Here is a 113,801-nt window from a genome sequence, read left to right as displayed (position 1 = left end):
CCTCAAGGATCTGTTGGATTTCTTCGGCCCGCGCCGGGTCATCCTCTGATATGTCGCCGGTGACCGTGATCAGCCGGATGCCGTTTTCCCGCCGGACCGTGGAAAACCCGGTGCGCCGCTCGACCGAAACAATATCGGCCAGGGGCACATAGCTGCCGCTGGCCGCACGCAATTGGGTGCGTTCCAGAAAATCGGCGGTCAATTCGCCTTCGGGCAATTCAACCCGGATTGTGGCGCTGCGTGGCCCGTCGGGATAGGTCGCCGCCTCGATCCCGTTCAACCGGTGCCGCAACACCTGTCCCAGACCGTCGATGGTAAACCCAAGCGCCTGCCCCTGCGGGGTTAGCTCCAGGATCAGCTCTTCCTTGTCATAGGCCAGATTGTCCTCGACCGCAGACACTTCGGGAAACCGCTCCAATGCGGATTTCAGATCTTCTGATGCCGCCTTGAGCACCTCGGAGGATGCGCCATGAAACTGTACATCCAGCGCATCGCCGCCGGGACCGGAACGCCAGCCACGAAAGCTCACTGTTTCCAGCATCGGATGTCGGCCTACCGCATCCTGCAAATCACCGACGAACTGAAAACTGGAATAGGGCCGCAGATCCGGGTCGATCAGCTCTATCGAAATCGCGCCCAGCTGATAGCTTTCCTTGGTGTCGGTCCCGGCAAGGCCACGACCGGCATTGCCGCCAATTTCGGCGATCACATAGTCGATGGGGTTCAGCCCGTGCTCGGCCTCGTATGTCTTGCCCAGATCATTGGTGGCGCGTTGCATTTCGCGCATCATTTCAAGCGTGTCTTCGCGGGTCGCGCCCGGGGCCATGGCAAAATTACCAGTCACCGAGGCCTGTTCCGGCGAATTGAAGAACCGCCACTGCACATCGCCGCGAATGAACAAGGCCACCTGACTGGCCAAAAGCACCACCGCCCCCGCCACCACGGCATAACGCGCCCAGACGATCAGCATCATGATGCGGCGGAAAATCACCTCTCGCACCCAACGGAACCCCCGGTTCACCATGCGTGACGGCCAATCGTACCAGTGATCTTTGCTCTGATGGCTCAGGGCGTGGGACATGTGGTTCGGCAGGATCAGAAAGCATTCCACCAACGAGGCCAAGAGCACGACAATCACCGTGAACGGAATATCCGAGATCAGATCACCAAATCGCCCGCCAATGGCCGTCAGGCCGAAAAAGGCAATCACGGTTGTCAGCGTAGAGGCAAAGACAGGCAAGGCCATGCGCCGGGCTGCGTTTTCTGCTGCCTGCACAGGGTTTTCGCCCAATCGCCGATACCGGAAATCAGCATGTTCGCCGACCACGATGGCATCATCGACCACGATCCCCAAGGTGATGATCAGAGCAAACAGTGACATCATGTTCAGCGTCAGGCCAAACAGGAACATCATCGACACCGTGGCCGCCATCGCCACCGGAATGCCCGCCGCAACCCAGAACGCGGTGCGCGCATTCAGGAACAGAAACAACAGCCCCAGCACCAGAAGCAGCCCCATAGAGCCATTGTCCAACAGAATATTCAGCCGCCCCGTGATCGCCTCTGCCCTTGTGCGGATCAGGTCCACCGTGGTGCCTGCGGGCAGGATATCCTGCAATTCGGCGGCCACCTTTTCCACGGTGCGTTGAATGTCGATGGCATCGCCCTGATCCGACCGGTCGACCCGCACCGAAATCGCCGAATTCGCCCCGACAAAATAACTGCGGTCGCGGTCGATGCCTTCGACCCGAACAACCGCCACATCACCAATGGTCAGCTTGGATCCATCGTCATCCGAGCGCAGGACAATGGCCTCGATCTGATCGGCGCTGCGTTTTTCGACGCCGGTGCGCACGCGGGTGTTGGCCCCGGTCACATCCCCGGCGGGATCGGCATCCACCTCTTCGGCGATGGCAGCAGCGATCTGCTGCATGGTCACATCATATTTCATCAAGGCAACCGACGGCACCTCGACAATGGTTTGCGGCGCGGCAAGGCCGCGGATGGTAGTGCGGGTCACGCCCTCAGCGAACAGCCGCACGATAAGCTCATCGGCAAACCGCCCCAGCTGATCCACCGCCACCGGGCCGGATATCACCACATCCGTCACCCGATCGCGCCAGCCGCTGCGGCGGATTTCCGGGTCGTCGGCCTCTTCCGGCAGGCTGGAAACCGTGTCCACCGCCGCCTGTACATCATCGCCGGCACGCGACATGTCCCAACCGGGTTCGAATTCCAGCTCAAGCGTGGCGCGGCCCTCGCGGCTGTTGGAAGTGGCGCTTTCCACGCCCTCGACCGCCAGAAGCGCAGGCTCCAGGATCTGCACGATGGCCGCATCCACATCTTCCGCCCCGGCACCGTCCCAGCTGACCGACACCCGAACCTCGTCGATAATGACATCGGGAAAGAATTGCGCCCGCATCCGGGGCGCGGCCATAAGACCGGCGGCCACCAGGATCACCAACAACAGGTTGGCCAGGGTCCGGTGGCGGGTGAAATAGCTGAGAATGCCGCCGGGGCCGGGCGTGGCGGCGGGATCGGAACCAGGGTCAATGTCACGGGTCATATCAGATCTCCGAGAGACGAAGGGTCAGTTTTTCAAGGTTCCGGCGGATCGGGGCACGCGGAGGAAAAGGGCGTTTTTCATGGCCCTAGCCCCCCATCCGGGCCTCGATGCGGCGCACCACATTGGCGGGCATTCTGGGTTGATCAAGCTGCGCCAGAAGCCGTTCCTTGGCCTCTTTCGGCATCCGGTCATTGGTTTCGACAAAGGCGCGAATTCTGGCTTTGCGTTCTTCGGTCAGTTCCAGCAGCTCTGGTTCTTCGGGCCGCGCTGACGCCTGCGAAGCCGGTTCTGCGCCTGTGGTCTGGTCAGTGGTCTGGCCTGTACCGGGGCGCAGCGCGCGCACCTTGATACCCGCGCCCAGCAACGGCGTGCGCTCGGCCACAACATCGCGCCCGCCAAGTCCGTCCGCGCGCACCAGCACATCATCGCCCTGTCGCCGCAACAAGGTCACGGCCATTTCCTCCAACCGGTCTTCGTCGCCGAGAACCAGAACCCTACCCGCAGCATCCAGCGCCGATGACGGCAACCGCACCACCTGGTCCAGCGGCGGCTCTTCTATTTCGACGGTGACAAAATCGCCGGGCTTCATGCCTTTGGCCACATCCAGCCGCGCAAACAGCAATCGTCCGGTCTGGCCCTCGCCCACCGCTGCGGAATCGCGCACCAGCGTGCCTTCGCCCACCAACCCGGTGCCCAGCACATCCAACGTGGCCCGCACCGGCGCATTGGTCAGCCGCCCGCCATCGCCGATCAACCGCGCATATTGCGAGGTCGACACCCGGAACGACACCTCAAGCGCATCGGGATCGACCAGTCGCGCCAATTGTTCGTTGTTCGACACCAACCGCCCTTCGATGGCATTCACCTCGCTCAGGGTGCCACTGAACCGCGCCGTAATGCGGGTGTCGGCCAATCTGCGCTGGGCCTCGGCCTGGGCTATCCCGGCGCGTTCGCGCGCTGTCGCGGCCTGGCTGACGCGGCTTTCTGCCTGCGCCACGGCCTGACGCCGTGTCAGAACGGCCTGACGTGCCGAGGATGCCGCCAATTCCGCAGTTTCAACACTGGCGGCGGTGCCAACCCCACGGTCCAGCAAATCCTTTTGCCGTGCATATGCGGTTTCGCGCAGCGCGGCCTGCTCTCTTGCGGCAGACAATTCGTCCCGTGCAAGGACCAGCGCGGCATCCGCTTCGCGTGTTTCCGCCTCGGCATCCAGAATATCGGAATTCACCCGGTCCAGGGCCAATTGCGCATCACCGGGGTCAATCTGGACCAGAAACTGGCCCTCCTCGACATGACCGCCCTCTTCGAAACCTTCGGCCAATTCGACGATCTGACCGGCGGTGGCGGCGCGCACTTCCAGCTCGCGGCGGCTTTGCACCGCGCCAAATGCGGTCAGAACCGGTGTCAGCGTCTGGGGATCGGCCCGCACCACATTGACGGCAAAGATACGCTCTCTCACCCGCGGGACACGCGGCTCCTGGCTCAGCCGGGCTTCAACGGCCTCGCGCACCAAGGTGCCCGCATAGACCAACAAGCCCAGGGTAACGGACAACAGGAACAACCCAGAAAGGCTCTGACGAAGGAACCGCATCCGCGACATCCTTATGTGGTTCAAACAAATTTGTCCCGCATCCCGCCAACAACAACAGCGCGACACCGCAACAGTGATACGGAACCTTCGACTATTTCCGTCGCAGTTTCTCGCTCAATCGTGGAAATATCTCGACAAAGTTACAAGGCAAATGCCGATAGTCCAATTGTGCGCCCAGAATTTCATCCCAAGCATCCTTGCAGGCCCCTGGCGATCCCGGCAGCGCAAAAAGATATGTGCCGTTGGCCACGCCGCCGGTGGCCCGGCTCTGGACCGCAGAGGTGCCGATTTTCTTCATCGACACGATTGTGAACACAGTGGCAAAAGCCTCGATCTCTTTTTCATAGACATCACGGTGGGCCTCGACCGTGACATCCCGCCCGGTCAACCCGGTCCCCCCGGTCGAGATCACAACATCGATTTCAGGATCCTGACACCAGACGCGCAGCTGCGCGGCGATCTGATCACGTTCATCCGGCAGGATATGCCGCGCCGCCAGCACATGCCCGGCCGCGTCGATCCGGCCCGCCAATACATCGCCTGACCGGTCTTCGGCCAGACCGCGGCTGTCGGACACGGTCAGCACCGCAATCCGCACCGGGATAAAGTCGCGCGGGGCGTCATTGCGGCTCATGTCATGTTCCTTGGTCCAGGCGCGCTTTCAGCGACAAAAGATCGGCCCAGGCCTCGCGCTTCAGCCGTGGCTGTTTCAACAAATCCTCTGGCGCATACATCGGCAAGGCAGGTTTGCCATAAGCCTCGCTCCATGTGCCGCGCTGACGGGAAAGACCGCCCCGCCCCAGACCGATCTCGCAGGCGACACTGCCCATCAAGATCACGACATCCGGCTGGGCCAGCGCAACATGTCGCGCCACAAAGGGGCGCAGCATCGCCACCTCGGCCGGGGTTGCGCCACTGCTCCGGGGGCGCCAGGGCAGGGTCATGGCCAAATAGGCGCTGTCGCGCCCCAATCCGATCGCCGCCAGCATCAGATCCAGCAAATGCCCGGCACGTCCAACAAATGGCTGACCTGCCCGGTCTTCCTCGCGGCTCGGCGCGCCGCCAATCAACATCACAGACGCCCCGGCTGTGCCATCGGCAAATACCAGATTGCGGGCACCCCGTTTCAGATCGCAGCGCTCGAACGCCGCCAGTGCCGCCGCCAACCCCGCCAGATCTGGCGCAGATTTTGCAATCCGCTGGGCCTCTGCCACCGGATCATCGGCTTTTGGCGCCACCGCAACCGGTCCTGTTCGACCAGCCGCCGCATCCGCCTTTGCAGGCGTCTTTGGCGTCTGCGCCGGCACGACAGCGTAACGATCCACCGGGTCGTCCCCGATAGCATCCAGCACACCGGCCTCGATCTGCCAGTCAAGCGCCGCGCGCAGGGCGATATGTTCGTGATATTCCATCACCCGATACCCTAGCGCCCCCCGCATCAAAGGGAAATGTCCCTCCGCTTCTTCTCTTTAAAAATACGCAAATCCGACCGCCAGCCGCATGCGCCCCCATTGAACGCACCCGCGACGCCCCATATAACCAACCCCGACACTCAGGCAGGAGCAGGCATGACCTTTACCCAACGCCATCTTCTAGGCATCGAGCCGCTCCATCCAACCGAGATCACAACCCTGCTGGATCTCGCGGATGATTACGTGCGTCTGAACCGGGAAAAGCGCCATGGCGACGCGCTGGCCGGACGCACCCAGATCAACATGTTCTTTGAAAATTCAGACTCGCACCCAGGCCAGTTTCGAACTGGCCTGCAAACGCCTTGGCGCGGATGTGATGAACATGGCGATGCAGGCCTCGTCGATCAAAAAGGGCGAGACCCTGATTGACACCGCTTTGACGCTGAACGCCATGCACCCTGACCTGCTGGTCGTGCGCCATCCCCAGTCGGGCGCGGTGGATCTTCTGGCGCAAAAGGTCAATTGCGCGGTGCTGAATGCGGGCGACGGGCGACACGAACATCCGACCCAGGCGCTTCTGGATGCGCTGACCATTCGCCGCGCCAAGGGGCGGCTGCATCGGTTGAACATCGCAATATGTGGCGACATTGCCCATTCCCGCGTGGCACGGTCCAATATCTTGCTGCTGGGCAAGATGGAAAACCGCGTCCGCCTTGTCGGGCCACCAACATTGGTGCCTGCGGGCTTTGCCGATTTCGGGGTCGAGGTTTATGACAACATGCGCGAAGGTCTTCAGGACGTGGATGTCGTCATGATGCTGCGATTACAGCGTGAACGCATGGACGGCGGGTTCATCCCGTCGGAACGGGAATATTACCACCGCTATGGCCTCGACGCGGACAAGCTGAGCCACGCCAAACCCGATGCCATCGTGATGCACCCGGGACCAATGAACCGCGGCGTCGAAATTGACGGCGATATCGCGGATGACATCAACCGGTCGGTGATTCAGGAACAGGTCGAAATGGGCGTCGCGGTGCGCATGGCGGCAATGGACCTTCTGGTGCGCAACCATAGTGGTGCGCAACAGGATGCCTTGGCCGGAAGCACGGCACCGGGAACCCTCGCATGAGCGACCGGCTCGACATTCCCTTGGGCGAACATGGGTTGGTGCGTGTCTTCACGCTCGACCTGCCGCTTGAGGAGGCAGAGCCGCTTTTGGACGACAATGCCCTTGGCATGACCAAAATGACCGGGGCCACCACACTGGACCCCGACCATATCGACCTGTTTGACATGAATGATCTCTCGGGCCTGCCATTGGCCGAATATCTGGCTGATGGCCACGGTATCGCAGAAGAAGAACTGGCCCCGCACCGCGCCCAACTGGACCGTGTCAAAGGCCGGGTGGTTGTCATGCGTTCGGCTGCGTTCGAAGGTCTGGGGCAATCGCTGCGGGTGGCAAACCCGCTGCGCTGGATCGCGACTTTTGGGGAAGCCACGGACAAGGTGCCGTTGGAAAAACCGCGCGCCGCGGCCGCCGACACGACAGTGATCGCCGCCCCGGTATCCGCCCCCATAGCCCCCAATCGCCTGAACGCGGGGGTGATTGTCGCTTTGGCCGTTGCGGTCATCATCCTGGCGTTTCTGGTCGGAGTCGCCTGATGACCGACGCGCCGGGATGGGAAAATATACTGAACGACAGTGAAACCATTCTTTGGCAGGGCCGCCCCGATCCGGCTTTTACCATAACTGGCGGCCAAATTGCGCAGGCGTTGTTCGGTGCCGCTTTTGCCGGGTTTGCGCTTTTCTGGATGCTGATGGCGTCACGTGGCCCAAGCGGGTTCTGGATGTTCGGGTTGATCCATTTTTCGGTCGGGATTGCGATCACGCTGCATGCGTTGGCCTGGCCGACCTATCGCCGCCGCCACACATGGTACACGCTGACAAACGAACGGGCTTTTGTTGCCACGGCCCTGGCCTTCAAAGGCAAATCGCTGAACAGCTATCCGATATTGCCCGACACGCCCTTGCGATTGGCCGATGGCCAACCGGGGTCCGTGTGGTTCGCCCAGGAACACCGCCGCACCAAGAACGGCAGTCGCCGCGTCGATATCGGATTTGAACGTCTTCACGATGCCCGCGACGTTTTGAAAATGATGACTGAAATCCAAAGGGACCAGGATGCAAGAGCCTAAAGATCCGAAAATGTCAGGCCGCGTCGCAATGGTGGCGCTGCTGGTGATGTTCGCGCTGGTTGCTGTCATGGTCTGGATCGCGGGATGAAGAACGATCACACATCCTGCCCTTGTGACATGAGGCCACGCCAATGACGACTTGCTTCTGCAAAATGCACGTTTGATCGACCCGGAGGCGGGCACGGAAACCCACGGCTGGGTGCATCTTTCCGATGGTGTGATCACCGCCGTCGGTTCCACCGAAGAAGCCCCGCAAGGGGCCGATAAAGTGGTGGATTGCCGGGGCAAATGTCTGGCGCCCGGCATCGTCGACATCGGCGTCAAGGTTTGCGAACCGGGTGAGCGGCACAAGGAAAGCTATGCCTCGGCCGGGCGTGCCGCCGCAGCCGGAGGGGTGACCACCATCGTGACCCGGCCCGATACGGATCCGGTGATCGACAGCCCCGAAACGCTGGAATTTGTGGCCCGCCGGGCGGCATCCGACGCCGCGATCAATGTGTTGCACATGGCGGCCTTGACCAAGGGGCGACAGGGCCGTGAAATGGCGGAAATCGGCTTCCTGCTGGATGCCGGCGCGGTGGCCTTTTCCGATTGCGACGCCGTGGTCACCAACACCAAGGTGCTGACCCGCGCCTTGACCTATGCAAGGTCACTGGATGCGCTGGTGATGCTGCACCCGCAGGAACCCGTTCTGTCGGCGGGCGCGGTTGCAACTTCGGGCAAATTCGCCTCGCTGCGGGGGCTGCCTGCGGTGTCATCCATGGCGGAACGCATGGGGCTGGATCGCGATATTGCATTGGTCGAGATGACCGGCGCCCGCGTCCATTTCGACCAGATCACCACCGCCCGCGCCCTGCCCGCGCTGGATCGCGCCAAGCGCAATGGGCTGGATGTCACGGCTGGGGTCTCGCTCCACCATCTGACCTTGAATGAATTGGACATCGCCGATTACCGCACCTTCTTCAAACTGAAGCCGCCACTGCGCAGCGAAGATGACCGACAGGCGGTGATCGCGGCGCTGCGCGATGGGCTGATCGACATCATTTCCTCGATGCACACACCGCAGGACGAAGAAAGCAAACGCCTGCCGTTTGAAGAAGCGGCCTCGGGTGCGGTGGCGCTGGAAACGCTGCTGCCTGCGGCGCTGCGTCTGGTGCATTCCGGCGATCTGTCCCTGCCGCAGCTGTTTCGCGCGCTCAGCCTGAACCCGGCCCGACGTCTGGGGCTGGACTCCGGGCGCCTCGCCGTCGGTGCGCCCGGCGATCTGGTGCTGTTTGATCCTGATGTGCCTTTTGTGCTTGATCGTGCCAAGCTGCTGTCAAAATCGAAAAACACCCCCTTTGATGGTGCGCGGATGCAGGGGCGGGTTTTGTCCACCCTTGTCGGCGGCACCTGCATTTTCGGAGAGCTTTGATGCCCCTGCTCGAAACCGCCCTGAGCGGGCTTATCCTTTGGGCCGTGCTCGGCTATCTTCTTGGGTCGATCCCGTTTGGCATTGTGATTGCCCGCGCGCTGGGATTGGGCGATCTGCGTCAGATCGGATCGGGCAATATCGGCGCGACCAATGTGCTGCGCACCGGCAACAAACCAGCGGCATTGGCGACCCTGATCCTCGATTCCTTCAAGGGGGCGGCGGCGGTCCTGATCGCCCGTGCCCTGGCCGCAGAAGATGCCGCACAGCTTGCCGGTCTCTGCGCCTTCTTGGGCCATTGTTTCCCGATCTGGTTGCGGTTCAAGGGCGGCAAGGGCGTGGCGACCTTTTTGGGTTTGCTGCTGGGTCTGGCCTTTCCCGTGGGACTTGCGGCCTGTGCCACATGGGCCTTGGGCGCGGCAGTGACCCGCATTTCCTCGGCCTCGGCGCTTTTGGCAGCGGCATTGGCCCCGGTCTGGGCATTGATGTTGGGGTATTCAACGATCTGGGTGCTTTGCGCTGTGCTGGCGGTGATCGTGTTCATCCGCCACCACGCCAATATCAGCCGGATTTTGCAGGGTCAGGAACCCAGGATCGGCAAGAAAGGCTAGATCAGCCCCCAACCGGCGCGGCTGCGTTCCGTGCCTAACGCTGCTGGGTGCCAATCACAAATCCGCCGCCGGTCGCCGCGCCGCCATCGGCGAACACCGCAAGGACCACACCCGATTGCGACTTGGTACGCGACAGGGTCTTGCGCCCGATTGCCGCCGTGGTCGCCGCCGCATCCTTGCCCGGCGCGAAATCATCACCGGGGAAAAAGTCATCGCCGGGAAAGAAATCATCCCCCGGAAAGAAGTCGTCACCGGGAAAGAAATCATCGCCGGGGAATTTGGCCTTGCCCGCAGGCACCTCAAAGGGGCGTGATGTGAATTTGCCGCCACACGCCCGTCGACGATGCGCGCCGCATAAAGCCGCGCCACCATGGGTTTGCCGGTGCCATTGGTCACCACCAACCCCGACATCACCCCCTGGCGCAGCGCTGCACCAGAGGCCCCGGACAATTTGCCGATACTTCCCGCAGCAAGCCCAAGACCGTTTGACGCCGCAAATCCGACCTTCGGCAAAGCGAAGCTCGCGACCAGCGCCGCGCTACCAATTGTGAAATGTCGCCGGGTGATATCCATGATATTTCCTCTCGCATTGGCCTGGGCGGGTTGCAAAACCAGCGCCCGATCATGCCCCAAACGATAGGTGGCCCGTCGCATTTGGGTCAAGGCAGGGTATTCATGACCCTGATTTGCGTGAATTTCGGCCGCGCAATCGACGCGCCAGCCGATTGCCAATCTGCCCCGTCTAAGCGGCCTAGACGGTCTTGCGCGCCGTCAGCGCCGCGCTGATGGTGCCATCGTCGAGGTAATCCAGCTCGCCGCCAATCGGCACGCCCTGCGCCAGCGAGGTCAGCACCACCCGGCCCTCGAGTTGATCCGCAATGTAATGCGCCGTGGTCTGACCGTCGATTGTCGCATTCAGCGCCAGAATGACCTCGGTCACATCTTCGCTGGAAATCCGGTCCACAAGGCGCGGGATCGACAGATCCTCGGGCCCGACACCATCCAGCGCCGACAACGTGCCGCCCAGAACGTGATAACGCCCCTTGAACACGCCAGAGCGTTCCAACGCCCAAAGATCGGCCACGTCTTCGACCACACAGATCTGGCCATTGGCGCGTTTGTTGGCGTTGCAAATGTCACAGATGTCGGCGGTGCCGATATTGCCACAGTTCAGGCATTCGCGTGCGCCTGCCGCGACCTCGGTCATCAGATCAGCCAGCGGCGTCATCAAAAGCCCGCGTTTGCGGATCAGATGCAGCACGGCACGACGTGCCGAGCGCGGGCCAAGGCCCGGCAATTTCGCCATCAATTCAATCAGCGCATCAATGTCCTTGGTCGCGCTCATGGCTGCGCCTCATCGGGGTCTGCTGGTCCAAGATCAAGCTGATCCAAACTTCGATCATTGCGGCGCGCATCAAGAGTGCGCACTTCGCCGGGCACCGGGATGCGGGTCACGGTGAACCCCTGACGCCGCAAAAGCGCAATCAGCCCCTGATCGCCGGGCAAGTGAAACCCGCCCACCGCCATCAGCATGCCACCGTCCTGCAAGCCGTCCTGCGCCGCCGCAAGGAAGGCATGGTTGCGCTCGTCCAGCAGATACCGGTTCACCCGTGCCAGCGTCGCGCCGTTGTCGCCCAGCGCGTCACTGACATAGACCTGATCCCAGGCCAGCATGTCCCCCAGACGCCCCGACAGGTAAAGCGCGATCTGGGTCGCACGTTCCTGCCAGATGGTATTCGGATTGAGATAGCTGCCATAGACCGACAGGAAATCCACCGCAAAATCGGTACTGTCGGGGTGATCCATCTTGCGACGAATGCGATCGCGATCTTCAAGCGCCAGTATGTCCGCGCCACCGATCATCGCCAGCATCTGAATGCGACTGTCCTGAACGGGCAGGACACCGGCGGCAAAGTCATGACAGGGATCGGAAAGCAGCAATTCAGCCAGCCCGCCGGGGGTCAGAAATTCAGGCGCATCCTCGCCCCATCCGAGACCGGCGCTGCGCAGACGAATCCACTGCAACACCTTTGGGTCAAGGCCCAGATCCGTCAGCGACGTGGTGTCATCGTCATCGCGAAACCAGTCGGAGCGTTGCTGCTGGTCCGCAACCGCCGCGCGGGTTGGCAGGATCGGGTCGATTTCCAGTGCAACCACCTCTGCCTCGGCAATCCGTGCCTCGACCAGATCCGGAAGGTCCAGAACCCGCGGGTCCGACGAATGCATCGTGCCCCAAAGATGGGACACCGCCCCATTGGGGGACACCACCCGCCAGAACCGCCCCAGCGGATTGGTGATTTCGGCACCGGCGGCTTCAACCTCGGCCCGGGTGGCGGGGGCGAATACCCGGTCGAAAACGCCGATTTCGGGCATGTCACAAACCGCGCGCGTGGCCCAGTCCTGGGCCGCGACGGTGCGGGCGGCCACGCCGGAAAACAGCGCCGCGCAGACCGCAATTATGACCCGCCCACCGCGCCACATGACCTTAGAACGGCAGTTTCATGTCTTTGGGCAGACCCATTTCTTCGGTCAGCTTGGTCATTTCTTCTTCGGCCCGTTGTGTGGCCCGCGATTGCGCGTCCTTGATGGCGGCAAGGATCAGATCCTCGACCACTTCCTTGTCGTCGCCATTGAAGATCGAAGGATCAATATCCAGCGCCTTCAGCTCGCCCTTGGCGCTGGCCGTGGCCTTGACCAATCCGGCGCCGCTTTCACCGATGACCACCAGATTGTGCAGATTGTCCTGCAACCCGGCCATTTTGCTTTGCATTTCCTGGGCTTTTTTCATCATCCCGGCCATATCGCCGAGGTTTCCGAGACCTTTGAACATTGCATTCTCCTGTGTGACGCTTTGGGGTCTAGATACGTATGGCGCGGCGCGGCGGCAAGGGGTTGGAGACTTGGGGGTCGAGACCTGCGCCCAAGGCCGCCACCGATGTCAACCGGCAGAAGGGGGCCAGCCCCCTCGGGCGTTGCCCTCACCCCCGGGATATTTCTGGTCAGATGAAAGCGGGGCTGGTCAATCGGAAGGTATCAGTCTTCCTCAAAGGGATCCCATTCATCTTCGACTTCTTGCAAGGCTTCGACCTGGGCCTCGGCAACGGCATCTTTTGCGGTGTGAATTGCGGTGATCCGGGCCTTGGGGAAACTGGCCAATGCGGCCTGTACCAATGGATGTTCGGCGGCCTCCGCTTCGAGTGCCAGGCGGGCGGCATCGCGGGTTTCCACGATGGTGGGCGCGGTGGCGTCATTGACCAGGGTAATGGCCCAGCGATTGCCGGTCCAGCGTTGCAAGGCAGTGCCGAGGCGCGCGGCAAGGTCGGCAGGGGCGCTGTCGGTCGGGGTGAATTCGATGCGCCCGGGTTGATAGGCCCCGAGACGCAACCCGCCTTCGATTTCCACCAGCAGTTTCACGTCGCGATTGGCGCGGATCAAGTCGATCACATGTTCAAAGCTGGGATAATGCGCCAAGGCCTGGTCCGTCGCCAGTGCCACAGCGGCGCCGCCGCTCTGGGCGCTGGTCCCGGACGGGCCGGAATGGGTTGGTGCCGGCGTCTGTGACACCCCGCCGCCGCGCACATCGGTGTTTGAAGCCGCGCCGGAGAAGGTGCCCCCACCGCCGCCGGTCGGCGGCGTAGGCACCGGGGCGTCGCCCAGTTTGCGGATCAGCTCTTCGGGGCTGGGAAGTTCGGCCACATGGGTCAGGCGGATCAGCGCCATTTCGGCCGCCATCATGGCATTCGGGGCCAGCGCGACCTCTTCAATCGCCTTTAGCAGCATTTGCCACATCCGCGACAAGGCCCGCATTGGCAGATCCCCCGCCATCTGTTGGCCGCGATTGCGTTCGTCGGGGGAAATGGTCGGGTCTTCGGCGGCATCCGGGGTGATTTTCACCACTGAAATCCAATGCGTCACCTCAGCCAGATCGCGCAGCACCGCCATCGGATCCGCGCCATCGGCATATTGCGCCGACAATTCAACCAAGGCACCCGCCGCATCGCCGCGCATCACCAGATCGAACAGGTCCATCACCCGGCCACGATCGGCCAATCCAAGCATGGCGCGCACCTGATCGGCGGTGGTTTCGCCGGCGCCGTGGCTGATCGCCTGATCCAGCAGCGAAGTTGCATCGCGCGCTGATCCTTCTGCCGCGCGGGTGATCAGCGCCAGCGCGTCTTCGGCAATCTCTGCGCCTTCGGAGGTGGCGATCTTGCGCATCAACGCGATCATGTCTTCGGGTTCGATCCGGCGCAGGTCAAACCGCTGGCAGCGCGACAGCACCGTGACCGGCACTTTGCGAATCTCGGTGGTGGCGAAGATGAATTTGACGTGCGCGGGGGGCTCTTCGAGCGTTTTCAGCAGCGCGTTGAAGGCCGACTTTGACAACATGTGCACTTCGTCGATGATATAGACCTTGTAGCGCGCGGCCGAGGGCGCATAGGCCACCGAGTTGATGACCGTGCTGCGGATATCGTCGACACCGGTGTTAGAGGCCGCATCCATTTCCAGCACATCGACATGACGGCCTTCGGAAATCGCGACGCAGTGTTCGCACACGCCACAGGGGTCTGTCGTCGGCTGGCCCGCACCATCCGGCCCGATGCAATTCATGCCCTTGGCAATGATTTGGGGCGGTGGTGGTCTTGCCGGTGCCCCGGATGCCCGTCATCATGAAGGCTTGGGCAATGCGGCCGGTGTCAAAGGCGTTTTTCAACGTGCGCACCATCGCGCCCTGCCCCACCAGATCGGCAAAGGTTTCGGGCCGGTATTTCCGGGCCAGAACCTGATAGGCGGGGTGTTGTTGATCGCTCATGGAAGGGCCTTTCGCTGTCCCCGGCAACCTAGGCGCTTGGGCGGTCAAGGTCCAGCGGCACGCGGGGTTTCACGCGGGATCTTGCGGTGGACAGGCCAGAGAGGGGGCCAGCCCCCTCACCCCCGGGATATTTTTGAACAGAAGAAGGAGCGGCGGCGTTTCTTTGTTTGAAGGTGGGGCAGATTGCGGTAGATTTCGCCACAAGGCCCGACGGGAGGGCCACCTGATCCGCGGAAAGCCGGTATCGGCATCCCCTGAAATTGACGACCTGACATCTTGTCGGTCTTCTCTGGCCCATTTGGCGGATCATGGGCGTGTTTGATGGAGGAGCCGATCATGCTTTCCCTTGAAACCCTGCGCCGTGACGCCAAACGTCTGCGCCGTGCGCATCTGGCCGAAGAACCCGGCGCGCAACAACGTCTGGCGCAACATCCGCCGCAAAAGCCTGCGCCTTATTCGCATGCGGATTACTTGCATGTGGTGGCGCGGGAAAACGGGTTTGGATCCTGGCCGCGGCTGAAACTGGCAGCGGATACAATCGGGCTGGACCGTGCGGCACGCCAGCAGCGGCTGAAGATTGCACTGGCTCAGGGGCAGAATTGGGTGGTCGAACATTTGCTGGCGGCGACGCCGGATTTGGCGGCCGGTGTTCTTGGGCTGGAAATTGCATTGTACGATGTGGCCGCAGTCGAGGCCGCGTTGCAGGCAGACCCGGCAGCGGCGACAAGGATGCTGGGACCAAAGAGCCCGATGTGCCATCTGGCCTTTTCCAAATGGTGCCATGCGCGACCGGATTTGCAAGGGAATATGCTGGCGATTGCCGACATGTTGCTGGCGCATGGTGCGGATGTGAACGACAGCATGGCACTGGCCGGCAGTGATCATCAATTGTCGGCCTTATACGGTGCGATTGGCCATGCCAACAACATGGCCCTTGGCAAATGGTTGCTGGAACACGGGGCCAATCCCGACGATGGTGAGTTGCTGTATCATGCCACCGAGTTAGGACATCACGACGGGTTGAAGATGCTGTTGGAGCATGGCGCCAATCCAAGGGGCACCAATGCGCTGTATCGTGCGATGGATTTCCATGATGTGGCGGCTGTGCGGATGTTGCTGGAGCATGGCGCCAAGGTCGAGGACTATAATGGTGGCGATGTCGGTGGCGAGGCGCCCTGGGTGATTCCGGCGCTGTTTCAGGCGGCGCGGCGCAACAATGGGGCGGCGATGATCACCCTGTTGCTGGATCACGGCGCCAACCCGGAAGGCCGGTATCACGGTGCCAGCGCCTATGCCTGTGCGCGGATCTATGGCAATTCGGCGCTGGCGGCGGCGTTGGCGGCACGCGAGGCCGACACCACTTTGAGCGAGATCGAGGCGCATCTGGCCCGTGCCGCCGAAAACGAGGCGGTGCCAAGGGCGCTGCGGGGGGTAGAGATCCCAAGACCTTTTGACAATCTGATCCGCGAAATCCTGCATCTGCCCGGTCGGATGGAGCATGTGCAGGCGTTGGTTGACCTTGGGATCGACCCGGACAAGCCGGACCGGGAGGGCCTGACCCCGGTGCAGATCTCCGGCTGGGAAGGTCTGCCGGAGATGATGACCTATTTGCTGAGCCTGGGCCCCGACCTGCGCCATATCAACAAATATGGCGGCACGTTGGTGTCGACGATCCTGCATGGGGCGGAAAATTGCCCGGAGCGCGATCATCGCGACCATGGGGCCTGTTTGACAATGGCCTTGGCCGCCGGGGCACTGTTGACCCGCAACGAGATGGGCTTTTCCGGGCGGGCCGATCTGGTGGAAATCATGGCCGATTGGGCCGGGTCACACCCCGATCAAGTCGCCTGATCGGATCTGCGTCAGGATAACGGCGCGGCGGCATTCCCCCTTGCGTCGGGGGGAGGCCCAAGCGCAATCTGATCCCGACAAGAAGGAGAGTTTCATGCGCCTCAGAGGGACCCGCCGCAGCCGCAATATCGAAGACCGCCGTCGCAAACGGGGCGGCGGAGCCAAGGCCAGTGGTCTGGGGGGTGTTGGGCTGTTGATTGTGTTGGCGGTTGGATATTTCGCCGGAATTGATGTGTCCCCATTGTTGCAACAGGCGACGGGCGGCAATCCGGCCAACAGCGCCCCAAGGGAACTTACCGCACAGGAAGAGCGGGCCGCAGAATTTTCCGCCCGCGTTCTGGCGACCACCGAAGATGTCTGGGCCCGCGAATTCCCGGCCCAGATCGGGCGCGACTACAGGCCACCGGTTTTGGTTCTGTTTGCCGACACGACCCAATCGCCCTGTGGCGGGGCCAGCGGCGCCACGGGGCCGTTTTATTGCCCGGCTGACAACAAGGCATATCTCGACACGGCCTTTTTCGCCACATTGTCCCAGCAGCTGGGCGCCAAGGGCGATTTCGCCGCGGCCTATGTCATCGCGCATGAGGTCGCACATCATGTGCAAAACGAATTGGGCATTCTGAGCCAGGTCAACAATGCCCGGCAACGCGCCAGCCAGACCGAGGCCAACGCCCTGACCGTGCGGTTGGAATTGCAGGCCGATTGCCTGTCCGGGGTTTGGGCCCGCGCGGTCGAAGAGATGCTGGAGCCCGGCGATCTGGAAGAGGCGCTGAACGCCGCGCGCCGCATTGGCGACGACCATTTGCAGAAACGCGCCGGGCGGGTGCCGCAGCCGCATACCTTCACCCATGGCACGTCAGCGCAGCGATCCAGTTGGTTCGCGCGCGGGTATAACAGTGGGCAAATGGCGGATTGCGATACGTTTTCCGCACGACGATTGTAGAACACGGGGCGGCGGTGACAGAGCCGTCACAGAACCGCCGACCGTCCTGTCACAAGATCCGTGATATCCGAAAATCTGCGGTTTGCCACCAATAGGGGAAGTGCACCGCATTCATCTGACAGGGGTTTCGATCTTTCGCCGGGCGAAAGAAAGCGGGTGAGAGGCTGGACAACGACCCAAGCGGGGCTCGTTACGGCTGCTTCCTTCCGGACCTGACCGGGTTGGCGAGGTGCCTGCCCGCGCCAACCTCTCAATTGAGGATGTAATCAAACTGCGCGCATCTTGCAAGAGGCCCCTGCCCGTGCCATCCCGATGAAAAACCGGGAGCAGCCAGATGAAACTTGCAGAAACAGTGACCTTTGGCGGATCGGCGCTGGACCGGATGGCGGAAATCCGCGGGGATCAGACCGCTTTGACCGCCGCACGGCAGGATGCCAACGCCCGTGCGATCCTGCTTTGGCGTGGCAAGGTGCTGGTCAACGGTGACAGCCAGTTGATCCGGCTGCGGCTGGATCACCCGATTCTGACCGAGGCATCGCCCGAAACCATCCTGCTCGGACGTGACACTGGCGCAGCGGTCTTTGCCTATGACCTGTCACATTGGGAACCGGATCAGCTGGACGCAGGCCAGTTGGGGCAATTCCTCGATCAAAGCATCCAGACACACCCGGCTCTGCACGATGGTGAAGGTTTTGCAGAACTGCGCGCCATCATGGCAATGATGACCCCGCGTGATGCCGAATTGGCCGCCACGGCCAAGGCGGTGTTTGGGTGGCATGAAAGCCACCGGTTCTGTTCGCGCTGCGGCGCACAATCCGACATGTCCCAAGCCGGCTGGCAACGGTCCTGCCCCGCCTGCGGAGGTCAGCATTTCCCGCGCACCGATCCGGTGGTTATCATGTTGATCACCCATGGAAATTCCGTCCTGATGGGGCGATCCCCGGCCTGGCCCGAAGGCATGTATTCGCTTTTGGCGGGTTTCGTCGAACCGGGTGAAACGCTGGAGGCGGCGGTGCGGCGCGAAGTGATGGAAGAATCCAATGTGCCGGTCGGGGCTGTCGAATACCTCGCCTCACAGCCCTGGCCCTTTCCGGCCTCACTGATGTTTGGTTGTCGCGGCGAAGCGCTGGCAACCGAAATCACCATCGACCCGGTCGAATTGGAACATGCCTGCTGGGTCAGCCGGGAAGAAATGGCCGAGGTCTTTGCCGGCCAGCATCCGGTGATGAAACCGGCACGCAAAGGCGCCATTGCACATTTTCTTCTGCTGAACTGGCTTGCGGACCGGTTGGATTGACGCGAAACTCTGGCCTAACAATCGACAGGCCGTCACCGGCAAAGCATAGGCGAGGCAAGGCAAAACACATGGATCTTACCGGCACCGAAGATATCGAAGCCCCAATCGATCAGGTTTTTACAGCCCTGTCCGATTTAGAGGGCATGGAACGCCAGGCGATGCGGCGCGGCATCGTAGTGCGCCGCGTGACGTCCCACGCCACCCCCGAGGCTGGAATGCGCTGGAATGCCGGGTTCAAGTTTCGCGGACGCGAAATGCAGGCAGATGTGCTGCTGGCAGATTACACCCCGCCTGAAACCTTGAAATTCGAGGGAACTGTTGGCGGATTGAACTCTGCCGTGGTGGTGAAACTGACCGCCCTGTCCCCCTCTCGCACGCGGATGAACGTCGTCGCAGAGCTGCAACCAAAGACCCTGTCCGCCCGGCTTATTGTGCAATCACTGAAATTGGCCAAAGGGCGGGTGACGCGCAAATTCTCGGTTCGGTTGTCGCAATTCGCCAAGACCTTGGAAGAACGGGCGCGCAAGCTAGGTTAAATCCAAACTGCTGTGTGGCCTGTCTTGGCGGGTGCGCGCATCGGGCCCGTTTGGATACAAAGGATGCCGCCATGTTGTTGCGCAGTGCGATTGCCAGTCTCTCTTTCTTGCTCCCGCTTGGGGCAAGCGCCCATGAATTCTGGATAGATGCGGCCGATTGGCAAATCGCAGCCGGGGACAAGATGGTGGCGGATATCCGTGTCGGCCAGGATTTTGTCGGCCCGTCCTTTGCCTATCTTTCGACCCGGTTCCGCCGATTCGAGGTGCAGATCGCCGGACAGACATTGCCGGTGACGGGGCGTGCGGGCGACAAACCCGCGCTGAACCTCACCCCCACGGAAACCGGGCTGGCGGTGGTCACCCATGTCACGACAGACAACCAGCTGACCTATCGCGAATGGGAAAAGTTCCAGACGTTCCTTGCACATAAGGACTGGGAAAATCTGGCAGAGGTCCACACAGAACGCGGCCTGCCCGAAACCGGATTTCGCGAACGCTATTCGCGCTATGGCAAGGCCCTGATCGCGGTGGGCGATGGGGCGGGGGCGGATCTGGACACCGGTATGCTGACCGAGATTGTCGCTCTGGCCAACCCTTACGTCGACGACCTTGCGGCCGGGTTGCCGGTCTTGGTGACCTATGATGGCGCTCCGCGCGCCAATGCCCAAGTCGAAGTTTTTCAGCGTGCCCCCGACAAAAGCGTCACCGTAGATCGCTATCGCACCGACGGTGCCGGCCGCGCACTTCTTCCGGTCAAATCCGGGCATGACTATCTGGTCGATGCGGTGGTCATTCGCGCCCTCGACGCAAAAGACGAAAACGATCCGGTCTGGGAATCCCTTTGGGCCTCTTTGACCTTCTCGGTGCCTTAACGCATTTCGCCTGCTGGCAGCTGCGCTTTCATCTGACCAGATATATCCCGGGGGGCCGCCCGGTACTTAACCTGCGGGGCTGAACCCAAAGGGCCGACCGTGCTTAACGATTGGCGCCCGGCACCCAAAGAACATCGTCCTGACCGTCATTGTTGGCAATACGACCCGCAACAAAAAACCAATCCGACAGACGGTTCAGATAGGTCACCGCATGGCGGTTGATCACCTCGGCACCGGCAAGTTCCACGGTCAAACGTTCGGCCCGCCGGGCCACCGTGCGGCACAGATGCAGATGCGCCGCCAACGGTGATCCCCCCGGCAGAATGAAACTGCGCAGGGGCGTCAGACGGGCGTTCATCTCGTCGATTTCTTCTTCCAGCCGGGTGGTCATTTCCGCCACCATCCGCAGCGGCGGATATTCGGCGGTGGCATCTTTTTCCAGGTCGGGATTGCACAGATCCGCGCCCAGATCGAACAGGTCGTTCTGAATCCGCGCCAATGCATTGTCCATTTCCGGGGCATCGGTGGTGTGCAACCGCGCCATGCCCACGGTCGAATTCAACTTATCCGACGTGCCATAGGCATTGACCCGCAGCGCATGTTTTGCCACCCGGCTGCCATTGCCCAGCGCGGTATCACCCTTGTCACCGGTGCGTGTGTAAATTTTGTTCAGAACAACCATGATCTCTGCCCTCAGCCGCGCAACCAGACAAACAACAGGATCAGGACCACCGCCGCGAATTGCGCCATGATCCGCCACCGCATCGCTTTGTTGGCGTATTTCTTGTTGAAGTCACCGCCCTTGGCAAAACTGCCGATGCCGAACATCAAGATGCCGACAACACAGGCCAATGCAATTGCGATGACAATGAAAAGCGGGTCCTGGGCCATGGTGCCTCCGATCTGGGTTCCACCTTTTCACATAGTTCCGGCACGGCGAAAAGCGATGGTACAGATCGCCTCACCCGCCGCCGCGCCGGGAACAGACTAGCCTTTGGACAGGATCCAATCCTGAACAGCTGTCGGCAGGATGCGCCGCATGGCTTTGGCCATATAGGTCGGCGTTGTCACCGCATACCGCGCGCTTGGCGCCGGATCTTCCAGCGCGCGCCACAGTTTCTCGGCCACGGCCGAGGGCGGCAATTCGAACCGGTCGGGGCCACGGTCCTCGTACAGCCGCTTTTTCAACTGGTTGTCATATTGCGCCGCACGGGGCGAGTTTTCGCAATCAATCCAACGCTCAAAATGCGGAATCGATTTCTTGCGCAGCATGGATGTGACCGGGCCGGGTTCGAGCAGGATGATATTGATATCGGTGTCCCGCATTTCCAGCCGCAGCGTGTCTGTCAGCCCCTCAAGCGCGAATTTGCTGGCGTTATACGCCCCGCGCCAGGGGGCGGCGACCAGGCCAAGCACCGAAGAGCAATTGACAATGCTGCCATGCCCCTGCGCCCGCATCACCGGCAGCACCTGACAGGTCAGGTCATGCACGCCAAAGACATTGGTTTGGAAGATGTCGACCAATGCCTCACGCGGCAGATCTTCGACCGCGCCGGGGATGGCAAAGGCGCCATTGTTGTACAGCGCGTCCAGGGTGCCACCGGTCGCCGCCAGAACCTCTGCCAAACCGCTGCGGATGCTGTCGGGATCTGCATAATCAATGCGCGGGCTTTCAAAGCCTTCGCTGCGCATTTCCGCGCAATCGGCCTCTTGGCGACAAGAGGCAAACACCCGCCAGCCCCGTTTCTGCATTGCCAGCGCGCTGGCACGGCCGATGCCCGAAGAACACCCGGTGATCAAAATGGATTTACGCATAACTGACTTCCCTTGCACGCTTTTGCCGGGAATGTGGCCCGCGACGGGCCGGGGTGCAAGGGGTCAGCCGTTCTTGTCGAGCAGGTAATCTGCGGTCCATCCCACAACGCCCTGCGGCACGACCTGTAGCTGCACCCACCCCTGACCGGGATCAGAAAGGATTTGCACCTTTGTCCCTTTTGACAGCTTGTCCAATACCGCATGATTTTGACCGGGGCCCTGGCGCAGGTTCACGCGGCTGCCGTTGACCAATCGCATATCAAGCTCAACATCCGGTGCCTCTTGGGGTGCGGCGTCTTGCGCATCGGCCACAGCGTTTACCAGATCGGCATTTTCCAACTCGACAACCGGCAATACCATGGACACCCGCATTTCCGCTGCCGGCACCGCAATCGCGTTTTCCTCACTGCGCAGCGCGGTCAGAACGGCCGCCTCCAGCGCGACCTGTTCCTGACTTGCCGGGGTGTCGTCACTGTTGGGTGCCAATCCCGCGTCTTCCACCAGGGAAAGACGTGTCACGCGCTGGGTGTCGGGCAGGAATTCGGTCGGTGCCGGTGTGACCTTGGCAAACACAGAAACACCGTTGTCCCCCGGGGTGAATGACTCTCCGCCGGACAATTCGTAATAGCCAAGCCCCAAGGCCGCAAACGTCAACCAAACATAAACTTTCATACCCACATTCCTCGAACCAACACTCGTAAACAATGGCTGAAACCCGCTATTCCGCCAAATTCCGCCCGGCACCCACGCCGATAGTTGACCAGTAAACGATTCGCGCGCTCAGGCTAAGGGAAAACCGACATGACATTCCCCGAAACGTTGCGTGACTTTCATCCTGCGCTTGCCGAGTCCTGACGTGCCGGTTACACCACATGCATGAGCGACGCTAAAGACAACAACAACATCGGCCCATCCGAGCTTGCAGAACCGCTACGTCGGGCACTGGGCGAGCGGTATTTGACCTATGCGCTTTCGACGATCATGCATCGGGCGCTTCCGGACGCACGTGACGGGCTGAAACCGGTGCACCGCCGGATTCTTTATGCCATGCACCGGCTGCGGCTGGCCTCGAACGGCAAATTTCTGAAATCTGCCAAGATTTCCGGCGACACCATGGGCGATTTCCACCCCCACGGCGACGCGGCAATCTATGACGCGATGGCGCGGCTGGCCCAGGATTTCAACGTCCGCTATCCGCTGGTGGATGGTCAGGGCAATTTCGGCAATATCGACGGCGATAACCCCGCCGCCAGCCGATACACCGAGGCGCGGATGACCTTTGTCGCCGAGGCGATGTTGAACGGTCTTGACGAAAACGCCGTCGATTTCCGCGACAATTATGATGGCCGCCTGACCGAACCGGTGGTGATGCCGGCCGAATTCCCGCATCTTCTGGCCAATGGTTCCAGCGGGATTGCCGTGGGCATGGCGACCAATATTCCGCCGCACAACATCCCCGAGTTGATCGACGCCTGCCTGCATCTGATCAAAACCCCGGATGCCCGCGACGAAACACTGCTCAATTACGTGCCCGGCCCGGATTTCCCGACCGGCGGCGTGATTGTCGAACCCGCCGAGAATATCGCAGAGGCCTATCGCACCGGGCGCGGGTCTTTCCGCCTGCGCAGCCGATACGAGGTCGAGGATCTGGGCCGTGGTCAATGGCAGATCGTCGTCACCGAGATCCCCTATCAGGTGCAGAAATCCAAGCTGATCGAAAAGATCGCCGAGCTGATCCAAACCAAGAAGGTGCCGATCCTCGCCGATATTCGTGATGAAAGCGCCGATGACATTCGCGTGGTGCTAGAACCCCGGTCGAAAAATGTCGACCCGGATGTCTTGATGGGCATGATGTTCCGCAGCTCTGATCTGGAGGTGCGGTTCAGCCTGAACATGAACGTGCTGATCGACGGCGTCACGCCCAAGGTCTGTTCGATGAAAGAGGTGCTGCGCGCCTTTCTCGACTTCCGGCGCGAGGTGCTGCACCGCCGCTCCAAACACCGGATGGAAAAGATCGACCACCGGCTGGAGGTATTGGAAGGGCTGATTGTTGCCTTCCTGAACCTCGACCGGGTGATCGACATTATCCGCTATGATGACGATCCCAAGGCGGCGCTGATGCGCGAAGATTGGGGTCGCGATTTCGTGCGTGCCACGGATGAAAGCGACTATGTCTCGCCTGCCCCGGCCGATGATCCCGATCTGGGCCTGACCGAGGTTCAGGCCGAAGCGGTGCTGAACATGCGGCTGCGCGCCTTGCGCCGGCTTGAGGAAATGGCGCTGGTGAACGAGCGCAACGCGCTTATGGAAGAACGCGCTGGGTTGGTTGACCTTTTGGACAGCGAAGACCTGCAATGGGCGCGGATCGCCGAGCAATTGCGCGAAGCCCGCAAGACATTTGGCAAGGAATACGAATTCGGCAAGCGCCGCACCACTTTTGCCGAGGCGGGTGTCGTCGAAGATGTGCCGATCGAAGCGATGATCGACCGCGAACCAATCACCGTTGTCTGTTCCCAGATGGGATGGATTCGCGCGATGACCGGCCACATCGACCTGAAACGCGAGTTGAAGTTCAAGGACGGCGACGGGCCGCGATTCATCTTTCATGCCGAAACCACCGACCGATTGCTGGTATTTGGCACAAACGGCCGGTTCTACACCGTTTCCGCCGCGAACCTGCCCGGCGGGCGCGGCATGGGCGAGCCATTGCGGTTGATTGTCGATTTGCCAAATGAGGCTGAGATCGTCGATCTGTTCATCCACCGCCCCGAAGGAAAGCTGCTGGTTGCCTCCAGCGCCGGTGACGGTTTCGTTGTGCCAGAGTCCGAGGTCGTTGCCCAAACCCGCGCCGGCAAACAGGTGCTAAACGTGCGCACACCCTCTCGTGCCAGCGTCTGTCGCCCGGTCACCGGCAACGCGGTCGCGGTGGTCGGTGAAAACCGCAAGGTGCTGGTCTTTGATCTGGACGAGCTGCCGGAAATGGGCCGGGGCAAGGGCGTGCGCCTGCAAAAGTACAAGGACGGCGGCATGTCGGATGTCACCACCTTTACGCTTGAAAATGGCTTGTCATGGCTCGACCCGGCGGGGCGCACCCGCACCGAAACCAACCTGGCCGAATGGCAGGGCAAACGGGCCGGCACCGGACGGATGGCACCGCGCGGCTTCCCGCGTGACAATCGGTTCACCTGAAAACAGCGAATACAGCGTCGGGCCGGGCACCTCGCCCGGGCCGCTCTGAAACACGGGCCTGCGCGGCCTTCTGGTTGACATCCGGCACCGGCCACAGTCCTCTTGCGGCAAGAGTTTTCCCAGACGACTGCCGCCGGAGCCCGCCACATGCCTCAGACCTCAGCCTGGGAACGGGCCTCGCCAGAAACCGGCGCCCCTGCACCGGTCTCTTCGCCGACACCGTCGATGGAGATTGGCACATCTTCCAAGAATGGGGGTGTCTGGCCGCCGCGTGGATCCTTTGCCAGCCCGACGCCACCCGCAAAACTGGACACCACGTTTGTTGGCAAACATCGGTCCGTGTTCTGGCTGGCGCTCAAGACCGGGTTCCTGACGGTCCTCACGCTTGGGTTTTATCGATTCTGGATGAAAACCCGTTTGCGGCGCTGGTATTGGTCGTCGACGCGGCCGGGCGGCACACCTTTGGAATATGTCGGCGACCCTTGGGAAAAACTGCTGGGGTTCCTGATCGCGGTGGTGATCCTGGCCTTTTACATCGGTGTCGTGAACCTTGCGCTGATGTTTGCCAGCTTCTCGTTGTTTCAACAGAATTATGCGGCCTATCTGGTCAGTTTCGCGGGGGTGATCCCCTTGTGGTTTTATGCGCAATATCGCGGGCGGCGCTATGTGCTGGCGCGCACCCGATGGCGCGGGGTGCGGTTTGGCGTGGCCCCGGGGGCCTGGGGCTATGTCTGGCGGGCGCTGATGCATTGGGCCATCACCCTGCTGACCCTTGGCCTGCTCTGGCCGCGCATGACGTTTTATCTAGAGAAATACCGCATCGACCGGACCTATTTCGGCAATGCGCGCTTTACCCAAGGGGGCCGGTGGACCCAACTTTATCACGCGACGATCCCGATGTTCATTGCTCTGGCCCTCGCGGGGGGCGCGGCGGGATTGATTGCGGCAGGACAAACCGCAACAGGCTCGCCGATTGCGGTGCTGGCCTGGATGATGGCCGCCTATGGCTATGTGCATTACCGGGTCGTCACTTTTCGCATTCTGGCCAACCACAAAACGGTTGGCGGCGTCACGTTTACCGCCAATCCCCGCCCGTTCCGCATTTTGATGATCACGGTGTTGGGCTATCTGGCGACCGGGCTGGTGCTGGCGTTGCCATTGGGGGCGCTGGGTATCGGCGTCATGCTGGTGCAGTTTTCGCAAACCGAATTCATGCAGGATTTCGGCGAGTTGGGCACCATGTTGGCGCTGGTGCCGCAACCCGCCCTGATCGCCATTGGCATCGCGCTTTATTTCGCCATCTTCCTGCTTTGGGCGACCTTTACCCATGCCTGGGTCACCATGCCGGTCTGGCGGCATTATGCCACCACATTGACGGTGCAAAACCCCGCCGCCCTGCGGCAGATTTCGCAACGTGCCCGCGATGAATTTGAAGAGGCCGAAGGCTTTGCCGAGGCATTGGATGTGGGGGCGTCGATATGACCGTGATCCGGGTGGGCGCCGCGCCAGAACCATTTGAAGCGACCGGCCTGTATTTCGACGGTGACACCGCCGTTGGCGATCTGGCGCAATTGTCCGTGGATGAAGCTGCGCGGGCGCTGGTGATCGCGCGCATCGGCTTTGCCCCCCTGCACTGGCCGCTGGACGATTTGCGGCTGCTGCCGGATCTGGGCGGCAAGGATCTGAGCATTCTGCGTCTGCGCGACGATCCGGTGGCGCGGCTGATCCTGAACGACGATCTGTTGCTCGAACGATTGCCCGATGTCCGCCGACCCGCGCCGGTCACGCGCCGGGGGCGGCTGGTGGCCTGGGCGGTGGCGGCGGTGGCCTCGGTTGCGTTGATCATCACCGTGCTTGTGCCGACGATGGCGGACCAATTGGCGGTCTATATCCCGCCGGAAGGTGAGCGCGCGTTGGGCGAAACAACCCTGAACCAGATCCGCTCTGCTTTGGATGACACCGGCATGGGGCAACCTGTGGCGTTTTGCGAAGACCCGGACGGCGTCGCGGCACTGGCCAGGATGCAGGCGCATCTGGCCCCGGGTCTGCCCGAGGGTCAGCAGGTGTCGGTGCATGTGCTGGATCACCCGATGGTCAACGCCTTTGCCCTGCCCGGTGGCTATATCGTGTTCTTTCGCGGCATGATCGAGGCCGCCGAAACCCCAGAGGAGGTCGCAGCGGTCTTTGCCCATGAAATCGGCCATGTGATCAGCCGCGACCCGACCCGCCATGCGCTGCGTTCTGCGGGGTCGATCGGGGTTCTGGGGCTGTTGTTCGGTGATTTCGCCGGCGGGGCGATGGTGCTGTTCCTGACCGAACAATTGATTCAGGCCACTTATTCGCGCGAGGCCGAGGCCGGAGCCGATGATTTCGCCCGCGCCCTGTTGCTGGAGACCGGGATAGACCCCGCCGCATTGGGACGTTTCTTTGACCTGTTGCGCGCCAAATATGGCGAGCGTGACGGCTTTTTCGCCCATTTCGCCAGCCACCCGGCCCTGTCGGACCGGATATTGGCCGCAAATGTCGATTTGCCAGCGGGATTTGAGGCCGTGCCGGTTCTAAACGACGACGAATGGCAGGCGCTGCGCAACATTTGCCAATAGCGCGGCCTGCTGCTGCTTCAAAGCTGCTCTGCCGTCAACCAGACCCCACCCTCGGGGCGCAGGGTGATGATCATCACCGGTTCTGGCGCCCGCCCCGGCACGGGATGAAACCGGAATCGCGACAGCAGGGTTGCAAGGATGATCACCGCCTCCTGAATGGCAAAACTGGCACCGATACAGATACGCGGTCCATCGCCAAACGGCAGATAGGCATAGCGCGGCACCGCCTTGCGATCCGCGAACCGTTCGGGGCGGAATGCATCGGGGTCGTCCCACAGCAGCCCGTTGCGATGCAGCGCATAGATCGGCACCATCACCGTATCACCGGGCCGGATTTCGCGCCCACAGAGCGTATCTGCGACCTGCGCCGTGCGCGAGATGATCCCCGCAGGCGGGTAAAGCCGCATCGCTTCGTCCACGATCTGACGAACATAGGGCAGGTTCGCCACATCCGCGCCCGTCGCAACGCTATCCTGCACCACCGATTGCACCTCGGCGCGGGCGCGATCCTGGACATCGGGATCAAAGGCACAAAGATAAAGCGACCAGGACAGCGCCAACGCCGTGGTTTCATGCCCGGCCACGATAAAGGTCAACAGATTGTCGCGCAGCTCTGCCACGCTCATCTTGCGTTTGGTTTCCGGGTCTTCGCCCGCCATCAACAGATCAAGCAGATCCGGCACGCCATCCTGTGCCCGCCCCGCGCGGGCGTCGATGGCCGTGTCGGCCACCTGCTTCATCTGGCGCAGCGCCTTGCCCGACACCAACCGCCCCGGGCGCGGCACCCAATCGGGAAAACCCAACATATCAAACAGCGACACCTTGCCCGCAGCGGCAATATAATTGTCGATGGCGCTGTGCACGCCCTGGCGGTCAAACACGCTGTCGCCGGAAAAGGTCACATCGGAAATCACATCAAAGGTGGTTGTGACCATTTCATCATGCAGGTTCACCGCCCCCGCCCCACCGTTGGCAATCCGCTCACAGGCCCGCACCGCAGCCGCTGACATGATCGGCGCAAGGTTCATCACGTTGCGATGCGAAAACACCGGCGCGGCTGCCTGCCGCTGCCACCGCCAATGCGCGCCCTCGGCGATGAACATCGACTCGCCAATGGCGGGGCGCAACAGGTTCTTGGTGACCAGCGACTTTGGATAATCCTCCAGCCGCTCCAGCAAAATCCGGCGAATCGCGCCCGGGTCCATGACCATATGCCAGCGGACGCCGGTGCGCCCCGACACCATCGGCTGGGTCGTGGCGATTTGGGGAATAATGGACAGAAGATTGCGCCGCGCCGCCGAAAGACTGGCCAAAAGCCCAAGTGGCCGGGTGCCCAACGGCACATGCACCGGCACTTGCGCAGGCACTTGTACTGGCTCTTGTACGGGCACATCAGAGGCAGCGGATGTCAGAACACTGGCAGGCATGGGCAGGCTCCTTTTGACTCAGCATATAGGGCGATGATGGCCCCGTGCAATTGCGCCGCACAGCCGCATGGGCTAGTCAGGGGGACGCACGACCTTGAGAAGGACCATTGCCTGATGCGCGCCCTGCTTGCCCTAGTTGCTTTCCTAACACTTGTTGCCTGTTCCGACGGACGTGATCTTGATCAGGCGCCAGAGCCGCTGGGGGACTTCAAACTGGGCCATTCGATCGTGATTGCGCCAAACCTGACCAAAGGTCCGCTGTCACGTGACGCCACCGAGGAACAATGGATCGCCGCCGTGGACAAGGCGGTCGAAGACCGCTTTCGCCGCTACGAAGACGAAGGCGAAAAACTCTATCATTTCGGAATCTCGGTCGAAGGATATGTGCTGGCCCAGGTCGGTGTGCCGCTGGTGCTGCAACCAAAATCCGTGCTTATTTTCCGCGTGACGGTCTGGGACGATGTCAAAGGCATCAAATTGAACGAAGAACCGCATGAAATCACCGTGCTGGAGGCCGTCTCGGCTGAAACCGTGGCCGGATCGGGGCTGACCCAAACGGCCGAGGAACAATTGGAAAATCTGGCGATCAAAGGGGCCAAACAGCTTGAAACATGGCTGGCCGTGCAGAAAACCCGGCACGATTGGTTCACCCCGGACGCCCGTGTCGTCAAGGCCAAGACCGACCCAAAGAAAAAGAAGGCGCCCCCAACCGCCAACTGACGCTTGATTTTCCCTGCCAAAGCCAATATCTCGCGCGCGATAGAAACGGGCCAATTCCGGTCCCCCAACCACGAGGCGCCTGAGTACCATGGCAAAGGAAAAGTTTGAGCGTTCCAAACCGCATTGCAACATCGGCACGATTGGCCATGTTGACCACGGCAAGACAACGCTGACCGCGGCGATCACCAAGCAATTTGGTGACTTCAAAGCCTATGACGAAATCGACGGCGCGCCGGAAGAGAAAGCCCGCGGGATCACCATTTCCACCGCGCACGTGGAATATGAAACCGAAGCGCGCCACTATGCGCACGTCGACTGCCCCGGCCACGCTGACTATGTGAAAAACATGATCACCGGTGCGGCGCAGATGGACGGCGCGATCCTGGTGGTGAACGCCGCTGACGGCCCGATGCCGCAAACGCGTGAGCACATTCTGCTGGGCCGCCAGGTTGGCATCCCCTCGATGGTGGTTTTCCTCAACAAAGTTGACCAGGTCGACGACGAGGAACTGCTGGAACTGGTGGAAATGGAAGTTCGTGAACTTCTGAGCGAATACGGCTACCCGGGCGACGACATTCCGATCATCGCCGGTTCGGCTCTGGCCGCTCTGGAAGGTCGCGACGCCAACATCGGTGAAGAGAAAATCGCCGAGCTGATGGCCGCTGTTGACGAATACATCCCCAGCCTGCACGCGCTGTGGACCAGCCGTTCCTGATGCCGATCGAAGACGTGTTCTCGATCTCGGGTCGGGGTACTGTTGTGACCGGTCGTGTGGAACGTGGCGTTGTCAACGTTGGCGACGAACTGGAAATCATCGGCATCCGCGACACCAAGAAAACCACCTGTACCGGTGTGGAAATGTTCCGCAAGCTGCTGGATCGCGGTGAAGCGGGCGACAACATCGGCGCCCTGCTGCGCGGTATCGACCGTGAAGGCGTTGAGCGTGGTCAGGTTCTGTGTAAGCCGGGTTCGGTCAAGCCGCACACCAAGTTCGAGGCAGAAGCCTATATTCTGACCAAGGACGAAGGTGGCCGTCACACGCCGTTCTTTGCCAACTACCGTCCGCAGTTCTACTTCCGCACCACCGATGTGACCGGAACCGTGAACCTGCCGGAAGGCACAGAAATGGTCATGCCCGGCGACAACCTGAAGTTCGAAGTCGAACTGATCGCGCCGATCGCCATGGAAGAAAGCCTGCGCTTCGCCATCCGCGAAGGCGGCCGCACCGTGGGTTCCGGCGTTGTGTCCAAAATCATCGAGTGATCGTGATCTGGTCCCGGGCCTGACCCGGGACCTCATGACACACAAAGGGCCGGTCATTTGACCGGCCCTTTTTCGTTCAACGCGACATGATTCTCGGTTGTGCGGGTTCAATACACCTTCGGCACATACAATTCATCGGGCAGCACCTGACGTTCGTAATTCGGGTTATAGACCCGGTCCGGCAGGGTGACCTTTTCCGACGGCAGATCCTCATACGGGATCTTGGTCAGGATATGTTCGATGCAATTCAGCCGCTCACGCTTCTTGTCATTGCCTTCAACGATATACCACGGCGCTTCGGGGATATTCGTGCGGGCAAACATCTCTTCCTTGGCCTTGGTGTATTGCTCCCAGCGGATGCGGCTTTCCAAATCCATCGGCGACAATTTCCATTGCTTCATCGGATCATGAATTCGCATCAGGAATCGCAATTGCTGTTCCTGATCGGTGATCGAGAACCAGTATTTCAACAGGATCACCCCAGAGCGGATCAGCATGCGTTCAAATTCGGGAACGTCCTGGAAAAAGTTTTCAACCTGTTGATCATTGGCAAAGCCCATGACCCGTTCCACGCCGGCACGGTTGTACCATGACCGGTCAAAGAAGACGATTTCACCACCGGCCGGCAGATGCGGCACATAGCGTTGGAAATACCATTGCGATTGCTCCCGGCGGCTTGGCGCGGGCAGCGCCACGACGCGGGCGATGCGCGGGTTCAAACGCTGGGTAATCCGTTTGATCACCCCGCCCTTGCCCGCACTGTCGCGGCCTTCCATCAGGATACAGACCTTGGCACCGGTATGTTGCACCCAATCCTGCACCTTGATCAATTCGGCCTGAAGCCGCAGCAGATTGGTGAAATAAACCCGCCGGTCCAGCATATCGGGATGTTCGCGGTTATAGATCTTGCGGATTTCCTGGCTGAGCATCGGTTCAGAGAACTCGATCTCGAAATCTTCATCCAGGTTATCCTGAAGTTCGGCTTCCAGCCAATCCAGCTCGCGGTCATCATCCTGTGTCATATGTCGCTCCAAGTCTTTGCTGGGGCTGGCATAACAGTCCCGTTTAACGCTTTGATGTCAGTCGGGTATGCCATCGGCGCCATCTATCGCAAGGGGGGATTGCGCCGGTGGCGGTCTGTCGCCCCGAATCCGGGTTCGCGGCCAGACTACCTGTCCCTTGTCGAAGGAAAAACCGGGAATTGAGGACAGGGGCCTCAAACAGAGGCAAGTTCCCGCTCGGCGAGAGCGGCTGTGCCCCTAAATAGGGCATTTGGCGATGAAACGGCTGCCGCAGGCAGGAAGCCACACGCCTCATACGGGCGCAATATCCGACGCGCGGGGCGCATTTCCGCGTGGCCAACCGGCCTTGGCATTTGCAGGATATCACGGGATTGATCGCCAAGAAGCAGGCTTTCGCAAAGCGCGCCTTCCGCCCGCAAGATATGGTGATCTTCCAGCAGCAGATGAATATAGGTGATCTCGTCACAGGGCCTGATGCGGATTGAATGGCCGTTGACCAGCGCCTTGGCCGGCACCAGAACCTCTGGCGTGTCAAACAGCAATTCGGCCCGCGCCGAGCGGATCATCACCCGATGCTGTTGGCTTAGCCGCAGAGTGGCATCATTGCCGATGGTTCCGGGCGCGAAGACCACCGGCGCGGCGGCATCAATTCCCGGCAATTTCTTGTGGCCAACCCATTTCACCGGTTGCAACCCCGCGTCCAGGGTGCGCACCAATTGCCCCGGCGCGATCTTTTCCGCGGCAATCGGCCCGCCCTTGACCACGATCGCAGTCTCTGCCGCGAAACAGACAATCTCGTGGTCATATGTTGCCTGCCGGTCCGTGTTGAAGAACCCAACCCGGCTCGTCGTGCCGCTGGCGGCATCATACCACCCTTGCAGGTTATAGCTTGGGGTCCAAAGCACCTCGACCGGAACACCGTTTTGATCCTGACCGCTCAGCACCACGATCCCGGCCTCGCCCGGCGCATTGTCACTGCGCACAACGACGGCATCTTCGATGGTCACTGGCCCGCCCGGCCCGTCAAACTGAACATCGTAACTGTCGCCGATTTCAAACAGGCGGGGATCGGAATCGCCGGAATTTGCCGTGACTTGCAAATTCGAGGTTTCCGACGGAGGTCCATCAAACGCCGACGAAGTCCCATAGCGGCCAATATTGCTGCCTGTGGCGGTGGAAAATTCGCTGTTGGTTGCGGTAAATGAAAGTGGCATGGCATTCCCTCGGTGTCCCTGACACATGGAGGAAAGATGCAAATGAGCCGTTAAATTGCCCGGCTATTTCGCCGGAATTTTAATCAAACCGGAAGTGCCGTGGTCTTGAACACCGTGCGCAGGGCAAAGCTCGACTGCATCCGCGTCACCCCCGGCAAACGGGTCAGGTATTGGCGGTGAATGCGGGCAAAATCATCGGTGTCTTCGACCACCAGCTTCATGATGTAATCCGCCGTCCCCGCCATCAAATGGCATTCCAGCACATTGGGAATACGCGCAACCGCGGTTTCAAAGGCCTCCAGCACCTCATCCGATTGCCCGGACAGGGTGATTTCCACAAACACGGTCGAGGTCAGGCCAATCTTGCGCGCATCCAGCATCGCGACGTAGCTTTTGATGATGCCCTCTTCTTCAAGCCGCTGCACCCGGCGATGACAGGCCGATGCCGACAGGTTGATCCGCTCTGACAGATCGGCGTTGGACATGCGCCCATGTTTCTGAAGCACGGTCAGGATTCGGCGGTCTGTCGGGTCAATCTGCATATTTGCGAAGAATCTTCGGTCCAGTTTCAACTTTGTCGAAGTATCGTCGCAGATCACATGACTGCCAAGGCAAAATATCAAACACCTGCACGCTTTGATGTCGGACAATCGCGCACCCATTTACCAAAAGGACCAGCAAGATGAAAATCGGATGCCCGTGCGAAATAAAGCCCCAGGAATTCCGGGTCGGCCTGACGCCCAATGCAGCGCAAGAAGCGATTGCCCATGGTCATGACGTGATCGTGCAAAGCGGCGCCGGGGTTGGCGCCGGTTTTGACGATGTCGCCTATGCGGCGGTTGGCGCGGTGATCGTGGACAGCGCAGAAGAGGTTTTTGCCACTGCCGACATGATCGTCAAGGTGAAGGAACCACAAGCCGTCGAACGCAAGATGCTGCGCGAAGGTCAGCTGCTTTTCACCTATCTGCATCTTGCTCCCGACCCCGATCAAACCCACGATTTGCTGGCTTCGGGCTGTACCGCGATTGCCTATGAAACCGTGACCGACGAACGCGGCGGCCTGCCGCTTTTGGCGCCGATGTCAGAAGTTGCCGGCAAGCTGGCGCCCCAGGTCGGGGCCTGGACCCTGCAAAAGGCCAATGGCGGTCGGGGTGTGTTGATGGGCGGCGTGCCCGGTGTTGGCCCGGCGCGCGTGGTTGTCATCGGTGGCGGCGTTGTCGGCACCCATGCGGCCCGTGTCGCGGCCGGCATGGGCGCGGATGTCACCGTGCTGGATCGGTCCTTGCCGCGGATGCGCTATCTCGATGACGTGTTCGGTCAACAGTTCAAGACCATGTACGCAAGTGCCGGCAACACGCTGGACCAAATCCGCGACGCCGACATGGTGATTGGCGCGGTCCTGGTCCCCGGCGCGGCAGCCCCCAAATTGATCAGCCGGGCGCAATTGGGCGATATGAAGCCGGGCGCGGTTTTGGTGGATGTGGCGATCGACCAGGGGGGATGTTTTGAAACCTCCAAGGCGACGACCCATGCCGACCCGATTTATGACGTCGACGGCATCATGCATTATTGCGTCGCCAACATGCCGGGGGCGGTGGCGCGCACCTCGACCATTGCGCTCGGCAATGCGACAATGCCCTATATGCTGGCGCTGGCGGACAAGGGCTGGCGGCAGGCCTGCGCCGATGATCCGCATTTGCTGAATGGTTTGAATGTCCACGCGGGCAAGCTGACCTATTACGCTGTGGGTCGTGCATTGGGGGTTGATGTGACGGCGCCGCAGGTGATCCTTAAAACGGCATAAAGTCCGGCACATAGGTCAAAGATCCACCTATCACCGAACCTGTGTGGCTGGGGGCATTTCCCCGGCCACACAGCCAACAGATAGCCCCAGAAACAAAGAGATGTTGCCAGGACAGCGCCCGCTGTCATTAAAAAGTTACCCGAGTGCCCGATGAAGCGCGTTCATGCGCCTAAACACAGAAGGATCACCGGATGACTGGCGGAATTCAGATCGTCGGCTTGGGCAAGGATTTTGCGGGCAAACCGGCCATTGATGACATCTCTTTCGAGGTGTCCGATCACGAACTGTTTGTCATCGTTGGTGAATCCGGTTGCGGCAAAAGCACATTGCTGCGGTTGATCGCCGGGCTGGACACCCCGGACCGTGGCACGATCCGGCTGCATGATGATCTGGTGGCGGACAGCCAGATATCGGTGCCCCCCGAACAGCGCGGCACCGGGTTTGTATTTCAATCCTATGCGCTCTGGCCCCATATGAGCGTTCAGGACAATGTCGCCTTTCCGCTGGAGGCGTCGGGAAAATCGCGCAAGGCGGCCGCGCAGCTGGTCCAGGGACATTTGGCGACCGTCGCGCTTCAGGATTTGGCGCAGCGCAAGCCAGAGGCACTTTCGGGCGGGCAACGCCAGCGGGTTGCATTGGCCCGGTGTCTGGCGGGCGGGGCGCGGACAATCCTGATGGATGAACCTTTGGCCAATCTTGACCCGCATCTGCGACACACAATGGAACAGGAACTTTTGCGGTTTCATCGCGCTTCTGGGGCGACAACGGTCTATATCACCCATGATCAACGCGAGGCTATGGCGCTGGCGGATCGAATGGCCGTCATGAAGGCCGGTCGGATCTTGCAGATCGGCACGCCGCAAGAGATCTATGATCACCCGAATTCAACCGAAGTGGCACAGTTCATCGGTCATGGCGCGGTGGTCTCTGCAACCTATGAAACCGGCTTCGCGGACATTCAGGGCCACAGGTTTCATGCCGATGCCCCCGCCGATCATCCGGCGGGCCGGGTTCAGGTATTGATCCGCCCCGAAGCAATCACCTTGGTCGACGACCAGGACCAGGACGGTCTTGAAGGGGTGATTGAAAGCGTTCTTTACCGTGGCGGGCTTTGGGAGGCCGAAGTCGGCTTTGCCGACAGTACCCGCCTTGTTGTGACCCACCGCGCCCCGCTGCGCACGGGGCAGCCGCTCAGGCTTCGGATCAACCGGGCCTGGGTGCTGGCGCAATGATCTGACGCCAGCACAACCGCGTCAGATCCGCCAAGGCACGACCCCGCGCGGCGCATGCCGCCCCAAAAGATCCAGCGCCACCATCAACAAAACCGTGGCAAGGACCGTCACGCTTGCCATTGCGGCGGCCAACGTGGTGTAGCCGCCATCTTCGTAATTATAGATCGTGGTGCCGATGGTTTCATTGCCCGATGACCAGAGAAGCGCCGACACCGTCACCTCGTTATACGCGGTCAAAAAGACCAGGATCGCCCCCGAGGCCGCCGCCGGTGCGATCAATGGCAGAAATATCCGCCGCATCCGAAAGAAATACCGCCCGCCAGGCAATTCTGGCGGCTTCGTCCAGGGCTGGATCCAACTGCACATAGGCGGCGCTGACCGGCTTTAGCCCGATGGAAAAGAACGCGCAGAGGTAGGCAAGGAAAATGATGCCGAGGGTGTTGTAAAGCGAGAGATTGATCAGCGGCAGCGGCTTGAGAAAGGCGAGGATGAAGGCGATCGAGATCACCAGACCGGGGATGGCATAGGTCATTTCCGCCAGGGTGGCGATGCTGGCCCCGGTGCGCCGCACGATGGATTGGCGCGCCGACATGAAACGCGCCACAAAGATGCAGCCCAGCGCAATAACCCCGGCGGCCACCCCCGCCGTCAGCGACGAATTGAGGAACGCCCGCGCGGTCACCGATTGGCGAAACAGGATCTCGGCAAAATTGTCGAAGGTGATGGTGTCGGCATTCAACGGCAGCCCATAGGTCCGCACCAGCGCCGTGGCCACCAACGCGGTAATTGGCAGGATCAGGGTCGTGACAACCAACCCGGCAAACAACATTTCCGTCCAGATCCGACATCGCCCCAGCTTGATGTGCAGCGGCGGTTGCGGTGGCCCGATCAGGGTGGCGCGGGTCTTGCGCAGCAACACCGTCTGAAGAAGGATGATCGCCACCGCCAACAGCGCCAGCAACGCGGCAATCACCGCCACATCCGTCAGGATCGACGGGCCGAAGCTCGCCAATCGTTGCCAGATCAGCACCGGCAGTGTGATATAGCGCGCCGGAATGCCCAAAAGCGCCTGAATGCCGAAATTGCCCAGCGCCGACACAAAGGCCAGCGCATAGCCGACAATCAGCGTCGGCGCCAAAAGCGGCAGCAATATCCGCCGAAGCAACATGACGCTACCTGCGCCCGCAATCCGCGCGGCATCACTCATTTCGCGCGGCAAGGCCCGCAAGGCCGCCAGCACCACCAGAAACACCAGCGGCGTGTGCTGGACCCCGAGCAGGAAAATCAAGCCGCCCTTGGAATACAGCGGATGCGTCGACCCCAGTTCCGGCGCCAGTCCCAGACTGCGCAAGATCGGCGACGACGGGCCCATCGCCTGGACCCAGGCAATGGCCGTCACATGCGGCGGGATCATCATCGGCACCAGCAACAAGAAGGTGAAGACCCCCTTGTGGCGCATGTCGGTCAACCCGATTGCCAGCGCAATCGTCGTGCCCGCCACCAGCGACAGGATCGCCGAGAAGAAGGCGCTTTCCAACGAATGGACAAAGGCCCGCATCACCGACCGTGACCCAAGCGCGTCGCCCAAAGGCGCCAATGTAAATACGCCGTCCACCGTCAGACCGACACGGGCCAGCAGGCCCAGCGGAAAGACCAGAAGCAGCATCGCCAAAAAGACCGCAGCGGCAAGGGCACGCCCCTCGCCGCTGCGCAGAAGTTTTAACAGGTTCAAATTGTCAGCCGCCGAAAATCTCGGTGAATTTCATCTTGTTTTCCTGATCATCGGCCAGTGCCTTGGCCGGATCGAAATCCAGCAGTTTGATGTCTGGCAGAGCGGGGAAACCTTCGGGCGGGGTGATCGCCGGATGGGCCGGAAGATACCCCATGTCAGCGGCCAGTTGCTGGCCTTCTTGTGAAATCAGGAAATCAACGAATGCCTTGGCTGCGTCGGGGTTTTTCGCGGTCGACAGGATGGCCACCGGTTCGGTCACCGCCGAAACGCCTTCGCTTGGGAAGACGAATTCCACTGGCGCACCTTCCAGCTTGTTGCGGATCGGCAGGAAATCAACCACGAAACCATAGAGCTTTTCACCGCCGGCGACGGCCTTGTAGGTGCCGCCATTGCCGCCCTGCGGGTTGGCGCCCTGTGCGGCCAGACCTTCGTAGAAATCCCAGCCCAGATCGGGATGCGCGGTGATCGCAGCCATGTGGATGGTCGCCGCACCCGAGGTCAGCGGCGATGGCATGGCCAGCTTGTCCTTGGCCTGTTCCTGCAAAAGATCAGCATAAGAGGTCGGCACCATGTCGGCGCCGGTGTTGTAGACGATGCCGGTGGTGATCAGCTTGGTCGAGAAATAGTGACCGCCATCATCCATCAAAGCCGGGTCATAGGCGCTGATGTCGGCGTCTGTGTAGGGCATCAAACGGCCTTCGGCCTCCAGCCCCTCCATTGTGACCATATCCGCAATCAAAAGCAGGTCGGGCTGCGGCGCGCCTGCTTCGAATTCGGCGCGCAGCTTGGCCATGATCTTGGTCGTGCCGTCACGCACCCATTCGACGTCGACGTCGGGATATTTCGCCTGGAAGGCATCAACGGTTTGCTGGGCATCGGCATTCGGCTGCGAGGTATACAGAACCAGTTTGCCGGAAATATCGGCCGCCATTGCGGATGTGGAAAGAAGTGCGGCGGTCAGCGCCGAAAGAGCAAAACGCATGAGTGATTCCCTAGCTCGAAGTGCATTCGCGGCTCTGTTAACAATGTCATGTAACAGTATTGGCAAATGTCCGGCCAAACGGATGGGAAATATCAAATGACGCCAGCGCGCGCCCGTTGCGGCGCCAATGCCGCAACAGATTGGCCATTGCAATGCCCACAGTTTGCGCCAGGTACATGGCTGCAAAAACATGACGCAGACCCCGGAATTGCCCAGATCGCCATGCGCGGCAAGATACGGGTGTCGTCGTCGATCATTTCCCCGTGGGTAACCGTCGATTGCCCATAGAAGCGCGCCCGTCTCTGTCATAGGCTGGAGCAAATGAAAGTGTTGAACATGGTAATGCGTAGATTTGGCAAAAGCTGGGTTTTGGGCGCGCTGGCGGTGCTGGTGCCGGGAATGTCGTTGGCGTTGGATCAGGTTGATCTGCAATTGGTCGGCAGTGACAATGCCGATCTGACCAAAAGCCTGAACAGTGCTTCGGTACTGACAACCTTGGAAAAATCGCCCGAAACCCTGCCGCGTGATGTCGTGGCTGCGGCGCAGGCCGATTATGCCAAACTGGTCGAGGCGCTTTACGCCCAGGGCTATTATTCCGCCGTGGTGAACATTCAGATCGACGGGCGCGAAGCCGCCACCATTGATCCCTTTCGCTTGCCCGCCGCGGTTGGAAATGTGGTGATCACAGTGCAACCCGGACGTGCCTTCCGGCTTGGTCAGGTCCAAATCGCGCCGCTGGCGGGCGAAGATCCGCCGGTGCCGGGATTTGCCCGCGACGAACCGGCCCTGGCGACGGTGGTGCGCGACGCGGCCCAGGGCGCGGTCCGGGATTGGCGCGAAGCAGGCCATGCCAAAGCCGAAATCACCGGCCAGTCGATCGAAGCTCGCCACGCCAGCGCGCGGCTGGATGTCGATGTTCGCATTGCACCCGGCCCAAGGCTGCGGTTTGGCGACACCTCTGTCGATGGCACATCCACCGTGCGCGACGCCCGTGTGCGCCAGATTGCCCCGGCCTGCCCAAAGGCGAGGTATTTACCCCCAAAGCCGTGGACAAGGCCGCCAGCCGATTGCGCCGGACCGGCACATTTCAATCGGTGCAGGTCGAAGAGGCCGAAACCCCCGGTGCCGATGGCCAACTTGACATGGAAATCACGGTCGTCGATCGCAAACCGCGCCGGATTGGTGGTGGCATCGAATATTCCACCTTTGGCGGGCTGACGCTTTCGGGGTTCTGGCTGCATCGCAATCTGTTTGGCGGCGCGGAACGGTTCCGCATCGAAGGCGAAATCAGCCAACTGGGTTTGCAGACCGAAGGTATTGAAGAAGGCATTGATTATGAACTGTCTTTCCGCTTGGAAAAACCGGCAGTTTATGGCCCAGATACCCTGTTTTACGCCGAGGCCGGTTTGGCGCTGCTGGACGAGCCGGATTATCTGGAAAAGAAATCCGAGCTGGCATTTGGCGTGTCCCAGGAATTCAACGATTTCCTGACCGGCGAATTGGGCATTGGCCTCGGCTATTCCGAGGTCACCGACCGCTTTGCCAACCCGGAAACCATCCGCGAATTGCTGTTGGTCTCGCTGCCCGGCGCGCTGACCTATGACCGGCGCGACAACACATTGAACACCACCAGCGGATATTACCTGCGGGGCGAGGTGACGCCGTTTGTGGAAACGCTGGCCGGTGATACCGGCGCGCATATGACGTTTGATGGTCGCGGCTTTGTTGGCCTTGGCGCGGAAAACCGCGCGGTCGCCGCCGCCCGTCTGCAATTGGGCGCTTTGGTCGGGCCCGACGCCGTCGATGCCCCGCCCGGCATGTTGTTTTATTCCGGCGGCGGCGGAACGGTCCGTGGCCAACCCTATCAATCGCTGGATGCTGATTATGACGGCGTGTCGCTGGGCGGACGGGCCTTTGCTTCGCTGTCGGCGGAAATGCGGTTTTCCGTGACCGACACCATTGGCCTTGTGGCTTTTGCCGATGCCGGTTTCATCGGACATGATGGTTTTGACGCCGGCAATTCGCACGCCGGAGCCGGTCTTGGGCTGCGTTACAACACCCCCGTCGGACCGATCCGGCTGGATGTGGCCGCGCCGGTGGCTGGCGAAACCGGCGACGGTGTGCAGGTCTATATTGGGATAGGGCAGGCTTTTTAATGCGTATTCTGGCACTTTGTCTGCTGTTTCTGATGCCACTGGCCGCTCAGGCGCAAGACGACCAATCTGATCGCGGCTTCATTCAGGGCATACTTGAAGATGCGTTGTCGGCACCCGGGCGTGATGTCCGGATCAAGGGATTTGCCGGCGCGCTCAGTTCCCGCGCGACCATCGACGAAATCTCTGTCACCGATGCGAACGGGGTCTGGTTCTCCGCCACCGGCGTGTCCCTGACCTGGAACCGTTCGGCGCTTTTGAGCAAACAGGTTCTGATCGACGAAATCGCGATTGACCGCATCGAATTGCCACGCCGCCCGCTGCCCGCAGAAAGTGAACTGCCCACCGCCGAGGCGCGCGGCACCTTTTCCCTGCCAGAGCTTCCTGTATCGGTCGACATCAAGAAAATGACCATAGGCCGCGCTGTCATTGGCGCGGCGGTGTTCGGCGAAGCCGCCGAAATTGCGTTTTCCGGCAAGGCGACGCTGGCAAATGGGGCCGGATCGGCGGATCTGGCCATCAACCGGCTGGACCAGGAGGGGCGCTTTACCATTGTCGGCGCTTACGACAACGCCACCCGCGCATTGGAGATGGCGGTTGATTTGACCGAACCGGCGGATGGTCTGGCCGCCAATCTGTTGAACCTGCCCGGCCTGCCCTCGGTCGAGATGAAGGTTCAGGGGGCCGACCCCATCAATGATTTCACCGCCGAGCTGAGCCTGGACACCGATGGCCAGCGCCGTCTGAGCGGCGAAGTGACCCTGTTGTCCGACCCAGAGGGCGACACGGTTTTCGCCCTCGATCTGGGCGGTGACATTGCGCCGGTGTTTGTGCCGGAATTTGCCGAATTCCTTGGCAATCAGGTGGGGTTGCAGGCCAAAGGCGCACGAATGGCCGACGGCACATTGACGTTGGATCAATTGCGCGTCGAGGCGGCGGCCCTGACCCTGACCGGCGCGGCAGAGATCGGTGCAGATGGCTGGCCGCGCAAGCTGGCGCTGGATGGGGAAATCGCGCCGCCCGAAGGTGAAACCATCCTGCTGCCAATGGCCGGTGCAGCGACTTCGGTCACGGGCGTCACGCTAACCGGGGCGTTTGATGCCGCTGCCGGGGACACATGGTCGCTGGCCGGTCGGGCGCAGGGTCTTGCCCGCGACACCATACAGATTGAAACGCTGGGCTTTGATGGCTCTGGCGTTCTGTCGCGCGACAGCGAGAGCCTGTCCGGCACGTTGCAAATGGATGCCAGCGGATTGGCCCCGGCCGACGCGGCGCTGGCGCGTGCCATCGGGGACCGGTTGCGTGGTGTCCTGCACTTTGGCTGGAGCCGGGGTGCGCCGCTGCGGCTGAGCGAACTGAACCTCACAGGCGAGGATTACGGCCTGACCGGCACCTTGGTGGTGAGCGGGCTGGAAGGCGAAGATGATCTGACATTGGTGCCGGATGTTCAGCTGAACGCACAAGATCTGGCACGTTTTGCCGATCTGGCGGGTATTGAACTCGACGGGGCTGCGGATCTTGGTGTGACGGGGCGTGTGGCGCCGCTCACCGGGGTGATGGCGTTGCAATTCGACGGCACGACCGAAACGCTGACAACCGGCATCGCCCAGCTTGATCCGCTGCTTGCCGGTACGGGCAAGGTATCATTGGGACTGGGCCGGGATGAAACCGGGCTGCGCGTCGATCCGGTGGTGATCCGCACCGATCATGCGCGCATTGATGCAACCGCGCTGCTGCGCACCGGCGCAAGCAAGCTGGACCTGACCGCGCGCGTGGCGGAAATCGCCCTGGTCCTGCCAGACCTGCAAGGTGCCGCCGAAGTGACGGCCACGGCAGAACAGGCCAATGATGTCTGGAACCTGACCGCCGATGCCGCCCTTCCCGGGGGCACTGGTGCGCAATATCGCGGCACGGTGACCGGCGATGGGCGTGACAAGCTGGAGATCGCCGGACGGCTCAGCGCCAATGTCACGCAGCTTGCAACATTTTCCGCCATTGCGGGTCGCCCCCTTGGCGGTGCGGTGTCGCTTGTGGCTGAGGGGCGCGGTGATCTGGTCAACGCGACATTCGATCTGCGTGCAAACGGCAGCACAACCAACCCGCGATTTGATGTGCCCGTTGCCGAGGCGCTTTTGCCCGGCACCACCACATTCGATATCGCCGCAACGCGCGATGCCGCGGGTGAGGTTGTCCTCAAGACCGCAGTCATCGACGGGCGCGAAGTGACCGCGCGGGCCAGTGGTGCCTTCGGGCCGAACAGTGGCAAGCTGGAGCTGACAACGCGGATTGCCAATCTGGCACGCGCCCTGCCCGATCTGCCCGGCGCGGCCAGCCTGACCGGCACCGCGATACGCACCGGCGAGGTCTGGACGCTGGAGGCCGATGCCACCCTGCCCGGCGACACAGGTGCAAATTTCAGCGGAACATTCACCGGCGATGGCAAATCCAAACTTCTGGCGGATGGACGGCTGCAAGCGCGGGTTGCCCGGCTTGGCGCGTTTTCCTCGCTGGCCGGTCGCCCGCTGTCGGGGGCCGCAAATCTGACAGCCACCGGCACAGCCGATATTCTGGCCGGCAGTTTCGATCTTGTGGCCGATGGCAGTGTAAGCAACCCCGGCTTTGGCGTGCCGACAATAGAACCATTGTTGCGCGGCACGTCGCAAATCGACCTGTCCGTCGCGCGTGCCAGCAATGGCCGGATCACCATTCGTCAGGCAACGGTCGATGCACCGGGGGTGGATGCCGACGTGTCCGGCGCCTTTGGCGCGGGCAACGGTGATGCCCGGTTCCGCATCACCATCCCCAACCTTGGCCCGCTTGTGCCCGATTTGCCGGGGCCTGCGAGTTTTTCCGGCACCGCCACACAGCAAGGCGAAAGCTGGCGGATCGACGCCTCGGGCAATGGTCCCGGTGGTATCGAAGTGTCAACCCAGGGCCGGGTCGCGGCGGATGTTTCCCGGCTTGATCTGTCGGCCAACGGGCTGGTGCCGCTGGCGCTGGCCAACCGGCGGCTGAACGGTCAGGCGCTCAGCGGGCTGGTGCGGTTCAATCTGGCGGTCAATGGCCCACCACAGCTCAGCTCGGTCTCTGGCCGCCTTAGCCTGGCGGATGCCCAGGTCGCGCTTCTGGCGCAGGGCATGTCGATCGACGCCATCAACGGGCAAATTGACCTGAACGGCGCAGCGGCACAGGTGGCATTGAACAGTCAGATCTCCAGCGGTGGACAATTGCGCGTTGCCGGGCCGGTTGCGCTGACCCCGCCATATAATGCCGATCTGGAGGCGCAATTGCGCAACGTCGTTCTGCGCAGTGCTGCGCTTTACGAGGCCCAGTTGGACGGGCGGATGACCATGTCCGGCCCGCTGCTGGGCGGCGCGCGGATTGGCGGTGGGATCAATATCGCCACTGCGGAATTGCGCATTCCCGATCTTGGCCCGTCCTATTCGGCGCTGGACGGTTTGCAACATATCAACCCCTCTGCCGATGTGCAGCGCACGTTGCGGTTTGCCGGGTTGGATCAATCTGACGAGGACACCGCCAGCGCCGCACCAGACTACCCGCTGGATGTCATCGTGCGCGCGCCCAACCGGTTGTTCGTGCGGGGCCGTGGGCTCGACGCGGAACTGGGCGGTGAATTGCGACTGACCGGGACCACCAACAATGTGGTGCCTGTCGGGTCGTTCAGCCTGATCCGGGGGCGGCTGGACCTGTTGGGCAGGCGCTTGACCCTGACACAGGGGGATGTCCAGTTGCGCGGCAGCTTCGATCCGGTGATCGCCTTTGAGGCCACCACCGAGGTCGATGATTTCGCCGTCACATTGGCCTTGGCGGGCTTGGCCTCGGCGCCGGAACTGACCGTCACATCGGTGCCGGAACTGCCCCAGGACGAGGCGCTTTCGCTGTTCCTGTTTGGCCGTGATGTCACGTCGATCTCGGCCTTGCAGGCAGTGCAATTGGCGGCGGCGATCCGCACCCTGTCCGGTCAGGGCGGGCTTGGTATCGGTCAACAGCTGCGCGAAGGTCTGGGGGTGGACGAGCTGGACATCAGCACCGATTCCGAAGGCAATGCACAGGCAAGTGTCGGCAAATACCTCTCTGACAACATCTATACCGATGTAACAGTGTCGAGCGATGGCTCCAGCCAGATCAACCTGAACCTCGATCTGACCCCAAGCGTCACCGTGCGCGGCCGGGTCGGCAGCGATGGGGACACTGGCGTCGGGGTGTTTTTCGAACGGGATTATTAGACGGGTGTCGCCGCAAGCCCATCGCAGCGGCGACAAACCTGTGGCATAGATCGGTGCCATGCATGCCACTTTTGAAATCGCACCCCGAAGTGAAATTCTGACCCCCGAAGCACCGGGGCTGACGGTATTGGTCGATGGGCTGCGCCGGGGGCAATCGCTTTGGGCGTCGCAATCCGGCGCGGCAATCACCACACGGGCCGATGCAACGCCGGTTCTGTATTGCGAGACTTCGGGTTCCAGCGGTCAGCCAAAGGTGATCCGCCGACGACCGGCCAGCTGGATCGCCTCTTTCGACATCAATGCCAGGACTTTTGATCTGGGTCCGGCAGACCGTTACGCGACATTGGGGCATCCGGGCCATTCCCTCAGCCTGTTTGCGGTGCTTGAGGCGCTGCACATAGGGGCGGATATTGCTGTGCTTGCCGGCATGTCACCGCGACGCCAGACCGAAACACTGGCAGAGCTGGCCATCAGCGTGATCTATGCGACGCCCACTCAGCTGCGATTGCTCACCCGGTTGAGCAAAGACGGGACACAGGCCGTGTTGCCGAAGGTGCGCCGCCTGTTTTGTGGTGGCGGCAAACTGGACCCTGCCCTGCGGGCCGATCTCTGCGATCTGCTGCCCCATGCGGAGGTGCGTGAATTTTTCGGGGCCAGTGAAACAAGTTTCATCACCATGAGCGATGGCAAAACCCCTGCGGGTTCGGTTGGCCGCGCCTATCCCGGTGTTGCGCTGCGCGTCGCTGCGCCGCATGAAACTGCGGAAATTCTGGTCCACAGCCCCTATGTGTTTGATGGCTACGAGGTCGGCGAAACCCAGGACACCCATTGGCAGGACGGATACCTTGGCATTGGTGAAATGGGCTATCTGGACGCGGCGGGCTATCTTTTCCTGCGGGGCCGCAAACGGCGGATGGTCACGGTGGCAGATCACAATGTATTTCCCGAAGAGATTGAGCAGCTTGTGCTGACCCAACCGGGCGTGACCGGCTGTGCGGTGCTGGCAATCCCCGACGCGCTGCGTGGCCATAAACTCATCTGCTTTCTGACCGGGCGATTTGACGAGGCGGCCTTGCGACGGGCCTGCCGTGCGGCATTTGGGCCTGCTGCAGTGCCGCAGCGTTTTGTCCTGCTTGATGCCATGCCGTTGCTTTCGGCAGGGAAACCCGATTTGCCGCGCCTGGCCGCAATGGTCGGGGGCAATTGATGCGGCGCAGCTATATGATCGCGGCACGGCGCAGCCCGATCGCGCCCCGGGGCGGCGCGCTGCATGCTCTGGCGCTGCATGAGCTTGCGACGCCGGTGATTGCGCAGGTGCTGGCAGATGCCGGGATTGGCCCGGATCGGGTGGAAGAAATCATAGTCTCCAATGCGCTGGGGGGCGGCGGCAATCCTGCGCGGGTTGTCGCCCTGGCGGCTGGGTTGCCGGAACATGTGGCGGGACTGAGCATTGATCGCCAATGCGTCGGTGGTCTTGATGCGGTTTTGCTGGCCCATATAATGGTGCGGTCCGGGCAACATGACATCGTGCTGGCCTGCGGGGTCGAGAGCTATTCCCGCCGCCCGCTGCGGCTCCGCAGTTTTGCCGATGGACGCGCGCCGGAACCCTATGATCAAGCGGCCTTTACCCCCTGGCCCGAGCGCGACCCGGATATGGCGACGGCGGCAGAGGATTTGGCAAAACAGTTGAACATCAGCCGCGCGGCGCAGGATGCCTGGGCCGTCGAGAGCCATGCCAAGGCACGCGCCTGCCCACCGGAATTTCATCAGGCGGAGATTGTGCCCTTGGCCGGGCTGACGCAGGACAGCTTTACCCGCGCCTTGACCGGGCGATTATGCGCCCGCGCGCCGGTGGTACATGGCAGTATCACAGCCGCAAATATGGCGGTGGCCGCCGACGGTGCGGGATTTGTTCTGGTGGTGAGCGAGGCCGTCGCAGCGGCGCTGATGTGTCCCGCGGTCGAATTGCTGGCGGGACGGACGCTGGGCGGGACGCCGGACTTGCCCGGGCTGGCGCCGGTTGCGGCCATTGGAGCGGTTTTGGATCAGGCGACGACCCTGGTGAGCGCCGAAATCATGGAGGCCTTTGCCGTGCAGGCCATCGCCTGTCAAACCGGCGCGGGCCTGCCGGTCGAGATTGTGAACCAATATGGTGGCGCATTGGCGCGGGGGCATCCGGTGGGGGCCTCTGGTGCGGTGCTTGCCGTTCGGCTTTACCACCAGCTTTGTCGCACACCGGGGTCCGGATTGGCGGCAATTGCCGCAGCGGGCGGATTGGGCACGGCGCTCTTGGCGCGGCGACTGTGATCCATGATCCGCCGCGCCTTTTGGGGGCCAGCCCCCGTGGCCTTTGGCCACCCCCCCGGGATATTTTTGGTCAGATGAAATTCCAGAGTGCGAAACGGACCGCGAAACCGGTCAGAGTTTGATCAGACGATCCCCGACCGACACCCGGCCATCCTGAACAATTCGGCAGAGGACGCCGCGCAAACGCAGGTCACGATGGGGGCCGCGATTGATCCAGCGCAGGCTGGCATCCCCATACCAGGCCTGCCATTTGGTGCAGCCGGAATTGCGTTTGTCCGACACTTCCAGCACAGCGGTGCCAACCGCCAATCGCGTGCCAACCGGCAGGTTTTCATGGCTGAGATCCATATCGACAATGATCGGATCGCCGGGATGCGGGGTGCCAGCACGATCGCGCCAACACAGATCCAGCACCCGTTTCGACAGGATCGACACCTGAATACGGGGATCGGGGGCCCCATCCGGCAGTTTCAGCCAGGGATTTGTCAGCCAACGCTCGCCCTTGATGCCACCGGAAACGGTCATGTCTAGGTGTTCCGGATAGTCGCGCAGGCCGCTTTCGGGGCGAAAACACAGGTGATCAATGGCCGCGTTATCCTTGGGCGCCGCGCGGATATGATCCAGCGCCGCGTCGCAATCTTCGGCTGTGACATGTGCAGTGGTCATCATGACGCTCAAGCCGCGCGTGACAGGACGCTGGCGGGGCGTGCCTTGGCCAGGGCGGCCGTCAGCATGCCGGCAATCGCCGCTTTCAGCGCATCACCGGGAATAAATGCGGTGACCAGCGCAGTCGCCTCCAACATGGTTTTGTCCAGCGCATAAGCCAAACCGGCGATGCCAAAGGCATACATCACCACGATGCCCCCGATCACGGATGCCAGGCCCGCGACCAGTGTCAGCGGCGCATTGCGCCATTTCTCGACGATCAACCCGGTGACGAAGGCCGCAAATGGCCAGCCCACCAGGAACCCGGCAGAGGGCGACACAAAGACACCAAGGCCGCCGCGCCCACCGGACAATAGCGGCAGGCCAATGGCCACGAGGACCAGAAACAGCAGCACAGCCAAAGTGCCGCGCCGCGCGCCCAATACGGTGCCGCACAACATGACACCCAGGCTTTGCGCGGTGATTGGCACACCGAACCCCAGGGTGATTTTCGGGATCAGCCCCAGCACCGCAATCAATGCAGCAAACAGGGCTATCAATACGACATTCTTTTCCATCTCAGGTATCCTCTGTAGAAAGCAGGCCTCCGCGCGCGCGCAACGCATCAGAGATTTGATCAGCATCGTCAAGCGCGAGCAGGGTGAAAGGCAGGATAATCCGCCAATTGGCGCGCCGGGGTGAACGCGCGCGCCAAGCGTCGCCCAGCGCGCGGCCCTTGGCCAGCAGCACCGGGGTCATGCGGATCACAAGGGCAATGGCGATTTCCAACGGGCGGCTGGCAATGCCGAAACGGCGTAACGGTGCGGCAAGCCAGTGCACCACGGAAATCATGTCCGACAGCCGGGTGGTCATCGTCACCAGATTGGCAAGCGCCACCGCCGAGACCAACCGCAACAGGATCACCAGGCCCGGTATCACACTGCCGTCAATCAGGTGAAACAGCGCGACGATCAGCACAAAGGGCCAAAGCATCCAGAGTTTCGCAAGCCCACCGCGCAGGAACTGCCATCCGGGCGCCGCATACAGCGCCAATACCGAGACAAGGATGGCCAGATGCGCCCAGAGGTTCTGGATGAAAAACAACCCCAGCGTCGCAAGGCACAGCGCCGCCAGCTTGGCCGCGGCTGGCCAACCATGGGCGCGGGTTTTAACCGGGGAGGTCAGCGATATCATCTGCGGCCCCCAATTCTGTCATGCGCGCCACATAGGCGGGCACAACCTCTTCCGCCGGGCCGATTTGGCGCAATGCGCCGCGATCCAGCCACAGCGCGCTGTGATATCCGGCCAAATCCGCCGGGTCATGTGTGATATGGATCAGATTGCCAGTGTAATGATCCAGATACCGGGTCAGCTGTGCCCGGGTGACCATGTCGAGACCGGCAAAGGGTTCGTCAAGAATGAGCAAGCGCGGGGCCATCGCAACAATGGCCATCAAACAGACCAGATGCTTTTGGCCATGGCTGAGCGTATTGATATAGGCCTCTTGCCAATGGGTCTTGTTGAAACGGGCCAATACGTCGCGCGCGGCGTCTTCGGCTGCTGCTTTCTTTTGGCCCTGCTGGATCAGACCAAAGGCCAGTTCTTCCAGCACGGTTGGGAAAATGATCTGGTGATCCGGGTTCTGGAACAGGATGCCGACCTCTGACAGGGCCGCACGCCGGTCCCGCGCCACATCGACGCCATTCAACCGCAGCTCGCCCGCCGTAGGGGCCACAAGACCGGCAAGCAACCGCGCCAGCGTCGTTTTCCCCGATCCATTGCGCCCGACGACCCCAAGTCGCGTGACCGAAATATCCAGCGTCAGAGCAGAAAAAACCAAACGAGTGTCATGGGCAAAATCCACCCCCGACAAAACCAGCTGACTGCTGGTCCGAACTGGGACCGAAGCGTCGTTCAAACGAAATTCCCCTGTCGCGCGGCGGGCCTCTCTTTTGGCCCGCGTCTGATCCACCCAGTGGGCGGTCAGCCCATTTGCCTGTGCATTTCAGAAGCTGGGGCGAATTGCAAGGCGACAGAAATCCAATGGTGTGGGCCGGGGTTGTCCCGATGTCAGCACGCCGTTATTGCGGCGCGCATGAAGTCAATTGGCGTTGCACAGCTGGGTGGCGCGCATCTGGGTCGCCAGATCCTGACCATCGTTGGTCCAGCAATTGGCGGTCACGGCCTGGGCACCGGCCTGTCCGGTCACGTTGCAATTCAATGTCTGCGCATGGGTGAAACTTTCCAGCCCGACCCGGGCCAATTGTCCGCGTTCGCTTTGGAGGGCGGGACAGACAAGAGCGTCGATCACCACCGGCATTCCGGCCAATTGCAGCGCATTTCCGGCATAAACGGCTTCGACCGGGCCACTGAGGACGCGACTGGCCGATACGGTTTCGATATGGCTCAATTCAATTGGTGTGCTGGGCCGATGCCTGCGCCGTTCGGTCCGTGCGTCGGGAACGTCAGCTGTGTCGTGTGAGATCACAGCCAGCGCCGGTCGGGCCAGTCCTGCGACAAATGCGCTGGCCGCGACCTGAAAATCGGTGGCGGCAATATGCGCGCTGGCAATCGTGTCGTCCTGGACCACTTGGGTAAGCGTGTCGCCAGCCCCTGCCAGCATCACCTGAACCTCAGGTGCGCGTAGCATGCCACGCGACACCGTCAGCACCAGGGCGACAGACAGGATCTTGACGCTCCAGCGGAACAGTCGAGACTTTGGGGTTCGCCCAGCCGATGCAAGTTTCCCCCGCATCCGGGATTTATCGCCGATCATAGCGGCTTTAAGAGCTTGGTCAGGTGTCATGGTTAACATATGCCTACCCTCCTTGACGGGAGAAGGGCGGAAATGAGCCAGAACTGCGGCGTTCCCCTAAAGGTTGTCTGCCTGCGGCATTCCCAAGACGTGAAAGCCCCCATCGACCCGAATAATTTCACCCGTGGTACAGGCGCCGGCATCCGACGCGAGGTATACCGCAGTGCCGCCCACGGCCTCTAGCGTGGCATTGGCGCGCAGCGGCGCGTTTTGATCCGTGTGCTTATAGGTCTTGCGCGCACCACCAATGGCCGCACCGGCCAGGGTTTTCATCGGACCGGGGGAAATGGCGTTGACGCGAATGCCCTCGGGGCCAAGATCATTGGCAAGATAGCGCACCGCAGCCTCAAGCGCGGCCTTGGCGATGCCCATGACATTGTAATTCGGCGTGACGCGATTCGATCCCATATAGGTCAGCGTCAAAAGCGTGCCGCCATTTTCAACCATCATCGGATGGGCGCGGCGGGCGACCTCGATAAAGGAATAGGCCGAGATATCCATCGAGTTCTTGAAATTGTCGCGGCTGGTGTTCAGCACCCGGCCGGTCAATTCGTTCTTGTCGCTGAAGGCGATGGCGTGGACCACGAAATCAATCGTCGGCCAACGGTCCCCCAGCTTTTCGAATGCCACATCGAGCGATGCATCGTCGGTCACATCAACATCGACAAGAAAGTCCGATCCGACCGATGCCGCCAGCGGCTCAACCCGTTTGCCGAATGCCTCGCCCTGATAGGTAAAGGCCAGTTCGGCACCAGCTTCGGCCATCGCTTTGGCAATGCCCCAGGCGATAGAGCGTTCGTTGGCAACACCCATGACAAGCCCGCGCTTGCCCTTCATTGACTGCGACATGTCCGTTTATCCGTTATATTTGCTAAGAAGCATGGAGCCGTTGGTGCCGCCAAACCCGAAGGAATTGGTCATCACTGTATCCAGCCCGGCATTTTCCACCAGCGTGGTGGCGATTTCTGCCGGTTTCAGTGCCGGATCAAGCGTTTCGACGTTGATCGACGGGATGATGAAATCGTTGTCCAAGGCCAGCAGACAATAAATCGCCTCTTGTGCGCCGGTGGCGCCCTGGCTGTGGCCGGTCATGGATTTGGTCGAAGACACCGGCGGCGTGCTGCCATCGCCAAAGACGCGGCGCACCGCTTCGATTTCGCCGACATCGCCGACCGGCGTGGATGTGCCATGGGCGTTGATATAGCCAACCTTGCGCCCCTCTTCCAAGGTGCTGAGCGCGACGCGCATCGCCCGCTCGCCGCCTTCGCCCGAGGGGGCCACCATATCGGCGCCATCCGATGTCGCGCCATAGCCCGTGACCTCGGCGTAGATCTTGGCGCCGCGCGCCTTGGCGTGTTCCAGTTCTTCCAGAACCAGCATCCCGCCGCCGCCGCCGATCACAAACCCATCGCGGTCTGCATCAAACGCCCGCGATGCGCGTTCCGGCGTATCGTTGTATTTCGACGACATCGCGCCCATCGCGTCAAACAGGCAGGACAATGTCCAGTCCAGCTCTTCGCCGCCACCGGCAAACATCACGTCCTGTTTGCCCATCATGATCTGTTCCGCCGCGTTGCCGATGCAATGCAGCGAGGTCGAGCAGGCCGAGGTGATGGAATAATTGATGCCTTTGATCTTGTACGCCGTCGACAGATTGGCCGAAACGGTCGAACACATGGTTTTTGGCACCGCAAAGGGCCCGATCCGCTTGGTCGCGCCGGTTTTCAGCACGGTCTGATGCGCCTGCAACATCGCGCTGGTCGATGGGCCACCCGAGCCCGCCACCAAACCGGTGCGTGGGTTCACAACATCGCGTTCCTCAAGCCCGGCATCGGCAATCGCCTGCCCCATGGCGATATAGGCATAGGCCGCCCCCGGCCCCATGAACCGCAGCGTGCGTTTGTCGACATGGTCCGCGACATTCAGCTTCAGGTCACCGGCAATCTGGCTGCGGAATCCATGTTCCTTCATCGCCTCATTGGCGGTGATCCCGGATGTCCCGGATTTGAGCGAGGCCAGAACCTCTTCCACATTGTTGCCGATGGAGGACACAATCCCCAGACCAGTCACGACGACACGACGCATGCGCGCACTCCCATGTTTGTTAGGGCATTACTAGGGCATGCGAGGGGAGACGCGCAAGGTGGGTGGGCTGTTTGGTGTGCAGTTGCGGCCAGTTAAGGCGATGCAAGGACCGTCTTATAACTTTCACAAAGAACCGGGCCTTGCATCCTTCGTCTGTGTTGCCACCCGATTCATCCTGTTCCATGGTGCGGCCATTCGACCAAAAGGGAAAACTACAAATGCGTTACCTTTCGATCCCGCTGGGCCTGGCACTGACCTGCGTGACACTTCCTGCCGCAGCCGAAGACCAGTACCAACATGATTTCAAGTCGCTGCTGGAAAATCTTCCGATTGCTGATCAAAAGGTCAGCATGTCACCGCGACCCATTGTCTTTAAGGGCAAGGAAACACCGGGCCAACATGATTGCTTCTGGATGGGTCCGGTTTATTCCGGGGCGTTCAACATCGCCTATCCCGATGGCGGCGCGGTGTATTGGGCGACGGCATTTACCATGCCCAAGGATGCGCCGGACGCCTATCTGGAAATTTCCGGCAACTTCCCACAGGCACGGTATATGTCGCTGCATAGCTATACCGAGGGTGGCGCGCCCTATGACCATGTGATGGACGTCGACATCACCGCCGATGATGGCAGCGAAAATCCTTTTCTGAGCGGGGCTTACGGCGATGCGATGGCCTATACCCTGCGCGTGGTCCAGGGCGAAGCCCCACAAGATCGCGCGCCCAATACCGTATATCTTGGCCCCACCGACAAGGTTGACCGCAGCCCGCTGTTGCTGCGTCATTACATCCCGGAAACCGGCGATGATCTGACCGGCGGCGCGGGACTTGCCAATGTGGCGCTGGTGATGGGCGATGGCACCCGGCTGGAAGGTCAGGCCGCCTGTGACGCGCTTGCCAGCCCCGGACCGGACGACGCGGAACGTGTCTTGATCTCGCCCGCTTTGGCGCAGGACGATTTTGACAACATGCTGAAAAAGCCCGAGGTCGCGGACAATTACCTGCACACCAAGCATGAGGCTTGGAACGTTTTCTGGGATCCGCGCATCAACCTGATGGCGTTCATGTCACCCAAGTTGCAACAGGTCATGGAAACAGCGGCGCGGGTTGGGTTCATCCCCAAGACCTCCGGCTTTTATGCCAACCTCGACAATCAATATGTCGCGATTTCGTTGAACGAAGATTTCGGCGATGTTGTCGTGCTTGAGGCGAAAATGCCCCGCACCCCGCGTCCGGGGCCGATATGGGCCAACCCGACAATTATGATCTGCGTTATTGGTCGCTTTGCACCAACGAAAGCCTTGTCACGACACGGTTTTCCGATTGCATCTATGACAGCGAGGTCACGCTGGACGATGATCGCGCCTATACAATTGTCATCAGCAAATCCGCGAACCGCCCGGAAAATGCGACGGCGGAATGTGGCGTAAGCTGGCTTGACTGGGGCGATGCAGGCGACGGGGCCGGACATACCAACATTACGGCGCTGCTGCTGCGCAACATGGCGCCCAACCCGGCGTTTTCGGCTGCGGTCCAAAACATTCCCGGCCCGGGGTTGGAGGTCGACACCATGGGCGCCTACCTGCCCAAAGCTGTCTACAGCACCAAAGCCGATTTTGAGGCGCGGGGCTGCTGAGCGCACCGCAACGCATCACCAAAACAAAAAAAAGAGGCCCGCAATCGGGCCTCTTTTCACATCCGCTGGTACGCGCGCAATCAGCTTTCGCTCAGCGCGACTTTCATATCCTTGACCTGATAGATCACCTCGCCGTCCGCCTCGACGATGCCGTCCGCAACGCCCATTGTCAGACGCCGGGTTTGAAATCGCCTTGGTGAAATTGATCCGATAGGTCAACATCTTGCGGTCCGGGCGCACCATGCCGGTCAGCTTGACCTCGCCCACGCCCAGCGCATAACCGCGCCCCTGCCAACCGCGCCAGCCGAGGTTGAAACCGGTCAACTGCCACAGGCCATCAAGACCCAAACAGCCGGGCATGATCGGGTTGCCGGGAAAGTGGCAGTCAAAGAACCACAGGTCGGGCTTGATGTCGAATTCCGCCACCACATGGCCCTTGCCATTTTCGCCGCCGTCACCCGAAATATCGGTGATCCGATCCATCATCAGCATCGGCGGTTCCGGCAATTGCGCATTGCCCGGACCAAAAAGCTCGCCTCTGGCACATTTCAGAAGCGCATCTCTGTCGAAACTGGTGGGGTATTCGGCCATTCAGGCACCTTCCTTGGATCACACAAATCTATCTGATCCGGTCTAACACCCGCATGCCAACCCATGCAAGAGCGCCGGGAATGATGAGATTGTTGCCACAAACGGCCATTATTGCCACATGCGCCGCATTGAAAAGCCACCAAAAGACGCTCTATATTGTTCCAAGGCGAGGAGTGCGAGGCATGAATATGACATCCCCAGCGATCGACCGCGGCGCGGTGTGGTTGTCCGGCGCAGGGCTGCGCCCGACCCGACAGCGCCTCACCCTGGCGTCCTTGCTGGTCGGCGACGGCCGCAACCGCCATGTCACCGCCGAAAGCCTGTTTGCAAAAGTTCAGGACGCCTGCGAAAGCGTTTCTCTGGCCACGGTCTACAACACCCTGCGGGCGTTTTGTGACGCGGGCCTGATGCAAGAGGTTACAGTGGATGGCCAGAAAAGCTATTTCGACACCAACACCCATGACCACCCGCATTTTTACTGGGAAGACGAAGGCCACCTGACCGATGCCCCGGCCGATCAGTTGAAAATCGTCTCTTTGCCGGATGCGCCGGAGGGGGCAGAAATTGCCAGCGTCGACGTGGTGATCCGATTGCGGCGCAAACCGGTCTGACCACGCGCCACCCGGCCCCGCATCGAGCTTTTTCCCCAGATCCGCCCAAGTGCCGCCGTATTTCGCCAGCAGTTTGCATCCGAAGACGCAATGCGAGAGGCCCCCATGAAACGCACATTGATCAAACACGCCCGGTCCTGGCTTTTGCTGACCGCCATGGTGCCGGTGTTTCTGGCGGCGAACTGGTATTTGCTGTCCGGCGTGCTGTCGATGCAGGTTTTCGATTTGATGGCCGGGGCCTATCTGATGTGCATTGCGGTCACGCTTGCCTGGGTGCGGCATTCGCTCAGTACCCGCATGACCAAGACGCTGTCGCAACGCGGCGCGCGCTGGACCAGCCTGATGGCGACAGAAGCGGCATAGGCGCAAAATCGGGGGGAATTCCGCCCCCTTTTTGATCAAACGCGCTTATTTTCCAGGCAAACATCCCGACATACACGACCACAAGCATCCGCTGCGCCGCCCCAGTCCGCTGGTGCGGCATTTTCTGTTATGCTGCGAACGTCGCCTTAAATCCTTTTTCAGGGATTGGGCGCATCATCGAAACCCTAGCGCCTATCGGGAGGACGCGGCGTTACCCCTGCTTAACTGCAAAGGAGCGCTGATATGTTCGCTTTCGCCTTTCCCCGTGTTGCACACGGGGCGCTGAGACTTGCCTTTTGTCTGGCTTTTGTGCTGGCCTTTTTTCTGGATGGCCTTGCCGCCAGGGCCGATGACAGCCCGGCCTACCTGCAACCTGATGAACGACAATTGCGCACGCATTTCATCTGTGCCGAAAGCGCGCGGGTGCGCCCGTTGGACCGGGCCGCAATTCACGTTTGTTCCCATGTCTTTCAACGGCTTAAAATCGGTTTTGTGCCCGGCATGACAATCGACAGATATGACGCATTGAGCGGCGAAGAACGCGCCCGCGTCAATCGCGAAGGTTATATGGCCTGGCGGGCCTGGGTGTCGGCCAACCGGGACCGTGTCGGCGATCTGCGACGCGCGGCGCGCACCTCACTGTTCGGCATCGCGGCCTGAGCCCCTGGCCCAATGCGGTGTAGCCTCGACACAGCGCAGCCGCGGCGGACCAGCGGAGTTTCGGCTATTCGCGGGTCTGGCACGCCAGCTCTCGTTGCTGGTTTCGACGATGTCACAGTGATGCGTGAGGCGATCGAGGAGCTTGGTCGCCGTCTTGGCATCGCCGAATACGGAGGGCCATTCGCCAAAGTCGAGGTTGGTCGTCGCGATAATCAAGGTTCGCTCATAGCGACGGCTGATAATGTGGAACAAGAGCTGCCCGCCGGTCTGGGCGAATTGCAGATAGCCCAGTTCATCGAGTAATATGAAGTTGAACCGACAGAGGAGATCGGCGGGCGGCTGTGTCGGTCAGAACAGGCCTCGGCATCAAGCTTGTTCACGAGATCTACCACGTTGAAGAAGCGGCGGCGCTTACCGCGCCGGATGCAGGATCGAGCGTTGCCAACCGCGAGATGCGACTTGCCAGTTCCAGTGCCGCTGATCAGCACGACGTTACGCTGCTGGTCGATGACGTCGCCTGATGCCAGAACGCGCACCACGTCTCGTTCACCGCCGTATCTTCGAAGGTCAACTAGACGACCTCCTTGGTTAACGGGAGGCGAGCGATGGTCAGCTGATACTTGATCGATCGAGCCTGCTTCTCGCTTATCTCGGCGTTCAGAAGGTCACCGACGATCTGCTGCGGCCCGTGTCGCCGCTTCACAGCTGTCGCGAGAACCTCATATCATAAGCCGCCCTCATCCCGCAAAACTTCAACTGGCTCATCGCGGCCAGCACCTATGATCTTTCCATGTTCTGATCTTCTCAGGTTGTCATAACGCTTGCAGTCGGCCACCGGCTCGCAGGTCAGGCGCAAGGCATCGGGTGGGGCAATTGCAAGTGACGGCGTCTTTGCCCGCAATCAGCGCGAAATCACCACTGGCCTGTCCTTGTGGCGCAGCACCTCGAACGGGGTATCAAATACATCGGCCAGGGTTTCGGGCGTCAACAGCGCGGCACTGGCATCATGCGCCACGATGCGCCCGTCTTTCATCGCAACGATCCGATCCGCCCATCCCGCCGCCGCGTTGATATCGTGGATCACTATCACGATGCTGCGGTCATGGCCGCGCGACAGCCCATGCAACCGCGCCATCAAATCCCGCGCATGGCGTGGATCCAGCGCATTCAGCGGCTCGTCCAGAAACATCCACGACGTATCCTGTGCATAGGTCATGGCGATGAACGCCCGCTGACGCTGGCCGCCGGACAGGGTTTCCAAGGGCCGTTCAGCAAAATCCGTCAGAGAAAAGGCCTCCAGGGCCTCTTCAACCTTTTCCATGTCCTTGGGCCCCGGTCGCCCCCGGTGATGCGGCCAGCGGCCAAAACTGACCAGCTCACGCACCTGCAGGCGGCTGACCACCACTGGCGTTTGCTGTAACAGGGCCACGGCGCGCGCGCGGGCCTCATCCCGGGCGGTGAACGGGTCCAGGCCGTCGATCTCGACGCGGCCTTGTGTCGGCGTTGTCAGCCCCGCCATACAATGCAACAGCGATGATTTCCCCGCCCCGTTCGGCCCGATCAGCGCAGTGATCCCCCCCGGCGCAAGCGTCAGGTTCACATCATGCAGGATCACCGTATCACCCACCCCATAGCCAAGCCCGCGAACCTTGATCATAGCTGCCTCCTGCGCAGGACGAGCCACAAGAACAGCAGCCCGCCAAAGAACTCCACCACCACCGCCAGCGCCGATTGGCTGCCCAGCAGGCGTTCAAACACGAATTGCCCGGTCACAAGGATCAGCGCCCCGATCAGCGCCGCCGCCGGAATCAACACGATATGGCGGTGGGTGTCGGTCAGATGCCGCGCCAGACTGGCCGCCAAAAGGCCCAGAAACGTGATCGGCCCGACCAGCGCGGTGGAGACCGATATCATCGCCGCCACCAGCATCAGCGCCATAAGCACCACCCGATCATGGTTCAGCCCCAGCCCCCGCGCCGTGCCCCGGCCCAATCCGGCCACATCCAGCGCCGGTGCCATGCGCAGCGCCGCGCCGAACGCGGCGATCAACACCAGCCCCGCCGCGATCAATTGTCCAAGGTCCACCCGGCCAAAGCTTGCAAACATCGCCTGTTGCACCACGGCAAATTCCGACGGGTCCATCATCCGCTGCACCATCGAAGCCAGCCCGCGCAACAACACCCCAAGGATCACCCCGGTCAGGATCATCCGGGTCACATCGCCGGCGTCGCGGCGCAGCAACACGCCAAACAGCGCGGTCGCCGCCGCCATCAACACCGCCGCTTCGATCACAAAACGCAATGCGCCGGGGATCTGTGCCGCGCCAACCCCGCCAAGGGTCACCACCAAAAGCGTCTGCAAAAGCACAAACAGCGCATCAAATCCCACGATCCCCGGCGTCAGCAACCGGTTCATCGCCACCGTCTGAAACAGGATCGTGGCCGCCCCCGTCGCCGCCCCGACACAGATCAACGCCGCCAGCTTTGCGCCGCGCAGCTCCAAAATAAATCCATAAGGCGCGCGCAGGTGCCACAGCAAAAACCCCGCGCTTAACGCCACAAGCGCCAGCGCCAACCACGCCACATGTCGGTCAACCATGGGCCCGCCTCGGCGCGGCGTGAAGCAGCCACAGGAAGACCGATGCGCCAAACACGCCAAATACCGTCGCCGCCGGAATTTCAAAGGGATAGCGGATCACCCGCCCAATCACATCCGCCGCCAGCACCAGCACACCGCCGCCAAGCGCAATCAACGGCAGGTTCGCGCGCAGGTTATCGCCGCGCCAGCGCGACACCAGATTTGGCGCGACCAATCCCACAAAGGGAAACGCCCCAACCGTCACCATGACCAATGCGGTCAACACCGACACAATCACCAACCCCAGCGCGCGGGTTTGTTTATAGTTCAGGCCCAGCGAACGGGCCTGCGCCTCGCCCAGCCCCAAAATCGTGATCCGATCCGCCACCGCATAAAGCAGCACAGCCATCCCCGCGACCGCCCAGAGCCATTCGTACCGGCCGATCATCACGCCGGAAAATTCGCCCAATTGCCAGGTGCCAAGGTATTGCATCAAATCAGTCAGCCACGCGGCCCAGATGCCAATCGCGCCCAGAATGCCGCCATAGACCAGCCCAACAATCGGCAACAGCATCGGGTCACTGCGCGGCACCCGTTTGGCCAGCGCGATAAACCCGGCCATCCCCGCCAATGCCGCCGCGGCGGCCACCAACATCTTGCCCGCAATCGCCATGCCCGGCGCGATCAATGTCACCGCCAGCAACCCCAGCATCGCCGCCTCGGGCGTGCCGGTCAGGGCCGGTTCGACCAAACGGTTCTGCACCACCTGTTGCACCACCACCCCGGCCAGCGCCAACCCAGCCCCCGCCAAAAGCGCCGCCGCCGTGCGGGGAAACCGGCTGACCATCAAAAGCCAGCCGCCATCCCCATCCGACAACGACGCCGCGCCAATCAACAGGCTGAGACCGCTCACCCCGATCAGCGCGCATATAAGCAAAGGCCACTGTCGCAAGATTAGCTATCCGCGCCAGCAAAGGCTGCGATCACCTCGTCCAGCGTGTGCAAAACGGACCCGGCCCCGCCCGACGCAATATAAAGCGACGCCGCATCAAGATAGACGATCTGGCCCTTTTGTGCCGCTGTTGTCTTGGCGATCAACGGGTTGTCCAATGTGGCCTCGGCGGCCTGACTGTCGGCGCCAATCGCGGCGCCCCGGTCCACCACCAGCAACCAATCGGGGTTGATGTCGGCGACGAATTCAAACGATACCGCCTCGCCGTGGGTTTCCGCCTCGACGTTTTGCGCCGCTTCTTCGATGCCGATTTCGCTGTGCAGCCAGCCAAACCGCCCGCCCCGGCCATAGGCCGACACCTTGCTGCCATTGGTCAACAGGATCAACGCCTTGCCTTTGCCTTCGACCGCGCGTTGCGCTTCTGCAAGCTTGGCGTTCAGCTCTTCGGTCAGCGCGGCGGCCTTGTCTTCGACATCGAAAATCGCGCCATAGGCCGCGATCCGCGCATGCGCTTGATCCAGCATGTCATCGCCCCAAATCGTCATGTCGATCGTGGGCGCGATCTGGGACAGGTTTTCCACCTGTTCGGACGACCGCCCACCGGCCACAATCAGATCGGGCTGCATCACCGCCAACGCTTCGAAGTCGGGTTCGAACAACGTGCCAACCACCGCACCGGCCTCCATCACCGGATCAAGCCGCTTGACATAAAGTTTGTTCGGCAACCCGTCGATTTTCTGACCAAGCGCGTTGATGGTATCGACCGCCGCAACATCAAAAACAGCGATTGTTCCGGGTTTGGCCTGCACCGTCACAGCGCCGGTCGCGGTTTGCACGGAAACATCATCGGCAAAGGCCGGAACAGCGAGAGCGGCGCCCAAAAGGCCACCAAGTAGGGTCATGCGCATGGAATTACTCCTGAAGGTCAGATGCAATCGCGTGGCTGGTCCGTCTGGCATGGCTTCGCGGTATTGCGGCGGGTGTAGCGGATTGCGTTCATCGGCTGCAAGCCTTAATCTGACAGAAACAATCAGGATGAACCGCCATGCCCTTGACCGTGACTGAAACCGGCACGTTCGCCACCCCCAACGGGTCAAAATACCTCCAGCAACTGTGCAAGCATTTCGGGCACAAAGTTGATGTGGATTACGACCACCAAACCGGCACCGTGGCTTTTCCAATGGGCCCCGCAAAGATGCAGGCGGATAAGACCGGGCTGACGGTTGTGTTCACCCTGTCCAAACCAAATGACGTGCCCGCCGCCCATAGTGTGATTGATCGCCACCTTGAAACATTTGCATTTCGCGAAGATTTCAAAGGCATGGTGTGGCAAAGCGCCTGACCCCGGCACAATGCAAAACGGGCGACCCGGGGGCCGCCCGTCAGCATGTCATTTTGGCCTAAAACTGCAAACTGGCCGTCAGGGTGAAGGTCCGCCCCGGTTCATTCAACGGCTCGATCGCGCTTAGATCCAGCCCGTCGCTGCTTCGGCTGGCGTAAGTCGCGTCGAACAGGTTGTCGATGCCAAGCCGGATTTCCAGCCCCTCCACCGCCGTGGGCGCATAGCTGGCAAAGACATTTGCGACCTCATAGGCCGGAAGATCCAGAGACCCGATCTTGTTCTCCAGCGCGACTTCGGCATTGCCGCCGATCCGCCATTCGTCGCTCAGGTCATACCCGGCCTCCAAGGCAATGATATGCCCCATCGGACGGCCAAAGTAATAGGCCGTGGTGGCGATTTCATCGTCGTCCAGCTGCACATCCGCAAAGGTATAGTTCAGCTTGGCAAAGCCCCGCGCGCCTGTGTAGCTGATCGAACCGTCAAAGCCCTGCGACGTCATGTCGGTCAACGCACCGCGATTGCCACCGCTTGGCAAAATGGCGGATACATCGTTGATTTCAGTATGGAACAAAGCCCCGCCAAAGGCCCAAGGCCCGGTGTCATAGCGCAAACCAATGCGCGCCGAATGCGCCCGCGTCGAGGCGAAACCATCATAGTTCCAATCCGTGCGATAGTTCACGAGGGCGGCCTCGCCCAGCGCGAACCCGCCCCAGGTCGAGGCGATCCCGGCGTTCAGCGACAGCCCGTCTGTCAACAGAACGTCAACAGCGGCATTCACACTTGCGCCGCCCTCTTCGAAATCGCTGCCGTCGGCCCCCTCGAAGCGCTGGAAATCATACCGTCCGCCGTAGCTGACCGAGATGCGGTCGGTCAAATCCTGCCGCGCCTGTGCAAAAAGACCAAAGTTGAAGCGGCTTTCCGCGCCATCGGCGCCTTCGGTTGCTTCGGCGGTTTCGTCAAAGAAATCCATGCCTGCGGTCAGGGTGCCATTGCCCAATTGCCATTCGTTTTTGGCCGTGCCTGACAGGCTTTTGTTGACGCCGGTGACGTCGCCAACATCCACTTCCTGCTCGTTATAGGTCAGTTGCAGATAGGGGGCGAAATTGCCCTGTGGCTGCGTGTCACTATAGGTCAAGGTATAAGAGCTGCGGCGCGCATAGCCGTCGATGATGTCTGTCGGGCGCGCGGGGCTGGTCAACCCGGCGAAATCCGAGCGAATGAAGCCCCCCTGCGACGCGCGCGGGCCGGTGTCTTCGGTTTGGGAGGCGGAAAAGGCCAGCCGCTTGCCGGTGTCGGAGGTGAAGCCGAGCTTGACCATATAATCCGACAGCTCTGCGCCGGTGCCGTCGATGCGGTCGCCATCGCCGTCTTCGTAGTCGTCGCCTTCTTGCAGTGTCCCGCTGAGCAGCCAGTCAAAACCGCCCGTCACACCATAGAGCGCAAGCGAACTGCGCAGCCCCGTGCCATTGGTGCCCGTCGTCAGCGACAGCCGCCCGCCAAAGGTATCATCCGGCGCCAGAAGGTCGCCGGCGTCCTTGGTGGTATAGGCCAATGCGCCGCCAAGCGCACCGGGGCCCGCATCCGCCGGTGCCAGCCCCTCGCTGACCGCAACCGACTTCAACAACGCCGGATCAAGCAGAACGTTGCCAGTGTGGTGAAAGGCGCCCTTGTTTTGACGTGCCCCGTCGATGGTGACCGCCAGCTGGCTTTCTTCGATCCCGTTCACCATGACCTTTTGCGCCATTGCCGCGCCACCGCTGACCGACACCGAAGATTCGCCAACAAACACGTCCTTGACGGTCGATGGGTTGCGATCGGCAAGCTCTTCTTCGGTGATCTCGTCATTGCCCAACAGGTTCTGCGCCGCGGCCAAATCAATACGCAACGTCCCAAGGAAAAGCGGATCGGCGTCCTGGGCCGCAACAGTGCCAGCAAAAAGGCAGGTTCCAAGCAGCAACACGCTGCGTGATCTCAGATGGTTCATTCTGTTCCCTTTCAGTTTTTCACGTGGCTGGTGACCGATAGGGAACGGTAGTCTGGCTGCGATCATTTTGGCCGCAAATACCTTAGTATTTTTGTAGGATCAAGGTCAGGCAGACAGAATTACGCTATGGCGCAGCATGAATTGCATTGCGCGCCCGGAGCATTGTTCGCAGATTGCGGCAAACCGCCCTCTCCCCGGAAAATGCCATTCCCAGACGCGGACCACGCCAGAGATGGCCCGCAAGGGTTCCATCCAAGCAACTGATGCAAAATCTGTTTGTCGGATGGATTGCGAAATCAAGGACGATGCTGTCATGGTCAAAACAACCAGTCACCAAGAGGTTTGAGCGCGTGTTGCCAGCCAGATCGTCACCGAAACCGACTTAAATCATCCTCTTTGGAACAAGACATGTGCACAGCCATGCCTTGGACGGTTTGTTGCGTGACCGGGTGAAGGACAGCCATGACTAACGAGATCCGGAAAACCCTGAACCGCCATCTCTGGCGCGCCGTCACCTTGGCCGCCTTGTTCGGTTTTGGCGCCCTGCTCCTGTTGCCCGCCGCCCGCGCGAGCCTCGACACCGGCGTCATTTCCAGCGCCTTGCTGCCCTTCGCGGCCTTGGTCGGCGGAACGCTCTGCGCCGCATACTGGGCGATACATGTGCGCAGGCGGCAAATACGGCATCGCACTCTGGCAAACGCATTGCACAGCTTGCAGCAGGAAACCGACCCCGATGTCATTCTTGCGGGGCTTCGCAACCTGCCTGAGCTGGACCACCACCCGCTTTTCGGGCCGTTGATCCACCATCACCGCCCCGCGATTGAAGCGCAGCTGGAGCGGGCCAAAGAGGCGCAAACCAAAAGACGGCGTGGCGAAGCCCTGAAAGACCAATTTGCCAAAATGCGCAAAAGAGCCTTGTCGCGGATCGCGGCATCCAGGGCCGCGCATCCCAAATTGTCCGCGCGGGATGCGGCTGTGCAGAACCTGAAATACGTCAAGGCGCGCAGAAGGCAGCTGGAACTTGATGTCGAGGAAATCCTCAAGGATGCGTCCTGGTGGCAGAAACTGAACTACGATTATCCCGACTATCGCAAAATGGATCGTGATATCGAAAAGCTGGAAGTGGATGTGCGGTATTTCCTTGCAAGCAATGCCGCTGCAATCAAGACAGCAGAAGCCCAATTCGACAGCGCCAAGGCCCGCGCCGAGGAACGATTGGCCACCTCTCAGGCCCGCGCGGCCCTTGCCATCCCCGAGGCACGCAATGTTCCGTTTGACGATGACGCCCTGGCCCAGCATGCGCTCATGCTCGGCGCGCTATCGCTGCCGGTGTCCGCCTGGAATGATGTCGCGCAGGCCAACGCGGTCTTTGACGCGCTGCGTTCGGTGAATGGCAATTATGCCGGGCTGACGGATTTCGAAATTTGGCTGCAATGTCTGACCATGCCCAGCGAAAGTCTGGTCGGCCTGACTGCGCTGACAAAGGGTGCGCTGTTCGAAAGCCATGTCGCCGATGCCACCGGCGGCGCCCTGCACGCCCATTTCAACACGCCCGATACCGATATCGTTGTCGACGGCGTGGCATATCAGATCAAGGCAACCGACAGCGTGGCTTATATCGAAAGCGTGGATCCGGCGATCCCCGTGATCGCAACAAGTGAGGTCGCCGAAGCAACGGGCGCAATTGATGGCGGGATCAGCAATGTAGAGCTGGATACCGCCGCCTCTCTGGCCCTTGGCGGGACTGTCATCGACGTTGCCGATGCGGGCGCAGACGCGGTCCTGAGCGGGCTGGGTGGTCTTGGCATCCTCGCCTCTTTGCGCGGCATCAACCACGCCATCGACCAACATCGCGCAGGCATGGACAAGGCAGAGGCCATCGAAGAGGGCATTGGCGTTGCCATCACCGGATCGCTCAAGGCGACCGTTGATCTGGCAGAAATGGGATACAAGGTCGCCACCTCACGCCCGAGCCGGTTTGTCGGCAGACAGCTCAAGAAAGTTGTTGATCGCATCGATGCGGACCCAGATGACGAACCCGTGACAGCCGGGCGTCCAAAGCGGCAGTGATCCTGACGATATGTTACGCGCGCCTCCCGAATCCGTGACGATCAAGAGCTTCGCATGAGTGTGGGATGGCCCGCCGCCACAAGACGCCTGCCCACGCCCGGCGCTTTGGCAAACTCAATCTTCCCAAACACCCCGCCCCCCAGGCGCATGCCTGCGCTACGTCAGAATGATGTTTCCAACGGCTGTGCCGACGCCCTCACGGCTGCTGCACAAATGTTCGAACTGGGTTTGCGGAAATCAGGCATGCAATAGGACACATCCCTAACGGCCGACGTCTGTAGAGCAATTGCCTGGGATGGTTTTAGTGGTGCACCTGAAGCGAGAAACTTCGAACTCATTGTTCCTTATACTTATGCGTTGGGAAAACTGTATCAGCGGAACAATGAACTGGGAGGACAGCCTACCGGCACGGAACTGGTAACTCGCAAATCTCCCAGAGCTCCGCCTGTTAACCGATCTAACAACAGGCGGAGAAGTATTCGTCGGCAAGCAGACCACGCATTGAACAACCTCAGGAAAAGTGGGCGGGAAAAAGACATTCGGTGCGGGCGCAAAATTTCGAGTTCACTTCCGCGATAGCGGACATTCTGGCGGGTTAGGTGTGCTGCTGTCTGGTCTCACTAGCAAGTCCCGTAACTTGTTCATAGCAAACTGCTTTCCCCTCCAAGTGTGTTCGGACTTATTTCGTCAAATTCTAACGGATGCGCAATCGTCCCCCCCGCAACTGCCTACGGCTACTCAAGAACTGAATTCCAGTTACAATCGTCTTGCTCGAATCAGGCTCGTGCGACGTAAGCGTCGGACAAGGTCCGGTTGAAAGAGCGCTTTTGGGCAGTTGTGGTTGCAGGAGAACTAGATGGAGCTAATGAGCCAACCCTTCTCAGGGCAGCTCGGGGACCGACTGATCGAGTTGCTGTGCTCCGCCGATTATCACACGCTGAACATAGCAGTGGCCTTCGCAAAGAATAGCGGTGTGCTCAGGATTAAGGATTTGCTCGCGCAATTCAGGGGGCGGGGAGGAACCGTAAATGTTCACGTCGGGGTGGACCTTGGTGGAACCTCCTACGAAGCGCTAACGGCTTTGCTACTTCATACAGACTTATTGAATGTGGTTCACTCTGAACGGAGCCAAACTTTTCACTCGAAGATTTATCAGTTTACCGGTGAGAACAATGGGCTTTTGGTTGTTGGATCACATAATCTGACCGGCGGTGGTTTGTGGACGAACTTTGAGAGCTCGGTACACATCCCTATCGATGGGGAAGGTGCTGGTGAAGCCAAGATTTTGAAAGAGGTAGGCGTCTATTTCAATGAACTGGCCGCTCTAGAAGCTTCGTTCATGCCGATCACATCCCAAGACGAGGTCGATAGGCTATTAAGCGAAGGTTATGTGGATAAGGAAGTCGCTGATCGTGTCAGACGGGCAAGCGCAGCGAAAAAGGATGGATCGAAGAAACGTTTGTTTGGGACAGGTACCCCAGCAAAACTGCCGCGTCTAACTCCTGTTGAAGAAGAGCTCCCGACACCGGCTGATCCCACGCCTACCGAAACAGCAGCAATTGAAGTGGAGGATTTGGACCAAACGATATGGTTTGAAACACGAGCAATGACCGGAGGATCGCGAAATATTCTTGACCTGTCAAAGAGATCGTTGATTGAGAGCGGTGATCCCTCGGGTACGCCGTTTGATTTGGGCGAAGCGAATTTCATGCGCGGTGGTGTAGAGTTTTTCGGCCTAAGTCCAACTGCCACGGATCAAATCGCGAATATAACGATCAATTTCGAAGGCAAAGACTACTTCGGCAACACAATTCTGTACCCCGAAGGGAGTAACGCGAACGGTACATGGCGACTTCAAATTAAAGGAGTAAATTCGTCTGATCAAAAAATCACGGATGCTTTTAGGGATGAGGGGGAGACGCACTATTTGGTGCGAAAGGTGATTACCTTCACAAAGGTGCAGGATGACTACTTCTACATGTCGGTTTTTCCAGAATTGCACTTGAGGAATTCAAAGAGGCTTCAAAAATTTTGGCAAGAAATGGCGGTAGCCGGAATGCCAAGTTTCTGGGTCTGCTTTAGAAGCGGCACAGCCATTCTTGGTGTTTGCCCTTCCGAACGCCACTGATACCGCCCTTTGCTCCGCCAAATGTCAATAACAATGCTTCGTCATTTAAGGGAACCCCCTCGGACACGAACAGCGGTGCAAGGTTGGTGCGGCGGAAACGGTCAATAAAAGACGGCAAATCGAAGCTAAACCCATATCCTGTTGTACTCTGGTACGGTGGGTCCACATAAACAACCGCATCGCTCGGTAGGCTGTCGTCGAGCACGGTCATGATGTCCACGTTGAGGCATGTCACCCCCCGCATCCCCTCTGCCAAGACTTCAATTCGTCGGCGGAGCTCATCTGGTGATGGCTGCATGGGATTGGCGGGGCTGCGGCGTATGCTTGTGGCAGTTGGTTCCCAGTAGCTCCTAAAACAAGCATTCGCCCAACTGTCGTCTCTTCGCCAGATTTGTTTTCCGCCAAAGGAACAGGCTTGGAGAATTGGATATAGTTCCGCTTCGTATTCTCCCACGGGAAGAGACGAAATCGCCGTCACATGGGATTGGATATCGCGCTTGTTGTCTGGCAGCTCGGCAAGGTACTGATCGAAAATTTGCATATTGAAGGTGCCTGAGCCGATAGCCGACCAAAAACACCCCCAAGAGCTTAAGTCGAGCATCAAGATCCTAGACGGATCTATTCCTCGATTAACTAGTTCGATCGACACCGCGCCAGAACCGCAGCATAAATCATAGAACCGTGAATTCGAGCTTGGTGCGGCTTCAAGAAGTTGATCAACCATTTGAGCAGCTACGCGCTGCTTGCCCCCCTGATAAGCGCAGGGCACACGCAAATGACGGCTCATATGGGTTTCCTGCGGATCAGGACGCGCGCGTAGACGCGCTTGCCGTTGATAATGCCGACACCGCCTCTGTCTTCGGGATGAGCTCGGTAACTTACCTGTGAGAGAACATTCGAACAAACATTGCTTCGCGCGTTGCCGTTGGCAAGCATCACTATTTCGAACTGGTCCGGACTGTATTTGTCGAGGAACGTAATTGGTACACCCATGACTCCGCTGTAGTCGGCTGGAATGTCCTGAGTGCGCCCAACGTTGATTGCATTGTAATTTTCATAGTGCGGATAATCGTCAGGCGTATAGCTACGTGTCAAAGCCAGAGGTTTATGTCGCTGGCTAGTTTCCAGATTGGTAAACCAGCGCACGCCTTTCACGCGAATGAAACGCCGACCGCTTTCATCTATGCCGCAGCTAGCAGCATTCAAGGGGTAGTTGTCAGGTACATGAAATTTACGGTCTCCCGAACGGATCGTCTCACCATACCAGACTCTATTGTCCTGAAAGAGAGGGAAGACTTCCTTTGTCGTTGTAGCATTCATGTTGCCAAGAATGATGAAGTCTTTTTCATAGTTTACGAGCTGAGTGATGAATTCCCGGAACAGACTAAACGGCGGATTGTGGACACTATATCCACATCCTTGAGCAGGTCTCGGCACTCGTTTGACCGAAAATCGCCATCTCCTTCAAGACGTTCGAGCGAGTTGCCTGGCATCGCAAACAAAGGCTCTAGGTCCAGTGATCCGTCTGGCCTCACCAAGGACGTATCGGGTACTTCTGTTACGACCGACTTGTAAGCTCCTGTCATTCCTTCGAGTGGGTACTCCCGCCCTGCAATGGACGATTCATCATAGCAGGTCGTTACCAACCCCTTTAGCTGAAGTCTGTCAAAATGAAGAACAAAAAAGCGGAAGAAGGCCGACTCAAAAGGATCGTCGCAGTTGCAGAAAATTGTTTTTCCCTTGAGGCGCTCTTGATGCTTCACCATCTCCTTCGCGACATCTTCATACTGCGTATAGAACTCGTCCTTCTTCACTAGAAAGGCATGGTTTAGCGTCACGTTTCCAGATGCCGAATTAGCTCTTGAACTTCGGGTCTTGATATCAAATGGCATGGTACCCTCGCGTATCACTGCTTTCAGAAACGTGTTGATTGCGGCGGACATACTGAGGCCGATCTCGTCGAAAACCTCGCCAGCGCGTTTTTTGACTTCTGGGTCAATGCGAATTGTTGTCGTGGGTTTCGTTGACATTTCGTTTATCCAAAACTGGCATACATTGTAGCACGCATTTTCTTGAGCTACAATGTAGCACAGGGAGTTTTTGGCACTGGGACGATGCTAAGCGAGTAAGACTTGTAGGCTATGAGGCTCCTTTGAGTTCCCTGTAATTTCAACGCCTCAATTGAACCGAAGACAACCAAGACCGGCCTCCGGCCGCAACGGCAGATCAAGTAGGCTGGTCACATTGCGGTACAGGGCCATCGGTAGAAATACCCTGCAGACTTCCTGTTCGCGGTCAGTTTGATTCTGCACCTGCAGTGACGGGCCGGTTCGATGGATCGCAACACAAGCATACGACACACTAAGTGAAAGGCTGCTTTGGGCCGCGAGCGTTCATGCCTTCCATGCTGTAAATTGGGCTTGTCACCGATTGCCGCTCTCTTGGACACCTTGATGGGCACAACAACCGGGTATCCCTGACGAAGTGTTGGCATCACATTTACGGTCGGTTGAAGGGTTGTCGGATTAGAATGTGAAGGCGCATTAGCGGACCTGCCCGTCACTCTAGTCGCCAACTTGAACCGCGAATTGGTTCGAACCTTGTTCGAACCAAATACACTTCAATCGCCCACTCCAATTTTAGAGTGTCAGGTAATTGTAGCAAGCCCTCTACGCTTGGGTGCACGACCGTTTCCCAGTCTACTATCCTTGAATTTTGGGCACTTACCCCTCGTTGCGCGCCACATCCACCTTGCAATTGTTAAAAAAAATAACAATAAAATCAATTGGTTGACGACCTTTTCCGCTTCGGGCAGCATTCGAGTAGAAGCCAATATCCTAGCGGCTTCAATACTGAGAGAAGGATCAAACCATGCAAACTGAAAGCCCAAAGTCCCCGCAGGCAGACACGCCCGAGTCAGTACTGGAACAGCCCTTGCAGTCTGAAATCAGCGACAAAAAAAAATCGCAAAACGTAACCGAGAGTGATGCTGCCATCCGGCGCATCATGGAGGCTTTTGTCGAAGTTGGTTTTGGAGCTTCGGCGGTGCAGCACGCTCGGATCGCCGCCAACAAGAACCGCAGCCTCGCAACGCTCGCAGCAGGGTTTTGCCGTGATGCAGCGTAGCCTCGACTTCGTTTGGTGCAGTTCCAAGTTCAGTCATCGACATATCAATGACTTCTTGGTCCGCAGTCCAACTGCTTTAGCGCAGGCATTGCGGATGTTCACGAAGACATTGCCAGTGACCGAGCACCGAAAATGGGTGGAACATCCTATTTTCAAAAGACCATCGGATCGCGCTCAGCGAACCTTCGATTACATCGTCAGCAATCCGCCGTTTGGCCCCCAACCCGAGAGGACCGAAAATGATCATCAAGCCTCCCTCCAACCCGACAAAGAAACAGTGCATTCTGTACCTTCGCGTTTCCTCTGCACAGCAAACAAGCGATGGCGCAGGCCTGTCTAGCCAAGAGCGCAGGTGCCGCGACTACGCCGAACTTAGCGGCTATCAAGTTGCAGAAATCTTCACGGATGCCATCTCGGGTCGGCATGCTGACCGTCCGGGAATGAACGAACTGCTCGCATTTCTCCGTGCGGAGCAAACCAAACCTTACATTGTAGTTTTGGATGACATCACGCGCTTTGCGCGTGATGTTTCGACCCACGCGACACTGCGCGATAAAATCACTGCGTGTGGGGCCACGATTGAAAGCCCCACGAAAGAAATTCAGTAAAGTTGCGGCATCGCGTTTTCTGAATCACATCTCGCCTCCTAAACAAGCATAGCCGAATATCCGTTGCCGACACCGGAAACGGTAGTCGAATGGCTTTTGCTTTGCACACCGCCTGCAAGCGGTCGTTTCAAAGAAGCGATTTACCAGCGCGCGAAAACGCATCGCCTTTGCTTTGAGAAATCTCTCATCTGCCCCCCAAAAAAATGAAAGGATCGACATGATCGTCCCTCCCTCCAACCCGAAGAAGAAGCGGTGCATCGTGTACATTCGCGTATCGTCCGTAAAGCAAACGAGCGATGGCGCAGGACTATCAAGCTGACCTGCCCCCCGCGAAATCCCTCACCGTAATGTAGAGTTTGCGCCAACTCTGAAGGAGCAGACAGATGCGAAAGAGTTGTTTCACCGAGGCGCAGATCATCGGTATGATCAAAGAACAGGAAGCAGGGATGCCGACAGCGGAGGTGTGTCGCAGGCACGGGCTGAGCACGGCGACTTTCTACAAGTTGAAGGCCAAGTATGGCGGGATGGAAGTTTCTGAGGCCGCCAGGCTGAAGGCGCTCGAAGACGAGAACGCCAAGCTCAAGCGCCTGCTGGCCGATACCATGCTCGACAACGTCGTGCTGAAAGACTTGCTGGGAAAGAATTGACGACATTGACCAAGCGGCGAGACGCGGCGCTTCGGGCGATGCGGGATCATGACATCTCGCAGCGCCGGGCCTGCAGGCTTGTCGGTGTCGATCCCAAAACAGTCCGGCGAGAACGCCCACCGGACTGTACCGAGATCCGCAAGGAGATGCAGGACATCGCTGCCAAGCGGCGCAGGTTCGGTTACCGCCGGATCGGCGTGCTGCTGGAGCGCAAGGGCATGACCATGAACCACAAGAAGCTCTACAGGGTCTATCGCGAAGAAGGGCTGTCCGTGAAGCGGCGGCGCGGCCGGAAACGGGCGCGTGGCACCAGGGTGCCGATGCCAGTTGCGGCGTATCCCAATGCTCGTTGGTCGTTGGACTTCGTATCCGACAGCTTCGGCGCCTCGCGGAAGTTCCGGATGCTGGCAGTGATCGATGACTGCACTCGGGAATGCCTGTGCCTTATCGCGGACACCAGCCTCTCCGGCGCAAGGGTCGCCCGGGAGCTCAGCGCTCTGATCCGGCTTTACGGAAAGCCCGGCTGCATTGTCAGCGATAATGGAACTGAGTTCACCAGTCGGGCCATCCTGAAATGGGCCGACGAGAACGAGGTGCCGTGGCACTACATCGATCCGGGCAAGCCGCAGCAGAACGCGTTCATCGAGAGCTTCAACGGCAGTCTCAGGGATGAGCTACTGAACGAGGAGATCTTCGACAGCCTGGATGATGCGCGGCGCAAGCTGGCCCTATGGCGTTACGACTATAACACGGTCAGGCCACACTCGTCCTTGGGCAACCAAACGCCGCTGCAAGCGCGCCGTGCGCTTGAGCAATTTGAAAACTCCGCGCCCGGCGCGCTTGCGTCAGACGCGGAAGCCGAATACCCAGATTCAACCTGCAAACTCTCATTATGAATGAGGGACCAGCAGGGGGCAGGTCAAAGCCAAGAACGCACTTGTCGCGACTATGCCGAACGCAAAGGATATGAAGTTGTTGAGGTCTTCAGTGATGTCATCTCGGGGCGGCTTTCTGACCGGCCCGGCATGAACCAACTTCTCGCGTTTCTCCGTGCAGCGGGTGACGAGCCATTCATCGTGGTTGTGGAAGACATTGCTCGGTTTGCACGTGATGTATCAGCACACGCCACGCTTCGCGACAAGATCACTGCCAGCGGCGCGAAAATTGAAAGCCCAAATCAAAAATTTGGCGAGGATGCGGGAGGCCGCTTCGTCGAGATCATCATGGCCGCAGTAGCGGAGCACGACCGGACCAGCAACGCCGAACGGACGCAACGGCGCTCGCTGGCGCGCCTCAAGAACGGTTATTGGTTCTTTAGCGCCCCATATGGTTACACGCTCGAGAAAGCCCCCGGAGGGGGCAAAATGTTGATGTTGCGCGAGCCTCTCGCAAGTATCGTCAAAGAAGCATTGGAGGGTTTTGCCTCGGGTCGTTTCCAGACGCAGGTTGAGGTCAAGCGATTTTTGGATTCGAAACCTGAATTTCCCAAGAGTTATCGCGGCACAGAGGTCCACTTCGACAAAGTCAAAAATATGCTGACCAACGTGCTTTATGCTGGCTACGTCGAGTACCCCAAATGGGGTATTGCGCTCACGCAGGCAAAACATGAGCCTCTCATTTCGTTCTCAACGTATCAGATCAATCAGGAGCGTCTAAAGGAGCGTAAGATCGCACCCGCGCGGAAGAACATCGCAGACGACTTTCCACTCCGGAACTTCCTCGTATGTGAGGTTTGTGGCTACTCCGTTACGGCCTGTTGGTCGAAGAGTTATACCGGGAAACGCTACCCTTACTATCTTTGCAGCCACAAAGGGTGCTCGGAAAAGGGCAAGTCGATGCGTCGAGACGACATTGAAACGCAGTTTGCAGAGTATTTGAAAACCCTGACCCCGGTTCGAACCACGCTCGAACTCGCCGAACGCACGTTCCGGGCCGCGTGGGAAGAACGCAGCAATTCGGCCTCCGACGAAACGAAGCGCCTCAAGGCCAAGGTCCGGCAACTAGACCGAGACGTCGAGAACCTCCTTGAGCGTTTGGTTCAGGTCGAAAGCAATACCAAGTTGATCGCTGCATACGAACGTCGCATCTCGGAGCTTGAGCAGGAAAAGGCGATTTTGCGGGACGCTATGGCTGAAATCGCCAGTCCCGCGCATCCGTTCGATGAAATGTTCGAACTTTCGATGCGCTTCCTCGCAAACCCTTATCACGTATGGGAAAAAGGCGACCTGGAAGTGCGCCGTACCGTGCTGCGACTGGTATTTTCGCAACCTTTACCCGTCAGCCGAAAAAACGGTGTTCGAACCGCAGAAACCACTTATCCTTTCAAGGTGTTACGGCACCTTGGAGGGATGAAATCTGAAGTGGTGCGGGCGGTGGGACTCGAACCCACACGGGCACAAGGCCCAACAGATTTTAAGTCTGGTATGTCTACCATTCCATCACGCCCGCATCTGGCGTTGGTCTTCAGTTTTCGGTTTCGGGCCAGATTTCAGGCCTGAAAACCAATCATCCAATCGCAACTCCTTGTTTTGTATGCATTATATCGCATGCATTCAAGGGTTTTGAAACTCTTGTGTTGACCGGCCCACCGCGCCATCATTTCGGCACGCGGGTCAGCGCCGCGACCATAAGACGCTCGTCCCGGCGAGAAAACAGCAAAATTGCGTCAGAGATCGGTTTCCTCGGCCTCGGGCGATAATTGCGCCAGAAAACGGCGTTCCGGCAACCATGGATTCAGCTCAAGCGCGCGAAGCAGGTCGCGCCGCGCCGCATCGTTTTGCCCCAAGGCCATCAGGGTCAGCGCCCGGCCAGACAAGGCACCGACATGGCGGGGTGACAGCGCGATCACGCGGTCCAGATCGACCAATGCGGCCGCATAGTCGCGCTGAATGAACCGTATAAAACCGCGCTGGTTGTAGCCTTCGGCATAGTCGGGGCAATGGTCGATCAGGATTTCAAAATCCCGCAACGCGCCCAGAAAATCCTGTGCGCCCCGTTTGCGCAGCCCCCGGTCAAGAATTTCCTGCGCCTGCTGATCCGGCGCATCGGCCCACAGGTTCCACATCTGATTGACCACGACCTGGGCCGCGCCTTCGTTCGGGGCGGCCTGTACCTGGGCAAAAAGCCGGTCAAACCGCGCGGAATGATCGGCTGCTTCGGGGCAGCTCTCTGCAGCGGCAGACCCGGCGAGCGAGATCATCGACCAAAGCGCCGATTGAAACAAAAACAAACGTACCATACCCTATCGTGTCAGGTTTCGCCGCCCGATCAAGTCACATCGCCGAGACCGCTTTCCTTGATTGCCTGCATCGCCACATAGGTCGATGTGCTGGCCAAATGCGGCAGGGTCGAGATTTTTTCCGCCAAAACCAGCCGATAGGCGCGCATGTTGGTGGTGCGCACTTTCATCAGATAGTCGAAATTGCCGGCAATCAGGTGGCATTGCTCGATTTCCGGAATCTTCGCCACCGCCGCAGCAAAGGCCGCCAGCGCGGCTTCGCGTGTATCGGCCAGGCGCACCTCGACAAAGGCAACATGATCCAGACCCAGCCGGATCGGGTCCAACATGGCGCGATACCCCCGGATGACCCCCGCCTCTTCCAGCCGCCGCACCCGTATCTGGGTCGGCGATTTTGACAGGCCAATGCGCTTGGCCAACTCGGTTACGGAAATGCGCCCGTCTTCGGCCAGGACCGCGATAATGGCCCGGTCAAAGCTATCTAGTTCGAATTGATCCGATTGCACTGAAATGCCCCACAAATTCGGTTCGTTACAGATGAATTCTGGCAGAGAACGGGAAAATTGGCCAGTCGCTTCCCGATATACTGGGCAAAACGAAACCTCGGGGATTCCCATGACCGCCACTGACCTCGCAACGCTGCGCGCCCGCATTGATGACCTGACCTATGCTGATGAGGCCGCCAACCTGGCGGGTCTTGTCGAAAAGGCTGACCTGTCCCCCGAAGATCGTGCGCGCATCAGCGGTGCCGCGGCGGGCCTGGTCAGACGCATTCGCGATACCTCTGATCCCGGCCTGATGGAGGTTTTTCTGGCCGAATATGGCCTGTCCACCGACGAGGGCGTGGCCCTGATGTGTTTGGCCGAGGCCTTGTTGCGCGTGCCGGACCCGGAAACCATCGACGCCCTGATCGAGGATAAGATCGCGCCCTCCGACTGGGGTCGTCACATGGGGCATTCGACATCGCCGCTGGTCAATGCCTCGACCTGGGCGTTGATGTTGACCGGCCGTGTGCTGCGTGAAGAATCCGAACCCGGCCCGGTTGGCCATCTGCGGGCGGCCGTCAAACGTCTGGGCGAACCGGTGATCCGCACCGCCGTGGGCCGCGCTATGAAGGAAATGGGCCGCCAGTTCGTTCTGGGCGAGGACATCAAAGCCGCGATGAAACGCGCCGCCGGGATGGAAAAGAAGGGCTATACCTATTCCTATGACATGCTGGGCGAAGCGGCCCGCACCGATGCGGATGCCATGCGCTATCACGCCGCCTATGGCCGTGCGATCGAGGCGATTGCCAATGGCTGTACCCATGGAGATGTGCGCAAGAACCCCGGCATCTCGGTCAAACTTTCGGCGCTGCATCCCCGGTATGAAGAGGCGCAAAAAGACCGGGTCATGGCCGAGTTGTACCCGCGCCTGCGTGATCTGGCGCTGATGGCACGGTCCCGCAAAATGGGGCTGAACATCGACGCAGAAGAGGCGGACCGCCTGTCAATTTCCATTGATCTGATCGAGCGCCTGATGCGCGATCCCGGGCTTGTCGGCTGGGACGGGCTTGGCGTGGTGGTTCAGGCGTTCGGCCATCGTTGCGGTGCGGTTCTGGACTATCTGCACGCGCTGGCCGTGGAAACAGACCGTCACATCATGGTGCGGCTGGTCAAAGGCGCCTATTGGGATACCGAAATCAAATTGGCCCAGGTCGAGGGGCTGGAAAGCTTTCCGGTCTTCACCTCGAAACCCGCCACCGATGTCAGCTATATTGCCAATGCCCGGCGGTTGCTGAACATGACGGATCGGATTTATCCACAGTTCGCAACGCATAACGCCCATACAGTGGCGGCGATCCTCGACATGGCTGGGGATAAAAAAGACGCGTTTGAATTCCAGCGTTTGCACGGCATGGGTGAAGCGATGCACAACATTGTGCTTGGGGATAACGCCACCCGCTGCCGGATTTATGCACCGGTCGGCGCGCACCGCGATTTGCTGGCCTATCTGGTGCGGCGGCTGTTGGAAAACGGCGCGAACTCGTCTTTCGTAAACCAGATTGTGGATAAGGACGTGCCCGCCGAGGTCGTGGCGCGTGACCCGTTTGAGGCGATCCATGACAAAGCGCCCCACCTGCCCAAAGGCCCGGAATTGTATCAGCCAGAGCGGGTGAATTCGCGCGGTTGGGATCTGGCGCATCGCCCGACATTGACAGCGATTGATGCCGCACGCGCGCCGTTCAATGATCACAAATGGACCGGCAGGCCGCTTATGGCTGCGGACACAACGCCAGAGGCCGCCCAGAATATCGTAAACCCGGCCGATGCTGCCGACACGGTTGGCACGACCCAATTTGCCAGCGCGGCGGATTGCGACGCGGCGCTGGCGGCCGCAACAGCATGGGACGTGCCCGCAGCCGAGCGCGCCACCATCCTGGCCAAGGCGGCGGACCTTTACGAAGAAAACTATGGCGAATTGTTTGCCCTGTTGGCGCGTGAGGCGGGGAAAACCCTGCCGGATGCGGTGGCGGAGCTGCGCGAAGCGGTGGATTTCCTGCGCTATTACGCCGCCAACGCCCCAGAAACCGCGCCGGTTGGCACCTTTACCTGCATTTCGCCCTGGAACTTCCCCTTGGCGATTTTCACCGGCCAGGTTTCCGCCGCCCTCGCGGCAGGCAATGCCGTTTTGGCGAAACCCGCCGAGCAGACACCGCTGATCGCGACCCGCGCCGTGGAATTGCTGCATCAGGCTGGCGTGCCACGTGCGGTGTTGCAATGCCTGCCCGGCGCTGGCGCGGTTGGCGCGGCGCTGACGTCGGATGCCCGCGTCGGTGGCGTGGCCTTTACCGGATCCACCGAAACCGCCAAGATCATTCGCCGTGCGATGGCGAGACACATGGCCCCCGGCGCGCCGTTCCTGGCCGAAACCGGTGGGTTGAACGCTATGATCGTCGACAGCACCGCCCTACCGGAACAGGCGGTTGCGGCGATTGTCGAAAGCGCGTTCCAATCGGCGGGCCAACGCTGTTCCGCGCTGCGTTGCCTTTATGTGCAAAGCGACATTGCCCCGCATTTCACCGAGATGTTGATGGGCGCGATGGAGACGTTGCGCCCCGGTGCACCGTGGGACATTTCGACCGACCTTGGTCCGGTGATCGACGCCGAAGCCCAGTCCGGCATTGCCGACTACATCGCCAAAGCGCGGATCGAGGGGCGCGTGGTCAAGGAAACCAGCGTGCCCAAATCGGGCCACTTCATCGCCCCGACCCTGATCCGGGTCAAAGGCATCAACGATATGACGCGCGAGATTTTCGGCCCCGTCCTGCATATCGCGACCTTTGACGCCGACCAGCTTGACGATGTGATCGACGCCATCAACGCCACCGGATACGGGCTGACATTTGGTCTGCAAACCCGGATTGACGATCGGGTGCAGCATGTCTCGGAGCGGGTGCATGCCGGGAATATCTATGTGAACCGCAACCAGATCGGTGCAATCGTCGGCAGCCAACCCTTTGGCGGCGAGGGGCTTTCGGGTACGGGACCAAAGGCAGGCGGGCCGAATTATCTGGCGCGGTTTGGTCAGCATCGCGTTGACACGGTCACAGACGCCCCCGGCGCGCCGGTCGATCCCGCCGCTCTGCAAGAGGCGCTGAATGCCCGTATCGCCCCTGCCCCGCTGGCGCCATTGTCGCTGCCGGGCCCGACGGGGGAATCCAACCGGTTGACCACCCTGTCCCGCCCGCCGGTCCTGTGTCTTGGGCCGGGCGACGCCGCCGCGCAGGCACAAAAGGACGCGGTCGAAGCCCAGGGCGGCATGGGCCTGCGGGTGGCCGGCGCGTTAGAGCCTTCGGCGCTGACAACGCTGGACAATTTCTCTGGCGCGATCTGGTGGGGCGACGCGGCGACCGCGCGCGCATTGACCACGGCGCTGGCGGAACGTGATGGCCCGATCCTGCCACTGATCACCGGCGTGCCGGATCGCGGTCACGTCACCCATGAACGCCACGTCTGTGTCGATACCACCGCCTCTGGCGGGAATGCGGCGCTTTTGTCGGGAATGTCTTGACCTTGGGCGGGAAAGTGGAAACTTTCCCGCCATGTTTCCAATCCGCGATCATAATCCGTCCGGGCGCCGACCCTATATCACCTATGTGTTGATGGCGGTGAATATCGCCGTCTTCCTGATTTCCACCGCCGAATTGGGCACAGACCGCGAAATGGCCCTGTTTTATTGGGATTATGCGCTCTTGCCCGGTCGGATCAGTGCCGGCGAGGGCTATCTCGGGCTGTTGACCTCTATGTTCCTGCATGGCGGGTTCATGCATTTGGCCTGCAACATGCTGTTCCTCTACATCTTTGGTGACAACATCGAAGATGAAATGGGCCAGCTGCCCTATTTGGTATTTTACCTCGGCTGCGGGTTGGCAGCGTCCTTGTTGCAATATGCCGCTGCGCCCAATTCGATGATCCCCGTGATCGGGGCCTCTGGTGCCATTGCGGGCGTCATGGGCGGATATCTGTTGCTTTTCCCCAAGGCCAAGGTCGATATCCTGTTGATCCTGATCGTATTTTTCCGGGTTTTCCCGGTGCCAGGCCTGGATCATGCTGGGATTGTGGTTTGCCTTGCAATTGTTCGGCGGCTTTGGCACGCCCAGCGATCAGGGCGGCGTCGCCTATTGGGCCCATGCCGGTGGTTTCCTGGCCGGTATGGTGTTTACCTTTCCGCTGTGGATGCGGTTGGGGGGCATCGGATTCTGGCGCCGCACCGAAGGCCATCCGCCCCATCCAGACGCGAAATACAATTTGACCCGCACCTCGATCCCGAAAGCGGGAAAAAGACGCCTGTAGTTGCATTTGGTCAACCCTTGCGGGAAATTCGGTGGATAAGCCGGCAAAATTGTTCGATCCCACCGCAAGGACCGCCGACACACGAAGGCCCCGGCCAGGGAAATTCCGACGCAACTTATCCCAAAAACATCCACAAGCACCGGATTGCGCCGCCGCAGGGCGACGCCAATCTTAGCCGGTTCGCGCCTCGTCCAATGCGGCGGGCAAAGCCGCGGCAAAGGCATCCAGCATCTCCGGCGTGCCGGCACTGATCCGGATGCAACGATCCTCTGGCGCAACAAAGGGCATCCGCACAAAGATGCCGCGTGCCATCAACGCCGCCAGAACCCGGCGGGCAAAATCACCGTCCGCGCCACAATCAAGGGTCACGAAATTGGTGGCAGAGGGCAGCGCCACAAGACCGGCCTCCTGCGCAATGGCCGCAATCCGCTTGCGCGCCAGAGCGACCTCCTCCTGTACATGCACCAGCCAATCGCGATCCTGCCAGGCGGCCAGCGCCCCGATCTGTGCGGTGCGGTTCATGCCAAAATGGTTGCGTACCTTTTCATAGGCGGCAATCACGTCCCTATGGCCAATGGCATAGCCAACACGCGCCCCCGCCATGCCAAACCCTTTGGAAAAGGTACGAAACCGAAGCACCGCCGGGTCACTGACATCCAACGGCAGAACGCTGTCCTTAGGCGCGAATTCAACATAGGCCTCATCCAGAACCAACACACATCCATCCGGCAGCGCGGCAATCGTTTCGGCAATACGTGCCGCACCATGCCAGGTGCCCATCGGGTTGTCGGGATTGGCCAGATACACCAGTTTTGCGTCGACCTGTCGTGCCTTGGCAATCAGCGCATCAGGATCCTCGTGATCATCGAGATAAGGCACCTTGTGCAAAGTGCCGCCATAGCCCGCCACATGATAGTTGAATGTCGGATAGGCCCCATCCGAAGTCACCACATGATCACCCGGCCCGACCATCAACCGCACGGTGGAATTAAGCAGCCCGTCAATCCCTGCCCCGACAACGATGTTGTCCGGGTCGACACCCAGATCGCCGGCAATCGCATGGCGCAAATCATGGCTGGTGCTGTCGCCATATTTCCAGATGTCGCCAACCGAGGCCTGCATCGCGGCAATCGCCTTGGGCGATGGGCCAAACACACTCTCGTTTGCGCCCAATCGGGCAACAAACGTGCCACCCCGGTCCCGTTCAAGCTTTTCCGGCCCGACAAAGGGCACAGTTGACGGCAGGGCAGCGACAATTGCGGTGAAACGTGGATCTCTCATGGCGCCGCACTATGACAGAGCGGCAAGCCGATGCAAGCGCGGGAATTGCACGGTTGCAAAGCCGCGAAGGCCGGTTTGCAGAAGAGAAAAAGTCCCGCAACATGCCTGCATTCCGCCGATCACGCCAAATTGGCAAACGGCGCTTGACCCTCGTCGCCGCTTTGCCCACTTTCCGCGCGAAACCAAGGAAATCGCATGAGCCAAGCCAACCCGCGACCACATCCCCGCACGCCCGCGCCCTTTGCGCGGTTCGAATGGATGATTGCCTGGCGCTACCTGCGGGCAAAACGCGCCGAAGGCGGCGTCAGCACCATGACCTGGATCAGCCTGATCGGCATTACGTTGGCGGTGTTTGCCCTGATCGCGACCCTTGCCGTGCGCTCTGGGTTTCGGGCGGAATTCGTTGACACGATTTTGGGGACCAATGCCCATGTCACCGTCTATTACCAGGCGGATGTGAATGAATTTGGCCAGATCGACCGTACAATCCCGGATTACACGGCTTTGGCCGACCGAATTGCCGCTCAGGATTATGTCACCCGCGCAGCCCCGCTGATCAAGGGTCAGGTGATGGCCACCGCCAATGGCCGCAACTCCGGGATCGAGGTGTTCGGCATCTCCGCCGCCGACCTGTCGACCATCCCGCGCATTGCAAACCCCGAGGAAAAACAAGGCGACTTGGGGCGGTTCTCCGAGGGTATTGCCATCGGATCTGGTGTCGCGCGCGAGCTGGGGGTGACCATCGGCGACCGCATTCGGCTGATTTCCCCGGATGGGGTCAAGACGCCATTCGGCACCTCGCCGCGTGTCCAGGCCTATGAAGTTACGTATATTTTCACGGCGGGCCGCTATGATATCGACCGCACGCGGCTCTATATGCCATTTGCAGAGGCCCAGATCTATTTCAACCGCGAAGATGCCGCGGATGAGATCGAGGTCATGGTCAAAGACCCGGATGCCGTCGACGCGCTGGCCCTGCCATTGATGCAGGCGGCGGGTGATCGGGCCCTGATCTGGACCTGGCGGGATGCCAGCGGATCTTTTCTGCGCGCTCTGGAAATCGAGGACAATGTGATGTTCGTCATCCTGTCGATCCTGGTGCTGATCGCGGCAATGAACATCGTGTCGGGGCTGATCATGCTGGTCAAGAACAAGGGCCGCGACATCGGCATCCTGCGCACCATGGGCCTGTCCGAAGGCTCGGTCTTGCGGGTGTTCTTTATCTGCGGGGCCTTTACCGGGTTGATCGGTACGGGGTTTGGGGTGCTGTTTGGCTGCCTGTTTGCCCTGAACGTCGATGCGGTCTTTTCGCTGGTGAACTACGTTGCGGGCGGCGGCGTCTGGGATCCGTCCATTCGCGGGCTCTACGCGGTGCCTGCGAAACTGCAACTGTCGGATGTGATCTCCGCTGTGGCGCTGTCGCTCGGTCTGAGCTTTGTGGTCACCATTTTTCCGGCCCGCCGTGCCGCGCGGATGAACCCGGTCGAGGCGCTGCGCTATGAATGATCCGGTATTGTCCCTGCAGGGTGTGACCAAGTCCTATAACAAGGGCCAGAAAAATGCTGTCGAGGTGCTGCGTGGCGCCGACCTGACCTTGGCCAAAGGCGAGGTCGTGGCCTTGGTCGCCCCCTCCGGCGCGGGCAAATCGACACTGCTGCATATCGCCGGCCTTCTGGACGTGCCGGATGCCGGATCGGTCAGGATCGCGGGTCAGGACATGATCGGATTATCCGACCGAAAACGCACAGCAACACGGCGAAGAGAAGTCGGATTTATCTATCAGTTTCACCACCTTCTGCCGGAATTCTCCGCAATGGAAAACGTGGTTCTGCCGCAATTGGCCGATGGTGTGCCCCAGGCGGACGCAGGCGACCGCGCCAAGGATCTACTGGCCAAAGTCGGGCTTGAAACTCGGGCCGCACATCGGCCCGGTGCGTTGTCGGGCGGCGAACAACAGCGGGTGGCCTTTTGCCGTGCCATGGCCAATGCGCCCCGGCTTCTGCTGGCGGATGAACCCACCGGCAACCTGGACCCCGCCACATCAGACCGGGTGTTTGACGTCCTGATGTCCCTGGTACGGGACACGGGCCTGTCCGCGCTGATCGCCACCCATAATCTCGACCTTGCCGGGCGCATGGACCGCCAGGTCACGATGGCCGACGGCACATTGACACCGTCCTGAGCACCACAGCGCCGCATCACCCCGCCCGCCCAGAATGCCCTCAGATTTGATCGGGGTTTCGCCTTTCATCTGACCAGAAATATCCCGGGGGGTTTGGGGGGCTGGCCCCCCATCTGTCCTGCGGTTTGGAGGGCTGGCCCCCCATCTATCCTGCGGTTTGGGGGGCTGCCCCCCATCTGTCCTGTGGTTTGGGCGGCTACCCCACATCTGCCCTGCGGTTTGGGGGGCTGCCCGCCAACAAACCCGAAGTGCGCGCTCCCACTCCCCCACGTCTTGGTCCCCGTCCCGAAAAATTTACCGACCACTATCGGGAAACCGGTTAACCTGACCCCAACAACGAATTGTCGGGGTGTCGCATGTATGACAGAGCCAAAGATCGCGCGATCGGCCGTGCACCGGATTACACCACCGCCTGTGTGGTGATGTTCGGCGTCAACCTCGGCTGGATTTTGATCGCGCTCCTGGCCAGCTTCGGTCTGGCGGCGGTGCTGCTGACCGGGGTGGCACTCAACCTCTGGATCAATCGGCTGGCTCGGCGCTGGCAGAAATGACCGACACCGCCGCCTGAACGCCCCCCGCGCGATGCGGGATGTTCAATGCGCTCAGGCCTCTCGACACTGCCCAACAGCCCCAAAACCATATGCGCATTGACATGGCCCATGTGGCCAATGCGGAAATACCCATGCCGCTCTGCGCTGTCGGGGGGGGCCATGCCCAGGCCAATGCCCAGGGTCACCCCGGTATTGCGCTCACACCAATCCCGAAGCCGTTGCCCGTCCGGCGCGCCGATGGCAAGCGCGGTCACCGCATGGCTGCGAAAGGCAGGATCGACCACGTTAAGCCGCAGGCGCCCCTCCTGGCCCCAGGTTTCGACCGCGGCCCAAATCGCCCGCGCAAGGGTTGCGTGCCGATACCAGATCGCCTCGATCCCTTCGGCCATCATGATGTCCAGCGCCGCGCGCATTCCATAGATATGATGGGTCGCCGCCGTGCCGCCGAAAAATTGATAATACATGTCCGGGTCGGCTCGTGGACCCCAATCCCAATACCGGGACACCCGTTCCGGGCGATGCGCCGCCGCCTTGGGCGAAAAGAACACGATCCCCAGCCCCGGCGGCACCATCAGCCCCTTTTGGCTGCCGGTCACCGTGACATCGACCCCCCATTCATCCATCTCGAATCGGTCACATCCCAAGGAGGCCACGCAATCCGCCATCAACAGCGCAGGATGCCCCGCCGCATCCAGCGCCCGGCGCAGCCCGGCAATATCGGACCGGATCGAGGTCGCCGTATCGACATGCACACCCATTACCGCCTTGATCCGATGCGCCTTGTCGTCGCGCAGGCGTTGTTCCACTTCGGCGACATCAAAGGGGGATTGCAGGCCATATTCGATGATCTCGGGCACGATCCCCAACCCGACCGCCATTTCCGCCCAGCCATGGGCAAACCGACCGGTCGCAGGCACCAGCACGTGGTCGCCGGGGTTCAGCACATTGTCCAGCGCGGCCTCCCAGGCGCCATGGCCGTTGCAGATATACATCGCCACATTATGTGTGGTCCGCGCCACCCGGCGCAGATCCGGGACAAGGCTATGGGTCAGATCGACAATCTCACCCTCATAGATATTTACCGAAGACCGGTGCATCGCGCGCTGTACGGCATCCGGGGTTTCCGACGGACCGGGAATCGCCCGGTAAGTGCGGCCATTGGCTAGGGACATGTGGAAGGCTCCGAAAGTTTGAAGAGAGCTAACCCCGGCAATCGACCGCCGTCAATCCACATGGCCACGCTTGCCACAGGGGCCACGGTCGCCTAAACCCGCGCAGACCATAAATGCAGCGAAACTCTGGGGCGGCAAAAGCCGGAATTCCATGTTCAAGGCAATGATGACCTGGATCGAAGACCGCGAGCGCAAGTTGCGGCGGTCCTTTGGCAAGGATATCTCTACCCCGTCAGGCCGGTTCTGGGGTCATGTGCATTATCAGATCTTCGATCATGCCTTCCTGCGGGTGCCGTGGACCAATTTCTTTCAGATTGCGCCGGGGGTGTACCGATCAAACCACCCCGGGCCTGCGCGGCTGAAACGGTACCGCGATATGGGAATCAAATCGGTGATCACCCTGCGCGGAGAAGAGAAATTCGCCCATTACCTGTTTGAAAAGGAAGCCTGTGAAAAGCTGGGGCTGAAATTTCACGTCACCAAGATGTGGGCACGCAATGCGACCAAGCGGGAACGGATTCAGGCCGTCCTTGACGCCATTCGCGACGTGGAAAAACCGTTTGTGTTCCATTGCAAATCCGGTGCGGACCGCGCCGGGATCGTCGCCGCAATGTACCTTATGGTCTGCGAAGATGTACCGGTGGAAGAGGCCCGCGCGCAGCTGGGCATGAAATACCTGCATATGAAATGGACCAAGACCGGGGTGCAGGATTATATCCTTGATGTCTATGAGGCACGTAAAAACGCCGATCCGATTGATTTTGAAACCTGGTTGGGCACAGAATATCGCGCCCAGCGTTTGAACGATGCCTGGGATCGGCGCGACAGCCCGGCACAATGCGCGCAAATGCTGCGTGATCTGGCACTGGAAAACACGTGACCGACCCGGCAACACAGCCCCCAAACCCCAAGGGCCCGAAGGCCAATACGTCAGAGGCCGCCCATCACTCCAAGGGGCTTGGTATGTGGCTCTGGCGGCGGTATCTGCACCGCCACATCGGGCTGTTGTCGATTGCGCTGGTCTTCATGGCCATCGAAGGCGGCATGTATGGCGCGATCAGCTATGCGATGAAGCCGATGTTCGACCAGATTTTCATCGGTGGACGTGGGGACCTTTTGATTTGGGTGGCTTTGGCCATTCTGGGGATCTTTGCCCTGCGCGCCGGTGCATCCGTGGTGCAAAAGGTGCTTTTGACGCGACTTGGCCAGGTGACCGCGGGCGAGATCCGCGAAGATCTTGTCAGCCATCTGATGACGCTTGAGGGCCAGTTCCACCAGACACATTCCCCCGGCTATCTGATGCAACGGGTCGAGGGCGATGTCGGATCAATCAACAAGGTCTGGCGTACAATTGTCACCGGCGCCGGGCGGGATGCCATTGCGCTGGTGTCGCTGTTCGGGGTGGCGCTTGGCATTGACTGGCGCTGGACGCTGGTGGCCATGGTCGGCGTGCCGGTGATGGTGGTGCCGGTGGTTGTCCTGCAACGCTATGTGCGCCGCCATGCGCGTTCTGCCCGCGATGTCGCGGCCAGCCTGTCGGTGCGGTTGAACGAAATTTTCCACGGCATCGTGCCAATCAAGCTGAACCGGCTGGAAGGCTATCAGGCGGGCCGCTACGGCAAATTGACCCGCAAACGCATCAAGGTTGAAACCAAATCGGCCCTTGGTCAGGCGATGATCCCCGGTCTGGTCGATCTGATGGCCGGTGTCGGCTTCTTTGGCGTGCTGCTCTATGGCGGGCGTGAAATCATCGACGGCACCAAGACGGTGGGCGATTTCATGGCGTTTTTCACCGCGCTTGGCCTGACCTTCGAGCCCCTGCGCCGGTTGGGCGCGGTCTCGGGTGTCTGGCAGGTGGCTGCGGCCGCGATCGAGCGATTGCGCGAACTTCTGGAAACCAAACCGGCGCTGAATTCGCCGGCCAAGCCGAAACCCGCGCCGACAGGTGCACCAGAGATTGTGCTGGACAATGTGCATCTGGCCTTTGGCGATGCCCCGGTGCTGCGCGGTGCGTCGCTTGTGGCCGAGGCTGGCAAGACCACCGCATTGGTCGGCGCGTCGGGTGCGGGCAAATCGACAGTGTTCAATCTGATCACCCGGCTGGTGGATGTGCAATCCGGCCAGGTCACCATCGGCGGCACCGATGTGCGCGAGATGGATGTGGCGGATGTGCGGTCGCTGTTTTCGGTGGTCAGCCAGGAGGCGTTGCTGTTTGACGAGAGCCTGCGCGACAATATCGTGCTGGACGGCAAGGACGTGAGCGACACTGCGCTGCAAGCCGCGCTGGCGGCGGCACATGTCGATGATTTCTTGCCACGTCTGAATGATGGTTTGGACAGCCCCGCCGGGCCACGCGGATCGAACCTATCGGGCGGGCAGCGCCAGCGGGTGGCAATTGCCCGCGCGGTGCTGCGCGACCGGCCGATCCTGTTGCTGGACGAAGCGACCTCGGCGCTGGACACCGCGTCCGAGGCATTGGTGCAGCAGGCGTTGGATCAACTGGCGAAGGGGCGCACCACATTGGTGATTGCCCACCGCTTGTCGACCGTGCGCCACGCCGACAAGATTGTGGTGATGGATCAGGGCCAGGTGGTGGAACAGGGCACGCATGACGCGCTTTTGGCGGCCGGCGGCGCCTATGCCCGGTTGCATGGGATGCAGGACAGCGGCGCAAGCTGACCTTGGCCGAAGCTGACCGGGGCTCTGCCCCGGACCCCGGGATATTTCCAAACAGAAGAAGGTCAGGACCGGGGGCGTTGATAGGATTTGGCCAGCGTTTCCGGTGATGTCCCCGACAGATAGCGCAACAGCGTGGTGATATTTCGCAGGCCCCGGCGGAGCCATCCATCGCGGATGTATTTTTCGGCAGAGGTTGTTGTCGTCACCGGCAAGACCCGGAGGGTGCCAAGGGCCCGCGCGATGGCCACATCCTCCATCAGCGGTTGGTCAGGGTAGCCACCGATGCCTTCGTACAGCGCCCGTGGAATAAGCAGCCCCTGATCGCCGTAGGGCAGATTGAACATGCGGCTGCGCAGGTTGGCCCAGGCTGCGGTGAGGCGCGCCATTGGGTGGCGGCTTCGGAAGGCGAGGCAGAAACAGGCGGCGGTGTCGCGCGCGAGATGATCCAGCACGGGCCCGGTCCAGCCCTGGGACAATTGGCTGTCGGCATGCAGGAACAGCAGCCAATCCCCCTGTGCCGCATCCGCCCCACGGCGCAGCTGCGCGCCGCGCGATGGCGGGCCGGTCACGACATCGGCCCCGGCGGCGGCGGCGGTTTCCAGCGTGGTGTCGGTAGAGCCCCCGTCGCTGATGATCAATTCGCGGATCACCCCTTCTTTCAAACCTTCGCCCAGGGTCATCAGACAGGCGGGCAGATCCGCCCCGGCATTCAATGTCGGAATGATGACCGAAATCGGTGCGCGCATGATTTGCCCTCTTTTGGTTGTCCCTGTCGGGTCTATATGAAAGCAAGGCGATAAAAGGAAATGCGAAATGACCAATTATGCAGAGACCCGCAAGGTGCTGCGCCTGTCCGGCGGCGATGTCCGTGACTTTTTGCAGGGCCTGGTCAGCAATGACATCGCCGGGTTGGCACAGGGGCTGGTCTATGCCGCGATCCTGACGCCGCAGGGCAAATTGCTGGCAGAGTTCTTTTTGCAGGCGGATGGCGATGATGTCCTGATGGATTGCGAGGCCGAATTGGCGCCGGGATTGCTGGCGCGGTTGGGCATGTACAAGCTGCGGGCCGACGTGGTCATCGAAATGACGGATTTGCAGGTATCCCGGGGCACTGGCCAGACCCCAGACGGCGCATTGGCAGATCCGCGCGATGCCCGGCTGGGCTGGCGGTTGATTGCCGCCGAAGCGCTGGCCGACGACGACACCGATTGGGACGCACTGCATGTTGCCGCCCTGGTGCCGCGATGGGGGGCAGAATTGGGGACCGATTCCTATCTGTTGGAAATGGGGTTTGAACGGCTGTCGGGTGTGGATTTCCGCAAGGGGTGTTACGTCGGTCAGGAAGTGACGGCGCGCATGAAACACAAAACCGAACTGCGCAAGGGATTGGCCCAGGTGGCGATTGACGGGCGGGCCCCGGTTGGCACCGAAATCACCGCCGATGGCAAAGCCGTTGGGGTCTTGGGCACACAAGCCGGGACCGAGGGTGCCCTGCGGGCCCTGGCCTATTTGCGTTTCGATCGCGCCAAGGGCGAGATGCAGGCCGATGGTGTGCCTGTCAGGCTCTTGAGCTGATCCCGATGTTCCACGTTGGGGCCGCCAGCGGCCCCGCCATGCTGCCCTGACGCGCTGCCACTTCTGTTGCGGTAAGCCAGCCCACGCATCCCGCAGCGGCAAGCTCTGCCTCGAACCGTCGAACAAGGCGGCGCTTGATGCCGCGACGGCGCCAACCCGGCGCGACATAGATATGGTCGAGCACGGCCTGCTGCGGCGCCCTGGGCGCGCTGGGCCGGTCCGCGACGTGCCACAGCAGGATGCCGCGCGGCACGTCTTCGGTTCGGTAGGCCAATATCCGGGTGCCGCGTATCATCGCGAGATGCAGCGATTTGCCGAGATCATCGGCGGCGCCACCGTTTGGCTGTGGCAGCACATGCAATTGCGCCGCATGCAGGCCATGCAACATGGCCGCCAATGCCTGGCAGATCGGAAACTGTGCAGGGGTTAATCATCAAAAAGGCCTCCTTGGCTAAGTGCCGGAGGCCTTGGTTCATGATATTTGCGCCCCCGGAAGTCGGGGGATATGCGCGCGAGCCCCGGGTCAGGCGCGCTCGGAATACTCCATGGTTTCGGTGTTCACGACGATCATCTCGTCCTGACCGACAAACGGCGGCACCGAAACACGAACACCGTTGTCGAGAACGGCAGGCTTGAAGCTATTGGCGGCGGTCTGACCTTTGACGACCGGCTCTGTCTCGACGATCTTGCAGGTGACCTTCTGCGGCAGGGTCGCATTCAGCGCCTCGGTGTCGTGGAATTCCACGACGATGGTCATGCCATCCTGAAGGAAAGGACGCCGCTCGCCCAGAATGTCCGAAGGCAATTCCACCTGGTCATAGGTTTCGATGTCCATGAACACCAACATGCCGTCATTTTCGTACAGGAACTGCATGTCTTTTTGTTCCAGACGCACCCGTTCGACCTTGTCCGCCGAGCGGAACCGTTCATTCAGTTTGGAACCGTTGCGCAGGTTTTTCATTTCAACCTGCGCGAATGCCCCGCCCTTGCCGGGTTTGACATGATCGACCTTGACCGCGGCCCAAAGACCACCATTGTGCTCAAGCACATTTCCAGGACGAATTTCATTACCGTTGATCTTGGGCATTGGGGCAAAACCTTGTCAGAAGGTTGATGTCGAACTTTGCGACCCTATATATCGGGTTGCGGCGCGGTGCAAGCTTACCATATCTCGTTTTGCACCTGCGAAAAGCCATGCAATATACGCATAAGTGGTATGCATTTGCAGGGTATCCGAATCAGAAAAAAAGCGCCATAAGGGCCTTCACGCCGAAAACGCAAGAGCAAGAACAAAGGACAATTCATGAAAGATTTCGTTGATGGTACAGCCTTTAACAGCGAACAGGGCAGCCGTGCCCGCAAGCTGTTTGCTGCGGTGGTTTTGGCTGCACTCGACGATGCTATCGCCGACGACAAGAAGTATGGCAATGGCCCCGAACAAATCGCCCGCTGGGCACGGTCGCGCGATGGTCGCGAAGTGTTGTCCTGCGCCGGGATCGACCCGAATGAACGGGTTGTGTCCGGATTGATGGATTTCGTGGGCAAGGGTGTTCGCACCTCGGTTGCGCTTTCGCGCGAAGAGAGTGAACGCCGTAATGCCGCTGCTGCCGCAGAACAGGCTGAAGCCGCCTGATTACGACTTGAGTGCACCTAAACGACCTTAAAAAAAACGCGCCCTCTGCAGGGCGCGTTTTTTGTGTGTTCAGATAAAAGTCCGGGAAAATGCCGCGCAAAGGTTGCGCGGCCTCCCCTACCCCCATCGGTTATGCGGGCCGATTTGACTTAGTCGAGATCCTGATTGGCAAGGGCGCGATGGATCTCGCGCCGGACGAGACGGCGCACGTTGCGGGTGATCCGTTCCCCCAGAGCGCCCTGAAGCTCGCTTCTTACAATTTCGGCCACCATGGTACGCAGGGTGTCTTCGTCAATTGTTTGCAGATCACCGGCGTCGGCATTTGCCTCTTCGGTGCGTTCGGGCGAAGGCGTCGGGGCCTGTTCTGCGGCGGCAAGGGATGCAGCCTCTGGCATGGGTGCGGGGTCAATCGGCCGCAGGTGCGATTCGATATCCACAACCGCATCGGCAACCACATCCACGGGATCGGCTTCGTCACGCGACGCGAGATCCTCTGGTTCGGGATCGGCCTGCGGGTCTGAACCTTCGGGCAGGTGATCTTCCCAGGTGATGGTCGGCTCTTCTTCTGCCGTGTCTTCCGGCAGCGAAACAACCGTCGCAGTGGCCTCTGGCGTGACAGGCTCTTGGGCCTTTGGTGCGATCTCTTGCTCGGCTTTTGGCTCTGGCGTCGCCTTGGGTTCTGGGGCGACCTCTGGCGTCGCCTTTGGTTCTGGCGCCGCCATTGGCGCTACGTCCGAGATGGGTTCCGGTGTTATTTCCGCGATTGGCCGTTCAGTGGAAGGCGCAGCGGCCTCCGGCTTGGCTGCACTGGTCGCTTTGGAGGTCGCGATCAAAGCCTCAAGCGCGATCAATTTGGCATCCAGGGTCAAAGGCTCGCTTGGGGGTTCGTGCAGATCCTCGATTGGGTCCGCCGCAACCTCGGCCTCGTCTTCCGCAACTTCGCCCACCGCATCTGGCACCGGTGCGGCATCCATGGCTGGCTCTGCGACGTCGTCGTTTCCGGGCATCGGCGCGGGATCTTCGGAAAGTTCGGCATCGACGGCCGACGCGGCGATCGCCTCGGCAACCACGTCCAAAACGGCCTCTTGCAAATCATCACCGGCCTCGACGTCAACAGCGGCTTCTGCTGCTTCCGTTTGCGCGACTTCCGGGCCCTGCCCCCCCGCATTGGGGGCATCATCCTCTGCCTCCAGATCCGCCGCAGACACAGCGGCCTCTGGCACGGCGAAATCACTGGGCGTTTGCGTGTCCGCCCCACCCTGATGCACACGCAGCGCCGGGGTCAGGACCAAAGCATCCGGCTCTGGCTGGCTATTGGCCTTTGCCGCAACATCGGATGTCTCTGGCGCGACTTTCGGGGGTTGCACGACACCAGACGCCGGAACGGGTCTGGTTGCTGGAACGACGGTTGGCGCCGGTTTCGCCGAAGGAGTTTGCGCCATTGGCGGCGCAACCGGGGCTGGCGCTTTCGCAGGCGGGGATTTACGCCGCGCTTGCATTTCGCTACGTGCCTCTTCGGACACCAGTCTGCGAATAGACGACAGCACATCCTCAATTTCAGAGGATTTAACAGGATCTGACATTTTGTTCACCACTTTGCCTCGGGCAAAGGATAACCCGCCCGACACACCCACACAACAGATAGCAACAATTGTGCGCGACTTGTGGCAATTACGTAGGTATCAGTCACCAATACGGCGCAGAACACGGTCCAATTTATCGCCCTGAAGGCTTTTTGCCGGGGCATTCTTAATCAAACGGTAATATTCAGCCGGATCATATTGCTGCACATTCAGCGCCAGATGTTTGGCGGTCATCAATCCCATTGACGACAAAACCTGATAGGCGGCAATCGCCCTGTCCGCCACCGCCGAGGTATAGGCCGTTTCCGCATCCAGCAATTCCTGTTCCGCGGTCAGAACATCCAGCGTGGTCCGCTGGCCCAGGCTGGCCTCTTCGCGCACACCGCGAAACGCCACCCGCGCCGCAGCAATCTGGCGCTGCGTCGCCTCGATCGAGGCATTTGCTACGCGATACCCGGCCATGGCATTGCCAACCCGCAAAGCCACCGCATGTTGCACGACATGCAGATTTGATCGCGCCGCATCAGAGCGCGCCGCAGCCTGACGCGCCAATGCGGACAATTCGCCACCGCGATAGATCGGGCCCGAGAAATCCAACGATACCGAACCAGAGTTGCTATACGCCTCGGAATCGAAATCACCGGCTTTGGCCAACCGACCGGTCAGCTTCACCGTGGGTTTCATCGCAGCTTCGGCCCGGCGCACGTTCAGATCTGCGGTCGCAACCTGGTGCTGCGCCTGTTTCATATCGGGATGGGTGCGCTGTGCGATGGCTTTGGCCGTATCCACATTGGATTCCAGCTGCGGCAGCCGTGTCACCGGGACCAGATTGCCAGGCTTGTGGCCAACCGCGGCATTGTATTCTTCCGCCGCCTGCTGCAACTCACCTTCGGAGGCCGCCAGATTGGCGCGGCTCGACGCCAGGCGCGCTTCGGCCAAAGAGACATCCGTGCGGGTTACTTCGCCCACTTCGAAACGGTCGCGCGCGGCGCGCAATTCCTGTTGCACCAGCCGCAGGTTGTTCTGACGCAGGGCGACGGTTTCCGCCGCACGATGCACGTTCACAAATGCCGTGGCCGCCCGCAGCAACACCGATTGCTCAATCGCGATCAGCCCCTCGCGGGTGGCAAGCACGGTTTCCTTGGCCGCATCAATCCGCAAACGCGATGCGCCAAAATCATACAGCAACAATTCAGCGGTGATTGCAAAACTCGCGGTATCGCTTTGCGATCCTGACCCGACGAATGTGCCGGCGGATGTGCTGAACGCGTTGGAATACCCAAAATCACGCGAGAAGGATGCCGCCCACCCAAGGATCGGGCGAAGCTGTGCGACCGAGACCGCCACATCTTCGTCGGCGGCGCGCAGCAGCGCCCGGTTTTGTTGCAACAGACCTGAATGATCGTAAGCCCCGGCAAGAGCATCCGCCAAGGTTTCGGCTGTGGCCGCCAAAGGGGCGAAAACCGGGACCGCAGCCACTGTAAACGCCAGCATCAAACGCTTTGCCGAAAGTTTCATTGTCTTGCCGATCATCAATAGGGTCTCCTACCCGGACGCAAATGACATGTTTGCCGGATCAATTCCTTTGGAACATGCAGCTATGGACTTCACCCATCTGGGTAACACGTACCAAATGTTCAACGCGTTAAAGCGCGAATTCCGTCGTTTTTTCATAACCCGGCAAAACAGGCGCCGAGGCATTGAAGGAAAACCGCCAGGTGATGACCCCGTGCTGCTTGTATCCGATCCGCACGGTGCCCAATGCGCCATCCATGAACAGCGCGGCAATGCGCCCGCCCTCTTTCAACTGGTCGGCAATTGCGGGCGGGACATCGGCGATGCCACCTTCGATGACAATCACGTCATAGGGCCCATGCTCCGGCGCGCCCTCGTTCAACGGCGCTTCATGCATGATGACGCCATCCGCACCCTGTTCGGTCAGCGCGCCCTGGGCCTCTGCAACCCGGTCACCGTCATCTTCGACGGCGATCACGGCCTCGGCCATCCGGGCGATGACCGCAGCAGAATAGCCATAGCCCGCGCCAATATCCAAAACCAGCTCGCCACCAGAAATTGCCAGACCGTCCAGCATTTTCGCCAATGTGCGCGGTTCCAGGATCACGCGACCGGGGGCAAATTCGATATTCTCGCCGACATAGGCCGCTTCGCGTTTTTCGCGCGGCACATAAACCTCGCGCGGGACGGACAACATGGCGTCAATGATCGGGAATTTGGTCACATCCGAAGGACGAACCTGGGTGTCGACCATAAAGGTCCGGCGCAGGGCATAATCAGGCATATCTAAACTCGTCAGTTCAGGAACGTTCACCCTGTCTTGCCACAAAGCTTTGCCTGCGGCAATGACCGCTATCACGATTTCCTGCATCTGCATGTGTGCAGGGGCTTGCAGGTCGGCAAGAGATCCGTTATCCGGCAGAACACCATATCGGCGGCGAGTTGGCGGAGTGGTGACGCAGCGGATTGCAAATCCGTGTACAGGAGTTCGATTCTCCTACTCGCCTCCATTTAAAATCAATCACTTAACTCACCTCATAGATTGCGCGCACTGCGCGGTTTACAGGGGCGTTTACAGTTTTGTTCACTGTCCACCCCCTTTTGCTTGTGCCAACTTGACCAAAACTGCGTCAGTTTCGTTCGGCGATACGCGGGCATAATGTTCGATCACATTAGCGGCGTGACGGATTGACCAGCCCATGTGGTTGGCAATTTCCGACAGGCTCAAACCTACGTTCAATAGTCGGGTTGCCGCCGTACCTCGGCAATCTTGCAACCGCAGATCGCGACTTAGTCCCGCTTTGTCACGCCACTGGCGCAGACCCTCAGAAGCGCGATGTTCGGTCAATGGCCGCCCACTGGCGTTGGTAAGGATCAACAGTCGGTCGCGGGGCGTAGCATCAATAGTCGTGGCAAGTTTCGGAGTGATCGGGATATGGGCGACACGTCCGCGTTTGTTCGTCCTCACACGCAACCGCCGCCCCTTCGGGGTTTGCTCCACTGCACCAGTTGTCAGCTTGATAAGATCGCCAGGGCGCAAACCAGTCTCGCAGGCGACACAGAGAATACGCCGCACCCACTCCGGTGCCTTGGCGTCGATTGCATCACGATCCGCTGGCGTCCAAACGATCTCGGAGCGGTCGACTTCATAGAGTTGCCGCAACTTGTGACAATGGTGCTCTGATAGCTTACCTTCTTCCACCGCCCAATTCAGAACGCGAACCGCGTGCGTTCCGGCCATGTCGTGTTGCTTAGGCGAGTGCTTCCACTTCGCTCGCCATGCATTGACCTCGCCACGGGAACCGCGTTCCTCGAAGATCACAGCGGGTGCCGTGTCAAAATGCTTGGCAAAGCGCAAAGCCCACTTGCGCAGATCCGCCTTGGACCGTTCACCTTTGGGCATTGACGCACTGGACAAAAATTCATCCACAAGTGCAGACACCATAAGCATTGCCGGTTTCGGACGTTCGACACATTCCGCGTATGCTACGAAAAAATCCGGCTCCGTGGGATTCTCTTGTTGTCCTCCCAAAACTTCGGAGCGCCGCGCCCGCGCCATGCATAGAAGTGAAACCGGCTCTTTCCATTGGCTAGCTTCCGCCGGACCCTATGCACACCCTTAGGAAGTTGCATTGCGCTTGGCCTTCCACTTTTCCAATTCAGTTACGGGCGCATCTGCCTTTTCAGTAGTACCCCATTTTATTTCGGTTCCATCTGCGCAGCGTATAAGCCCGGAGGAAATGCCCTCGTTTTTCAACCCTTTCACGATGGCAATCACGTCTTTTGGCAAAGGAACAGATGGGCGTGGCAAGTGTAAAAACCTCTTGGGGAAAGCCAACCAAACGAATCACATCGGTCCGCGGCTTTGGGTTATCTTAGGAGTATTCGGCGACGTTTCCGGCCCATCCCTTTCGAACCGCAAGTTGCGCCAATTCGACGGGCGGCGATTTGAAACGGGTGTAATCGAATTGCGCGACCGGCTCCGGCGTTGCTTCATCAGCCCCGAAGATCGAGTTGCAGAAGTTCAGTGTAAGGGCTTCGTCGGCAGTCAGCCAAGTTTCCGCCGCCATCCAAGCGCGGATTCTCTCTACCGGGTGGCCGGTCGCACGGGAATAGGCGGCGCCATAGGTTTCGCACAGTTTTTCCAGCATATCCGCTTCGCGGCGCAGATCCTCTGCGGTTCCCCAGGCAAGATTTGACGGCTCATGGATCATCATATGCGCCGCCGTGTGCATTGTGATTTCAGCAGCACCCATAACCATCAAGGAGGCCGCAGAAGCGGCCACACCGATCACTTCCGCCTGGACCCGTCCATGTTGCTCAAAGAGCGCCATAATCGCCGCGCCATCGGATGCGATACCACCAAAAGAATTGATCGCCACAGTCACCGACACAGCGGAATTTTCCGAGAGGAACGCACCAATTGCAGCGGGCGTATTCTCACCTTCGCCAATTGGGCCATGAATATGCAACGCCGGCGTCATTCCACCACCTCGAAACGATTTGTAAATTGAAGATTTCTGTCTTGGATCTGCCGAATTTCTTTGACCGTCACCAAACCGCCAGGTTCGTCAGGCGCTATTGCGTACAGGCCGGAAATCTCCAAAATCCCATCTTCGCAGTCTTCCCGGCGATGCAACTCGACAAGCTGGATGAATTCAAAGGGGTGGCCAAGATCAAAGGTATGAAGGTGTGCCATGTCAGTTATCTTCGCCATTTTTGTTGACGGTATATCCGGCCTTATGAAGGCGCTCGAACAGGCGCTGAAAGATCGCGCTGTAATCCACCACAATATAGGCTCCGGCATCCACACCAGTTACCAACAAGCCGCTCAAGACGCGGCCCACATCATCAATGCCATAAGTAACTTCCATCGCCGAAACGGTGCCATTGCGGCCAGCGCCGACAAAGTAGGGCGCAGCACCGTCTTCGATGATTTCAGTCAACATCTGGTCGGCCAAAGAGCAAGAGGAAGAGGCAACGTCTTGATTGCCGGTCCAACCGGAAACTTCTGCGAAAACGGCAATTGAGAATAGCTCTGTCATAGTGAAGCGGTGCCAACCTTCCCCATCACCCAAGTCAAAAAAGCCTTTGCGCCGCCAGCCCTGAACCGTGTTGAGATTAGTTTCAGTAAGCGCTGCGACTTCTGAAACTGTGAAACGCAAATCTGCGAAGTCCATATGGGGTCTCCCTTGGATTAACATGTGTTCGAATATACGTTTTAAGATACATGTTCTTGGAGAGTCGTCAAGACAACAGGCGGGTCGATGAAATTTGCAAACCGGAATCTTCATCCAAGGTTTGCCTTACTGTCGCTCGACCCGTCCCGGATTGCCCAAAATGTCCGAAATCCGGTCCAACTGTTGGGTGGCACGGATCATCGCAAGAGCCACCCGCTCCGCGACATAGATCGTGGCGGACCGCTGCGGCCCTTCTTCATCTGTGCCGCATGATTGAACCATTGCACTAAGCGCCCAGGACAAATGCAGGGCCTCTTCAATCCCGTCAGGATATTCCCGAAGGCCGAAGCGAAGCAGCTTATTTGCCGCCGCAACAGCAGCTTTTGGATCAGTCGGCAGACCGTCCAGATAGGCCGCGTGACGGTCTCGCAGGGACTGAGTTTTTTGAACATGCTCATGGAAAATATGCTCGGAACACAATGCATAGCCTTCCACATCGTTGTTTTCCAAGTTGCGCACCGGCTGCGCGGCGGGCGTTGAGGGGGTCGCAAAAAAACGTTCATCCGTCACAGTCGTGAACTCCTGTCATTGAAATGCACCGTTCGGCACATCATCACCTTAAGTTGCAGCACCTAATCACTCCCGAAACCCAAGCGCTGCGTCCCGGCCCAGCGCCGCAGAAACCGCTGGCCAGCATTCGCAGAATGCGGCGGCATCAAGATCGAATTGGAGCGCATTTGCCCGCTCTCCGATCACATCAAGAAGCGCAGACAGGCCGGTTTTGACGATCTTGTCACTTGGAAGCGTTTCAACAATCGTGACCGCCGCCTGAATCATTTCGTGAAGGAATATCGCCTTGTGATAGGGGTTCAGTTCGGAATGCGGCTTTTTGGGCATAGCTATCCCGTTCGCGCAAACGCGTTCGTTCGTCATTGTCAGGGTATCCTATTGTGGTATTGTTCCACATGGGAACATAAGGAATGTTCTATTTTGGAACAAGAGAAAAAATCGCTGGCCGGACAAATCAGGGCAGGCAGGGCACTAAAAGGTCTCTCCCAAAAGAGACTGTCGGAACTTGCCGGAGTGTCTTCAATGACAGTAAAAAGAGCCGAAGGGTCCGGGAAACCCTACCCTTCGGCTGATGCCGTTACCGCAATTTGCCATGCACTCGAAAGTGAGGGAGTCGAGTTCATCCCTGAGAATGGCGGCGGCGCTGGCGTTAGGTTAACCAAGGCCAACAACGAGAAATGACCCCCCTCAATGCCGAGGAGCATCGGGAAGTATCGAGAACGGCCTCAAGAAAAGCCGCAGCAGTGCCCCTTTGGGATCATTGGCGCTCTGAATGATTACTCAGAAGGCCCCAGTCGGCCCGAAGCTGACACAACATAGCGACAGGCGCCAATGAAGCTGTCGGTCCGAAATTCCTTGGGCGCTTTCCCGAATGCGGACCCTCGACGGGGCCGCACTGTCTCAGATGATGTTGTAGCCCGCACCAGCTCCGGCAGAGCGTAAGACGTGGGTTTTGCAAAGTCGTGGCCGTATAGCTAAGCTGTGGCGAACCTACTCTTTGAGTTCAACTTCAGAGTAGCAGGAACTTGCTGCGCGCATGAAACAATTAAGGTTCACTATGACATTTATAATTGGCAAAAAATTTTCGCCAGGGAATATTAGAGTATTTTCTGACATCAAGCTAACTGGCCCTAATGGGGAACGACTTCCGCCAAAAGAAGGCACTCTCAAAATATGGCTTCCCGTACAGGACCTTGCTATCGCGTTCGCGGGCAACGTAGAAGCGCCTAAGGAACTTTGGTCCTGCATCAAGGGTAAGTTCGAAGCAGGAATCCACTGGAACGAGATCCTTCAACTTACCCAACATATCGCAAAGAACTATGATCACGGTGGATCTCAGGGGGCGGAATTCATTGTGTCTTCAATACGGGGAGCTGGAACTTTGGCTAAAGTTACGGCCCAAGAGATATTAGAGGATCAAGGCTCTTGCTGGATAGGAGACATCGAGGCGTTTGAGAAATTTCAAGGAAAGTTTCATTCAGCAGAAGGGGCGGCAATCTCAGATCTTGCGGAACGAACAGACTGGGCTTTTGCCGAGTTCATTTCAGACGGCGGCGTAGAGTCGGCTGGCCACTTCTATTTTTCGGTTCGCGTTGAATACCACAAGAATGGCCGCCCCTACTTCGACTATGATTTACGGGCAAGCACAATGGCAGGGCTTGCACCAGTAACCATTGAGTTAGCAGCTGGCGAATGGACTAACCTTGCACTTGGTGGTGCCGAAGATGGGATTTCTTCCGTTAGTACAGTTCGTAGTCTTCCTGGCGAGTACACTGGTGCTGGTCTTTACTTCTCGGAAGGAAAATTTGGCTTCTTTTTTTGCCCCACCCTCGGTGTCGATGCTCTTGTATACAAGGATGTAGATCCCTCTCAATTCCTTCAGAAAGTCAGCGAACGATTGGGAGTCCAAGTTGGGGGATTTATTTCCTCTGGCTCGGGCATCCAGCGCATCATCTATCCTAGTGCTAAGTAGTCCCTTACAGCACTCACCTCGAATATCCTCTCAATCTGTTGCGTGTAAAGTACAGGATCTCTAATTTGACGCCAGATACAGTAAATTTGCAAAGGTCGCTATCTGCGCATTGTCGACCTTAAAGGCCATCACAATGTGTGCGGCGGACACCGCGACACGCTCCTTATCCCTATGTCCGAACTGCAACAAACAAAGCCGACTCCATTGGCTGGAATCGGCCCTTGCAGATGTTCTATCTGCGAAATGTGGCACCACGCCCGAAGGAGGTCCGGGCCGTGCCAGGTCGGGGTTTTTAGATGGATTGACAGGGCACTATCCGACTAATCCCAATCGTTGCCGCCCAAACTCAGGGCGCAGGTCGATCAACCTTATCTGCAAAACCGTCTGTGCGGGCCTCTCAGGCGCTTAAGCGCCACTTTGGGCACTTGCCCGAGGCACCCGCCCCCCATGCGCCCACTGACCCCAAAATCGACGGACTGCGATGCATTTGCACAGACCGGCGGAACCAACTTCAACGGTCCCGCCAAAATCTGCCGAACATCACACGCCGGGGTTCTTGTACCAGGCACGGTGATCAACAAACCCAGCGCCGAAATCGAGACGCACTTTGAATTCACTGGCGTCGGTCTCGAAACCCTCACGGGTGAAAATCTGCGGCCCGGTTGTCCCGCTCAGGTAAGCATGCTGCAGGCCATCAGGACGGCCCGGAAGCGCCGCGATATACCAAGCATCTTCATCGGTCAGGTGCGCATCGGCCAGCACTGTCAATTTGGCGGTGAACGGGTTGGATTCGTCAGTGGTGGTTGCTGCGATTTCCGCGACAAGCTGTTCCGCTACCGTTTCCAATTCAGGCGGCACAATCAGCATGGCCGGATCAACCCGGATCGCCTCACCTGCCAGCCCTTTTTGACGGCGCATCGCAGTGCGTGCAGCGGAAAGCGTGGAGATCGAAAGAGCGCCGCCGCTGGATGCCAGGTTTCCATGCGCCGCATCGAACAAATTGACTGTGTCGGACATAACCGGCCCAGCGCCGCTGTTCATTTCCAGCAACGTCGCAAAGATCCGCGCTTCGGTCAGCGCTGCGCCCTGTCCGAACATCGTGGCGCTTTGTTCGAATGCCCCTAGATCATCGTTGACGATTGCCTGCCGGGTCAGCGTGAAGATTTTGCCATAGGTTTCGATAACAAAAGCTTCGCCCGCGTCGGTGATCGTTCCGGCAGTGAATTCACCATTCTCTTTGACCTTGCCCAATTCCACGCCGCCAGAAACGCGAACAGAATTGATGGGCCGAAAATCCGGGGCTTCGATTTCACGGGATGCCCGCTTGATTTGAGATTCCGAAGCTTCATAGGCTTGCAAGAGAACCTTGTTCGAAGCAATCGCCAGGGCGGAGCCAAAATCATCGGTGCCCATCGCCCCGCCGAACATTGATGCATTGCGACGGCCCCGAAGATAATTGCCGCCAGCGCTTAGCTGCGCCATTTCGTCCAGCCGCATATTGGCGAACTCCCGGCCATGTGTCGGGACGTGTCCGGCCACCATGCGCGCCATCAACCCATCGGCCATAGCATCGGCGCGCGTCACCCCCGAAGATCCGCGAAAGGTTACGTCGCTGGATACTGGGCGCAGCGGTCTTTCCAGCCGTGCCATTGTGGCCGCAGCTTCTTGACCTGCAAACCCCGCGATTGCATCGGCGATTTCTGTGCCGTTCCCGCTTGGCAATTCAGCGGCAGACAACACAGCGCGCCGCGCGATGGACAAAACAGCAGCTTCATCCATTCCGGCCGATCCCGCGAACGGCGCAACCATCTGCGCCACTTGCGCCAATCCCGCCGCGACTGCATCGGCATTTGCCGGAACCGTACCTGTATCTGCCATCACATCCATAAACGCTGCAGACAGTTGTGCCCGCTGCCCCGCCATGCGGATCTGCGCCAAATACCGCGCGGATGGCTGGCCATTTGCAACGGCGCGGTTTGAACCGCCAGTTGTTGTTTGGCCTGGGTTCCCTTCGGCGCGCGCAATGCCTGCGCCGCCTCTACCAAATTTCGCCAATTCCAGCGACCGATTTTGGGCCGAAGTGCCCGAGATTTGCTTTGCGAACATGAACTGTTCCCCTTCAATACGGGCGAAACGGTCGCCTTTCCGGTTCCCAATGGAACAATAATAACAACCACAACATTCATTATTTATAAATGAAGTCAGTTGCTTGCATGAAACGGGATGCGAATTACCCGTGTGCTGCCCCCCTACTGGAAGGACCCGTGCTAGCGGATGGAAGATCCCGGAGTTCTGTCCAGGAACGCTGATAGAAAGAGCAACTTTGGTGCGCATCAGCAGGCCCTAGGGTCTTTGGCTTGATGAGCGCAAAACGCCATCCCGGCCAGACAGTCAAAAGGTGCGAGATCCAATTGGCAGATGACTAGAACCAAACGCTGGAGCGCGACGGCCAGCGGAGCATTGCTTTCAAAAAAGCGCGGTTCAATCGACTCCGTGTGAACGGCTTTGTGAGTTCCACCCAAAACAGCCAGCGCGTTGCTCTGTACAAGATCGAAGCCCTTGCCGTCCCTAGGCGCATCAATCACCGCTGACCAGGTCAAGCCGAACATAGCGCCACCACTGCGTTTCATGACTAAAGCATGACCAGCCATCACATCAGCCCTGCGCGGTGCAGATCAGTTTCCGCCACCAGTTTATTTTCCAGCAAATACTCAGCAAGAGCCGGGTTGATGGCAGATTGCGGCACGTATTGGCCCGATATGATTTTATCCGCCCAGAACCGCGCTACCTTCTCGGCAACGCTTCCGGTCTCTCTCGCCGGTACGTCCTGCGGGCAATCTTGCCAGCGACTCGCTTCAAGCCAATTGGTCGAATACGCGATGTATGCCGCGTTGTTCTTGGCATTCTCGGATGCATACCGCTTTGCAGCTTTTACAATCCATTTTGGATCAACACCCGCTTTCACTGCATCTGCGAACAGCTTGCAACTCGTCACCCGGTCTCGGACTCTTGGGTAAACTTCCCAGAACTCTTCGAAACCGTCTGGAGTTTGCTGAATGTGATCGCCCTCAGATCCACACACATTCTTTCCTTTAAGGTTCCTTACAGGATCATCTCCGGTGGGCCGGAGTTTGCCCCCCGAAAAACCGGAGTTAGCTTCCTCTGAAACCGGAGTTAGCTTCTGTGCTGCCTCCGGCGCGCCGGAGTTTGGGCTAACTCCATTTTGCGGAGTTTGCTCACCCAAACGGGCGAAATCGCACTCAAGGATGTAGTAGGTTCTTCGCTTGGCCTCGCCGGGAATTGTCGATCGAATGCGGCGGATCAAACCATCCGTTTCGAGCTGTGCAAGCGCGCTGTTCAATGTGCCATTGGCCATGCCTGTGCGCTTGCGCAATGTGTCCTGCGACGGGAAACAAGCTCGGCGCGGATCGCGTTCATCATTGTGGAAATCACAAAGGTGAAAGAGCACCCGAAACGCTCCAGGCTTGACCCTTTTGGGTTCAAGTTGCGCCAGCCAGTAATTCGCTCGGTGGCTCATGACGGCACCGCAAGGAAATCCCCGGATAGGCGCGTTGCTGAACGGGGGTTATTGCACGGCCATTGCTCGGCACTTACGCCACCGAAAGTCAAACCGTGACGATGTTTGAAACCGCGCAAACGGTTTACAATCGGATTGCAACCGTTTGATTTCAGGACACCACAAAAGGTGGGGTGTTTACAGTTAGTAGCCGATATTTCAACGACATGCGGGTGATTGCAAATCCGTGTACACCGGTTCGATTCCGGTACTCGCCTCCATTATTTTCAATGACATAGCTGGTTCCTCTTCTTGGTGGTATCACTATGGGTATCAGGTTCTCTCTCTGATCCCCGTTCGTTCCCTGTGTCATTTCGTTTCTCTGCCGCCTGCCGCGCACGCATAATCTGGCGCGCCTCACCGGCATATTTCCGGACCATCGCGTCAGTCGCGTGGCCGCTGAAAGATTTGATCTCGTCGTCCGAGCAGCCTGCCCAAGCCAACTCCTTGATTCCGCGATAGCGCAAAGCGTGCAGGTCAAATTGCTCCAGCTGCATGCGACGCCGCGCCCTGAGCATGATCTGCGCCATGTAGCGGTAGCTCATTTTGCCACCAGTCTGTGTGCGCAGGATCGGCCCCTCAGCATCATCCTCCAATCGTGCCTGAGCGTCGAGCAGCACGGCCTTCAGCTCCGCTGTACATGGCAATTGAAGCGCGTAGCCGGTCTTGTTCTGCAAAACCGCAAGCGTTTCGCCGTCAAAATCCGACCAAGTGAAATCCACCCAGTCGCCTGGCCGCTGCACTGTACCTACACCGATCTCGAAAATAAGTCGCTCGATGGTTGTCGCTTTCTCGCGGAAAGTCGAGACAGCCTGATCGGTCCACGGCAGATGGGCCTGCTTCTTGTCGTCAGGCGTCGGCAAGTGGCGAACGCCCTTCGCCGGGTTCTGCGACAGCCAGCCAAGATCGATCGCGTGCTCGCACAGAATAACCAGCATCTGCGGGATATAATTAGCAAACCGCACACGGTGCGCATTGGCCCGCTGCGCCTTAATGACATCTTGCCGCGAGAGCAGTTTCACGTCTCGTTCGCCGATCTTTTCTTCAAGGTAAGTTAGGACCTTCTCGTAGTCTTGTCGGGTCCTTGGCTTCAGTGATGTCCAACGTTCCGAAGCCCGATAGTCTTTCATCAAGGCTGACCAGCTGGTCTTAGCTTGCATCCTCTTGCCGGTCAGGATCTCCCAGTATTCAAGATCGAACTCGGGCGTTCCCTCTTGCGCGGATATCCGATTGTAGCGGCCCTGAACGCGCACATACCACCGACCACTGGGGTGACGCCAAAGGAACTTCTTCTTCACCAACTGACATCCTCCAGCCCTTGCACAGCCTTGCCAGAGACGAAGGCCGACAGCTCTTCAACGCTCCATCGTGTCAAGCCCGGTGCCAGCTCTCGTCCGCGCGGTACACTGCCACCGGCGACAAGACGGCGAAATTCGTCGATCCGGACACTCAGTAGGTGTGCGGCGCCTCGCTCAGAGACAACCAGAGGGCGAAGGTTGCTCATATATGAACTCCTCGTCGGTCTGATCGTTGTGAAGGGCTTGAACGGTATGAGCGGCCAAGAACTCGTCAAGGGCGCTCTCCGGAACGAGGAAGCGGCGCCCTACGCGCACATGACGCAGTTGGCGACTGCCAAGCAGGGATCGAACATGCCGCACGGACAAGGACAGGCGCTCAGCCACGTCCTTCGACTCCAACATCATCTCGGACATAGCTTTCCTTTCTTCTTGTACATAGGTAGACCTCGTTGTGTCGAAACAAGCATTCAACGGACGATATGTCCATATGTGGCCACTTATGGCCAATTGAGGTCGCACATGTCCAGTACCTTTTCGGAGATCGGAGGGCGCCTAAGGGAGTTGAGGGCGCGAACAGGCCTGAACCAGCAGGATTTCGCTGAAACGATCGATACTTCGTTTCGCTCCTACCGTGCATATGAGAACGGAAAACGCGAGCTGCCAACGGCTGCCATACTGCGCATTCATGAAATCATGAACGTTTCGCCTCATTGGCTTCTGCTTGGTGAGAAGGAACCCACCGATGACCGCAGCATGCAGATCATCGAGCAGGTCGCGAAGGCCAGCTTGGACGCAATGGAGCAATCACCATCTGAGCGCGACAATGCAGAAAAAGCAAAGATGCTGCGCCTGCTGATCAAATTCAGCCTAGCGCAAGGTGAGTGCTTGCCAGCAACGGATATCCAGGAGCTGTTGGGCTAGCCACGGCTTCGAAACTTGAGAAAAAGGGAGCCTCCTTTGACGCGCTTATCCAAAGTCGCGGCTGCGCGACTAGTAAAACTCGTGCAAAAACTTAAGCTCCTCGCATCCGGCTTGTTTTTCACTGCGATCGGTTTCGGCTGCCTCCTAGCTTTCGGTCTGAAAGGCGGCATCGATTATAATCTTTCCACGCTAGCTGCCTGCCTTGTCTCTCTTGTTGCGGCGGTTTTGGCGCATCAAGGAAAATTAGAAGCCGCTCGCGCCTTGGCCGCCCTTTCTACTAAATTCTAGAAGATCGTCAGCCGAACAAATAAGGCAGTCACATATCAGGGCATAGAGGGCTCGCGCCTGAATATGCAAGCGCGGTTCGGTTCCAGGCTTTATTCAGACATACACACAGTAAAAATTTTAACCGAAGCAACCCTTTACACTCACCGCAGCCTGACTTTAAGGGCGGGTTCCAGACTTTCGCTTCGCTGGTCACGAACGGCAGCAGTTGCCCAACAGCGGACGTGGCTCATTGCATATTTGATCCAAGGATGCCGAGCGCTTTCCGACCATCGCCGTCGCCGATAGGCCGCAAAAGCCGTTCGTAGGCGCTCGACAAAGCTGTCTCCCGACGCCTTGCGCAGAAATTGAGCGGACCGGGGCAGAGGCTTTTACAAAGCTCCATTTCACTATGTACCAACCATCGTATATTGCGCCGCCGCAACGCACTCCGATCATTGCCTGCCACTGTCTAATATGGAGTTCGGCGACACACTCCCCTCTGGCACGCGGTCGGTAAGACTAGTCGTTTTCGGTTTCAGGCAACGACGGCCTTATCATATTCAAATTCATAGAAGTGTGGATCCGCCACGGCATCTCCGGCAAAGTTCCGGCTAATTTCGATAGTTATCAAGCTATCACCGGCGAACGCTGGGCTTAGTTCGAGCGTAAGGTACTCGAACAGGGCACGCTCATGCACCGCGATGACTACCTGCTTGCCGAGGCCCTTGGAGAATGTCCGCAATAGGGCGGCGAATTGCGCAATGTGTACGTCGTCCATAGACTGCACGGGGTCGTCAAGCACGAGCCACGGCAACTGAGACGGTACCGACAGGTTCAACGCGAGGAAAAAAGTCAAGGCCGAGGTGTTCAAGTTGCCTTGACTTAGCATGGCTCCCGGAGGACCGGAGGTCTGTCCCGACCGATGGAAAGTTTCGAGCACCGCCTCCACCTTGCCATCTCCCTGATCGGGAAGGCGGAACTGCGGAACAAATTGCTCGTTCGGAGCAAGGCGCACGAAAAGGTCGCGCCAAACCTTGTTGAGCGACCCGCTGAAAACGTCGCGGACGATCCCGGAACGGACCTGGGTTGCCGCGGTCGCGATGGTTTTGGCCCTTTTCCGGACGTCGTCAATCGAAGAAAAGGCCCCCGTCATCGTCTCGAGGCGCGCTTCGAGTTCGGTAGTCCGAGCTTGGCGGTCCGAGAACAACTGGGCCTCGCGGGCATACTGCTCGAGTTCGGTCTCGATGGCCAAGCGCGAAGAAAGAGCCGCTTGGACGTTTTCGAGACGGCCCGAAAGCTCTTTGTTCGCCGCATCGAGAGCCTCGCGTAGGCCCGGAAAACTTGTCGGTGGCTGGCCAGTTGCCCGTTCCACTACGGCATTGATCTCCAGAAGTAAGGATGCCGACTGCAGTCCCGTCCGTTTCAAGGCCGCAAGGCCCCGGCGAGCACTGTCGAGGCTACCAAAGAGGTTTTTCCCTTGAGCGGCGGCGTCCTGCAGCGGTTCAAGCCTTGACCTAATAAAGGCGATCGCCGTCTGGCGTCGACGTAGATCGATAATCTCTTCGGGCTGTAGCGCCAGCCGGTCGGCAGTCGCCTCGTTTCGTCGAGCTGCCGTCAATCGCTCGCTCTCTGACGCACGCTCCGCAGAGAGCGCCTGCAGGCGCCCCGCCTCCGACGTGAGGTTCGCTATCGTTTCCGCAATGTGCGCGGTCAGAGAACCACTATCGACCTCCGTGTAGTCGCGATTGCAGACCGGGCACAAATCACCTTCAACATGCGGCGCTATGCCTGCAAGGGCAGCGGCCAAGGTCTGTACATCCTTAGTACCCGCTTCGAGCGCCAAGTTGATTTCGCTAATGCGGGTTGTCGCCCTCTGGATTGTCGTTTTCGCTGCCGTCAGTTGCTCACTCGCTGCGCTGTGCTGGTCTAGCAACCGTTGGCCGCGTGCAATCTCATCGACACACCAGCTCAGTGCATCCCCGACCTGATCGTCGACGTTTGCGCCATCGATTGGCGATAGCTCAGAATGGAACTCTCTGAGGGAGTCCAGTGCATGAGTTATCTCTGCTCCTTGGCTGTTCAGCCAGGATTCGTACAGCAATCCACTGGCGGCGGCATCACGTTCCAGTGCGGCGATCTCGGTATCGAGACTTCCTGCCGCAGCCTGATCCAGACGGCTCAGCAACGTGCTCACCTCCGTCCGTTGCTGAGTGACACTCGCAAGTTCGTCCTGGTCCCTATCCCGATTGCCGATCTTGTCACGCAGTTCCGCGACATCGAAATCAGCACCGACCGGCTCTGCGGAGGGATCCAAATTGGCAATCAAATTGTTGAGCTTGGACGTGCGTTGAGTTTTAGCCTCTCGGGCGGCCTCAACGCCCGACCGTTCGCGTTCGATTTGCCTTTTGAGAAGGTCGCGAGCCTCCTCAAGCTGCTTGTAGACCGGGGCGAGCTTGCGGATTCTAGTAACATTGAACGCATGGTTGAAGCCGTCCACCAAGGCGTCGACAGCGTCGAGCCTCAACAATTCCTTCACGAATTCCGTTAGCCTCGAGTTCGTGGTCTTCTTTTGATCGTAAATGTCCAGCAGGCGACCGAGTACAGCTTGCGGAAGGTAGCACCGCTCTGAAAAGAAACCAGCATCGGCTGCATTTAGCGCCGGAGTTCGCGTCAAATGAACTCGGATTGAACGTGACTTGGCCACCCCCGGTCGAGCGCCTATTCATCCCTTCGATAGTAAGCTGGATCGAACCACCTGGCGTGTCGATATGTGTGAGGAAGTTCTGATATTTTGGCTGGTCATCGAGGTGAGAGATGGAGCCGGTAAGGCCGAGCTCGATCGCCGACATCAGGCTCGTCTTGCCCATGCCGTTGGTACCGTGAACCAGCACTACCTGGGCATCGAGCGGAATGACCACCGATCCACGAATGGAACGGAAGTTTTGGATCGAGAGCGACTTTAAGCGCGGGGTCATGACTATACGGCTCCGTCCTCAAGCGCCTGATCAGCAAGAGCCGAAATTTCGAGGGCAAGCGCCGTTTCCACTGCTTCCTTGCCCTCTTCGGCGAGTTTCACAAAACGGCTTAGATCGTGCTCATCAATCGTATCTTTTAACTGTTCCCCAAAACCAACCTTCCAGTCCGCTAGGTGCTCGACCGGCGGAGGGCTTTTCAGTGGCAGCAGTACGGCCAGCCAGTCCCGGACCAAGCCTTCCGCCGACGGCCCGCTCGGCGCACCAATCGGCAGCACTCGGCAAACACGGCTGATCGAGTTCACAAGGGCGGTGTCCGCCTGACCTGATGTGAGAACGGTGGTTACCGATCGCCTCGAGCCCAGCACATCCAGAGCCCGGGTAAAGGCTAACACCGACCGCGTCACCTGTGCATCGTTTGACGCACCCGTGAGATCGATCACTATGACGAGGTCGTTGGCTCGCTCACCGGCCACAAGCACATAAGTAAAATCGAACGCTTGGGAACCTATTTTGACCGGCTTCACAAGGGGGCGATAGCCACCCTCCTGCGTCAAAATCTGATAGACGGTATCCGCTGTCGTCATAATTCGACCTCAGAATTGAAACCAATTCGGACCTCGTAGAACGACGCTGGGCCTTCGGTCAGGTCGCCAAAGCAAACATAGTGATCGACGGTTTCTGCTTTCCTCACAGTCCGACCTCATTGTTAAACCTTACCTGGACTTCGTCGAACGACGCTGAGTTGTCGAGCAAATCGCTTACGCTGACATAGCGAGAAGGCGCCTTACGTGTCCGCATTGAAGCGGAGGGGCTTCGTTGCTGCCTAGGGGTTACCTTGCGTGAGCATATCACTACAACATCGGCATCGTCTTCATCAAACGCACCAGAGGCGACGAGCTGGTTGATGTTTTCGTCATTGGCTGCAAGAAACACGCGGGCCTCAGCCGCCGGAGCTATCAGCCGCAGCGCCCCGCTCGTCGGCTGTTCCGGATCGTCGACCGCAACCGACCACTGGTTGGCGACCAGCCCTTGACCTATCAGTCCCAGTGCGGCAGCGGCTTCCGGCCGACCGGAAATCCCAATCGCTGGATCATGCTGAATCAAATCCGCTCTCTGAGAATGCAGCGGAATATAGGGGCGGCGACCGGCGCTGCCCGCACCCCCGAGAAACTGGTCGGAAGCTCTACCAATCAACGCTGAGATTGTTCGAGCGCACTCATAGCGGTCGGCGTCGCCTGCTTGCGCCGCGGCGTGCTCAAGCGCCTTCAGCCCATCAATGAGGCGCTTTTTGCCACCTACATCAACGGCTGGCGACGTCAGCAAATCAGTGAAGGCGGCCAACTTGCCAAACAAAGTCTTTAAAAGAAGCGCTAGTAGCAGTGGCTTTCCAAAAGCGGGCAAGGTGGCATCCGCCCGTATCTGCTCACGATTGGCCTCATAGTCGCCTTGGTATGCGCCCTCGAGGATAGACTTCTGGCCCTCGGAGAGGTCCTGTTCAGCAAAAATGAGCGGTACGGGTACTGAATTCCACTGCCAGCCGTTCGCGCCGAACAGCTGCTGGATGTTCGTGTCTTACCCAGATAGCCCGATCATAAGCGTTCTTGAACGAGCAATGAGTGCCCTTAATTGTTGCCGCATCTGTGTGAAGTTCGCGTTCTGTCCCCAATGCGTGATCGCTGTCTCCCTCGCCACGAGCAAAGACCGGTACTGGGCCTCGTTCTCGATTGCTCGTTTCGCGCAGCCATGGAATTTGTACAACGTCCCAATTCCTGGCGGTCCGTGCAAGTCACCCCCGGTAACTGCAACTCGAAACGTTTCGCTCGGCCGGCCAAGCTCTACCATTGCCGCTTCTAGCAGGCCGTCCCAGTTGGCCGTCGCGAGATCCGAAACCACGCCTTCGAGAACCAGCATTGCGATCGCAAGGTGTTCTGCATCAGCTCTTTGAGCAGAAAATGTCCCTGGAAAGTCAAGAACATCCCAGAGAAGGTAGTCAAAAGACTGACCTTGAACTTCGGAACCAAGAACTTTCGAGTACTTATTCCAGAGCCGGTCGATCAGAATGCCTTGGATCGGCCAGGAGGCAACCGGCTGATTTAGGTCGACCTGCGACATTTCCCCAGCAGACAGGTCGGCAAGACCAAGAATACTCTGCAAGGTGCGACGGTGCTCGCAATCGGTACCCGTGATGCGGAGGCGTAGATTCTCGAGCAGCTTGGCCAATACACCATCCAGACCAACTACGCGTTCACGCGAAATGCCCGATCCCAACCAGAGCGCGTAGAGCCCGGCCTGGAAGCCTTCGGAAAAGCTGCTCAGCGGACCGTCGAGCAACTCGATCGTCTCCGCGACTGAAATAGATTTAGCTGTCGGCAAGGCGTCTCCCTCAATAAGAAACGCTTAGCGGGAATGGCCGCAACTTCCTAGTGCATTCTGAAGGCTACGCAATTGGCTATCCTCTACTGAGGTTTAGATGCTCGCCTACGGCCCTTCGCCGTCTGCAAGGCGGCGCGTTCACATTGGTGTCCACGACCAAATTCTACGCTGGGTTTGCGGCAGTATTCGAACCGGACTGCTGAACGACGACATTTGACCCTTGGCGTTGGATTTCGCCGCGGTCCTACGTTTAGTACCAACGTTGCGGCAATGCTGTCTGTGGTGCCATGCGGCGGCTGGCATGAAGGACCAAAGCGGGCTTCAGAGCGGTCATTCACGGCACGGTTCTGGAGGGTCAGCACTGGGCCGTTGCTTCGGTCGAGCAGGCTGCCGGTGAGCCATGCTTCCCTGCGCCTGAGCCGGACGTCAGCGAAGCGCAGAAAGCGCCCTTTGCAAAGTCGCAGCGACCAGCCAGGCTCGCAGGCATGACCGGCCCTTTGCTGTCCTTCGACGGCTAAACTCACGCTACAGTGTGGTCTGATAAAGCTGCCATCCGCTGCAAGACTTGTAAGAGGGACAGTTAATTTCCACTCACTGAGACGTTGTGGTGACAGCACAGCGCTGGAGGCCAACGTTGAAGTTGAATTGCGAGTTCACAAAAGCGGTCACTTTGCTTTGCTTGTGGATCAGGTCACCTGAGGACCCCAACGAGTGTTGAGCAGGCACACCTCCAACCAGTCCACCAGATTTTCCGCCTCTAAGATCGCAGCAAAGAGCTGCTCACCAGAAACATGGATGGCAGGATCCAAAAACGAAAGGCCCTGCATCTCAGGGTCGCTGAACATCGCAAGATCCCTTTCATTCATAAAGAATTGGTTGCTGGGCCGATCAGTCTTCACCCTTCCATGAGTTACACGCATTGAGGTGATATCCTCCGGGTGCTGATCGCGGTTCCGTGCAAGGATGACCTGCTCGATCAAATCGAGATTCGCAGGGCATTCTCCTCTGACCTGCCCCCTGCTGGTCCCTCATTCATAATGAGAGTTTGCAGGTTGAATTGGGTATTCGGCTTCCGCGTCTGACGCAAGCGCGCCGGGCGCGGAGTTTTCAAATTGCTCAAGCGCACGGCGCGCTTGCAGCGGCGTTTGGTTGCCCAAGGACGAGTGTGGCCTGACCGTGTTATAGTCGTAACGCCATAGGGCCAGCTTGCGCCGCGCATCATCCAGGCTGTCGAAGATCTCCTCGTTCAGTAGCTTATCCCTGAGACTGCCGT

At 59.6% G+C, this 113,801-nt stretch carries 101 protein-coding genes, 2 tRNA genes, 1 other RNA gene and 12 pseudogenes (2 of these 116 only partly in view); 48 read left to right on the top strand and 68 right to left on the bottom strand.

What is annotated here, in order from left to right:
* The 4 genes from AC0L4F_RS03855 to AC0L4F_RS03840 form a co-directional block, all read right to left on the bottom strand.
* Window positions 1–2,566: the 5' portion of an efflux RND transporter permease subunit gene (locus AC0L4F_RS03855; protein WP_244685566.1), read on the bottom strand. 890 nt of this gene lie to the left of the window's left edge; the window shows 2,566 of its 3,456 coding nt (coding positions 1–2,566); its start codon is at window positions 2,564–2,566; its stop codon lies off the left edge, out of view.
* Between the two features lie 85 nt (window positions 2,567–2,651).
* Window positions 2,652–4,157 (bottom strand): efflux RND transporter periplasmic adaptor subunit, encoded by a 1,506-nt coding sequence (locus AC0L4F_RS03850; protein WP_244685564.1) that lies wholly within the window; start codon window positions 4,155–4,157, stop codon window positions 2,652–2,654.
* Between the two features lie 91 nt (window positions 4,158–4,248).
* Window positions 4,249–4,791, bottom strand: coding sequence for a molybdenum cofactor biosynthesis protein B (gene moaB / locus AC0L4F_RS03845; protein ID WP_244685561.1), 543 nt, complete (start codon window positions 4,789–4,791; stop codon window positions 4,249–4,251).
* Between the two features lies 1 nt (window position 4,792).
* Entirely contained in the window at window positions 4,793–5,569 is a 777-nt protein-coding gene (locus AC0L4F_RS03840) for a uracil-DNA glycosylase (RefSeq protein ID WP_244685559.1), read from the bottom strand.
* 156 nt (window positions 5,570–5,725) lie between these two features.
* Between AC0L4F_RS03840 and AC0L4F_RS03835 the strand changes: the two are divergent.
* From AC0L4F_RS03835 to plsY, 5 genes and pseudogenes are all read left to right on the top strand, one after another.
* A pseudogene (locus AC0L4F_RS03835) lies at window positions 5,726–6,701 on the top strand (aspartate carbamoyltransferase catalytic subunit).
* Window positions 6,698–7,234: a hypothetical protein gene (locus tag AC0L4F_RS03830; RefSeq protein ID WP_244685556.1), complete on the top strand. Its 537-nt coding sequence runs from the start codon at window positions 6,698–6,700 to the stop codon at window positions 7,232–7,234. Before AC0L4F_RS03835 ends, AC0L4F_RS03830 begins: the two are co-directional and overlap by 4 nt.
* The gene (locus AC0L4F_RS03825; protein ID WP_244685554.1) at window positions 7,234–7,767 is read left to right on the top strand and encodes an aspartate carbamoyltransferase catalytic subunit; all 534 of its coding nucleotides are present in this window, start codon (window positions 7,234–7,236) and stop codon (window positions 7,765–7,767) included. Before AC0L4F_RS03830 ends, AC0L4F_RS03825 begins: the two co-directional genes overlap by 1 nt.
* A 139-nt stretch (window positions 7,768–7,906) precedes the next feature.
* Window positions 7,907–9,181, top strand: a complete 1,275-nt coding sequence (pyrC, locus tag AC0L4F_RS03820; protein ID WP_244685552.1) for a dihydroorotase — start codon at window positions 7,907–7,909, stop codon at window positions 9,179–9,181.
* A complete protein-coding gene (gene plsY / locus AC0L4F_RS03815) occupies window positions 9,181–9,789 on the top strand; it encodes a glycerol-3-phosphate 1-O-acyltransferase PlsY (protein ID WP_244685550.1) in 609 nt (202 codons plus the stop codon). Before pyrC ends, plsY begins: the two co-directional genes overlap by 1 nt.
* A gap of 34 nt (window positions 9,790–9,823) precedes the next feature.
* On the opposite strand, the gene AC0L4F_RS03810 is transcribed toward plsY, so the two are convergent.
* The 5 genes and pseudogenes from AC0L4F_RS03810 to AC0L4F_RS03790 all read right to left on the bottom strand — a co-directional run bounded on the left by AC0L4F_RS03810 (window position 9,824) and on the right by AC0L4F_RS03790 (window position 14,602).
* Window positions 9,824–10,087: a hypothetical protein gene (locus AC0L4F_RS03810; RefSeq protein ID WP_244685547.1), complete on the bottom strand. Its 264-nt coding sequence runs from the start codon at window positions 10,085–10,087 to the stop codon at window positions 9,824–9,826.
* Between the two features lie 453 nt (window positions 10,088–10,540).
* Window positions 10,541–11,134 (bottom strand): recombination mediator RecR, encoded by a 594-nt coding sequence (gene recR / locus AC0L4F_RS03805; protein WP_244685545.1) that lies wholly within the window; start codon window positions 11,132–11,134, stop codon window positions 10,541–10,543.
* Entirely contained in the window at window positions 11,131–12,270 is a 1,140-nt protein-coding gene (locus AC0L4F_RS03800; RefSeq protein WP_244685542.1) for a TraB/GumN family protein, read from the bottom strand. Before AC0L4F_RS03800 ends, recR begins: the two co-directional genes overlap by 4 nt.
* Window positions 12,271–12,274: 4 nt before the next feature.
* Window positions 12,275–12,619 (bottom strand): YbaB/EbfC family nucleoid-associated protein, encoded by a 345-nt coding sequence (locus tag AC0L4F_RS03795; protein WP_244685540.1) that lies wholly within the window; start codon window positions 12,617–12,619, stop codon window positions 12,275–12,277.
* Window positions 12,620–12,822: 203 nt separating this feature from the next.
* Window positions 12,823–14,602, bottom strand: a pseudogene (locus AC0L4F_RS03790) (DNA polymerase III subunit gamma/tau).
* Between the two features lie 336 nt (window positions 14,603–14,938).
* On the opposite strand from AC0L4F_RS03790, the gene AC0L4F_RS03785 reads away from it, so the two are divergent.
* Window positions 14,939–16,453 (top strand): ankyrin repeat domain-containing protein, encoded by a 1,515-nt coding sequence (locus tag AC0L4F_RS03785; protein ID WP_244685538.1) that lies wholly within the window; start codon window positions 14,939–14,941, stop codon window positions 16,451–16,453.
* A gap of 94 nt (window positions 16,454–16,547) precedes the next feature.
* Window positions 16,548–17,396 (top strand): KPN_02809 family neutral zinc metallopeptidase, encoded by an 849-nt coding sequence (gene ypfJ / locus AC0L4F_RS03780; protein WP_244685535.1) that lies wholly within the window; start codon window positions 16,548–16,550, stop codon window positions 17,394–17,396.
* Between the two features lie 155 nt (window positions 17,397–17,551).
* Here ypfJ and ffs read toward each other — a convergent pair.
* Window positions 17,552–17,648, bottom strand: an RNA gene (gene ffs / locus AC0L4F_RS03775) — signal recognition particle sRNA small type.
* Window positions 17,649–17,730: 82 nt separating this feature from the next.
* Here ffs and nudC point away from each other — a divergent pair.
* The 3 genes from nudC (at window position 17,731) to AC0L4F_RS03760 (ending at window position 20,101) form a co-directional block, all read left to right on the top strand.
* On the top strand, window positions 17,731–18,693 hold the full coding sequence (gene nudC, locus AC0L4F_RS03770; protein ID WP_244685533.1) for an NAD(+) diphosphatase: 963 nt from the start codon (window positions 17,731–17,733) through the stop codon (window positions 18,691–18,693).
* A 68-nt stretch (window positions 18,694–18,761) separates the two neighbouring features.
* A complete protein-coding gene (locus AC0L4F_RS03765; RefSeq protein WP_244685531.1) occupies window positions 18,762–19,229 on the top strand; it encodes an SRPBCC family protein in 468 nt (155 codons plus the stop codon).
* A gap of 71 nt (window positions 19,230–19,300) precedes the next feature.
* Window positions 19,301–20,101: a DUF4198 domain-containing protein gene (locus AC0L4F_RS03760; protein WP_244685529.1), complete on the top strand. Its 801-nt coding sequence runs from the start codon at window positions 19,301–19,303 to the stop codon at window positions 20,099–20,101.
* Window positions 20,102–20,204: 103 nt separating this feature from the next.
* On the opposite strand, the gene AC0L4F_RS03755 is transcribed toward AC0L4F_RS03760, so the two are convergent.
* The 4 genes from AC0L4F_RS03755 to AC0L4F_RS03740 form a co-directional block, all read right to left on the bottom strand.
* Window positions 20,205–20,783: a cob(I)yrinic acid a,c-diamide adenosyltransferase gene (locus AC0L4F_RS03755; RefSeq protein WP_244685527.1), complete on the bottom strand. Its 579-nt coding sequence runs from the start codon at window positions 20,781–20,783 to the stop codon at window positions 20,205–20,207.
* An 11-nt stretch (window positions 20,784–20,794) separates the two neighbouring features.
* Window positions 20,795–20,992, bottom strand: a complete 198-nt coding sequence (locus AC0L4F_RS03750; RefSeq protein ID WP_244685525.1) for a twin transmembrane helix small protein — start codon at window positions 20,990–20,992, stop codon at window positions 20,795–20,797.
* A 96-nt stretch (window positions 20,993–21,088) separates the two neighbouring features.
* Entirely contained in the window at window positions 21,089–21,916 is an 828-nt protein-coding gene (locus AC0L4F_RS03745) for an SDR family NAD(P)-dependent oxidoreductase (RefSeq protein WP_244685522.1), read from the bottom strand.
* A 63-nt stretch (window positions 21,917–21,979) separates the two neighbouring features.
* Window positions 21,980–22,588: an SH3 domain-containing protein gene (locus tag AC0L4F_RS03740; RefSeq protein ID WP_244685520.1), complete on the bottom strand. Its 609-nt coding sequence runs from the start codon at window positions 22,586–22,588 to the stop codon at window positions 21,980–21,982.
* 204 nt (window positions 22,589–22,792) lie between these two features.
* On the opposite strand from AC0L4F_RS03740, the gene AC0L4F_RS03735 reads away from it, so the two are divergent.
* The 3 genes from AC0L4F_RS03735 (at window position 22,793) to AC0L4F_RS03725 (ending at window position 27,708) form a co-directional block, all read left to right on the top strand.
* Window positions 22,793–25,105, top strand: coding sequence for a DNA topoisomerase IV subunit A (locus tag AC0L4F_RS03735; RefSeq protein ID WP_244685518.1), 2,313 nt, complete (start codon window positions 22,793–22,795; stop codon window positions 25,103–25,105).
* Between the two features lie 147 nt (window positions 25,106–25,252).
* Window positions 25,253–26,587 carry a YjgN family protein gene (locus AC0L4F_RS03730; RefSeq protein ID WP_244685516.1) on the top strand — a complete coding sequence of 445 codons (1,335 nt, stop codon included), beginning with the start codon at window positions 25,253–25,255 and terminating at the stop codon, window positions 26,585–26,587.
* Entirely contained in the window at window positions 26,584–27,708 is a 1,125-nt protein-coding gene (locus AC0L4F_RS03725; RefSeq protein ID WP_244685514.1) for a M48 family metallopeptidase, read from the top strand. The genes AC0L4F_RS03730 and AC0L4F_RS03725 overlap by 4 nt, the downstream gene beginning before the upstream one ends.
* Before the next feature lie 17 nt (window positions 27,709–27,725).
* Here AC0L4F_RS03725 and AC0L4F_RS03720 read toward each other — a convergent pair whose 3' ends face one another.
* Window positions 27,726–29,135: a cytochrome P450 gene (locus AC0L4F_RS03720; protein ID WP_244685512.1), complete on the bottom strand. Its 1,410-nt coding sequence runs from the start codon at window positions 29,133–29,135 to the stop codon at window positions 27,726–27,728.
* Window positions 29,136–29,249: 114 nt separating this feature from the next.
* On the opposite strand from AC0L4F_RS03720, the gene AC0L4F_RS03715 reads away from it, so the two are divergent.
* Both AC0L4F_RS03715 and tuf read left to right on the top strand, forming a co-directional pair.
* Window positions 29,250–29,855 carry a hypothetical protein gene (locus AC0L4F_RS03715; protein WP_244685510.1) on the top strand — a complete coding sequence of 202 codons (606 nt, stop codon included), beginning with the start codon at window positions 29,250–29,252 and terminating at the stop codon, window positions 29,853–29,855.
* An 88-nt stretch (window positions 29,856–29,943) separates the two neighbouring features.
* Window positions 29,944–31,118, top strand: a pseudogene (tuf, locus tag AC0L4F_RS03710) (elongation factor Tu).
* A gap of 107 nt (window positions 31,119–31,225) precedes the next feature.
* Here tuf and ppk2 read toward each other — a convergent pair.
* The 3 genes from ppk2 to AC0L4F_RS03695 form a co-directional block, all read right to left on the bottom strand.
* Window positions 31,226–32,140 (bottom strand): polyphosphate kinase 2, encoded by a 915-nt coding sequence (ppk2, locus tag AC0L4F_RS03705; protein WP_244685508.1) that lies wholly within the window; start codon window positions 32,138–32,140, stop codon window positions 31,226–31,228.
* Between the two features lie 194 nt (window positions 32,141–32,334).
* Window positions 32,335–33,354: a Hint domain-containing protein gene (locus AC0L4F_RS03700; RefSeq protein ID WP_244685506.1), complete on the bottom strand. Its 1,020-nt coding sequence runs from the start codon at window positions 33,352–33,354 to the stop codon at window positions 32,335–32,337.
* 83 nt (window positions 33,355–33,437) lie between these two features.
* Complete coding sequence (locus AC0L4F_RS03695) at window positions 33,438–33,896, bottom strand: Lrp/AsnC family transcriptional regulator (RefSeq protein WP_244685504.1); 459 nt, start codon at window positions 33,894–33,896, stop codon at window positions 33,438–33,440.
* A 140-nt stretch (window positions 33,897–34,036) separates the two neighbouring features.
* Between AC0L4F_RS03695 and ald the strand changes: the two genes are divergently transcribed.
* Together ald and AC0L4F_RS03685 are read left to right on the top strand one after the other, a co-directional pair.
* Window positions 34,037–35,158, top strand: coding sequence for an alanine dehydrogenase (ald, locus tag AC0L4F_RS03690; protein WP_244685501.1), 1,122 nt, complete (start codon window positions 34,037–34,039; stop codon window positions 35,156–35,158).
* A gap of 191 nt (window positions 35,159–35,349) precedes the next feature.
* Window positions 35,350–36,390, top strand: a complete 1,041-nt coding sequence (locus AC0L4F_RS03685; RefSeq protein ID WP_244685499.1) for an ABC transporter ATP-binding protein — start codon at window positions 35,350–35,352, stop codon at window positions 36,388–36,390.
* A gap of 21 nt (window positions 36,391–36,411) precedes the next feature.
* Here AC0L4F_RS03685 and AC0L4F_RS03680 read toward each other — a convergent pair whose 3' ends face one another.
* The 3 genes from AC0L4F_RS03680 to AC0L4F_RS03670 are packed head-to-tail and all read right to left on the bottom strand — an operon-like array spanning window position 36,412 to window position 39,104.
* Window positions 36,412–36,669 carry a hypothetical protein gene (locus AC0L4F_RS03680; protein ID WP_244685497.1) on the bottom strand — a complete coding sequence of 86 codons (258 nt, stop codon included), beginning with the start codon at window positions 36,667–36,669 and terminating at the stop codon, window positions 36,412–36,414.
* A complete protein-coding gene (locus AC0L4F_RS03675; RefSeq protein ID WP_244685494.1) occupies window positions 36,614–38,122 on the bottom strand; it encodes an ABC transporter permease in 1,509 nt (502 codons plus the stop codon). The genes AC0L4F_RS03680 and AC0L4F_RS03675 overlap by 56 nt, the downstream gene beginning before the upstream one ends.
* 4 nt (window positions 38,123–38,126) lie before the next feature.
* On the bottom strand, window positions 38,127–39,104 hold the full coding sequence (locus AC0L4F_RS03670) for an ABC transporter substrate-binding protein (protein WP_244685491.1): 978 nt from the start codon (window positions 39,102–39,104) through the stop codon (window positions 38,127–38,129).
* Between the two features lie 336 nt (window positions 39,105–39,440).
* Between AC0L4F_RS03670 and AC0L4F_RS03665 the strand changes: the two genes are divergently transcribed.
* The 5 genes from AC0L4F_RS03665 to AC0L4F_RS03645 are packed head-to-tail and all read left to right on the top strand — an operon-like array spanning window position 39,441 to window position 47,811.
* Entirely contained in the window at window positions 39,441–40,322 is an 882-nt protein-coding gene (locus AC0L4F_RS03665; RefSeq protein ID WP_244685487.1) for a BamA/TamA family outer membrane protein, read from the top strand.
* Window positions 40,247–41,260, top strand: coding sequence for an autotransporter assembly complex protein TamA (locus AC0L4F_RS03660; RefSeq protein WP_244685485.1), 1,014 nt, complete (start codon window positions 40,247–40,249; stop codon window positions 41,258–41,260). The genes AC0L4F_RS03665 and AC0L4F_RS03660 overlap by 76 nt, the downstream gene beginning before the upstream one ends.
* Window positions 41,260–45,504, top strand: coding sequence for a translocation/assembly module TamB domain-containing protein (locus AC0L4F_RS03655; RefSeq protein WP_244685483.1), 4,245 nt, complete (start codon window positions 41,260–41,262; stop codon window positions 45,502–45,504). The genes AC0L4F_RS03660 and AC0L4F_RS03655 overlap by 1 nt, the downstream gene beginning before the upstream one ends.
* A 58-nt stretch (window positions 45,505–45,562) precedes the next feature.
* Entirely contained in the window at window positions 45,563–46,711 is a 1,149-nt protein-coding gene (locus AC0L4F_RS03650; protein WP_244685481.1) for an AMP-binding protein, read from the top strand.
* Entirely contained in the window at window positions 46,711–47,811 is a 1,101-nt protein-coding gene (locus AC0L4F_RS03645; RefSeq protein WP_244685479.1) for a thiolase family protein, read from the top strand. Before AC0L4F_RS03650 ends, AC0L4F_RS03645 begins: the two co-directional genes overlap by 1 nt.
* A gap of 111 nt (window positions 47,812–47,922) precedes the next feature.
* Here the strand turns inward: AC0L4F_RS03645 and AC0L4F_RS03640 are convergent, their stop codons facing one another.
* The 7 genes from AC0L4F_RS03640 to fabB form a co-directional block, all read right to left on the bottom strand.
* Entirely contained in the window at window positions 47,923–48,477 is a 555-nt protein-coding gene (locus AC0L4F_RS03640; protein ID WP_244685477.1) for an MOSC domain-containing protein, read from the bottom strand.
* An 8-nt stretch (window positions 48,478–48,485) separates the two neighbouring features.
* Entirely contained in the window at window positions 48,486–49,034 is a 549-nt protein-coding gene (locus AC0L4F_RS03635; RefSeq protein WP_244685475.1) for a biotin transporter BioY, read from the bottom strand.
* 1 nt (window position 49,035) lies between these two features.
* Window positions 49,036–49,650, bottom strand: a complete 615-nt coding sequence (locus tag AC0L4F_RS03630; RefSeq protein WP_244685473.1) for a CbiQ family ECF transporter T component — start codon at window positions 49,648–49,650, stop codon at window positions 49,036–49,038.
* On the bottom strand, window positions 49,625–50,296 hold the full coding sequence (locus tag AC0L4F_RS03625; RefSeq protein ID WP_244685470.1) for an energy-coupling factor ABC transporter ATP-binding protein: 672 nt from the start codon (window positions 50,294–50,296) through the stop codon (window positions 49,625–49,627). Before AC0L4F_RS03625 ends, AC0L4F_RS03630 begins: the two co-directional genes overlap by 26 nt.
* A 261-nt stretch (window positions 50,297–50,557) precedes the next feature.
* On the bottom strand, window positions 50,558–51,271 hold the full coding sequence (locus AC0L4F_RS03620) for a hypothetical protein (RefSeq protein ID WP_244685468.1): 714 nt from the start codon (window positions 51,269–51,271) through the stop codon (window positions 50,558–50,560).
* 57 nt (window positions 51,272–51,328) lie between these two features.
* Complete coding sequence (locus AC0L4F_RS03615) at window positions 51,329–52,120, bottom strand: enoyl-ACP reductase FabI (protein ID WP_244685466.1); 792 nt, start codon at window positions 52,118–52,120, stop codon at window positions 51,329–51,331.
* Between the two features lie 6 nt (window positions 52,121–52,126).
* Entirely contained in the window at window positions 52,127–53,356 is a 1,230-nt protein-coding gene (fabB, locus tag AC0L4F_RS03610; RefSeq protein ID WP_244685464.1) for a beta-ketoacyl-ACP synthase I, read from the bottom strand.
* Between the two features lie 218 nt (window positions 53,357–53,574).
* On the opposite strand from fabB, the gene AC0L4F_RS03605 reads away from it, so the two are divergent.
* Complete coding sequence (locus AC0L4F_RS03605) at window positions 53,575–54,786, top strand: hypothetical protein (RefSeq protein ID WP_244685461.1); 1,212 nt, start codon at window positions 53,575–53,577, stop codon at window positions 54,784–54,786.
* 71 nt (window positions 54,787–54,857) lie between these two features.
* Complete coding sequence (locus AC0L4F_RS03600) at window positions 54,858–54,992, top strand: hypothetical protein (RefSeq protein WP_280520444.1); 135 nt, start codon at window positions 54,858–54,860, stop codon at window positions 54,990–54,992.
* An 80-nt stretch (window positions 54,993–55,072) separates the two neighbouring features.
* Here the strand turns inward: AC0L4F_RS03600 and fabA are convergent.
* A pseudogene (fabA, locus tag AC0L4F_RS03595) lies at window positions 55,073–55,583 on the bottom strand (bifunctional 3-hydroxydecanoyl-ACP dehydratase/trans-2-decenoyl-ACP isomerase).
* A gap of 188 nt (window positions 55,584–55,771) precedes the next feature.
* Between fabA and irr the strand changes: the two are divergent.
* The 3 genes from irr (at window position 55,772) to AC0L4F_RS03580 (ending at window position 57,217) form a co-directional block, all read left to right on the top strand.
* Window positions 55,772–56,194 carry a Fur family transcriptional regulator Irr gene (irr, locus tag AC0L4F_RS03590; protein WP_244686325.1) on the top strand — a complete coding sequence of 141 codons (423 nt, stop codon included), beginning with the start codon at window positions 55,772–55,774 and terminating at the stop codon, window positions 56,192–56,194.
* Window positions 56,195–56,299: 105 nt separating this feature from the next.
* A complete protein-coding gene (locus tag AC0L4F_RS03585; protein ID WP_244685459.1) occupies window positions 56,300–56,557 on the top strand; it encodes a hypothetical protein in 258 nt (85 codons plus the stop codon).
* Window positions 56,558–56,800: 243 nt separating this feature from the next.
* The gene (locus AC0L4F_RS03580) at window positions 56,801–57,217 is read left to right on the top strand and encodes a hypothetical protein (protein WP_244685457.1); all 417 of its coding nucleotides are present in this window, start codon (window positions 56,801–56,803) and stop codon (window positions 57,215–57,217) included.
* Window positions 57,218–57,298: 81 nt separating this feature from the next.
* On the opposite strand, the pseudogene istB reads toward AC0L4F_RS03580, so the two are convergent.
* The 6 genes and pseudogenes from istB to AC0L4F_RS03550 form a co-directional block, all read right to left on the bottom strand.
* Window positions 57,299–57,982: pseudogene (gene istB / locus AC0L4F_RS03575) on the bottom strand (IS21-like element helper ATPase IstB); the annotation flags it as partial.
* Window positions 57,942–58,115, bottom strand: a pseudogene (locus AC0L4F_RS03570) (IS21 family transposase); the annotation flags it as partial. The pseudogenes istB and AC0L4F_RS03570, both read right to left, overlap by 41 nt.
* Before the next feature lie 3 nt (window positions 58,116–58,118).
* Window positions 58,119–58,874 carry an iron ABC transporter ATP-binding protein gene (locus AC0L4F_RS03565; RefSeq protein WP_244685455.1) on the bottom strand — a complete coding sequence of 252 codons (756 nt, stop codon included), beginning with the start codon at window positions 58,872–58,874 and terminating at the stop codon, window positions 58,119–58,121.
* On the bottom strand, window positions 58,871–59,815 hold the full coding sequence (locus tag AC0L4F_RS03560) for an iron chelate uptake ABC transporter family permease subunit (protein ID WP_244685453.1): 945 nt from the start codon (window positions 59,813–59,815) through the stop codon (window positions 58,871–58,873). The genes AC0L4F_RS03565 and AC0L4F_RS03560 overlap by 4 nt, the downstream gene beginning before the upstream one ends.
* On the bottom strand, window positions 59,808–60,746 hold the full coding sequence (locus AC0L4F_RS03555; protein ID WP_244685450.1) for an iron chelate uptake ABC transporter family permease subunit: 939 nt from the start codon (window positions 60,744–60,746) through the stop codon (window positions 59,808–59,810). Before AC0L4F_RS03555 ends, AC0L4F_RS03560 begins: the two co-directional genes overlap by 8 nt.
* A gap of 2 nt (window positions 60,747–60,748) precedes the next feature.
* Entirely contained in the window at window positions 60,749–61,654 is a 906-nt protein-coding gene (locus tag AC0L4F_RS03550) for a siderophore ABC transporter substrate-binding protein (protein WP_244685448.1), read from the bottom strand.
* A 137-nt stretch (window positions 61,655–61,791) separates the two neighbouring features.
* On the opposite strand from AC0L4F_RS03550, the gene AC0L4F_RS03545 reads away from it, so the two are divergent.
* Window positions 61,792–62,088: a DUF2218 domain-containing protein gene (locus AC0L4F_RS03545; RefSeq protein ID WP_244685446.1), complete on the top strand. Its 297-nt coding sequence runs from the start codon at window positions 61,792–61,794 to the stop codon at window positions 62,086–62,088.
* Between the two features lie 58 nt (window positions 62,089–62,146).
* Here AC0L4F_RS03545 and AC0L4F_RS03540 read toward each other — a convergent pair whose 3' ends face one another.
* Window positions 62,147–64,072 (bottom strand): TonB-dependent receptor domain-containing protein, encoded by a 1,926-nt coding sequence (locus AC0L4F_RS03540; protein ID WP_244685444.1) that lies wholly within the window; start codon window positions 64,070–64,072, stop codon window positions 62,147–62,149.
* A 462-nt stretch (window positions 64,073–64,534) separates the two neighbouring features.
* Between AC0L4F_RS03540 and AC0L4F_RS03535 the strand changes: the two genes are divergently transcribed.
* Together AC0L4F_RS03535 and AC0L4F_RS03530 are read left to right on the top strand one after the other, a co-directional pair.
* The gene (locus AC0L4F_RS03535; RefSeq protein WP_244685441.1) at window positions 64,535–66,142 is read left to right on the top strand and encodes a hypothetical protein; all 1,608 of its coding nucleotides are present in this window, start codon (window positions 64,535–64,537) and stop codon (window positions 66,140–66,142) included.
* 856 nt (window positions 66,143–66,998) lie between these two features.
* Complete coding sequence (locus AC0L4F_RS03530; RefSeq protein ID WP_244685439.1) at window positions 66,999–68,270, top strand: phospholipase D family protein; 1,272 nt, start codon at window positions 66,999–67,001, stop codon at window positions 68,268–68,270.
* Here the strand turns inward: AC0L4F_RS03530 and AC0L4F_RS03525 are convergent.
* Window positions 68,221–69,057 (bottom strand): DNA adenine methylase, encoded by an 837-nt coding sequence (locus tag AC0L4F_RS03525; RefSeq protein ID WP_244685437.1) that lies wholly within the window; start codon window positions 69,055–69,057, stop codon window positions 68,221–68,223. The two genes, AC0L4F_RS03530 and AC0L4F_RS03525, sit on opposite strands and share 50 nt — an antisense overlap.
* A pseudogene (locus tag AC0L4F_RS03520) lies at window positions 69,054–70,300 on the bottom strand (type II toxin-antitoxin system RelB/DinJ family antitoxin). Before AC0L4F_RS03520 ends, AC0L4F_RS03525 begins: the two are co-directional and overlap by 4 nt.
* Window positions 70,301–71,141: 841 nt before the next feature.
* Here AC0L4F_RS03520 and AC0L4F_RS03515 point away from each other — a divergent pair.
* The 4 genes and pseudogenes from AC0L4F_RS03515 to AC0L4F_RS03500 all read left to right on the top strand — a co-directional run.
* Window positions 71,142–71,396, top strand: coding sequence for a hypothetical protein (locus AC0L4F_RS03515; RefSeq protein ID WP_244685435.1), 255 nt, complete (start codon window positions 71,142–71,144; stop codon window positions 71,394–71,396).
* 239 nt (window positions 71,397–71,635) lie between these two features.
* Complete coding sequence (locus tag AC0L4F_RS03510; RefSeq protein ID WP_244685433.1) at window positions 71,636–72,004, top strand: recombinase family protein; 369 nt, start codon at window positions 71,636–71,638, stop codon at window positions 72,002–72,004.
* 383 nt (window positions 72,005–72,387) lie between these two features.
* A protein-coding gene (locus AC0L4F_RS03505; RefSeq protein ID WP_244685431.1) for an IS3 family transposase occupies window positions 72,388–73,547 on the top strand; the annotation gives its coding sequence in 2 pieces (ribosomal slippage) (window positions 72,388–72,637 and window positions 72,637–73,547; 1,161 coding nt in all).
* Window positions 73,548–74,516: pseudogene (locus AC0L4F_RS03500) on the top strand (recombinase family protein); the annotation flags it as partial.
* 135 nt (window positions 74,517–74,651) lie between these two features.
* On the opposite strand, the gene AC0L4F_RS03495 reads toward AC0L4F_RS03500, so the two are convergent.
* The 4 genes from AC0L4F_RS03495 to AC0L4F_RS03480 all read right to left on the bottom strand — a co-directional run bounded on the left by AC0L4F_RS03495 (window position 74,652) and on the right by AC0L4F_RS03480 (window position 76,395).
* Entirely contained in the window at window positions 74,652–74,918 is a 267-nt protein-coding gene (locus tag AC0L4F_RS03495; RefSeq protein ID WP_244685426.1) for a hypothetical protein, read from the bottom strand.
* 94 nt (window positions 74,919–75,012) lie between these two features.
* Window positions 75,013–75,099: transfer RNA gene (locus tag AC0L4F_RS03490), tRNA-Leu, on the bottom strand.
* Between the two features lie 217 nt (window positions 75,100–75,316).
* Window positions 75,317–75,889 carry a tetratricopeptide repeat protein gene (locus AC0L4F_RS03485; protein WP_244685403.1) on the bottom strand — a complete coding sequence of 191 codons (573 nt, stop codon included), beginning with the start codon at window positions 75,887–75,889 and terminating at the stop codon, window positions 75,317–75,319.
* Window positions 75,890–75,918: 29 nt separating this feature from the next.
* The gene (locus tag AC0L4F_RS03480; RefSeq protein WP_244685400.1) at window positions 75,919–76,395 is read right to left on the bottom strand and encodes an Lrp/AsnC family transcriptional regulator; all 477 of its coding nucleotides are present in this window, start codon (window positions 76,393–76,395) and stop codon (window positions 75,919–75,921) included.
* A gap of 109 nt (window positions 76,396–76,504) precedes the next feature.
* Between AC0L4F_RS03480 and putA the strand changes: the two genes are divergently transcribed.
* Together putA and AC0L4F_RS03470 are read left to right on the top strand one after the other, a co-directional pair.
* Window positions 76,505–79,942 carry a bifunctional proline dehydrogenase/L-glutamate gamma-semialdehyde dehydrogenase PutA gene (gene putA, locus AC0L4F_RS03475; RefSeq protein ID WP_244685398.1) on the top strand — a complete coding sequence of 1,146 codons (3,438 nt, stop codon included), beginning with the start codon at window positions 76,505–76,507 and terminating at the stop codon, window positions 79,940–79,942.
* A gap of 31 nt (window positions 79,943–79,973) precedes the next feature.
* Window positions 79,974–80,724 (top strand): annotated as a pseudogene (locus AC0L4F_RS03470) (rhomboid family intramembrane serine protease).
* 171 nt (window positions 80,725–80,895) lie between these two features.
* Here AC0L4F_RS03470 and AC0L4F_RS03465 read toward each other — a convergent pair.
* Window positions 80,896–82,005, bottom strand: a complete 1,110-nt coding sequence (locus AC0L4F_RS03465) for a pyridoxal phosphate-dependent aminotransferase (protein ID WP_244685396.1) — start codon at window positions 82,003–82,005, stop codon at window positions 80,896–80,898.
* Window positions 82,006–82,200: 195 nt separating this feature from the next.
* On the opposite strand from AC0L4F_RS03465, the gene AC0L4F_RS03460 reads away from it, so the two are divergent.
* The 3 genes from AC0L4F_RS03460 (at window position 82,201) to AC0L4F_RS03450 (ending at window position 84,738) form a co-directional block, all read left to right on the top strand.
* A complete protein-coding gene (locus tag AC0L4F_RS03460) occupies window positions 82,201–83,511 on the top strand; it encodes a lipoprotein-releasing ABC transporter permease subunit (RefSeq protein ID WP_244685394.1) in 1,311 nt (436 codons plus the stop codon).
* On the top strand, window positions 83,504–84,187 hold the full coding sequence (locus AC0L4F_RS03455) for an ABC transporter ATP-binding protein (protein WP_244685392.1): 684 nt from the start codon (window positions 83,504–83,506) through the stop codon (window positions 84,185–84,187). Before AC0L4F_RS03460 ends, AC0L4F_RS03455 begins: the two co-directional genes overlap by 8 nt.
* 356 nt (window positions 84,188–84,543) lie before the next feature.
* Window positions 84,544–84,738, top strand: coding sequence for a hypothetical protein (locus AC0L4F_RS03450; RefSeq protein WP_244685390.1), 195 nt, complete (start codon window positions 84,544–84,546; stop codon window positions 84,736–84,738).
* Here the strand turns inward: AC0L4F_RS03450 and AC0L4F_RS03445 are convergent.
* Window positions 84,707–85,910 (bottom strand): annotated as a pseudogene (locus AC0L4F_RS03445) (pyridoxal-phosphate-dependent aminotransferase family protein). The gene AC0L4F_RS03450 and the pseudogene AC0L4F_RS03445 sit on opposite strands and share 32 nt — an antisense overlap.
* Before the next feature lie 151 nt (window positions 85,911–86,061).
* Between AC0L4F_RS03445 and AC0L4F_RS03440 the strand changes: the two are divergent.
* Complete coding sequence (locus AC0L4F_RS03440) at window positions 86,062–86,790, top strand: tyrosine-protein phosphatase (RefSeq protein WP_244685388.1); 729 nt, start codon at window positions 86,062–86,064, stop codon at window positions 86,788–86,790.
* 83 nt (window positions 86,791–86,873) lie between these two features.
* The gene (locus tag AC0L4F_RS03435) at window positions 86,874–88,589 is read left to right on the top strand and encodes an ABC transporter ATP-binding protein (protein WP_244686323.1); all 1,716 of its coding nucleotides are present in this window, start codon (window positions 86,874–86,876) and stop codon (window positions 88,587–88,589) included.
* 62 nt (window positions 88,590–88,651) lie between these two features.
* Here AC0L4F_RS03435 and AC0L4F_RS03430 read toward each other — a convergent pair whose 3' ends face one another.
* Window positions 88,652–89,335 (bottom strand): TIGR04283 family arsenosugar biosynthesis glycosyltransferase, encoded by a 684-nt coding sequence (locus AC0L4F_RS03430; protein WP_244685386.1) that lies wholly within the window; start codon window positions 89,333–89,335, stop codon window positions 88,652–88,654.
* Between the two features lie 67 nt (window positions 89,336–89,402).
* Between AC0L4F_RS03430 and ygfZ the strand changes: the two genes are divergently transcribed.
* Window positions 89,403–90,164 (top strand): CAF17-like 4Fe-4S cluster assembly/insertion protein YgfZ, encoded by a 762-nt coding sequence (gene ygfZ, locus AC0L4F_RS03425; protein ID WP_244685383.1) that lies wholly within the window; start codon window positions 89,403–89,405, stop codon window positions 90,162–90,164.
* Here ygfZ and AC0L4F_RS03420 read toward each other — a convergent pair.
* The gene (locus AC0L4F_RS03420) at window positions 90,148–90,552 is read right to left on the bottom strand and encodes a GNAT family N-acetyltransferase (protein ID WP_244685381.1); all 405 of its coding nucleotides are present in this window, start codon (window positions 90,550–90,552) and stop codon (window positions 90,148–90,150) included. The genes ygfZ and AC0L4F_RS03420 overlap by 17 nt on opposite strands.
* Window positions 90,553–90,687: 135 nt before the next feature.
* A complete protein-coding gene (gene efp / locus AC0L4F_RS03415; protein ID WP_244685379.1) occupies window positions 90,688–91,251 on the bottom strand; it encodes an elongation factor P in 564 nt (187 codons plus the stop codon).
* Window positions 91,252–91,467: 216 nt separating this feature from the next.
* On the opposite strand from efp, the gene AC0L4F_RS03410 reads away from it, so the two are divergent.
* A complete protein-coding gene (locus tag AC0L4F_RS03410) occupies window positions 91,468–91,797 on the top strand; it encodes a DUF6280 family protein (protein WP_244685376.1) in 330 nt (109 codons plus the stop codon).
* A gap of 149 nt (window positions 91,798–91,946) precedes the next feature.
* On the opposite strand, the gene AC0L4F_RS03405 is transcribed toward AC0L4F_RS03410, so the two are convergent.
* The 3 genes from AC0L4F_RS03405 to AC0L4F_RS03395 form a co-directional block, all read right to left on the bottom strand.
* On the bottom strand, window positions 91,947–93,380 hold the full coding sequence (locus tag AC0L4F_RS03405; RefSeq protein ID WP_244685374.1) for a hypothetical protein: 1,434 nt from the start codon (window positions 93,378–93,380) through the stop codon (window positions 91,947–91,949).
* Between the two features lie 99 nt (window positions 93,381–93,479).
* Window positions 93,480–94,913, bottom strand: coding sequence for a TolC family outer membrane protein (locus tag AC0L4F_RS03400; protein WP_244685372.1), 1,434 nt, complete (start codon window positions 94,911–94,913; stop codon window positions 93,480–93,482).
* A 112-nt stretch (window positions 94,914–95,025) separates the two neighbouring features.
* Window positions 95,026–95,679: a protein-L-isoaspartate O-methyltransferase family protein gene (locus AC0L4F_RS03395; protein WP_244685370.1), complete on the bottom strand. Its 654-nt coding sequence runs from the start codon at window positions 95,677–95,679 to the stop codon at window positions 95,026–95,028.
* Between the two features lie 152 nt (window positions 95,680–95,831).
* On the opposite strand from AC0L4F_RS03395, the gene AC0L4F_RS03390 reads away from it, so the two are divergent.
* Window positions 95,832–95,905: transfer RNA gene (locus AC0L4F_RS03390), tRNA-Cys, on the top strand.
* A 74-nt stretch (window positions 95,906–95,979) separates the two neighbouring features.
* Here AC0L4F_RS03390 and AC0L4F_RS03385 read toward each other — a convergent pair.
* The 6 genes from AC0L4F_RS03385 to AC0L4F_RS03360 form a co-directional block, all read right to left on the bottom strand.
* Window positions 95,980–96,840 carry a tyrosine-type recombinase/integrase gene (locus tag AC0L4F_RS03385; protein WP_244685368.1) on the bottom strand — a complete coding sequence of 287 codons (861 nt, stop codon included), beginning with the start codon at window positions 96,838–96,840 and terminating at the stop codon, window positions 95,980–95,982.
* 430 nt (window positions 96,841–97,270) lie between these two features.
* Window positions 97,271–97,879: a head maturation protease, ClpP-related gene (locus tag AC0L4F_RS03380; RefSeq protein WP_244685366.1), complete on the bottom strand. Its 609-nt coding sequence runs from the start codon at window positions 97,877–97,879 to the stop codon at window positions 97,271–97,273.
* Window positions 97,876–98,094 (bottom strand): hypothetical protein, encoded by a 219-nt coding sequence (locus AC0L4F_RS03375; protein WP_244685364.1) that lies wholly within the window; start codon window positions 98,092–98,094, stop codon window positions 97,876–97,878. Before AC0L4F_RS03375 ends, AC0L4F_RS03380 begins: the two co-directional genes overlap by 4 nt.
* Before the next feature lies 1 nt (window position 98,095).
* Window positions 98,096–98,575, bottom strand: coding sequence for a hypothetical protein (locus AC0L4F_RS03370; protein WP_244685362.1), 480 nt, complete (start codon window positions 98,573–98,575; stop codon window positions 98,096–98,098).
* Between the two features lie 126 nt (window positions 98,576–98,701).
* Entirely contained in the window at window positions 98,702–99,145 is a 444-nt protein-coding gene (locus tag AC0L4F_RS03365; RefSeq protein ID WP_244685360.1) for a hypothetical protein, read from the bottom strand.
* Between the two features lie 66 nt (window positions 99,146–99,211).
* Window positions 99,212–99,508 carry a hypothetical protein gene (locus tag AC0L4F_RS03360; RefSeq protein ID WP_244685358.1) on the bottom strand — a complete coding sequence of 99 codons (297 nt, stop codon included), beginning with the start codon at window positions 99,506–99,508 and terminating at the stop codon, window positions 99,212–99,214.
* A 57-nt stretch (window positions 99,509–99,565) separates the two neighbouring features.
* Between AC0L4F_RS03360 and AC0L4F_RS03355 the strand changes: the two genes are divergently transcribed.
* Together AC0L4F_RS03355 and AC0L4F_RS03350 are read left to right on the top strand one after the other, a co-directional pair.
* On the top strand, window positions 99,566–99,826 hold the full coding sequence (locus AC0L4F_RS03355) for a helix-turn-helix domain-containing protein (RefSeq protein ID WP_244685356.1): 261 nt from the start codon (window positions 99,566–99,568) through the stop codon (window positions 99,824–99,826).
* Window positions 99,827–100,202: 376 nt separating this feature from the next.
* Entirely contained in the window at window positions 100,203–101,117 is a 915-nt protein-coding gene (locus AC0L4F_RS03350; RefSeq protein WP_244685354.1) for a hypothetical protein, read from the top strand.
* A 540-nt stretch (window positions 101,118–101,657) separates the two neighbouring features.
* Here AC0L4F_RS03350 and AC0L4F_RS03345 read toward each other — a convergent pair.
* The 5 genes from AC0L4F_RS03345 to AC0L4F_RS03325 all read right to left on the bottom strand — a co-directional run bounded on the left by AC0L4F_RS03345 (window position 101,658) and on the right by AC0L4F_RS03325 (window position 106,394).
* The gene (locus tag AC0L4F_RS03345; RefSeq protein WP_244685351.1) at window positions 101,658–103,451 is read right to left on the bottom strand and encodes a phage major capsid protein; all 1,794 of its coding nucleotides are present in this window, start codon (window positions 103,449–103,451) and stop codon (window positions 101,658–101,660) included.
* Window positions 103,451–103,768, bottom strand: coding sequence for a hypothetical protein (locus AC0L4F_RS03340; protein ID WP_244685349.1), 318 nt, complete (start codon window positions 103,766–103,768; stop codon window positions 103,451–103,453). The genes AC0L4F_RS03345 and AC0L4F_RS03340 overlap by 1 nt, the downstream gene beginning before the upstream one ends.
* Window positions 103,768–104,655 carry a helix-turn-helix domain-containing protein gene (locus tag AC0L4F_RS03335; protein ID WP_244685347.1) on the bottom strand — a complete coding sequence of 296 codons (888 nt, stop codon included), beginning with the start codon at window positions 104,653–104,655 and terminating at the stop codon, window positions 103,768–103,770. Before AC0L4F_RS03335 ends, AC0L4F_RS03340 begins: the two co-directional genes overlap by 1 nt.
* Before the next feature lie 266 nt (window positions 104,656–104,921).
* A complete protein-coding gene (locus AC0L4F_RS03330; RefSeq protein WP_244685345.1) occupies window positions 104,922–105,992 on the bottom strand; it encodes a tyrosine-type recombinase/integrase in 1,071 nt (356 codons plus the stop codon).
* Window positions 105,993–106,166: 174 nt separating this feature from the next.
* Complete coding sequence (locus AC0L4F_RS03325) at window positions 106,167–106,394, bottom strand: helix-turn-helix domain-containing protein (RefSeq protein ID WP_473446066.1); 228 nt, start codon at window positions 106,392–106,394, stop codon at window positions 106,167–106,169.
* 117 nt (window positions 106,395–106,511) lie between these two features.
* Between AC0L4F_RS03325 and AC0L4F_RS03320 the strand changes: the two genes are divergently transcribed.
* Both AC0L4F_RS03320 and AC0L4F_RS03315 read left to right on the top strand, forming a co-directional pair.
* A complete protein-coding gene (locus AC0L4F_RS03320; protein ID WP_244685335.1) occupies window positions 106,512–106,913 on the top strand; it encodes a helix-turn-helix domain-containing protein in 402 nt (133 codons plus the stop codon).
* Window positions 106,914–106,949: 36 nt separating this feature from the next.
* Window positions 106,950–107,201 (top strand): hypothetical protein, encoded by a 252-nt coding sequence (locus AC0L4F_RS03315; protein WP_244685333.1) that lies wholly within the window; start codon window positions 106,950–106,952, stop codon window positions 107,199–107,201.
* Between the two features lie 514 nt (window positions 107,202–107,715).
* Here the strand turns inward: AC0L4F_RS03315 and AC0L4F_RS03310 are convergent.
* The 7 genes and pseudogenes from AC0L4F_RS03310 to AC0L4F_RS03280 all read right to left on the bottom strand — a co-directional run.
* Window positions 107,716–109,884, bottom strand: a complete 2,169-nt coding sequence (locus tag AC0L4F_RS03310) for a hypothetical protein (protein ID WP_244685331.1) — start codon at window positions 109,882–109,884, stop codon at window positions 107,716–107,718.
* A gap of 79 nt (window positions 109,885–109,963) precedes the next feature.
* A pseudogene (locus tag AC0L4F_RS03305) lies at window positions 109,964–110,155 on the bottom strand (AAA family ATPase); the annotation flags it as partial.
* A 2-nt stretch (window positions 110,156–110,157) separates the two neighbouring features.
* Entirely contained in the window at window positions 110,158–110,739 is a 582-nt protein-coding gene (locus AC0L4F_RS03300) for a hypothetical protein (protein ID WP_244685329.1), read from the bottom strand.
* 103 nt (window positions 110,740–110,842) lie between these two features.
* On the bottom strand, window positions 110,843–111,556 hold the full coding sequence (locus AC0L4F_RS03295) for a hypothetical protein (protein WP_244685326.1): 714 nt from the start codon (window positions 111,554–111,556) through the stop codon (window positions 110,843–110,845).
* Between the two features lie 171 nt (window positions 111,557–111,727).
* Entirely contained in the window at window positions 111,728–112,528 is an 801-nt protein-coding gene (locus tag AC0L4F_RS03290; protein WP_244685324.1) for an SIR2 family protein, read from the bottom strand.
* A 686-nt stretch (window positions 112,529–113,214) separates the two neighbouring features.
* Window positions 113,215–113,508 (bottom strand): hypothetical protein, encoded by a 294-nt coding sequence (locus AC0L4F_RS03285; RefSeq protein ID WP_244685322.1) that lies wholly within the window; start codon window positions 113,506–113,508, stop codon window positions 113,215–113,217.
* A 52-nt stretch (window positions 113,509–113,560) separates the two neighbouring features.
* Window positions 113,561–113,801, bottom strand: a pseudogene (locus AC0L4F_RS03280) (IS3 family transposase); it runs 918 nt beyond the window's last position.

The organism is Marinovum sp. J2-8, assembly GCF_055808435.1.
This window is presented reverse-complemented; position numbering and strand designations above follow the sequence as displayed.

Bases quoted from the DNA above. Each gene is read 5' to 3' on its own strand.
- AC0L4F_RS03850 (WP_244685564.1), bottom strand. From the start codon at position 4,157: ATGCGGTTCCTTCGTCAGAGCCTTTCTGGGTTGTTCCTGTTGTCCGTT.
- moaB (WP_244685561.1), bottom strand. From the start codon at position 4,791: ATGAGCCGCAATGACGCCCCGCGCGACTTTATCCCGGTGCGGATTGCG.
- AC0L4F_RS03840 (WP_244685559.1), bottom strand. From the start codon at position 5,569: ATGGAATATCACGAACATATCGCCCTGCGCGCGGCGCTTGACTGGCAG.
- AC0L4F_RS03830 (WP_244685556.1), top strand. From the start codon at position 6,698: ATGAGCGACCGGCTCGACATTCCCTTGGGCGAACATGGGTTGGTGCGT.
- AC0L4F_RS03825 (WP_244685554.1), top strand. From the start codon at position 7,234: ATGACCGACGCGCCGGGATGGGAAAATATACTGAACGACAGTGAAACC.
- plsY (WP_244685550.1), top strand. From the start codon at position 9,181: ATGCCCCTGCTCGAAACCGCCCTGAGCGGGCTTATCCTTTGGGCCGTG.
- recR (WP_244685545.1), bottom strand. From the start codon at position 11,134: ATGAGCGCGACCAAGGACATTGATGCGCTGATTGAATTGATGGCGAAA.
- AC0L4F_RS03800 (WP_244685542.1), bottom strand. From the start codon at position 12,270: ATGTGGCGCGGTGGGCGGGTCATAATTGCGGTCTGCGCGGCGCTGTTT.
- AC0L4F_RS03795 (WP_244685540.1), bottom strand. From the start codon at position 12,619: ATGTTCAAAGGTCTCGGAAACCTCGGCGATATGGCCGGGATGATGAAA.
- AC0L4F_RS03785 (WP_244685538.1), top strand. From the start codon at position 14,939: ATGCTTTCCCTTGAAACCCTGCGCCGTGACGCCAAACGTCTGCGCCGT.
- ypfJ (WP_244685535.1), top strand. From the start codon at position 16,548: ATGCGCCTCAGAGGGACCCGCCGCAGCCGCAATATCGAAGACCGCCGT.
- nudC (WP_244685533.1), top strand. From the start codon at position 17,731: ATGAAACTTGCAGAAACAGTGACCTTTGGCGGATCGGCGCTGGACCGG.
- AC0L4F_RS03765 (WP_244685531.1), top strand. From the start codon at position 18,762: ATGGATCTTACCGGCACCGAAGATATCGAAGCCCCAATCGATCAGGTT.
- AC0L4F_RS03760 (WP_244685529.1), top strand. From the start codon at position 19,301: ATGTTGTTGCGCAGTGCGATTGCCAGTCTCTCTTTCTTGCTCCCGCTT.
- AC0L4F_RS03755 (WP_244685527.1), bottom strand. From the start codon at position 20,783: ATGGTTGTTCTGAACAAAATTTACACACGCACCGGTGACAAGGGTGAT.
- AC0L4F_RS03750 (WP_244685525.1), bottom strand. From the start codon at position 20,992: ATGGCCCAGGACCCGCTTTTCATTGTCATCGCAATTGCATTGGCCTGT.
- AC0L4F_RS03745 (WP_244685522.1), bottom strand. From the start codon at position 21,916: ATGCGTAAATCCATTTTGATCACCGGGTGTTCTTCGGGCATCGGCCGT.
- AC0L4F_RS03740 (WP_244685520.1), bottom strand. From the start codon at position 22,588: ATGAAAGTTTATGTTTGGTTGACGTTTGCGGCCTTGGGGCTTGGCTAT.
- AC0L4F_RS03735 (WP_244685518.1), top strand. From the start codon at position 22,793: ATGAGCGACGCTAAAGACAACAACAACATCGGCCCATCCGAGCTTGCA.
- AC0L4F_RS03730 (WP_244685516.1), top strand. From the start codon at position 25,253: ATGCCTCAGACCTCAGCCTGGGAACGGGCCTCGCCAGAAACCGGCGCC.
- AC0L4F_RS03725 (WP_244685514.1), top strand. From the start codon at position 26,584: ATGACCGTGATCCGGGTGGGCGCCGCGCCAGAACCATTTGAAGCGACC.
- AC0L4F_RS03720 (WP_244685512.1), bottom strand. From the start codon at position 29,135: ATGCCTGCCAGTGTTCTGACATCCGCTGCCTCTGATGTGCCCGTACAA.
- AC0L4F_RS03715 (WP_244685510.1), top strand. From the start codon at position 29,250: ATGCGCGCCCTGCTTGCCCTAGTTGCTTTCCTAACACTTGTTGCCTGT.
- ppk2 (WP_244685508.1), bottom strand. From the start codon at position 32,140: ATGACACAGGATGATGACCGCGAGCTGGATTGGCTGGAAGCCGAACTT.
- AC0L4F_RS03700 (WP_244685506.1), bottom strand. From the start codon at position 33,354: ATGCCACTTTCATTTACCGCAACCAACAGCGAATTTTCCACCGCCACA.
- AC0L4F_RS03695 (WP_244685504.1), bottom strand. From the start codon at position 33,896: ATGCAGATTGACCCGACAGACCGCCGAATCCTGACCGTGCTTCAGAAA.
- ald (WP_244685501.1), top strand. From the start codon at position 34,037: ATGAAAATCGGATGCCCGTGCGAAATAAAGCCCCAGGAATTCCGGGTC.
- AC0L4F_RS03685 (WP_244685499.1), top strand. From the start codon at position 35,350: ATGACTGGCGGAATTCAGATCGTCGGCTTGGGCAAGGATTTTGCGGGC.
- AC0L4F_RS03670 (WP_244685491.1), bottom strand. From the start codon at position 39,104: ATGCGTTTTGCTCTTTCGGCGCTGACCGCCGCACTTCTTTCCACATCC.
- AC0L4F_RS03665 (WP_244685487.1), top strand. From the start codon at position 39,441: ATGGTAATGCGTAGATTTGGCAAAAGCTGGGTTTTGGGCGCGCTGGCG.
- AC0L4F_RS03660 (WP_244685485.1), top strand. From the start codon at position 40,247: ATGGAAATCACGGTCGTCGATCGCAAACCGCGCCGGATTGGTGGTGGC.
- AC0L4F_RS03655 (WP_244685483.1), top strand. From the start codon at position 41,260: ATGCGTATTCTGGCACTTTGTCTGCTGTTTCTGATGCCACTGGCCGCT.
- AC0L4F_RS03650 (WP_244685481.1), top strand. From the start codon at position 45,563: ATGCATGCCACTTTTGAAATCGCACCCCGAAGTGAAATTCTGACCCCC.
- AC0L4F_RS03645 (WP_244685479.1), top strand. From the start codon at position 46,711: ATGCGGCGCAGCTATATGATCGCGGCACGGCGCAGCCCGATCGCGCCC.
- AC0L4F_RS03640 (WP_244685477.1), bottom strand. From the start codon at position 48,477: ATGACCACTGCACATGTCACAGCCGAAGATTGCGACGCGGCGCTGGAT.
- AC0L4F_RS03635 (WP_244685475.1), bottom strand. From the start codon at position 49,034: ATGGAAAAGAATGTCGTATTGATAGCCCTGTTTGCTGCATTGATTGCG.
- AC0L4F_RS03630 (WP_244685473.1), bottom strand. From the start codon at position 49,650: ATGATATCGCTGACCTCCCCGGTTAAAACCCGCGCCCATGGTTGGCCA.
- AC0L4F_RS03620 (WP_244685468.1), bottom strand. From the start codon at position 51,271: ATGTTAACCATGACACCTGACCAAGCTCTTAAAGCCGCTATGATCGGC.
- AC0L4F_RS03615 (WP_244685466.1), bottom strand. From the start codon at position 52,120: ATGTCGCAGTCAATGAAGGGCAAGCGCGGGCTTGTCATGGGTGTTGCC.
- fabB (WP_244685464.1), bottom strand. From the start codon at position 53,356: ATGCGTCGTGTCGTCGTGACTGGTCTGGGGATTGTGTCCTCCATCGGC.
- AC0L4F_RS03605 (WP_244685461.1), top strand. From the start codon at position 53,575: ATGCGTTACCTTTCGATCCCGCTGGGCCTGGCACTGACCTGCGTGACA.
- AC0L4F_RS03600 (WP_280520444.1), top strand. From the start codon at position 54,858: ATGGCGCCCAACCCGGCGTTTTCGGCTGCGGTCCAAAACATTCCCGGC.
- irr (WP_244686325.1), top strand. From the start codon at position 55,772: ATGACATCCCCAGCGATCGACCGCGGCGCGGTGTGGTTGTCCGGCGCA.
- AC0L4F_RS03585 (WP_244685459.1), top strand. From the start codon at position 56,300: ATGAAACGCACATTGATCAAACACGCCCGGTCCTGGCTTTTGCTGACC.
- AC0L4F_RS03580 (WP_244685457.1), top strand. From the start codon at position 56,801: ATGTTCGCTTTCGCCTTTCCCCGTGTTGCACACGGGGCGCTGAGACTT.
- AC0L4F_RS03565 (WP_244685455.1), bottom strand. From the start codon at position 58,874: ATGATCAAGGTTCGCGGGCTTGGCTATGGGGTGGGTGATACGGTGATC.
- AC0L4F_RS03560 (WP_244685453.1), bottom strand. From the start codon at position 59,815: ATGGTTGACCGACATGTGGCGTGGTTGGCGCTGGCGCTTGTGGCGTTA.
- AC0L4F_RS03550 (WP_244685448.1), bottom strand. From the start codon at position 61,654: ATGCGCATGACCCTACTTGGTGGCCTTTTGGGCGCCGCTCTCGCTGTT.
- AC0L4F_RS03545 (WP_244685446.1), top strand. From the start codon at position 61,792: ATGCCCTTGACCGTGACTGAAACCGGCACGTTCGCCACCCCCAACGGG.
- AC0L4F_RS03540 (WP_244685444.1), bottom strand. From the start codon at position 64,072: ATGAACCATCTGAGATCACGCAGCGTGTTGCTGCTTGGAACCTGCCTT.
- AC0L4F_RS03535 (WP_244685441.1), top strand. From the start codon at position 64,535: ATGACTAACGAGATCCGGAAAACCCTGAACCGCCATCTCTGGCGCGCC.
- AC0L4F_RS03530 (WP_244685439.1), top strand. From the start codon at position 66,999: ATGGAGCTAATGAGCCAACCCTTCTCAGGGCAGCTCGGGGACCGACTG.
- AC0L4F_RS03525 (WP_244685437.1), bottom strand. From the start codon at position 69,057: ATGAGCCGTCATTTGCGTGTGCCCTGCGCTTATCAGGGGGGCAAGCAG.
- AC0L4F_RS03515 (WP_244685435.1), top strand. From the start codon at position 71,142: ATGCAAACTGAAAGCCCAAAGTCCCCGCAGGCAGACACGCCCGAGTCA.
- AC0L4F_RS03510 (WP_244685433.1), top strand. From the start codon at position 71,636: ATGATCATCAAGCCTCCCTCCAACCCGACAAAGAAACAGTGCATTCTG.
- AC0L4F_RS03485 (WP_244685403.1), bottom strand. From the start codon at position 75,889: ATGGTACGTTTGTTTTTGTTTCAATCGGCGCTTTGGTCGATGATCTCG.
- putA (WP_244685398.1), top strand. From the start codon at position 76,505: ATGACCGCCACTGACCTCGCAACGCTGCGCGCCCGCATTGATGACCTG.
- AC0L4F_RS03465 (WP_244685396.1), bottom strand. From the start codon at position 82,005: ATGAGAGATCCACGTTTCACCGCAATTGTCGCTGCCCTGCCGTCAACT.
- AC0L4F_RS03460 (WP_244685394.1), top strand. From the start codon at position 82,201: ATGAGCCAAGCCAACCCGCGACCACATCCCCGCACGCCCGCGCCCTTT.
- AC0L4F_RS03455 (WP_244685392.1), top strand. From the start codon at position 83,504: ATGAATGATCCGGTATTGTCCCTGCAGGGTGTGACCAAGTCCTATAAC.
- AC0L4F_RS03450 (WP_244685390.1), top strand. From the start codon at position 84,544: ATGTATGACAGAGCCAAAGATCGCGCGATCGGCCGTGCACCGGATTAC.
- AC0L4F_RS03440 (WP_244685388.1), top strand. From the start codon at position 86,062: ATGTTCAAGGCAATGATGACCTGGATCGAAGACCGCGAGCGCAAGTTG.
- AC0L4F_RS03435 (WP_244686323.1), top strand. From the start codon at position 86,874: ATGTGGCTCTGGCGGCGGTATCTGCACCGCCACATCGGGCTGTTGTCG.
- AC0L4F_RS03430 (WP_244685386.1), bottom strand. From the start codon at position 89,335: ATGCGCGCACCGATTTCGGTCATCATTCCGACATTGAATGCCGGGGCG.
- ygfZ (WP_244685383.1), top strand. From the start codon at position 89,403: ATGACCAATTATGCAGAGACCCGCAAGGTGCTGCGCCTGTCCGGCGGC.
- AC0L4F_RS03420 (WP_244685381.1), bottom strand. From the start codon at position 90,552: ATGTTGCATGGCCTGCATGCGGCGCAATTGCATGTGCTGCCACAGCCA.
- efp (WP_244685379.1), bottom strand. From the start codon at position 91,251: ATGCCCAAGATCAACGGTAATGAAATTCGTCCTGGAAATGTGCTTGAG.
- AC0L4F_RS03410 (WP_244685376.1), top strand. From the start codon at position 91,468: ATGAAAGATTTCGTTGATGGTACAGCCTTTAACAGCGAACAGGGCAGC.
- AC0L4F_RS03405 (WP_244685374.1), bottom strand. From the start codon at position 93,380: ATGTCAGATCCTGTTAAATCCTCTGAAATTGAGGATGTGCTGTCGTCT.
- AC0L4F_RS03400 (WP_244685372.1), bottom strand. From the start codon at position 94,913: ATGATCGGCAAGACAATGAAACTTTCGGCAAAGCGTTTGATGCTGGCG.
- AC0L4F_RS03395 (WP_244685370.1), bottom strand. From the start codon at position 95,679: ATGCCTGATTATGCCCTGCGCCGGACCTTTATGGTCGACACCCAGGTT.
- AC0L4F_RS03385 (WP_244685368.1), bottom strand. From the start codon at position 96,840: ATGGTGTCTGCACTTGTGGATGAATTTTTGTCCAGTGCGTCAATGCCC.
- AC0L4F_RS03380 (WP_244685366.1), bottom strand. From the start codon at position 97,879: ATGACGCCGGCGTTGCATATTCATGGCCCAATTGGCGAAGGTGAGAAT.
- AC0L4F_RS03375 (WP_244685364.1), bottom strand. From the start codon at position 98,094: ATGGCACACCTTCATACCTTTGATCTTGGCCACCCCTTTGAATTCATC.
- AC0L4F_RS03370 (WP_244685362.1), bottom strand. From the start codon at position 98,575: ATGGACTTCGCAGATTTGCGTTTCACAGTTTCAGAAGTCGCAGCGCTT.
- AC0L4F_RS03360 (WP_244685358.1), bottom strand. From the start codon at position 99,508: ATGACGAACGAACGCGTTTGCGCGAACGGGATAGCTATGCCCAAAAAG.
- AC0L4F_RS03350 (WP_244685354.1), top strand. From the start codon at position 100,203: ATGACATTTATAATTGGCAAAAAATTTTCGCCAGGGAATATTAGAGTA.
- AC0L4F_RS03345 (WP_244685351.1), bottom strand. From the start codon at position 103,451: ATGCGCACCAAAGTTGCTCTTTCTATCAGCGTTCCTGGACAGAACTCC.
- AC0L4F_RS03340 (WP_244685349.1), bottom strand. From the start codon at position 103,768: ATGGCTGGTCATGCTTTAGTCATGAAACGCAGTGGTGGCGCTATGTTC.
- AC0L4F_RS03335 (WP_244685347.1), bottom strand. From the start codon at position 104,655: ATGAGCCACCGAGCGAATTACTGGCTGGCGCAACTTGAACCCAAAAGG.
- AC0L4F_RS03325 (WP_473446066.1), bottom strand. From the start codon at position 106,394: ATGTTGGAGTCGAAGGACGTGGCTGAGCGCCTGTCCTTGTCCGTGCGG.
- AC0L4F_RS03320 (WP_244685335.1), top strand. From the start codon at position 106,512: ATGTCCAGTACCTTTTCGGAGATCGGAGGGCGCCTAAGGGAGTTGAGG.
- AC0L4F_RS03300 (WP_244685329.1), bottom strand. From the start codon at position 110,739: ATGACGACAGCGGATACCGTCTATCAGATTTTGACGCAGGAGGGTGGC.